97 protein-coding genes and 2 riboswitches (2 of these 99 running past the window's edge) are annotated in these 115343 nt (G+C 64.4%); of the genes, 39 read left to right on the forward strand and 58 right to left on the reverse strand.

Annotation, left to right across the window (positions count from 1 at the left end; all coding sequences use genetic code 11):
* The 4 genes in view from mutL to HU763_RS21945 are tightly spaced (at most 11 nt apart) and all read right to left on the reverse strand, a layout consistent with a single transcriptional unit that may run on beyond the window.
* A protein-coding gene (mutL, locus tag HU763_RS21930; RefSeq protein WP_186686449.1) for a DNA mismatch repair endonuclease MutL crosses the window boundary here: on the reverse strand, positions 1 to 34 show its beginning. 1865 nt of this gene lie to the left of the window's left edge; the window shows 34 of its 1899 coding nt (coding positions 1-34); it begins with the start codon at positions 32 to 34; its stop codon lies beyond the left edge, outside the window.
* Positions 31 to 1461 (reverse strand): N-acetylmuramoyl-L-alanine amidase, encoded by a 1431-nt coding sequence (locus HU763_RS21935; RefSeq protein WP_186686448.1) that lies wholly within the window; start codon positions 1459 to 1461, stop codon positions 31 to 33. The genes mutL and HU763_RS21935 overlap by 4 nt, the downstream gene beginning before the upstream one ends.
* Positions 1462 to 1472: 11 nt before the next feature.
* Positions 1473 to 1931 (reverse strand): tRNA (adenosine(37)-N6)-threonylcarbamoyltransferase complex ATPase subunit type 1 TsaE, encoded by a 459-nt coding sequence (gene tsaE / locus HU763_RS21940; protein ID WP_189665780.1) that lies wholly within the window; start codon positions 1929 to 1931, stop codon positions 1473 to 1475.
* A gap of 2 nt (positions 1932 to 1933) precedes the next feature.
* A complete protein-coding gene (locus tag HU763_RS21945) occupies positions 1934 to 2794 on the reverse strand; it encodes an NAD(P)H-hydrate dehydratase (RefSeq protein ID WP_170033021.1) in 861 nt (286 codons plus the stop codon).
* A 65-nt stretch (positions 2795 to 2859) separates the two neighbouring features.
* Here HU763_RS21945 and queG point away from each other — a divergent pair, with 65 nt between their 5' ends.
* Complete coding sequence (queG, locus tag HU763_RS21950; RefSeq protein ID WP_186686754.1) at positions 2860 to 3924, forward strand: tRNA epoxyqueuosine(34) reductase QueG; 1065 nt, start codon at positions 2860 to 2862, stop codon at positions 3922 to 3924.
* A 139-nt stretch (positions 3925 to 4063) separates the two neighbouring features.
* Here queG and HU763_RS21955 read toward each other — a convergent pair whose 3' ends face one another.
* Together HU763_RS21955 and orn are read right to left on the reverse strand one after the other, a co-directional pair.
* Positions 4064 to 4675 carry a trimeric intracellular cation channel family protein gene (locus HU763_RS21955; RefSeq protein ID WP_170033022.1) on the reverse strand — a complete coding sequence of 204 codons (612 nt, stop codon included), beginning with the start codon at positions 4673 to 4675 and terminating at the stop codon, positions 4064 to 4066.
* 100 nt (positions 4676 to 4775) lie between these two features.
* The gene (orn, locus tag HU763_RS21960) at positions 4776 to 5318 is read right to left on the reverse strand and encodes an oligoribonuclease (protein WP_170033023.1); all 543 of its coding nucleotides are present in this window, start codon (positions 5316 to 5318) and stop codon (positions 4776 to 4778) included.
* 145 nt (positions 5319 to 5463) lie between these two features.
* Here orn and rsgA point away from each other — a divergent pair, with 145 nt between their 5' ends.
* The gene (rsgA, locus tag HU763_RS21965; protein WP_170033024.1) at positions 5464 to 6495 is read left to right on the forward strand and encodes a small ribosomal subunit biogenesis GTPase RsgA; all 1032 of its coding nucleotides are present in this window, start codon (positions 5464 to 5466) and stop codon (positions 6493 to 6495) included.
* 176 nt (positions 6496 to 6671) lie between these two features.
* Here rsgA and motB read toward each other — a convergent pair whose 3' ends face one another.
* Positions 6672 to 7685, reverse strand: coding sequence for a flagellar motor protein MotB (motB, locus tag HU763_RS21970; protein WP_186686447.1), 1014 nt, complete (start codon positions 7683 to 7685; stop codon positions 6672 to 6674).
* A gap of 3 nt (positions 7686 to 7688) precedes the next feature.
* Positions 7689 to 8540, reverse strand: coding sequence for a flagellar motor stator protein MotA (gene motA / locus HU763_RS21975; protein ID WP_186686446.1), 852 nt, complete (start codon positions 8538 to 8540; stop codon positions 7689 to 7691).
* A gap of 130 nt (positions 8541 to 8670) precedes the next feature.
* Between motA and HU763_RS21980 the strand changes: the two genes are divergently transcribed.
* From HU763_RS21980 to asd, 3 genes are read left to right on the forward strand one after another with little or no spacing between them, the layout of a single operon-like run.
* Complete coding sequence (locus HU763_RS21980) at positions 8671 to 10206, forward strand: HDOD domain-containing protein (RefSeq protein ID WP_186686444.1); 1536 nt, start codon at positions 8671 to 8673, stop codon at positions 10204 to 10206.
* Positions 10207 to 10250: 44 nt separating this feature from the next.
* Positions 10251 to 11060, forward strand: coding sequence for a rhodanese-like domain-containing protein (locus HU763_RS21985; protein ID WP_186686442.1), 810 nt, complete (start codon positions 10251 to 10253; stop codon positions 11058 to 11060).
* Positions 11061 to 11069: 9 nt separating this feature from the next.
* On the forward strand, positions 11070 to 11933 hold the full coding sequence (gene asd / locus HU763_RS21990) for an archaetidylserine decarboxylase (RefSeq protein ID WP_186686439.1): 864 nt from the start codon (positions 11070 to 11072) through the stop codon (positions 11931 to 11933).
* Between the two features lie 148 nt (positions 11934 to 12081).
* On the opposite strand, the gene serB is transcribed toward asd, so the two are convergent.
* On the reverse strand, positions 12082 to 13296 hold the full coding sequence (serB, locus tag HU763_RS21995) for a phosphoserine phosphatase SerB (RefSeq protein WP_186686437.1): 1215 nt from the start codon (positions 13294 to 13296) through the stop codon (positions 12082 to 12084).
* Between the two features lie 133 nt (positions 13297 to 13429).
* Here serB and HU763_RS22000 point away from each other — a divergent pair, with 133 nt between their 5' ends.
* Positions 13430 to 14887 carry an AhpA/YtjB family protein gene (locus HU763_RS22000; protein ID WP_186686436.1) on the forward strand — a complete coding sequence of 486 codons (1458 nt, stop codon included), beginning with the start codon at positions 13430 to 13432 and terminating at the stop codon, positions 14885 to 14887.
* A gap of 202 nt (positions 14888 to 15089) precedes the next feature.
* Here the strand turns inward: HU763_RS22000 and HU763_RS22005 are convergent, their stop codons facing one another.
* The 9 genes from HU763_RS22005 to HU763_RS22045 all read right to left on the reverse strand — a co-directional run bounded on the left by HU763_RS22005 (position 15090) and on the right by HU763_RS22045 (position 24410).
* Entirely contained in the window at positions 15090 to 15800 is a 711-nt protein-coding gene (locus HU763_RS22005) for a PqiC family protein (protein ID WP_170033037.1), read from the reverse strand.
* Positions 15801 to 15972: 172 nt separating this feature from the next.
* Positions 15973 to 18231 carry a DNA topoisomerase IV subunit A gene (gene parC, locus HU763_RS22010; protein ID WP_186684426.1) on the reverse strand — a complete coding sequence of 753 codons (2259 nt, stop codon included), beginning with the start codon at positions 18229 to 18231 and terminating at the stop codon, positions 15973 to 15975.
* Positions 18232 to 18241: 10 nt separating this feature from the next.
* Entirely contained in the window at positions 18242 to 18760 is a 519-nt protein-coding gene (locus HU763_RS22015; protein WP_186684425.1) for a retropepsin-like aspartic protease family protein, read from the reverse strand.
* Complete coding sequence (locus HU763_RS22020) at positions 18757 to 19743, reverse strand: esterase-like activity of phytase family protein (RefSeq protein ID WP_186684424.1); 987 nt, start codon at positions 19741 to 19743, stop codon at positions 18757 to 18759. Before HU763_RS22020 ends, HU763_RS22015 begins: the two co-directional genes overlap by 4 nt.
* A complete protein-coding gene (gene parE / locus HU763_RS22025; protein ID WP_170033045.1) occupies positions 19740 to 21644 on the reverse strand; it encodes a DNA topoisomerase IV subunit B in 1905 nt (634 codons plus the stop codon). The genes HU763_RS22020 and parE overlap by 4 nt, the downstream gene beginning before the upstream one ends.
* 34 nt (positions 21645 to 21678) lie before the next feature.
* Complete coding sequence (locus HU763_RS22030) at positions 21679 to 22287, reverse strand: YqiA/YcfP family alpha/beta fold hydrolase (RefSeq protein ID WP_186684423.1); 609 nt, start codon at positions 22285 to 22287, stop codon at positions 21679 to 21681.
* Between the two features lie 176 nt (positions 22288 to 22463).
* Positions 22464 to 23264 carry a 3',5'-cyclic-AMP phosphodiesterase gene (cpdA, locus tag HU763_RS22035; RefSeq protein ID WP_186684422.1) on the reverse strand — a complete coding sequence of 267 codons (801 nt, stop codon included), beginning with the start codon at positions 23262 to 23264 and terminating at the stop codon, positions 22464 to 22466.
* 85 nt (positions 23265 to 23349) lie between these two features.
* Positions 23350 to 23802, reverse strand: coding sequence for a DUF1249 domain-containing protein (locus HU763_RS22040; RefSeq protein WP_114170587.1), 453 nt, complete (start codon positions 23800 to 23802; stop codon positions 23350 to 23352).
* Entirely contained in the window at positions 23793 to 24410 is a 618-nt protein-coding gene (locus HU763_RS22045) for an NUDIX domain-containing protein (RefSeq protein WP_186684421.1), read from the reverse strand. The genes HU763_RS22040 and HU763_RS22045 overlap by 10 nt, the downstream gene beginning before the upstream one ends.
* A 184-nt stretch (positions 24411 to 24594) precedes the next feature.
* Between HU763_RS22045 and HU763_RS22050 the strand changes: the two genes are divergently transcribed.
* Positions 24595 to 25341 carry an RsiV family protein gene (locus tag HU763_RS22050; protein ID WP_186684420.1) on the forward strand — a complete coding sequence of 249 codons (747 nt, stop codon included), beginning with the start codon at positions 24595 to 24597 and terminating at the stop codon, positions 25339 to 25341.
* Here HU763_RS22050 and cytX read toward each other — a convergent pair.
* Both cytX and thiC read right to left on the reverse strand, forming a co-directional pair.
* Positions 25310 to 26593, reverse strand: a complete 1284-nt coding sequence (gene cytX / locus HU763_RS22055; RefSeq protein WP_186684419.1) for a putative hydroxymethylpyrimidine transporter CytX — start codon at positions 26591 to 26593, stop codon at positions 25310 to 25312. The two genes, HU763_RS22050 and cytX, sit on opposite strands and share 32 nt — an antisense overlap.
* A gap of 175 nt (positions 26594 to 26768) precedes the next feature.
* Positions 26769 to 28649, reverse strand: coding sequence for a phosphomethylpyrimidine synthase ThiC (thiC, locus tag HU763_RS22060; protein ID WP_170033056.1), 1881 nt, complete (start codon positions 28647 to 28649; stop codon positions 26769 to 26771).
* A 155-nt stretch (positions 28650 to 28804) separates the two neighbouring features.
* A riboswitch (TPP riboswitch) is annotated at positions 28805 to 28911 on the reverse strand.
* A gap of 159 nt (positions 28912 to 29070) precedes the next feature.
* Here thiC and HU763_RS22065 point away from each other — a divergent pair.
* Positions 29071 to 30504 (forward strand): TolC family outer membrane protein, encoded by a 1434-nt coding sequence (locus HU763_RS22065; RefSeq protein WP_186684417.1) that lies wholly within the window; start codon positions 29071 to 29073, stop codon positions 30502 to 30504.
* A gap of 165 nt (positions 30505 to 30669) precedes the next feature.
* Here the strand turns inward: HU763_RS22065 and waaA are convergent, their stop codons facing one another.
* Together waaA and HU763_RS22075 are read right to left on the reverse strand one after the other, a co-directional pair.
* A complete protein-coding gene (waaA, locus tag HU763_RS22070) occupies positions 30670 to 31941 on the reverse strand; it encodes a lipid IV(A) 3-deoxy-D-manno-octulosonic acid transferase (protein ID WP_186684415.1) in 1272 nt (423 codons plus the stop codon).
* Between the two features lie 11 nt (positions 31942 to 31952).
* The gene (locus HU763_RS22075) at positions 31953 to 32843 is read right to left on the reverse strand and encodes a LysR family transcriptional regulator (protein ID WP_186684413.1); all 891 of its coding nucleotides are present in this window, start codon (positions 32841 to 32843) and stop codon (positions 31953 to 31955) included.
* A gap of 86 nt (positions 32844 to 32929) precedes the next feature.
* Here HU763_RS22075 and HU763_RS22080 point away from each other — a divergent pair, with 86 nt between their 5' ends.
* The 4 genes from HU763_RS22080 (at position 32930) to HU763_RS22095 (ending at position 36645) form a co-directional block, all read left to right on the forward strand.
* Entirely contained in the window at positions 32930 to 33262 is a 333-nt protein-coding gene (locus HU763_RS22080) for a DMT family transporter (protein WP_170033064.1), read from the forward strand.
* A gap of 377 nt (positions 33263 to 33639) precedes the next feature.
* The gene (locus HU763_RS22085) at positions 33640 to 34815 is read left to right on the forward strand and encodes an NAD(P)/FAD-dependent oxidoreductase (protein WP_170033066.1); all 1176 of its coding nucleotides are present in this window, start codon (positions 33640 to 33642) and stop codon (positions 34813 to 34815) included.
* Complete coding sequence (locus HU763_RS22090) at positions 34812 to 35624, forward strand: aldo/keto reductase (protein ID WP_186684411.1); 813 nt, start codon at positions 34812 to 34814, stop codon at positions 35622 to 35624. Before HU763_RS22085 ends, HU763_RS22090 begins: the two co-directional genes overlap by 4 nt.
* 52 nt (positions 35625 to 35676) lie before the next feature.
* Positions 35677 to 36645: a metal ABC transporter ATPase gene (locus tag HU763_RS22095; RefSeq protein ID WP_186684409.1), complete on the forward strand. Its 969-nt coding sequence runs from the start codon at positions 35677 to 35679 to the stop codon at positions 36643 to 36645.
* Between the two features lie 138 nt (positions 36646 to 36783).
* Here the strand turns inward: HU763_RS22095 and hldE are convergent, their stop codons facing one another.
* From hldE to HU763_RS22110, 3 genes are all read right to left on the reverse strand, one after another.
* Positions 36784 to 38205, reverse strand: a complete 1422-nt coding sequence (gene hldE, locus HU763_RS22100) for a bifunctional D-glycero-beta-D-manno-heptose-7-phosphate kinase/D-glycero-beta-D-manno-heptose 1-phosphate adenylyltransferase HldE (RefSeq protein ID WP_170033072.1) — start codon at positions 38203 to 38205, stop codon at positions 36784 to 36786.
* Between the two features lie 130 nt (positions 38206 to 38335).
* A complete protein-coding gene (msbA, locus tag HU763_RS22105) occupies positions 38336 to 40144 on the reverse strand; it encodes a lipid A export permease/ATP-binding protein MsbA (protein WP_170033074.1) in 1809 nt (602 codons plus the stop codon).
* A gap of 15 nt (positions 40145 to 40159) precedes the next feature.
* Positions 40160 to 41335 carry an O-antigen ligase family protein gene (locus tag HU763_RS22110; protein ID WP_186684407.1) on the reverse strand — a complete coding sequence of 392 codons (1176 nt, stop codon included), beginning with the start codon at positions 41333 to 41335 and terminating at the stop codon, positions 40160 to 40162.
* 101 nt (positions 41336 to 41436) lie between these two features.
* Between HU763_RS22110 and HU763_RS22115 the strand changes: the two genes are divergently transcribed.
* Positions 41437 to 42042 (forward strand): toluene tolerance protein, encoded by a 606-nt coding sequence (locus tag HU763_RS22115; RefSeq protein WP_186684405.1) that lies wholly within the window; start codon positions 41437 to 41439, stop codon positions 42040 to 42042.
* 3 nt (positions 42043 to 42045) lie between these two features.
* Here the strand turns inward: HU763_RS22115 and HU763_RS22120 are convergent, their stop codons facing one another.
* The 9 genes from HU763_RS22120 to putP all read right to left on the reverse strand — a co-directional run bounded on the left by HU763_RS22120 (position 42046) and on the right by putP (position 52914).
* Positions 42046 to 43137, reverse strand: coding sequence for a glycosyltransferase (locus HU763_RS22120; RefSeq protein WP_186684403.1), 1092 nt, complete (start codon positions 43135 to 43137; stop codon positions 42046 to 42048).
* Between the two features lie 37 nt (positions 43138 to 43174).
* On the reverse strand, positions 43175 to 43948 hold the full coding sequence (locus HU763_RS22125) for a glycosyltransferase family 2 protein (protein ID WP_170033082.1): 774 nt from the start codon (positions 43946 to 43948) through the stop codon (positions 43175 to 43177).
* Between the two features lie 59 nt (positions 43949 to 44007).
* Positions 44008 to 44964, reverse strand: coding sequence for a glycosyltransferase family protein (locus HU763_RS22130; protein ID WP_170033084.1), 957 nt, complete (start codon positions 44962 to 44964; stop codon positions 44008 to 44010).
* A gap of 46 nt (positions 44965 to 45010) precedes the next feature.
* Positions 45011 to 46414 (reverse strand): PIG-L deacetylase family protein, encoded by a 1404-nt coding sequence (locus tag HU763_RS22135; protein WP_186684401.1) that lies wholly within the window; start codon positions 46412 to 46414, stop codon positions 45011 to 45013.
* Complete coding sequence (locus HU763_RS22140; protein ID WP_186684399.1) at positions 46411 to 47307, reverse strand: antimicrobial resistance protein Mig-14; 897 nt, start codon at positions 47305 to 47307, stop codon at positions 46411 to 46413. The genes HU763_RS22135 and HU763_RS22140 overlap by 4 nt, the downstream gene beginning before the upstream one ends.
* Positions 47307 to 48437 carry a glycosyltransferase gene (locus HU763_RS22145; RefSeq protein WP_186684397.1) on the reverse strand — a complete coding sequence of 377 codons (1131 nt, stop codon included), beginning with the start codon at positions 48435 to 48437 and terminating at the stop codon, positions 47307 to 47309. The genes HU763_RS22140 and HU763_RS22145 overlap by 1 nt, the downstream gene beginning before the upstream one ends.
* A complete protein-coding gene (locus HU763_RS22150; RefSeq protein ID WP_186684395.1) occupies positions 48421 to 50178 on the reverse strand; it encodes a carbamoyltransferase family protein in 1758 nt (585 codons plus the stop codon). The genes HU763_RS22145 and HU763_RS22150 overlap by 17 nt, the downstream gene beginning before the upstream one ends.
* A gap of 235 nt (positions 50179 to 50413) precedes the next feature.
* A complete protein-coding gene (locus tag HU763_RS22155) occupies positions 50414 to 51250 on the reverse strand; it encodes a 23S rRNA (adenine(2030)-N(6))-methyltransferase RlmJ (protein WP_186684393.1) in 837 nt (278 codons plus the stop codon).
* Between the two features lie 185 nt (positions 51251 to 51435).
* The gene (gene putP / locus HU763_RS22160; RefSeq protein ID WP_186684391.1) at positions 51436 to 52914 is read right to left on the reverse strand and encodes a sodium/proline symporter PutP; all 1479 of its coding nucleotides are present in this window, start codon (positions 52912 to 52914) and stop codon (positions 51436 to 51438) included.
* A 357-nt stretch (positions 52915 to 53271) separates the two neighbouring features.
* Between putP and putA the strand changes: the two genes are divergently transcribed.
* From putA to yccS, 8 genes are all read left to right on the forward strand, one after another.
* Entirely contained in the window at positions 53272 to 57225 is a 3954-nt protein-coding gene (gene putA, locus HU763_RS22165) for a trifunctional transcriptional regulator/proline dehydrogenase/L-glutamate gamma-semialdehyde dehydrogenase (protein ID WP_186684389.1), read from the forward strand.
* Positions 57226 to 57476: 251 nt separating this feature from the next.
* Positions 57477 to 59279 carry an acyl-CoA dehydrogenase gene (locus HU763_RS22170; protein WP_186684386.1) on the forward strand — a complete coding sequence of 601 codons (1803 nt, stop codon included), beginning with the start codon at positions 57477 to 57479 and terminating at the stop codon, positions 59277 to 59279.
* A 31-nt stretch (positions 59280 to 59310) separates the two neighbouring features.
* Entirely contained in the window at positions 59311 to 60756 is a 1446-nt protein-coding gene (locus HU763_RS22175; protein WP_186684384.1) for a TldD/PmbA family protein, read from the forward strand.
* Positions 60753 to 62072, forward strand: a complete 1320-nt coding sequence (locus HU763_RS22180) for a TldD/PmbA family protein (RefSeq protein ID WP_186684382.1) — start codon at positions 60753 to 60755, stop codon at positions 62070 to 62072. The genes HU763_RS22175 and HU763_RS22180 overlap by 4 nt, the downstream gene beginning before the upstream one ends.
* Before the next feature lie 127 nt (positions 62073 to 62199).
* The gene (gene mdtD, locus HU763_RS22185; protein WP_170033108.1) at positions 62200 to 63627 is read left to right on the forward strand and encodes a multidrug transporter subunit MdtD; all 1428 of its coding nucleotides are present in this window, start codon (positions 62200 to 62202) and stop codon (positions 63625 to 63627) included.
* A gap of 112 nt (positions 63628 to 63739) precedes the next feature.
* Positions 63740 to 65077, forward strand: coding sequence for an ATP-dependent RNA helicase DbpA (dbpA, locus tag HU763_RS22190; protein WP_234454573.1), 1338 nt, complete (start codon positions 63740 to 63742; stop codon positions 65075 to 65077).
* 122 nt (positions 65078 to 65199) lie between these two features.
* Entirely contained in the window at positions 65200 to 66381 is a 1182-nt protein-coding gene (locus HU763_RS22195) for a BaiN/RdsA family NAD(P)/FAD-dependent oxidoreductase (protein ID WP_186684378.1), read from the forward strand.
* Between the two features lie 83 nt (positions 66382 to 66464).
* Positions 66465 to 68648, forward strand: a complete 2184-nt coding sequence (gene yccS / locus HU763_RS22200; protein ID WP_186684377.1) for a YccS family putative transporter — start codon at positions 66465 to 66467, stop codon at positions 68646 to 68648.
* Between the two features lie 30 nt (positions 68649 to 68678).
* Here yccS and HU763_RS22205 read toward each other — a convergent pair whose 3' ends face one another.
* From HU763_RS22205 to tkt, 10 genes are all read right to left on the reverse strand, one after another.
* Positions 68679 to 69416: a substrate-binding periplasmic protein gene (locus HU763_RS22205; RefSeq protein ID WP_186684376.1), complete on the reverse strand. Its 738-nt coding sequence runs from the start codon at positions 69414 to 69416 to the stop codon at positions 68679 to 68681.
* Positions 69417 to 69591: 175 nt separating this feature from the next.
* Positions 69592 to 69888, reverse strand: a complete 297-nt coding sequence (locus HU763_RS22210) for a winged helix-turn-helix domain-containing protein (RefSeq protein WP_170033118.1) — start codon at positions 69886 to 69888, stop codon at positions 69592 to 69594.
* 12 nt (positions 69889 to 69900) lie between these two features.
* A complete protein-coding gene (locus tag HU763_RS22215; RefSeq protein WP_186684375.1) occupies positions 69901 to 70401 on the reverse strand; it encodes a M48 metallopeptidase family protein in 501 nt (166 codons plus the stop codon).
* Positions 70402 to 70440: 39 nt separating this feature from the next.
* On the reverse strand, positions 70441 to 72567 hold the full coding sequence (locus tag HU763_RS22220; protein WP_186684374.1) for a putative bifunctional diguanylate cyclase/phosphodiesterase: 2127 nt from the start codon (positions 72565 to 72567) through the stop codon (positions 70441 to 70443).
* Positions 72568 to 72813: 246 nt separating this feature from the next.
* Positions 72814 to 73878: a class II fructose-bisphosphate aldolase gene (gene fba / locus HU763_RS22225; RefSeq protein ID WP_170033124.1), complete on the reverse strand. Its 1065-nt coding sequence runs from the start codon at positions 73876 to 73878 to the stop codon at positions 72814 to 72816.
* A gap of 100 nt (positions 73879 to 73978) precedes the next feature.
* Positions 73979 to 74308, reverse strand: a complete 330-nt coding sequence (locus HU763_RS22230) for an MliC family protein (RefSeq protein WP_170033126.1) — start codon at positions 74306 to 74308, stop codon at positions 73979 to 73981.
* A gap of 101 nt (positions 74309 to 74409) precedes the next feature.
* A complete protein-coding gene (locus HU763_RS22235) occupies positions 74410 to 74661 on the reverse strand; it encodes a hypothetical protein (RefSeq protein WP_186684373.1) in 252 nt (83 codons plus the stop codon).
* Positions 74661 to 75824: a phosphoglycerate kinase gene (locus HU763_RS22240; protein WP_186684372.1), complete on the reverse strand. Its 1164-nt coding sequence runs from the start codon at positions 75822 to 75824 to the stop codon at positions 74661 to 74663. Before HU763_RS22240 ends, HU763_RS22235 begins: the two co-directional genes overlap by 1 nt.
* Positions 75825 to 75836: 12 nt before the next feature.
* Positions 75837 to 76898 (reverse strand): erythrose-4-phosphate dehydrogenase, encoded by a 1062-nt coding sequence (gene epd / locus HU763_RS22245; protein ID WP_170033132.1) that lies wholly within the window; start codon positions 76896 to 76898, stop codon positions 75837 to 75839.
* 179 nt (positions 76899 to 77077) lie between these two features.
* Positions 77078 to 79075, reverse strand: coding sequence for a transketolase (gene tkt / locus HU763_RS22250; RefSeq protein ID WP_186684370.1), 1998 nt, complete (start codon positions 79073 to 79075; stop codon positions 77078 to 77080).
* Positions 79076 to 79302: 227 nt separating this feature from the next.
* On the opposite strand from tkt, the gene HU763_RS22255 reads away from it, so the two are divergent.
* The 4 genes from HU763_RS22255 to HU763_RS22270 all read left to right on the forward strand — a co-directional run bounded on the left by HU763_RS22255 (position 79303) and on the right by HU763_RS22270 (position 83877).
* Complete coding sequence (locus tag HU763_RS22255) at positions 79303 to 80295, forward strand: ArsR/SmtB family transcription factor (RefSeq protein WP_170033136.1); 993 nt, start codon at positions 79303 to 79305, stop codon at positions 80293 to 80295.
* Positions 80296 to 80313: 18 nt separating this feature from the next.
* Entirely contained in the window at positions 80314 to 81504 is a 1191-nt protein-coding gene (gene metK / locus HU763_RS22260) for a methionine adenosyltransferase (protein WP_170033138.1), read from the forward strand.
* A gap of 147 nt (positions 81505 to 81651) precedes the next feature.
* Positions 81652 to 83352: an NAD-dependent DNA ligase LigB gene (ligB, locus tag HU763_RS22265; RefSeq protein WP_186684368.1), complete on the forward strand. Its 1701-nt coding sequence runs from the start codon at positions 81652 to 81654 to the stop codon at positions 83350 to 83352.
* Positions 83353 to 83484: 132 nt separating this feature from the next.
* The gene (locus HU763_RS22270; RefSeq protein ID WP_186684366.1) at positions 83485 to 83877 is read left to right on the forward strand and encodes a DUF1090 domain-containing protein; all 393 of its coding nucleotides are present in this window, start codon (positions 83485 to 83487) and stop codon (positions 83875 to 83877) included.
* Positions 83878 to 83947: 70 nt separating this feature from the next.
* On the opposite strand, the gene HU763_RS22275 is transcribed toward HU763_RS22270, so the two are convergent.
* Entirely contained in the window at positions 83948 to 84406 is a 459-nt protein-coding gene (locus HU763_RS22275; RefSeq protein WP_186684364.1) for a c-type cytochrome, read from the reverse strand.
* 119 nt (positions 84407 to 84525) lie between these two features.
* Between HU763_RS22275 and mltA the strand changes: the two genes are divergently transcribed.
* Complete coding sequence (gene mltA, locus HU763_RS22280) at positions 84526 to 85677, forward strand: murein transglycosylase A (RefSeq protein ID WP_186684362.1); 1152 nt, start codon at positions 84526 to 84528, stop codon at positions 85675 to 85677.
* 50 nt (positions 85678 to 85727) lie between these two features.
* Here mltA and HU763_RS22285 read toward each other — a convergent pair whose 3' ends face one another.
* Positions 85728 to 86111: an MAPEG family protein gene (locus HU763_RS22285; RefSeq protein ID WP_186672396.1), complete on the reverse strand. Its 384-nt coding sequence runs from the start codon at positions 86109 to 86111 to the stop codon at positions 85728 to 85730.
* Between the two features lie 28 nt (positions 86112 to 86139).
* Positions 86140 to 86973: an EamA family transporter gene (locus HU763_RS22290; RefSeq protein WP_170033150.1), complete on the reverse strand. Its 834-nt coding sequence runs from the start codon at positions 86971 to 86973 to the stop codon at positions 86140 to 86142.
* Positions 86974 to 87226: 253 nt separating this feature from the next.
* On the opposite strand from HU763_RS22290, the gene HU763_RS22295 reads away from it, so the two are divergent.
* Complete coding sequence (locus HU763_RS22295; protein ID WP_170033152.1) at positions 87227 to 88462, forward strand: cation:proton antiporter; 1236 nt, start codon at positions 87227 to 87229, stop codon at positions 88460 to 88462.
* Positions 88463 to 88495: 33 nt separating this feature from the next.
* Here the strand turns inward: HU763_RS22295 and HU763_RS22300 are convergent, their stop codons facing one another.
* Complete coding sequence (locus HU763_RS22300) at positions 88496 to 88897, reverse strand: acyl-CoA thioesterase (protein ID WP_009399312.1); 402 nt, start codon at positions 88895 to 88897, stop codon at positions 88496 to 88498.
* 178 nt (positions 88898 to 89075) lie between these two features.
* Positions 89076 to 89172: riboswitch (S-adenosyl-L-homocysteine riboswitch) on the forward strand.
* A 20-nt stretch (positions 89173 to 89192) separates the two neighbouring features.
* Here HU763_RS22300 and ahcY point away from each other — a divergent pair.
* The 5 genes from ahcY to HU763_RS22325 all read left to right on the forward strand — a co-directional run bounded on the left by ahcY (position 89193) and on the right by HU763_RS22325 (position 95733).
* Positions 89193 to 90602, forward strand: coding sequence for an adenosylhomocysteinase (gene ahcY, locus HU763_RS22305; protein WP_170033154.1), 1410 nt, complete (start codon positions 89193 to 89195; stop codon positions 90600 to 90602).
* A 161-nt stretch (positions 90603 to 90763) separates the two neighbouring features.
* Entirely contained in the window at positions 90764 to 91609 is an 846-nt protein-coding gene (gene metF, locus HU763_RS22310) for a methylenetetrahydrofolate reductase [NAD(P)H] (RefSeq protein ID WP_085621759.1), read from the forward strand.
* Positions 91610 to 91700: 91 nt separating this feature from the next.
* Complete coding sequence (locus tag HU763_RS22315) at positions 91701 to 92768, forward strand: hypothetical protein (protein WP_186684360.1); 1068 nt, start codon at positions 91701 to 91703, stop codon at positions 92766 to 92768.
* An 80-nt stretch (positions 92769 to 92848) separates the two neighbouring features.
* Positions 92849 to 93637 (forward strand): substrate-binding periplasmic protein, encoded by a 789-nt coding sequence (locus tag HU763_RS22320; RefSeq protein WP_170033158.1) that lies wholly within the window; start codon positions 92849 to 92851, stop codon positions 93635 to 93637.
* A 221-nt stretch (positions 93638 to 93858) separates the two neighbouring features.
* Positions 93859 to 95733: an RNA helicase RhlE2 gene (locus HU763_RS22325; RefSeq protein WP_170033160.1), complete on the forward strand. Its 1875-nt coding sequence runs from the start codon at positions 93859 to 93861 to the stop codon at positions 95731 to 95733.
* Positions 95734 to 95928: 195 nt separating this feature from the next.
* Here HU763_RS22325 and HU763_RS22330 read toward each other — a convergent pair whose 3' ends face one another.
* The 3 genes from HU763_RS22330 to HU763_RS22340 form a co-directional block, all read right to left on the reverse strand.
* Positions 95929 to 96507, reverse strand: a complete 579-nt coding sequence (locus tag HU763_RS22330; protein WP_170033162.1) for a YceI family protein — start codon at positions 96505 to 96507, stop codon at positions 95929 to 95931.
* Positions 96508 to 96541: 34 nt separating this feature from the next.
* Positions 96542 to 97093: a cytochrome b gene (locus HU763_RS22335; protein ID WP_186684358.1), complete on the reverse strand. Its 552-nt coding sequence runs from the start codon at positions 97091 to 97093 to the stop codon at positions 96542 to 96544.
* Between the two features lie 210 nt (positions 97094 to 97303).
* Positions 97304 to 99172, reverse strand: coding sequence for a flavin monoamine oxidase family protein (locus tag HU763_RS22340; protein ID WP_186684356.1), 1869 nt, complete (start codon positions 99170 to 99172; stop codon positions 97304 to 97306).
* 269 nt (positions 99173 to 99441) lie between these two features.
* Here HU763_RS22340 and HU763_RS22345 point away from each other — a divergent pair, with 269 nt between their 5' ends.
* Together HU763_RS22345 and HU763_RS22350 are read left to right on the forward strand one after the other, a co-directional pair.
* The gene (locus HU763_RS22345) at positions 99442 to 100848 is read left to right on the forward strand and encodes an adenosylmethionine--8-amino-7-oxononanoate transaminase (protein ID WP_170033168.1); all 1407 of its coding nucleotides are present in this window, start codon (positions 99442 to 99444) and stop codon (positions 100846 to 100848) included.
* A 176-nt stretch (positions 100849 to 101024) separates the two neighbouring features.
* The gene (locus tag HU763_RS22350; RefSeq protein ID WP_186684354.1) at positions 101025 to 101744 is read left to right on the forward strand and encodes a 16S rRNA (uracil(1498)-N(3))-methyltransferase; all 720 of its coding nucleotides are present in this window, start codon (positions 101025 to 101027) and stop codon (positions 101742 to 101744) included.
* On the opposite strand, the gene trhA is transcribed toward HU763_RS22350, so the two are convergent.
* The 7 genes from trhA to HU763_RS22385 form a co-directional block, all read right to left on the reverse strand.
* On the reverse strand, positions 101745 to 102362 hold the full coding sequence (trhA, locus tag HU763_RS22355) for a PAQR family membrane homeostasis protein TrhA (protein WP_170033172.1): 618 nt from the start codon (positions 102360 to 102362) through the stop codon (positions 101745 to 101747).
* Between the two features lie 238 nt (positions 102363 to 102600).
* Positions 102601 to 103074, reverse strand: coding sequence for a chemotaxis protein CheW (locus HU763_RS22360; RefSeq protein ID WP_170033174.1), 474 nt, complete (start codon positions 103072 to 103074; stop codon positions 102601 to 102603).
* Positions 103067 to 108019, reverse strand: coding sequence for a hybrid sensor histidine kinase/response regulator (locus tag HU763_RS22365; protein WP_186684352.1), 4953 nt, complete (start codon positions 108017 to 108019; stop codon positions 103067 to 103069). Before HU763_RS22365 ends, HU763_RS22360 begins: the two co-directional genes overlap by 8 nt.
* Before the next feature lie 9 nt (positions 108020 to 108028).
* The gene (locus tag HU763_RS22370) at positions 108029 to 110077 is read right to left on the reverse strand and encodes a methyl-accepting chemotaxis protein (protein ID WP_225931978.1); all 2049 of its coding nucleotides are present in this window, start codon (positions 110075 to 110077) and stop codon (positions 108029 to 108031) included.
* 47 nt (positions 110078 to 110124) lie between these two features.
* On the reverse strand, positions 110125 to 110679 hold the full coding sequence (locus HU763_RS22375; RefSeq protein WP_186672370.1) for a chemotaxis protein CheW: 555 nt from the start codon (positions 110677 to 110679) through the stop codon (positions 110125 to 110127).
* Positions 110676 to 111041 carry a twitching motility response regulator PilH gene (pilH, locus tag HU763_RS22380; protein WP_170033182.1) on the reverse strand — a complete coding sequence of 122 codons (366 nt, stop codon included), beginning with the start codon at positions 111039 to 111041 and terminating at the stop codon, positions 110676 to 110678. The genes HU763_RS22375 and pilH overlap by 4 nt, the downstream gene beginning before the upstream one ends.
* A gap of 47 nt (positions 111042 to 111088) precedes the next feature.
* The gene (locus HU763_RS22385; protein ID WP_003257770.1) at positions 111089 to 111490 is read right to left on the reverse strand and encodes a response regulator; all 402 of its coding nucleotides are present in this window, start codon (positions 111488 to 111490) and stop codon (positions 111089 to 111091) included.
* 297 nt (positions 111491 to 111787) lie between these two features.
* Between HU763_RS22385 and gshB the strand changes: the two genes are divergently transcribed.
* The 5 genes from gshB to pyrR all read left to right on the forward strand — a co-directional run.
* The gene (gene gshB, locus HU763_RS22390) at positions 111788 to 112741 is read left to right on the forward strand and encodes a glutathione synthase (protein WP_186684348.1); all 954 of its coding nucleotides are present in this window, start codon (positions 111788 to 111790) and stop codon (positions 112739 to 112741) included.
* Positions 112742 to 112832: 91 nt separating this feature from the next.
* Positions 112833 to 113738 (forward strand): energy transducer TonB, encoded by a 906-nt coding sequence (locus HU763_RS22395; RefSeq protein WP_170033188.1) that lies wholly within the window; start codon positions 112833 to 112835, stop codon positions 113736 to 113738.
* 175 nt (positions 113739 to 113913) lie between these two features.
* Positions 113914 to 114483 carry a YqgE/AlgH family protein gene (locus HU763_RS22400; RefSeq protein ID WP_186684346.1) on the forward strand — a complete coding sequence of 190 codons (570 nt, stop codon included), beginning with the start codon at positions 113914 to 113916 and terminating at the stop codon, positions 114481 to 114483.
* On the forward strand, positions 114483 to 114920 hold the full coding sequence (ruvX, locus tag HU763_RS22405) for a Holliday junction resolvase RuvX (RefSeq protein WP_186684345.1): 438 nt from the start codon (positions 114483 to 114485) through the stop codon (positions 114918 to 114920). The genes HU763_RS22400 and ruvX overlap by 1 nt, the downstream gene beginning before the upstream one ends.
* Before the next feature lie 49 nt (positions 114921 to 114969).
* Positions 114970 to 115343, forward strand: partial view of a bifunctional pyr operon transcriptional regulator/uracil phosphoribosyltransferase PyrR gene (gene pyrR, locus HU763_RS22410; RefSeq protein ID WP_186684344.1) — the 5' portion only. The gene runs 145 nt beyond the window's last position; 374 of the gene's 519 nt are visible here — the first part of the coding sequence; it begins with the start codon at positions 114970 to 114972; the stop codon falls past the right edge of the window.

The raw sequence follows: 115343 nt of genomic DNA on the forward strand, positions 1-115343 counted from the left end.
GGCTGAGCAGCTGGATGCGCGAACCGCCACTCATTGCGCGGCCAAGGTGGTGGCAGGGATATCGAGGCGCTGGCCGACCTTCAGCTCATCGCTCTTGAGGCTGTTGGCGTTGCGCAGGCTGGTCACGCTGACCTGGTAGCGGACCGCGATCATCGCCAGGGTCTCGCCAGGACGGACCGTGTGCTCACGCGGGCCTGCGGCGATCTTGCCGGTGTCGCGCAGCCAGGCAATGTAGGTGCCAGGCGGCGGGTTCTGCTGGAAGTACTGGCGCACACCGGTGTGGATCGAACGGGCCAGGGCCTGCTGGTGGCTCGCGGTAGCAAGCTTGGCGGCTTCGTTGTTGTTCGAGATGAACCCGGTTTCAACGAGGATCGACGGGATGTCCGGCGACTTCAACACCATGAAGCCGGCCTGTTCCACACGCTGCTTGTGCAGCGAGGTGATACGCCCCATGTTGCCCAGCACCTTCTGCCCGACATTGAGGCTGGAGCTGAGCGTGGCGGTCATCGACAGGTCGAGCAATACCCCGGCGAGCATGCGGTCCTTGTCGTCGAGGCTGACGTTACCGGCACCGCCGATCAGGTCGGAACGGTTTTCCGTGTCGGCCAGCCAGCGCGCGGTTTCGGAAGTGGCGCCGCGGTCGGACAGGGCGAATACCGAGGCACCGAAGGCGGCACGGGACGGCGCGGCATCGGCATGGATCGAGATGAACAGGTCAGCGCCCTTCTTGCGGGCGATCTCGGTGCGCTTGCGCAGCGGGATGAAATAGTCGCCGGTGCGGGTCAGCTCGGCCCGGAAGCCTTTTTCGCTGTTGATCTGGCGCTGCAGTTCCTTGGCGATCTGCAGCACGATGTCCTTCTCATGCTGGCCACGCGAGCCGGAAGCGCCCGGGTCTTCGCCGCCGTGGCCGGCGTCGATGGCCACCACGATGTCGCGTTTGCCGTTGGGCACCGGCGGCAGCTTGATGGCAGGCTGGGCCGGGGTGACCGGCACGGCTGGCGTGGTTGCAGGCGCTTGCACCGGCGTCGGCGGCGGGGTTGGCGCACTGGCGGCGATGGCGTCGGCTTCCTGGTCGTACAGGTCGACCACCAGGCGGTTGCCGTACTGGGCATTGGGCGCCAGGGTAAAGCTTTTCGGGGTGACCGACTTTTTTAGGTCGACCACCACACGCAGGTCGGTCGGGGTGCGCTGGGCCGAACGCACGCTGCTGATCGGCGTGTTGGAAGTGGCCACGTTCAACGGCGCGGCCAGGGTCGCGCCATTGATGTCGATAACCAGGCGGTCCGGTGCGCTCAGGGTGAAGACGCTATGCTGCACGGGGCCAGACAGGTCGAAGACCAGCCGCGTGTTGTCTGGCGCGCGCCACAGGCGCATGCTCTTGACTTGAGTGACGGCCAGAGCGTCAACGGTCACCGTTGTCAGCAGCAGCCCAACGATGGCGACCAGTGCGCGTATGCGCATACCTACCCCACTTACTGTTTATGATGTTCGGCCAGTGCCACGCACCAGGCCTCGCCGCGAGCCCCCTGCGGCGAAAGGTTCAGCGAGCGTCCGCCCGCTTGGGGGCTTATGGTAATGGTCAGGTCAGGCTTTGGCAAAACGCCCGCACCCTTTTGTGGCCACTCGAACAGGCACAGCGGGTCGCCCTCGAAATAGTCACGAATGCCCATGAATTCCAGCTCTTCCGGATCGACCAGGCGGTACAGGTCAAAGTGGAAAGCTCGGACCTCACCGATTTCGTAGGGTTCGACCACGGTGAAGGTCGGGCTTTTCACTGCACCAGTATGGCCCAGGCCACGGATCAGGCCACGCGACAGCGTGGTTTTGCCCGCGCCCAGGTCACCTTCCAGAAAGATCACGCCGTGACCGCCGGTCACCTCGGCCAGTTGTGCGCCGAATTTGACCGTGGCCGCTTCATCGGCCAGAAACAGGTTTAAGCCAGACACGCAGAATGCTCCTCCAACAACTCTCGAATGACCGGTGCCAGATCGCTGGCGGCCAGGCCTCTACCTTTGACGCCCAGGCGTTCGCCCGCACAGGCGTGCAGCCATACCCCCAGCCCAGCGGCCTGCCAGGCATCCAGGCCCTGGGCCAACAGCGCCGCCAGCACGCCGGTCAGCACATCGCCCAGGCCGGCACCGGCCATGGCCGGGTGGCCGCGCTCGCACAGCAGCAGCTGCCCGGCCGGGTCGGCGACCAGCGTGCCAGCGCCCTTGAGCACGCAGACACTGTTGTAACGCCGCGCCAGCTTGCGCGCGGCGCCCTGGCGGTCGACCTGCACCGCCTCGGTAGAAATCCCCAGCAGCCGCGCCGCTTCCCCCGGGTGCGGGGTGAGAATGCTGCCACTGGGCAAGGCCAGCGGGGTGCGCGCCAGCAAGTTCAGGGCATCGGCATCCCACACCTGCGGGCGCTCGGCATTGGCCACCGCCGACAGCAGGCTGCGGCCCCAGGCCGCCTGGCCCAGGCCGGGGCCGACCACCAGCACCGAAGCACGCTCCAGCACCGCCATCAACTGGTTGGCCGATTCGACCCCCAGGCACATGGCCTCGGGCATGCGGGTCAGGCCGGCAGCAACATGTTCAGGGCGGGTTGCCACACTGACCAGGCCGGCACCACAGCGCAGCGCGGCTTCGGCACTGAGCAACGCGGCGCCCCCGGTACCGAGGTCGCCACCGACCACCAGCACATGGCCGAAGTCGCCTTTGTGGGCCTGCGCCTGCCGCGCCGGCAGGCGGGCGACGCTCACGCTGCTGAGCAGTTGCGGGGCATGGCTGGGGTGTTTGGTCTGCGGCATGCGGTCAAAGGCTCCAATGTCTGGCAGAATTATACGCACCTGAGCCCGTTATGCCTTGCCCATCCATGTCCGCTTGTACGCCTGACCTCGCCCAACTGGCCCAATCCATCAAGATTTGGGGCCAAGAACTCGGTTTTGCCCATGTTGGCATCGCCGGGGTCGACCTTGGCGAGCACGAACATCACCTGCAACGCTGGCTCGATGCCGGCTACCAGGGCGAGATGGAATACCTCGGCGCCCATGGCAGCAAACGCGCACACCCGGAGCAACTGATTCCCGGCACGGTGCGTGTGGTATCGCTGCGCATGGATTACCTGCCCGGCGACACGCAGATGGCGCAGCGCCTGGCACAGCCGGAAAAAGCCTACGTGTCACGCTATGCCCTGGGTCGGGACTACCACAAGCTGGTGCGCAAACGCGTGCAGTTCCTGGCCGACCGCATCCAGGAAGCCATCGGCCCGTTCGGCTACCGCGCCTTCGTCGACAGCGCCCCCGTGCTGGAAAAGGCCCTGGCCGAGCAGGCCGGGCTGGGCTGGATCGGCAAGAACACGCTGTTGCTCAACCGCAAGGCAGGCAGCTACTTCTTCCTCGCCGAACTGTTCGTCGACCTGCCGCTGCCGGTGGACGAGGCCACTGCCAGCGAGCATTGCGGGCGTTGCCAGGCCTGCCTGGACATCTGCCCGACCCAGGCATTCGTCGGGCCCTATGTGCTCGATGCACGGCGTTGCATCTCCTACCTGACCATCGAGCTGAGGGGGCCGATCCCGGTCGAGCTACGCGCCAAGATGGGTAACCGGGTGTTCGGTTGCGATGATTGCCAGATCGTCTGCCCATGGAACCGCTTTGCCAGGCACAGCCAGGAGCAGGACTTCCAACCACGCCACGGCCTGGAAAATACCGAACTGGCCGAGATGTTCCTGTGGGATGAAAGGACCTTCCTGCGCAAGACCGAGGGCGGGCCGTTGCGCCGGGCCGGGTATGAGCGCTGGTTGCGCAACCTGGCGGTGGGGCTGGGCAATGCGCCGTCGACGATCCCGGTCATCGAAGCCTTGAAAGCGCGGCGCGAGGATGCCTCGGAGCTGGTGCGCGAACATGTGGAGTGGGCGTTGGCGCAGCACGGCGTTCAATAGCGAACCAGCCCCAGAGCTTACGCCACCCTTGTGGGAGCGGGCGTGCCCGCGAATCAGACAACGCGGTGGATGGCACCGGCTCTGCCGGTGTTCGCGGGCACGCCCGCTCCCACAGGGGCCATGTTGTGCCAGAACTGCGTTACTGCTGGTCGTTGTAGTGAAACTTGGGCATTTCCCAGTGGAAGCGGATCGCCAGCAGGCGCAACAGGAAGCCGCCAAACAACGTCAGCAGCATCGCCTGCTCCGCCGGCACCTTGAAGTACACGCAGCCCAGGTAGAACCAGGCCGCCGCAAACGAGACACTGGCGTACAACTCGCGACGGAACACCAAGGGAATGTCGTTGCAGAAGATATCCCGCAGGATCCCGCCAAACACCCCGGTAATGACCCCGCTGAGGGATGCCACCAGCATGCCCTGCCCCATCTCCAGTGCAGTCATGCAGCCAATCAGGGTAAAGGCCACCAGCCCCAGGGCATCGAGCACCAGGAACAGCGAGCGCAAGCGGCGCATCATCGGCGCAATGAAAATGGTCAACAGCGCCGCACAACTGGTCAGTACCAGATACTCCGGGTGCTTCACCCAGGTCAGCGGGTAGTGCCCGAGCAGTACGTCACGCACCGAGCCCCCCCCAAGGGCGGTGACGCAGGCAATCAGCACCACGCCGAACCAGTCCATGCCGCGACGGCCGGCAGACAACGCACCGGTCATGGCTTCGGCGGTGATGGCAATCAGGTAGAGCATCAACAACATGGCGCGGGGTCCGTGCGGGCAGGCGAGAAAGGCGCGCAGTCTAACCAGTTGCACATGGCACCAAAAGGGGGCGCAGAGAGAATATCTGCGCCTTTTCGACTCACAGCTTGATGAAGTGCTCGCGGTAGTGACGCAGTTCGGCGATCGATTCGCGGATGTCATCCAGCGCCAGATGGGTGTTGCCTTTCTTGAAGCTGTCACGCACCGATGGCGCCCAGCGTGCAGCGAGCTCCTTCAAGGTCGAGACATCCAGGTTGCGGTAGTGGAAGTAGTTTTCCAGGTTGCGCATGTGGCGATAGAGGAAGCGGCGGTCCTGGCAGATGCTGTTGCCGCAGATCGGCGATTTGCCTTTTGGCACCCACTGTTCGAGGAAAGCGATGGTCTGCGCCTCGGCTTCGGCCATACCGACCTTGCTCTCGCGCACGCGCTGGGTCAGGCCCGAAGCGCCATGGGTGCGGGTGTTCCACTCGTCCATGCGTGCCAACACTTCGTCACTGTGATGGATGGCAATCACCGGCCCTTCGGCCAGGGTGTTCAGCTCGCTGTCGGTAACGATGGTGGCCATCTCGATGATGACATCGCTGTCCGGATCCAGGCCGGTCATTTCCAGGTCGATCCAGATCAGGTTCTGTGGGTTTTGCATGCAGGGGCTCCTCGTATAGGCGTTCATAGTAGCGTAGTGGCCAGGGCACGCCCATTCACGGCACGCAAGCCAGCGAATTGATCCGCTGCCTGGCGTGCTAAACTGCCTGCCGTTTTCCACCCGCCTCACCACGCACGGAACCTTCATGGCCAAACGCCAGCTCAACCGCCGCCAGAACTGGCGCATCGAAAAAATCCAGAACGAGCGCGCCGCGCGTGCGGCCAAACGCGAGCAGCACGTGCTGCAGGAACTGGAGGGTGGCGACCTGGGGCCGGAGCAGCTGGGCCTGGTGATCGCGCACTTCGGTGTGCAGGTAGAAGTGGAGGCTCAGGACGGCGAAGCCGCAGGCCAGGTGTTCCGCTGCCATCTGCGCGCCAACCTGCCGGCATTGGTCACCGGCGACCGCGTGGTCTGGCGCGCGGGCAACCAGGGCATCGGCGTGATCGTCGCGCAGATGCCGCGCAGCACCGAGCTGTGTCGGCCGAACAACCACGGCCAGTTGAAGCCGGTGGCGGCCAACGTCGACCTGATCGTGATCGTCTTCGCTCCCGCTCCCGAACCGCACCCCAACCTGATCGACCGTTACCTGGTCGCGGCGGAGCACGCCGGTATTCGCCCGCTGCTGCTGCTGAACAAGGCCGACCTGATCGATGAGCAGAACGGCCCGGGCCTGCAGGCGTTGCTGGAGGTCTACCGCGAGCTGGGCTACCCGCTGCTGGAAGTATCGGCACACCAGGGTGACGGCATGCAACGCCTGCAGCAGATGCTCGACGGCCACATCAGCGTGTTCGTCGGCCAGTCGGGGGTGGGCAAGTCGTCGCTGGTCAACAGCCTGCTGCCGGACGCCGGTACCCGCGTCGGCGACCTGTCGGAATGGTCTGGCCAGGGCACCCACACCACCACCACCGCGCGGCTGTACCACTTCCCTAATGGCGGGGACCTGATCGACTCACCGGGCATCCGCGAATTCGGCCTCGGCCACGTCAGCCGCAGCGATGTGGAAGATGGCTTCATCGAGTTCCGCGACCTGTTCGGCACCTGCCGCTTCCGCGATTGCAAGCATGATCGCGAACCGGGCTGTGCGCTGCTCAAGGCGCTGGATGAGGGGCGCATCAAGCCGCAGCGCATGAGCAGCTACCGCTCCATCATTGCCAGCCTGCCGGAAGACGCTTACTGACCTGCCCGCTCCCGCAGGTACTACACAAGGCTCAAGGGCCACGCCAATCCTGTGGGAGCGGGCGTGCCCGCGAAGCAGGCACCGCGGTGGTTGGCACGGGCTTCGCCCGTGTTCGCGGGCAAGCCCGCTCCCACAGGTTCCGCGCTTGCTTCAGCTACAGCGCGATCCTGTAGGGTTTACTGCTCCTTGGTCTCATCCATCTTCAACGTCCCCTCTTCGAAGATGTTCAGCTTCTGGCGCAGTTCACGCGGCTGCATGGGTGCCTGCTCGGTCCCCCCTGGCACAGCCGGTGCCGCAGTGGCCGGAGGTGTAGGCTCGGCAGCCGGTGCTTCTGGCGCGCCCTGCTCACCCTCGATGTTGCGCTGGGCCTTTTTGGTCAGCACGATGATGTCGATGCGGCGGTTGACCGGGTTGAACGGGTTGTTGCGGTCGAACAGCGACGACGAGGCATAGCCCACCACCCGCGCCACCTGTCCATCCGGATAGCCACCGGCTACCAGCGCGCGACGGGCGGCGTTGGCGCGGTTGGCCGACAGCTCCCAGTTGCCGAACTCACCACTGCCTGCATACGGCTTGGCATCGGTGTGGCCGCTGATGCTGATCTTGTTCGGCACCGCCTTGATGGTGTCGGCCATGGCCAGCAGGATGTCTTCGAAGTACGGCTGCAGGCGCGCGCTGCCGATGTCGAACATTGGCCGGTTCTCGGCATCCATGATCTGGATGCGCAGGCCGTCCTGGGTGATCTCGAACAGGATCTGGTCCTTGAACTTCTGCAGCTGCGGGTTTTCCTCGACCTTGTTCTGCAGCTCCTGCAGCAACAACTCCAGGCGCTCGCGCTCGACCTGCTCGGCCATGGTCTCGACCTGGTCCTTGTCCAGCTGGATGCTGGTATCAGGCGTCGGCTCGGACTTGGTTTCGGGGTTGATGGTCTTTTCCGGCGCCAGCTGCGGCGAGCCACCCAGGTCGATGATGTAGGGCGTACCGCTTTCCGAGAAGCCGATCGGGTCCTTGAAGTAACCGGCGATGGCGATCTTCTGTTCCGGCGTGGCCGTGGACAACAGCCACAGCACCAGGAAGAACGCCATCATCGCCGTGGCGAAGTCGGCAAAGGCGATTTTCCAGGCGCCGCCGTGATGGCCGCCGCCATAGCGCTTGACGCGCTTGACGATGATGGGCTGATTGTTCTCCATGACTCAGCGACCGCGAACCGCTTGTTCCAGTTCGGCAAAGCTTGGGCGGTGCTTGGGGTACAGCACCTTGCGCCCGAATTCCACCGCCAGCGAAGGCGGCATGCCCGAGGCCGAGGCCACCAGCGAAGCCTTGATCGATTCGTAGAGGTTCAGTTCTTCCTTGGCATCGTGCTCCAGGCACTTGGCCAGCGGACCAAAGAAGCCGTAGGCCGCCAGAATACCGAAGAAGGTACCTACCAGCGCCGCACCCACATGGAGGCCGATGGAGGCCTGGTCACCCTCGCCGAGCGAGGCCATGGTCACCACGATGCCCAGTACCGCCGCAACGATACCGAAGCCTGGCATGCCGTCGGCGATGCCATTCACCGCATGCGACGGATGCTCGAGCTCTTCCTTCATGCTCAACAGCTCCATGTCGAACAGGCCTTCGAGCTCGTGCGGCGCCATGTTGCCGGTGGACATGATGCGCAGGTAGTCGCAGATGAAGGCGGTCATGCGCTCGTCGGCCAGCACTGTCGGGTACTTGGCGAAGATCGGGCTGGCTGCGGCATCCTCGATGTCGGCCTCGATGGCCATCATGCCTTCACGACGGCTCTTGTTGAGGATCTCGTACACCAGGCCCAGCACTTCCAGGTAGAAGGCATGGCTGAAGCGCGAGCCGAACATCTTCATCGACTTCTTGATGACGTGCATGGTCATGTGGCCAGGGTTGGCCTGCAGGAATGCACCGAAGGCCGCACCGCCGATGATCAGTACTTCGAACGGCTGGATCAGTGCCGCGATCTTACCGTGGGAGAGTACGTATCCGCCGAGCACGCTCGCGAATACGACGATGATGCCGATAATTTTAGCCATAGGTTCAAAGCACTTGCTGTCGTGGTCAGGGGAAGAGACGGGAGCCTGAAAACTCTTCTTCTACTTATCGGCAGAACTGCGCCAGACTATAGCCACTCATTGCGAAAAGCCAGTTCGGACTGATGTCAAAATGACAATTGAAACCAAGGTGCCCGCTCAGGCCCCGCGTACGCTAGAGGCCTGGGTAAAGCTGCTCGAGAGTATTCGCATCCCCGTGCCGAAGCACAGCTACGACCGGGTCATGAACGCCATCCACGATAGCCGCCGCTCGCTGCGCGATATCGCCGAACTGATGCAGGATAGCCCGGCACTGGTGCTGTCGGTGATGCGCGAAGCCAATCACCCCACCAACGCCAGCCTCGCCGAACCGGCCGAGAGCCTGGAAATCGCCCTCAACCGCCTCGGCCTGGAGCGCAGCGAACAGCTGCTCAAGCGCCTGCCGGCGGTGCCCGCCGAAGAGATCCCACCGGTACTGTGCCAGTTCCAGCTGATCAGCCAGCACGCCTCGCAGCAGGCCAGCGGCCTGTTCGCCAGCCGCCTGGCACGGCTGTGGCAGGAAATCCACTGGGGCAGCCTGCTGTTCCTGTCGCCACTCTGGCCGCTGGCGCTGGCCTACCCCAAGTTGCTCGACACCTGGGAACTGCGGGTTATCCACAAGGGCGAGGACGCCGCCCATGTCGAGCAGGAGCTGTTTGGCGTGCGCATTCTCACGCTGTGCCAGGCCATGGCAGAGTTCTGGCGCCTGCCACAATGGGTGACCCAGGGTTATCACCTGCTGCTGGACGAGCGCGAACAACTGGCCCAGGTGCTTGCCATCGCCCGCGACCCGGACCTGCTCAGCCAACAGCATCGCCTGGACGCCGAGCCTGGCCTGCGCCGCTGGTTCAACCAGCCGGCCAACACCGTGCTGCTGGCCAACAACCTGGCCCTGGCGGCGCAGGTGGGCTGGGACAACCCGCACCTGCTGCGCTGGCAGCTATTAACCGCACTGTACCTGCAGACCTCGCTGGAAGACGTGCAGCAACAGGTGCACCAGCAGGCTGCGGCAAGTGCGCGTCGCCACGCCCAGCACGCCCTGTTCCACCCGGCCGAAGCGCTGATCTGGCCTTGGCACCAGCGCCGTCCGCACCCGGACATGCTGGCACCGCCACCGCCCAGCAACGACGAGCTGACACGCTGGCGCAAGCTGTGCCAGCACCTGCTGGCCCAGCCCAGCCCGTTCACCAACAGCGTGCACCTGGCCACCCAGGCCCTCGAGGCCCTGCTGGCCTGCGGCATGCAGCGCGTCCTGCTGCTGAGCCTGGACAAGGCCAGCGATCAGCTGCGTGTGCAGCAGTTCGCCGGCCTGCCCAAGGAGGCCGGGGCGCTTGCCCTGCAAGTGTCAGAGAACAAACTGCTGCAAAAGCTGCTGGCCCAGGCCGGCCAATTGCGCATCACCCCGGAAAACCACAGCCAGCTCTCGGCGCTGCTGCCGGCCCCGCTGCGGGCGTTGTTCAACAGCGAACACGCACTGCTACGCTCGTTGGCGGTCAATGACCAAGTGTTGATGCTGGTGGTAGCCGACCAAGGCAGCCGACCCTTGGCCGATGTCAGCGTGCAAGCCTTCGGCAAGACGGCACAATGCACCGAGCGGGCGCTGTCGGTGTTCGCCAACCGCAAGGCCTGAGCCTTGCGCTACAATCGCCCCTCTTTCCACACTGGAGACCGTGGATGACTGACTTTTCCGGCCTGCCGTTGGTGATCGAAGCCGCAGACCTGCTGCCACGCCTGGACTCGAAACAGCTGATCCTGGTCGACCTGAGCAGCAGCAACCGCTATGTCAGCGGGCATATCCCCGGCGCACGCTTCGTCGAAGGCAAGCGCACCCAGCTCGGCCAGCCGCCTGCGCCCGGCTTGCTGCCGGCCCAGGCCGATCTGGAGAAGCTGTTCAGTGAACTCGGCCACCGCGACGACGCGGTATACGTGGTGTACGACGACGAAGGCGGTGGCTGGGCCGGGCGCTTCATCTGGCTGCTCGATGTGATCGGCCATAAGCACTATCACTACCTGAATGGCGGCATTCAGGCTTGGCCGGCCGACAAGCTCTCCACCGAAGTGCCCGCCAGCGGTAATTCCCCTGTGCAGCTGCGCATCGACACGGCGCCCACCGCCACCCGTGAGTACCTGCAAAGCCGCCTGGGCGCGCACGACCTGGTCATCTGGGATGCCCGTGGTCCGCAGGAGTTTCGCGGCGAGAAGGTGCTGGCAGCTCGGGGCGGCCATATTCCCGGCGCGATCAACTTCGAGTGGACAGCCGGCATGGACCTCAACGACCACCTGCGCATCCGCCCGGACATCGCCGAAGTCCTGCTGAACCTGGGGATCACCCCCGACAAGGAAGTGATCACCCATTGCCAATCCCACCGCCGCTCCGGTTTCACCTACCTGGTGGCCAAGGCCCTCGGCTACCCACGCGTCAAGGCCTACGCCGGCTCGTGGAGCGAATGGGGCAACCACCCGGACACGCCTGTAGAAGTTTAAGGAACCTGCATGAAATCCCGTTTGTTCATCATCAGCCAGTACCTGCTGCCGCACCATCTGCTGTCGCGCCTGGCCGGCTGCATCGCCGAATGCCGCGTGCGCTGGTTCAAGAATGCCTTTACCGCCTGGTTCGCCAAGCGCTACCAGGTGAACATGGCCGAAGCCCTGGTCGAAGACTTGAGCGCCTACGAGCACTTCAACGCGTTCTTCACCCGTGCCCTGAAGCCAGGCGCGCGCCCGCTGGATGAAACCCCGGGTGCCATCCTGTGCCCGGCCGACGGTGCCGTCAGCCAGCTTGGCCCGATCGAGCACGGCCGCATCTTCCAGGCCAAGGGCCACGGCTTCAGCGCGCAGGAACTGCTGGGCGGCGACCCGGCGATGGCCGCGCCATTCATGGGCGGCGAGTTCGCCACCATCTACCTGTCGCCCAAGGACTACCACCGCGTGCACATGCCGCTGGCTGGCACCCTGCGTGAAATGGTCTACGTGCCGGGCCGCCTGTTCTCGGTCAACCAGACCACCGCCGAGAACGTCCCCGAGCTGTTCGCCCGCAATGAACGCGTGGTGTGCCTGTTCGATACCGAACGCGGGCCGATGGCCGTGGTGCTGGTGGGGGCGATGATCGTCGCCTCGATCGAAACCGTGTGGGCCGGGCTGGTGACGCCGCCCAAGCGCGAGCTGAAGACCTTCCGTTACGACGAAGCCAGCCGCGCGCCGATCCACCTGGAAAAAGGCGCCGAGCTGGGCCGCTTCAAGCTGGGCTCGACCGCTATCGTGCTGTTCGGGCCAGAGCAGGTGAAATGGGCCGAGACGCTGGGGGCCGGCTCTGCGGTGCGCATGGGGCAACAGTTGGCGATGCCTGCGCAGGCTTGATTGCCTGATAGAACCTGGGGCCGCTTTGCGGCCCTATCGCGACACGAGGCCGCTCCTACAGGATTTTCGCAGTTTCAAATATTGCACTGCCCTGTAGGAGCGGCCTCGTGTCGCGATAGGGCTGCGAAGCAGCCCCAAGACTCTCGAATCAGCCGCGCGCGTCGCGGTCACGTACGCCCAGCAGGTACAACACCCCATCCAGCCCCAGGGTGGAAATCGCCTGCTTGGCCGACTGGCGTACCAGCGGCTTGGCGCGGAACGCCACGCCCAGGCCAGCCAACGACAGCATCGGCAGGTCGTTGGCGCCATCGCCCACGGCGATGGTCTGCTCCAGTTCCAGGCCTTCTTCGCTGGCCAGCTTCTGCAGCAGCTCGGCCTTGCGCTGGGCATCGACAATCGGCTCCACGGCCACGCCGGTCACCTTGCCATCGACCACTTCCAGCTCGTTGGCGAACACGTAGTCGATACCCAGGCGCGCCTGCACCTGGCGCGCAAAGTAACTAAAGCCACCGGACAGGATCGCGGTCTTGTAACCCAGGCGCTTGAGTTCAGCGAACAGGTTCTCGGCCCCCTCGGTCAGGCGCAGCGACGCGCCGATCTCGTCCAATACCCCCACATCCAGGCCCTTGAGCAGTGCCATGCGCTCTTTGAAGCTGGCACGGAAATCCAGCTCGCCGCGCATCGCGCGCTCGGTGATGGCCGCCACCTGCTCGCCTACCCCGGCAGCCTTGGCCAATTCGTCGATGACTTCGGCTTCGATCAGCGTCGAGTCCATGTCGAACACCGCCAGGCGGCGGTTGCGGCGGAACAGGTCGTCCTTCTGGAAGGCGATGTCGATGCTCAGTTCCTCGGCCAGGGCGAAGAAATCGGCACGCAGGGCCTGGCCATCGCTGGGCACGCCACGCACGGAAATCTCGATGGCCGCCTTGCCTTTGCCGACGTGGGCGTCCAGCGCCACACGGGCCGACAGGCGCTCGATACGCTCGATGGTCAGGCCGTACTGGCTGATCACCGCACTCACCCGCTGCAGTTGTTCGGGGGTGATCTTGCGGCTGAGCAGGGTGACGATGTGGCGCGCCTCGCCCTGGCCGTCGGCCCAGTGCTGGTAGTCCGCCTCGGAAATCGGCGTGTAGCGGGCCTGCAGGTTCAGTTCGTGGGCCTTGGCCTGCACGCTTTGCAGCAGGGCGGTAGCCACTTCGTTGTCCGGGATATCGACCAGGATGCCGAACGACAGGGTGCCGTGCATGACGGCCAGGCCGATGTCGAGGATACTCACACCGCCCTGCAGCAGGACGCCGGTGATGGCCGCAGTGAGACCGGGACGGTCCTCACCGGTGATGTTGATCAGGACGATTTCGCGCACAACCTGGCTCCGACTTCGATGAAAAATGCGCATTCTACCGATTTTCCGTGACCATCGGGCGCCAACGATACTTTGCCGACAAAACCCGGCTCGCTATACTCCCCACACTTCATGCCATTAAGAGCCGAGCTCAGTGAACCGGCCCACGCCCGTCAAACCAGACAACTTCTTCCTGATGATCTATCGTGCCCTGAGTCAACGTCGCGTGCCACTGGCACTGCGCATCGCCTGCACCAACATTTTCCTGGTGGCGCTGGCGCTGGTGATCTATGCCTGTGTGATGGGCCTGCAATTCAAGCAGGCCATGCACGAACAGGCCGATGCCCTGGGCCAGAGCCTGACCACCCAGACCGCCACCTCGGCGACCGAACTGCTGGTGGCCAACGATATCCTCAGCCTCAACGTGCTGCTGGGTAACCTGGTGAAGAACCCGCTGGTAGCCCATGCCGCCATCTATAGCGTGGACAACCGCATCCTCGCCGAAGCCGGCCAGCGCCCGCGCAACAGCCTGCTGGGCGAGGCCGAAGGCCTGTACCAGACCAAGATCACCTTCCAGGACGTGACCGCCGGGCAACTGCGCATCAGCCTGGACATGAGCCAGTTCCAGCAGCCGATGCTGATCAGCTTGCAGAGCATGGGGATCCTTGCCGCCATCCTGCTGGTGCTGGCCTTGACCCTGAGCCTGCGCCAGGGCCGCTTCATCACCCTGCCGCTGCTGCAACTGCGGGTGTGGCTGCGTGACCCGCAACCCTACACGCCGGCCACCGATCGCCAGGACGAAATCGGCGATATCGCCCGCCAGTTGCACGCGCGCCTGGCCCCGCCACCGCCGCCCGAGCCGGAGCCAGAGGAAGACGACGACGAGCCGTTCGATGACCTGCACGGCGATGCCCCGGCGGCAAAGGCCGCACCGCGCGCCAGGGTTGCCACCCAGGCGCACGAGGATGACGACGAGGCCTTCGCCGGCCTGCTCGACGACGACAACATGCCCAAGGCCTCGGTCGTCGAGTCCGACGAGCCGCAGTACAGTGCCGTGCTGGCCGTGCAGCTGGGTTCGCAGGAACAGCTGCGCCGCCTGCCACGCACGCGCCTGACCGAGCTGACCGAGCGCTACCGCGACTGCCTGGAGCACGCTGCTTCGCTCTACGACGGTGAAACCCACACGCTCAACGACGGCAGCACCCTGGTGCTGTTCCACAGCCGCGACTGTGGCGAGGACTACCTGACCAACGCCATCTGCTGCGGCGAGCTGCTGCGCGCCCTGGGGCATGCCCTGCAGATCGAAGTGGCGGACAGCGGCATCACCTTGCAGTTGCAACTGGGCCTGGCCCTGGGTAACGACCTGCAAGGGCTGGAACTGGTGGACCTGCTGATGGCCGAGAAGGCTCAGGACGCGCTGGCGCTGTCGCAGCACAGCCGCAACCTGTTGCTGGTGGAGCGCCAGATCAGCGATGACACACTGATTCGCCAGCGCGCCCGCATTCGCCCGATTGCCAGCCCGGAAGGCGCCTGCTGCGTGGAGCGGTTGATGGAGCCCTACCCGTCGATGCTGGAACGGCAGTTGGCGCGGATGCACGAGCACCGGGCCTGACCGGCACAGGCTGACGCGCTGTAGGAGCGGCCTTGTGTCGCGATGGGCTGCGCAGCAGCCCCAGATTTATTGGTGTCGCGAAGATTGCTGGGGCTGCTGCGCAGCCCATCGCGACACAAGGCCGCTCCTACAGGACGGCGCCAACCTTGCAGCCACAAAAAAGCCCGCAACGCAGCGGGCTTTTTTGTGGCTGGCAGTTCGATCAGAACCGATAGACTTCCATATCGGTACGAATCGGCGCAGCCATCGGGATCTTGGACTTCTCCGGAGCCTTTTTCACCTGCACCGGTGCAGCTGCCTTCTTCGGCGCCTCTTCGGCAATGGCAGGCTGGTTGGCCAACGGCTTCACTGCGGAGCTCAACTGCTCGGCCAGCTTCTGCAACAACTGGCCCTGCGCCTGCACCTGCGACGCCTCGCTGCCCTCGTGCTGCTGCTCGAGGTGGACGATGCGGTTGTCGCGTACATGGCCACGGCGGTCCAGCAGGCGCCACTGGGCGTCCAGGATGGCTGGCTGATCCTTGCCCGAATCCAGACGCGTGATCGACAGCAGCACCTGCACGTCCGGGGTGAAGCCGGCGGTCGCCGGCGCCAGTACCACACGCTGGCTGTCCAGGCGCCAGGCAAGCTGGCGCACCAGCAGCTGGTCGATATCCGCCGAAAGGCTACCGGCCCAACGACCGTCGGTCGCCGAACTGAGGCTGCCGTCGGCCTGGCGCTGCAGGAATGTTTCGCGTTGCAGGTAATCGGCTACCGATACCGGGCCGAGCACAACGGCCATGCCTGCACTCTGCGAAGGCTGGCCAGGATCACCACTGTCAAGCTGGTACAGGGCAACCGGCTGGTGCATGGTGCACCCGCCCAGGCCCAGCAGGCCAGTCATCAACAGCGCAAATGGAAGGCGCAGAAGTTTCATCATCCCATCCAGGCGGCCGCCAACAGGCCAACCGCAGTGATACATATAAATTCAAACGGGCACACGGCCACGCCGGCACCGCAAGGGCCATATCATCCGCGAAATAACCGTCCGACTCCAGCATTTCTGCCCGGAACGGCGCTGAAATTGCCGCTCCAGACATTTCAGCCGGTTATGCCGGCACTTCCACCTGCAATCCGTCGACTCGTTGGAACCCTCGCGGCAGTTTGTTGCCGCGCCGTCCACGCTCGCCCTTGTAATGCTCGAGGTCGTCCGCTTTCAGGGATAGGGTACGCTTGCCGGCTTGCAATACAAGTGTCGCACCCTCGGCAATCACCGCCAGATCGGTAACAAATTCTTCACGACTGGCCACCCGATCGCCGGGGATCCCGATGATCTTGTTGCCCTTGCCTTTGCCCAGCTGGGGCAGGTCACTGACCTTGAACACCAACAGGCGGCCTTCGGTGGTCACTGCCGCCAACCAGTCCTGCTCGCGGTTGGCGACCTGGCGTGGGGTCATGACCTTGGCACCGTTGGGCAGGCTGAGCAAGCCCTTGCCGGCCTTGTTCTTGGCCTGCAAGTCTTCGCCCTTGACCACGAAGCCGTAGCCGGCATCAGAGGCCACCACGTACAGCGCGTCGTCATCCGGCAACAGCACGCATTCAAACGTAGCCCCTGCCGGCGGCGTCAGGCGGCCAGTCAGCGGCTCACCCTGGCCCCGCGCCGACGGCAGGCTGTGGGCGGCCAACGAGTAGCTGCGCCCGGTGGAGTCGATCAGCACGGCAAACTGGTTGGAGCGCCCGGTGGCTGCGGCCTTGAAACCATCGCCAGCCTTGTACGACAGGCCAGTGGCATCGATGTCGTGACCCTTGGCGCAGCGTACCCAGCCCTTTTCCGACAGCACCACGGTGACTGGCTCGGTCGGCATCAGCTCGTTTTCCGACAGGGCCTTGGCTTCGGCGCGCTCGACGATCGGCGAACGACGGTCGTCGCCATAGGTCTCGGCATCCTTGATCAGCTCGCTGCGTACCAGCTTGCGCAGCTTGGCATCGCTACCCAGCAGGGCCAGCAGTTTGGCCTGTTCTTTCAGCAGCTCGTCCTGCTCGCCGCGGATCTTCATCTCTTCCAGGCGCGCCAGCTGCCGCAGGCGGGTCTCGAGGATGTAGTCGGCCTGGATCTCGGTCAATTCGAAACGGGCGATCAGGGCCTGCTTTGGCTGGTCCTCGGTACGGATGATGTGGATAACTTCATCCAGGTTGAGGAACGCGGTCAGCAAACCTTCCAACAGGTGCAGGCGCTTCTCCACCTTGTCCAGACGGTGCTGCAGACGGCGACGAACGGTAGCGGTGCGGAACTCCAGCCACTCCAGCAGCAGCGCACGCAGGTTCTTCAGCTGCGGGCGGCCGTCCAGGCCAATGATGTTGACGTTGACCCGGTAGGTGCTTTCCAGGTCGGTGGTGGCGAACAGGTGCTGCATCAACTCGTCGACATCCACGCGGTTGGAGCGCGGGATGATGACGATGCGGCACGGGTTCTCATGGTCCGACTCGTCGCGCAGGTCGGCGACCATCGGCAGCTTCTTGGCCTGCATCTGTGCGGCAATCTGCTCCAGCACCTTGGCCCCGGAAACCTGGTGCGGCAGCGCGGTGACAACGATATCGCCGTCTTCCACGCGGTACACCGCACGCATGCGGATCGAACCGCGGCCGCTTTCGTACATCTTGAGGATTTCTGCCCGCGGCGTGACGATCTCGGCCTCGGTCGGGTAGTCCGGCCCCTGGATGTGCTCGCACAGCTGCTCGATGCTGGCCTTGGGCTCGTCAAGCAGGCGCACACAGGCCGTGGCCACTTCCCGCAGGTTGTGCGGCGGCACGTCGGTGGCCATGCCCACGGCAATACCGGTGGTGCCGTTGAGCAGGATGTTGGGCAGGCGCGCCGGCAGTACGGCCGGCTCCTGCAAGGTGCCATCGAAGTTCGGCACCCAGTCCACGGTGCCCTGGCCGACTTCGCTGAGCAGCACTTCGGCATAGCGCGACAGCCGCGCCTCGGTGTAGCGCATGGCGGCGAACGACTTCGGGTCATCCGGCGCACCCCAGTTGCCCTGGCCGTCGACCAGGGTGTAGCGGTAGCTGAACGGCTGCGCCATCAGCACCATGGCCTCGTAGCAGGCCGAGTCGCCGTGGGGGTGGAACTTGCCGAGCACGTCGCCGACGGTACGCGCCGATTTCTTGTGCTTGGCGTCGGCATCGAGCCCCAACTCGCTCATGGCGTAGACGATGCGTCGCTGCACCGGCTTCAGGCCATCGCCGATGTGCGGCAGGGCGCGGTCCATGATCACGTACATGGAATAGTTGAGGTAGGCCTGTTCGGTGAAGTCAGCCAGCGAGCGGCGTTCGACGCCGTCCAGGCTGAGTTCCAGTGAGTCGCTCATGCGGGCCTCGTCATTTCAGGTTCTGGCGCAGCAGCATGGTGCCGCCGCGCTGGGTAAATTCAAGTTGTTTCAGGGCACTCATGCCCAGCAATACGGTTTGCCCATCCAGGCCCGGCACCACGATAGCGCGCACGTCCTGCAGGCGGATATCGCCCAGCTGCAGGCTGGCCAGGCGCGTCCGGTAGCCTTCGGTGCGGCCGTTGGCGGTACTGAGCTGCACCGGGCTGCCGCGCTCCAGGCCCAGCTCGCGGCCCAACGCCTCGGGGATCGCCACGTCGGTGGCGCCAGTGTCGAGCATGAAGTGCACGAGCTGGCCGTTGATCGCGCCATCCATCACGAAGTGGCCCTGGCCGTTACCCAGCAAGCGCACTTCGATGAAGCCTTCGCCATGCGACGATTGCACCTGGGCATTGGGGTTGCGCTGGCGGTCTTCCCATTGGCCGAAGAAGCGCGTGGCAAGGAACAGCGCCGCCGCCCAGGCGACGATCATCAGTACCTTGCCAGCCCGCTTGCCCGGTGCCTGGCTCATGGTTTGGCGCTCCAGCCGCCCTGCGGTGCATCGAAACGCCAGACGATCGGTCGCGTCTCGCCATCAGCGCGGGCGCCGTTGTTGTTGTCCACGCCGATCCAGGCACCTTCGGCATCGATTACCAATGCCTCGGCCAGGCCGTACGGTTGCTGATAGCGGCGCGACTCGACCAGCGCGTCGGCAGCGAACGACCAGCAGCGCTCGACTTCACCGTTGTCGGCAGCACGCCGGCAGATGCGGTAGGCGTTGCGTTCGAGGGTGAACAACTTGCCCTCGAACCAGGCCAGGTCGGCAAAGTCACGCGACTGGGCCTGGGCATCGGGCATCTGTGGCGGTTGCATCTCGACCCCGGCTTCGCTCAGCAGGACGCAGCTGCGCCCGCAGGTCCACACCGACTGCTGGCGCTCGATAGCCACCAGGCCACGCCGCTCACGTTCGGCGGCCAGCCACAGGCGGTCACCTGCCGGGTTGATGGCCAGGCCTTCGAACAAGGCATTGAAGTTCAGCAGCATGCCGCTGGCTCGGGCCTGGCGGACCATGGCCGGGTCGATCTTCAGCCAATCCACCTGGCCGTCCAGCGGCAGCTGCAGTACGCCGGCATGGGCCTCGCTGACCAGATACAGGTTACCCGCCTGGTCGCAGGTGATGCCCTCGAAGTCCAGCTCACCGCCGCGAATATACGAGGCCGCCCAGTTGCGCGACTTCAGGCCCCAGGGCAGGCCGCTTTCCGGCACCGGCGGCGCGGTGAAGGCCAGCGGCTGCGCACGCCAGGTCGCATCCTGCCGGTCGAAGCGGTAGATGCGATCGTCGTCGCGGTCGGACACGCCCCACAACCCGCCCCGGCATTCCACCAGGCCGGACAGGTTGCCCCCGCGCATGCCGTCGATTGGGTGTTCGCCGCTCATTTTCAGCTCTGGCCAGTTGCCCGCCAGGCTCGGCAGGGCAAGCAGCGCCAGGCAGGCAGCCAGAAGCCACCGAATCAAACCATGACCTCGGCCAGGTTGCCCTTGGTTTCCAGCCAGCTCTTGCGGTCGCCCGCGCGCTTCTTGGCCAGCAGCTTGTCCATCAGCTCGCAGGTGGCCTGCACGTCGTCCAGGGTCAGTTGCACCAGGCGCCGGGTGTTCGGGTCCATGGTCGTTTCACGCAGCTGAGGCGGGTTCATTTCGCCCAGGCCCTTGAAGCGGGTGACCTGCGGCTTGCCGCGCTTCTTCTCGGCCACCAGGCGGTCGAGGATGCCATCGCGCTCGGCCTCGTCGAGGGCATAGTAGATTTCCTTGCCCAGGTCGATGCGGTAAAGCGGCGGCATGGCCACGTACACATGGCCAGCCTCGACCAGGGCACGGAAGTGCTGGACGAACAGCGCGCAGAGCAGCGTGGCGATGTGCAGGCCGTCGGAGTCGGCGTCGGCGAGGATGCAGATCTTGCCGTAGCGCAGTTGTGCAAGGTCGGTGGCACCGGGGTCGACGCCGATGGCCACGGCGATGTTGTGCACTTCCTGGCTGGCCAGTACTTCGCCGCCGTCCACTTCCCAGGTGTTGAGGATCTTGCCACGCAGCGGCAGGATCGCCTGGAACTCCTTGTCGCGTGCCTGCTTGGCCGAACCACCGGCCGAGTCACCTTCGACCAGGAACAGCTCGGCCCGCATCGGGTCCTGGCCGGCACAGTCGGCCAGCTTGCCGGGCAGCGCCGGGCCCTGGGTGATGCGCTTGCGCTCGACCTTCTTGCTGGCCTTGAGGCGGCGCCCGGCATTGCTGATGGCCAGCTCCGCCAGTTGCATGCCCAGCTCGGGGTGGGCATTGAGCCACAGGCTGAAGGCGTCCTTGACCACACCGGAAACGAACGCCGCCGCTTCGCGCGACGACAGGCGTTCTTTGGTCTGCCCGGAGAACTGCGGGTCCTGCATCTTCATCGACAGCACGAAGGTGATGCGTTCCCAGACGTCTTCGGGTGCCAGCTTTACCCCGCGCGGCAGCAGGTTGCGGAACTCGCAGAACTCGCGCATGGCATCCAGCAGGCCCTGGCGCAGGCCGTTGACATGAGTGCCGCCCTGGGCGGTGGGAATCAGGTTGACGTAGCTTTCCTGGATGCTGTCGCCACCCTCGGGCAGCCACAGCAGGGCCCAGTCGACGGCTTCCTTGTTACCCGCCAGGCTACCGCAGAATGGCTCGTCGGGCAGGCGCTGGAATTCGTTGACCGAGTCGACCAAGTAGGAACGCAGGCCGTCTTCGTAGTGCCATTCGACCTTCTCGCCGCTGGCCTTGTCCTCGAAACTGACCAGCAAGCCAGGGCACAGCACGGCCTTGGCCTTGAGCACGTGCTTCAGGCGGCTGATGGAAAACTTGGGTGAATCGAAGTATTTGGGGTCGGGGCTGAAATACACGCTGGTGCCGGTGTTGCGCTTGCCAACCGAGCCGATCACCTCCAGTTCGCTGGCCTTGAAGCCATCGGCGAAGGTCATCTGGTACTCGTTGCCGTCGCGCTTGACGCGTACGCGCACCTGGGTCGACAAGGCGTTGACCACCGAGATACCCACACCGTGCAGGCCGCCGGAAAACTGGTAGTTCTTGTTGGAAAACTTGCCGCCGGCGTGCAGCTTGGTGAGGATCAGCTCGACGCCGGACACGCCCTCTTCCGGGTGGATGTCCACCGGCATGCCGCGCCCATCGTCGCTGACTTCCAGCGAGTGGTCGGCATGGAGGATGACCTGCACCGAACGGGCGTGCCCGGCTAGGGCTTCGTCGACGCTGTTGTCGATGACTTCCTGGGCCAGGTGGTTGGGGCGGCTGGTATCGGTGTACATGCCCGGCCGTTTGCGGACCGGGTCAAGGCCCGAGAGGACTTCGATGGCGTCTGCGTTATAGGCGCTAGCGCTGGGATTGGCCATGGGGTCTCGTCGTCAGTCTGGTGAATGCAAAAAGTCAAAATACAGAAAAATCGAGCGCTGCATACTGCCCACGGGCAATGCCGGCGAAGGCCAGCAGTGCCGGCAGGCGCTCGGCGAAGCCCTGAAAACTGTGGTCGCCGCCAGCCTGGATGCGCAGGGCACAGCCAAGGTAATAGCGTTCGGCGTGGCGATAGTCCAGGGTTTCATCGGCGGTCTGCAGCCACACTTGATAGCGGCTGGCGTCCACCGGGGCCGGTACTTCCAGCTCGGCCAGGGCCTGCACGTGATCATGGGTCAGTTCCCAGGTTTCACCGCTGTAGTGATTGCGCTGGGTGCCGAGGTACCCGTCGAAATGCTTGTGCGGCGCTACCGCCGGGTTCACCAGCAGGGCCTTGAGGCCATGGCGCTCGGCCAGATGGGTGGCATAGTAGCCGCCGAGCGAACTGCCTACCAGCAGTGGCGCACCCAGTTCGGCGATGGCCGCTTCGAGCTGGGCGATGGCCTGGCGCGGGTGGTGGTGCAAGGCGGGCACGCGCAACTGGTCGGCCATGCCGAGCTGCTGCATGACAGCCGCGAGCTGGCGCGCCTTGGTCGAAAGTGGCGAGCTGTTGAAGCCATGGATATAGAGGATGGAACCCGACATGCTGCCCCCGGTTATCTGTGGCTTGGCGCCTGATGATGCGGGCGCAGGGACGCGCAGTGTAGCGCGTTCGCCGGGTTTTGACGCAGTGTCACGGCTTTCGCAACAATTTCGTCAAGAGCGCCGGGGTCGCTGCGCGCCCATCGCCGGTGATCGGCTGCGCAGCAGCCGCAAGATCCTCAATACCCCGGGCTATCGAAGTCGAGCTTCACCTCGAAGTCCAACGCCCGCTCCACTCCGGTCTCCAGCCGCCCGTCGGCGTGCAGGCGCAACCAGCGGTACCCAGGCTGCTCTTCACTGACCTTGAAGTCCTCGCTGCCTGCCGCGAACTGAATACAGGTGGACGGCGTGGCCAGCAAACGCCGACCCGCGCGCATTTCATCCCAGGGTTGGTGCACATGCCCCCAGAGCAGCGCCCGCACCTGTGGATAAGCGTCGACGATAGCGAACAGCGCCTGCGCATTGCGCAAGCCGATCGGCGCGATCCAGGCGCAGCCGATGTCCACCGGCTGATGGTGCAAACACACCAGGCAGTGCCGGTCGCCCGCCGACGCCAAGGCCGCTGTCAGCAGCGCCAGCTGATCATCCTGCAACCACCCGTGGGTCGCCCCGGGCACCGCCGTGTTGAGCATGACGATGCGCCACGCACCGATATCGGTCACCGCCTGCATCAGCTCGGGGGCAACCTGCGCCATCAGCCGCGCCTCGTCATGGTTGCCTGGCAACCAGCGAGTGAGCACGGCGACCGGCGCGGTCAGTTGGCGAAACGCTTCATACGACGCCACGCTGGCGTCCTGGGACAGATCACCGGTGCACAACAGCAGGTCGACAAGTGTTTGCTCGCGGCGCACCTGGGCTACTACATGGTGCAGGCTGTCGCGGGTATTGAGGCCCAGCATGCTGCCGGCCGGGTCGGCGAACAGGTGGGCATCGGTCAGTTGCACCACATGCACGGGGCGCGATTGATCTGGCTGCGGCAACGGCCGTCTCCTCGAACGGATTCAGCACGGATTATGGCGGTACAACGGTTGCGAGCAAACACCCGCAGCCAAACCACGTCACAATTCAGCGAACGCTTGCGAGCTCGTGGCCGCAGGCCAGGCAGTGGCTCAGCCATTCGCCCAGGAACAGGTTGAGCTGGGCCTTTTCGTCCGGCTGGTGCATGGCCGCGTTGGGATAGGGGTAGATGCTGCGCAGGCGCCGGGCATGCTCGGCGCTGACCACTTCGGCCATGCGTGCATCGTGGTACACCTGCACTTCCAGGTGCGGTACCGGCAACCATGGCAGGCTGTGCTCCTGGCGCACGTGCAGGGTGGTGGTGTACGGGCACGCGAGCACCACGTCGAGCACCAGTACGCCGAGCATCTGGTCGCCCTGGGTCATGCCGATGCGACGCGAGCTCTGGGTGGTGCGCATGTCTGGCAACAGGCGCATCAGCCGGGCGTAGTTGGCCTCGCAGGCTGCCTGCAGCCCGACCAGGTCGACCCGATAACGCTCGCGCAGCAGGTTCACTTCCACATACCTCGTACTTCGTCACGGTTCAGCGCCAGCCATTGCAGGCCGATGATGGTTGCCGCGTTGCAAACGCGCCCGTCGCGTACGGCCTGCAAGGCATCTTCGAACGACCATACGCGCACGCGAATGTCTTCGCCTTCTTCCTCCAGGCCGTGCAGGCCACCCGCGCCTTCGCTGCTGCAACGGCCGAGGTACAGGTGGACGTATTCGTCACTGCCACCGGGCGACGGGAAGTAACGGGTCATCGGCCACAGCGCGCTGAAGGCCAGGCCGGCCTCTTCTTCGGCTTCGCGGTGGGCGACCTGTTCAGGTTGCTCGTCCTTGTCGATCAACCCGGCAACCATCTCGATCAGCCAGGGGTTATCGATCTTGCCCAGGGCCCCTACCCGGAACTGCTCGATCAGCACCACTTCATCGCGTTGCGGATCATAGGGCAGCACGCACACCGCATCATGGCGCACGAACAGTTCGCGGCTGATCTCGCGGCCCATGCCCCCGGCGAACAACTCGTGGCGCAGGTGCACCTTGTCGAGCCGGTAGAAGCCCTGGAAGCAGTTATCCCGCTTGACGATCTCGATCGCCTTGGGCACTGAGTTCAACGTGTCTGACATGGAAATCCTCATTACCTCGTTTACAGCATCGCGCCATCCTACTCCGCACGCCAGCGGGTTTCACCCCTTTCCGGTTACCGTTCGCGCAGTCGGGACAGCGCGCTCGCTCTCTGTTAGCTTAGTGGCGAACTGAAGGCCGCGCAGACGGTCAAAGGCCGACTTTCCCTGTTCTGCAAGGATCACCATGACACTTGTCAAACTGACTTCCGTGGCCGTGCTGGCCCTGGCCCTGGGCGCCTGCCAGAGCCTGTTCACGCCCAATTACCGGGCGCCGCTCGAGGTCAAGCGCGATGCCTGGGAGCATGTCAAACCCGGCTGCAGCGAAAGTGACTGCCCGCTGGTGAACATCGACACCATCCACTTCCCAGCCCTGCCCAAACTCGATGGCATCGTCGAAAAACGCCTGCTGCAGTTGACCGAAGACAACCAGCACGGCAACACGCCGACTACCCTGCAAGCCTACGAGCAGCAATACTTGGCCACTGCCGACAAGCGCAACAGCAGCTACCTGCAGGCCAAGGTACGTGAACAGCATGACGGACTGGTGATCATCGAGTTGTCCAGCTACCTGGACAGCGGCGGCGCCCACGGCATGCCCGGTCGCGGCTTCATCAACTATTCGCGCAAGCTCGACAAGGTACTGACCCTGCAGGACATGCTGCTGCCCGGCCAGGAAGACACCTTCTGGAAAACCGTCGAGGAATCGCACCGTGCCTGGCTGATGAGCGTGGGCATGGACAAGGACGCCGAATTCATCAAGACCTGGCCATTCAAGCACTCGCCGCACATCGCCCTGACCTACGGCGCGGTGGTGGTGAAGTACGAGGTCTACACCATCGCGCCCTACTCCATGGGCCACGTGGAACTGAAAATCCCCTACCCGCGCCTGAATGGCGTACTCAAGCCTGAGCTGTTTCCCGGCCGCGGCTGAAACCCAGCAGCCCATGCACCAGCCCTGCCAGTAGCAATGCCGGCAGGGTCGCCCCCAGGTCCGGCGCCTGTGCGGCGATCACATGATATGCCGCCACGCCCACCACCCACGCCAGCAACGCCTGCCAGTGCAGGTTGCGCACCTGTACCGGCAGGCGCCGACGACGGATCAGGTAATGGTCCACCAGCACCACGCCGAACAGCGGTGCGAACACCGAGCCGATCAGCAACAGGAAGTTCTCGTACTGTGCCAGTGGCGCCAGCAGGGCGATCAGGGTACACAGCACGCCAATGATCAGCGCCAGGTGCTCGACCTTCAGGCGCACCAGCACGCCTGTGGAGACTGCCGCCGAGTGGATGTCGGCGAAGGCCTTCTCCGCCTCGTCCAGCAGGATCAGCAGCAGTGGAATGCCCATGCCTGCGCCCGCCAGGGCCAGCAGCAAGGCGTTGACTTCGCCACTGGCGGCGAAGGCCAGGGTGTAGGCCACACCCAGGCTCATCAGCCAGGTGTTGCCGATGAAATAGCCCACTACCGTGCCGCCGAACACATGCTTGCCGTTGCGGGCGAAGCGCGAGTAGTCAGCGATCAGCGGCAGCCAGGACAACGGCATGGCGATGACGATGTCGAAGCCCACCGCCAGCGACATCGAGCCGTCGCCGGCACGCTGCCACAACTCGGTCAGGTCGGCCTTGGCGAACAGGTTCCAGGTCAGCCACAGGCAGGCGCCCAGCAGCAGCCAGATACCCCAGGCGCGCAACACCTTGCGCACGAACGCCAGCGGCCCGCTGACCGCGAGCAAGGTGGCCAGGGCGCCAAAGCACAGAGTCCAGAGCATCGGGCTGTTCCAGGCACTGGCGTCGCCGAATGCGCGCGCGCCCAGCAGGCTGGCGGCATCGCGCATGACGACGATTTCGAACGCGCCCCAGCCTACCAGCTGCAACAGGTTCAGCAGCGCCGGCAAGCGCGCGCCGTAGCCACCCAGGCTGAGTTTCAGGGTGCCCATGGCCGACAGGCCAGTATCGCTACCGATGACCCCGGCGGCGCCCAGCAACAACACCCCGACAGCAGTGCCCAGGGCAATCGCCAGCATCGCGCTGGCCAGGCCCAGGCCAGGCGCCAGCATGGCGCCGACCTGCAACACCATCAGGCCAATGCCCAGGGAGAACCACAGCGAGAACAGGTCGCGGGCGCCGAAGATGCGCTGGGCGGTGGGGACCGGGTGTTCGGGGGAGAATTGGCTGGGTGATGTCATGCTTGCAGGCACTCGGCAAGGTAGTTTGATTGGACGCGGTCGTGGCAGGAGCGGCCTTGTGTCGCGAAAGGGCCGCAAAGTGGCCCCGGGTTTTCAGCTTCGCGACTGAAATTGCCGGGGCCGCTTTGCGGCCCATCGCGACACAAGGCCGCTTCTACAGGGTTAGCGCTGCGGCTTAGACCTTGTGGTACAGCTGGCTGCCTTCCTGGCGGAACCGCTCGGCCTGCTCGCGCATGCCCTGCTCGACCGTCACGTCCACGGTCTCGATCTTGGCAGCGTATTCACGTACTTCCTGGGTGATCTTCATCGAACAGAACTTCGGCCCGCACATCGAGCAGAAGTGCGCGACCTTGGCCGATTCCTTCGGCAGGGTCTCGTCGTGGAAGGCACGGGCGGTGTCCGGGTCCAGGCCCAGGTTGAACTGGTCTTCCCAACGGAACTCGAAGCGCGCCTTGGACAAGGCATTGTCACGAATCTGCGCGCCCGGATGGCCCTTGGCAAGGTCGGCAGCATGCGCAGCGATCTTGTAGGTGATGATGCCGGTCTTCACGTCATCCTTGTTCGGCAGGCCCAGGTGCTCCTTGGGCGTGACGTAGCAGAGCATGGCGCAACCGAACCAGCCGATCATCGCGGCCCCAATGCCCGAGGTGATGTGGTCGTAGCCTGGGGCGATATCGGTGGTCAGCGGGCCGAGCGTGTAGAACGGCGCCTCGTCGCAGCACTCCAGCTGCTTGTCCATGTTTTCCTTGATCAACTGCATCGGCACGTGGCCGGGGCCTTCGATCATGCACTGCACGTCGTGCTTCCAGGCGATCTTGGTCAGTTCACCGAGGGTTTCCAGCTCACCGAACTGCGCAGCATCGTTGGCGTCGGCAATCGAGCCCGGGCGCAGGCCGTCGCCCAGCGAGAAGCTGACGTCGTAGGCCTTCATGATCTCGCAGATCTCTTCGAAATGCGTGTACAGGAAGTTTTCCTTGTGATGCGCCAGGCACCACTTGGCCATGATCGAGCCACCGCGGCTGACGATACCGGTGACGCGCTTGGCGGTCAGCGGCACATAACGCAGCAGCACGCCGGCATGGATGGTGAAGTAGTCCACACCCTGCTCGGCCTGCTCGATCAGGGTGTCGCGGAACAGCTCCCAGGTGAGGTCTTCGGCTACGCCATTGACCTTTTCCAGGGCCTGGTAGATCGGCACGGTGCCGATCGGCACCGGCGAGTTGCGGATGATCCACTCGCGGGTTTCGTGGATGTGCTTGCCGGTGGACAGGTCCATGACCGTGTCCGAACCCCAGCGGATGCCCCAGGTCAGCTTGGCCACTTCTTCCTCGATCGAGGAACCCAGGGCACTGTTGCCGATGTTGCCGTTGATCTTCACCAGGAAGTTGCGGCCGATGATCATCGGCTCCAGTTCCGGGTGGTTGATGTTGGCCGGGATGATCGCGCGGCCACGAGCAATTTCCTGGCGAACGAATTCGGGGGTGATTTCCTTGGGGATATTGGCACCGAAGCTGTGGCCGGCGTGCTGCTCGTTCAACAGGCCAGCGGCGCGGGCCTCCTGCAGCTTCATGTTTTCACGGATGGCCACATATTCCATCTCGGCGGTGATGATGCCCTGGCGGGCGTAGTGCATCTGCGAGACGTTGGCGCCGGCCTTGGCACGGCGCGGGTTGCGCACGTGGGCGAAACGCAGCTTGGCCAGCTCGGCATCGTTCAGGCGCTGCTGCCCGAAGTTGGAGCTCAGGCCGTCCAGGCGTTCGGTATCACCGCGTGCTTCGATCCACGCCGAACGCACATCGGCGAGGCCCTTGCGCACGTCGATGACCACGTTGGGGTCGGTGTACGGGCCCGAAGTATCGTAGACCAGCACCGGGGCATTGGCTTCGCCACCAAAATCGGTCGGGGTATCGTCCAGGCTGATTTCACGCATAGGTACGCGGATGTCAGGGCGCGAGCCTTCGACATATACCTTGCGCGAGCGCGGGAACGGTTGTACGGACTGCTGATCGACTTGTGCCGATTCGCTGAGGTTTATCGCTTTTTCTTGTTTGGTCATCACAGGCTCTCCAGACGGCTTCCGGGCAGTGGAATGTCGGGGTGAACCTGAAAGGCGCGGACGCACCCCTTTACGGGTGCAGTGCCGGATATGGGGGTGCCTGAAGCTGCACGCAGCTGTGACATTCCCGGACCTGGCACAAGAGGCTGGCCGGGAAGGCGAGCAATCTTGTTCCCTACGCAGGCGCTAACCTGATCAGGTTCAACGGGATCCGCAACTTTGCGATCTCAGCCTTTGCTTCAAGGCACCCCGACAAGAACATGCGCAGTCTAGACTGGAGTGGTCGGCAAAGCCAAGCGGGTAAATGCGCGGATGATGAAAGGTACGCCGAGCATTGTTGCCGGGTGCGCATGGCACTACACTGGCCCGTCGCTCGATACTCAACAGTTCAGTAATTAAACTTCGTACAAGGATTGCCTCTATGCTGCGCAAACTCTCACTGGCAATAGCCGTGTCTTGTGCGTCCAACGGAGTGGCCTGGGCAGCGGACGTGCCCTCTACAGTGAAAACCGACCTGGTCAGCGTTTACCAGGAAGCGGTGGACAACAACGCTGACCTGGCCGCAGCCCGCGCCGATTACGGCGCCCGTCGCGAAGTGGTGCCGCAGGCGCGTGCCGGGTTGCTGCCAAACCTGTCGGCCGGTGCCGAGATGATGAACACCCGCACCAAGCTGGATGAGCCATCGATGACCTCCAACCGCAGCGGCAATTCGTGGAGCGCGACCCTGGCCCAACCGATCTTCCGCGCTGACCGCTGGTTCCAGTTGCAGGCCGCCGAGGCCGTCAATGAACAAGCGGCACTGGAGCTGTCGGCCACCGAGCAGAACCTGATATTGCAAACTGCGCAGAACTACTTCGCCGTCCTTCGGGCCCAGGACAACCTGGCCGCCACCAAGGCCGAGGAAGCCGCGTTCAAGCGCCAGCTGGACCAATCCAACGAACGCTTCGATGTGGGCCTGTCGGACAAGACCGATGTCCTCCAGTCGCAGGCCAGCTACGACACTGCACGCGCCAACCGGATCATTGCCGAACGCCAGGTACAGGATGCCTTCGAGGCCCTGGTGACGCTGACCAACCGTGATTACACGTCGATCCAGGGCGTGGTCCACACATTGCCGGTGCAGGTACCTACCCCGAACGACGCCAAGGCCTGGGTCGAGACTGCCGGGCGCCAGAACCTCAACCTGCTGGCGACCAACTATGCGGTTGCCGCTGCCGAGGAGACGCTGCGCCAGCGCAAGGCCGGCCATGCGCCGACGCTGGATGCGGTGGCCAAGTACCAGAAAGGTGATAACGACAGCCTCGGTTTCACCAACCCTTCCCTGCCAGGGGTGCATTACAGCGGTGATGTCGAGCAGACCAGCGTCGGCCTGCAGCTGAATATCCCGATCTACAGCGGCGGCCTGACCAGCTCGCAGGTGCGCGAGGCCTACCAGCGCCTGAGCCAGAGCGAGCAGCAACGCGAGAGCCTGCGCCGCCAGGTGGTGGAGAACACCCGCAACCTGCATCGCGCGGTGAACACCGATGTGGAACAGGTGCAGGCGCGCAAGCAGTCGATCATCTCCAACCAGAGCGCACTGGAAGCCACCGAAATCGGCTACCAGGTGGGTACCCGCAACATCGTCGACGTGCTCGACGCCCAGCGCCAGCTGTATACCTCGGTGCGCGACTACAACAACAGCCGCTATGACTACATCCTCGACAACCTGAGCCTGAAGCAGGCGGCCGGCACCCTGAGCCCGCAGGACCTGCAGGACCTCAAGCAGTACCTGAAACCGGACTACAACCCGGACAAGGACTTCCTGCCGCCGGACCTGGCTGCGGCGGCGGCGAAGAACTTCGAACGGCGCCCCTGAAGCGTGAGCGGCCTTGTGTCGCGATGGGGCGCGCAGCGGCCCTGGGAAAGCACATTCGGTCGTTGAGATGGACCGGGTTTGCTGTACTCGGGGCCGCTGCGCGCCCCATCGCGACACAAGGCCGCTCCTACAGGAATCGCTTCGCTGTGAGGATCTATCTGGAAATCAGTTGATGAGATTGCCAAGGCCATCGAGCAGCCGCTGCAACGCCCCCTGATTGGCTCGCATCACCGCCCTGCCCGCCTCGCCCATGCGCTGGGCATCCTGCGGCAGCTCAATCAACCGGCGCACGGCCTCGGCCAAACCGTCGGCATCGTCCACCTGTTGCAACGCCCCCGCCTCGCGCAGCATGGCGCTGATCTCGAGGAAGTTGAACACATGCGGCCCCATCAGCACCGGCAAGGCCAGCGCTGCGGGCTCCAGCGGGTTGTGCCCACCGGTCGCTACCAGGCTGCCGCCAACGAAGGCAATGTCGGCCAGTGCATAGAGGAACAGCAACTCGCCCATGGTGTCGCCGACCAATACCTGCGTCTGCGCATCGACCGGGGTACCGGCCGAGCGACGCACGCTGGTGAACTGTTCGCTGCACAGCGCGTGCACCGCAGCGAACCGCTCGGGGTGACGCGGTACCAGGATCAGCAACGCATCACCATGTACCTGCAGCAACTGCCGATGCGCCTGCAGGATCAAGGCATCCTCGCCTTCGTGGGTGCTGGCGGCGATCCACACTGGTCGCTGCTCGGCCCCCCACTGTTCACGCAATGCCCTGGCCCGTGGCAGCAGTTGTTGGTCGACCTTCAGGTCGAACTTGATCGAACCGGTGACCTGCACGCACTCGGGGCGCGCGCCCAGCTCACGGAAGCGCTGGGCCTCGGTTTCGGTCTGCACGGCAATCAGGCTCATCTCGGCCAGCATCGGCCGGGTCAGTTTGGCGAAGCGCCCATAGCCACGGGCCGAACGCTCGGAAAGACGCGCGTTGGCCAAGGCCACCGGGATGCCACGCCGGGCACACTGATGGATATGGTTGGGCCACAGCTCGGTTTCCATGATGATGCCCAGCTTCGGCCGCACATGGTCGAGGAAACGCCCCGCCGCCCAAGGCAGGTCGTACGGCAGGTAGCAATGCTGCACGCGTGGTTCGTCGGCGAACAGGGCGCGAATACGCTCGGAACCGGTGGGCGTCATGCAGGTCAGGGTAATCGGCAGCCCAGGGTAGGCCTTGAGCAAGGCACGCACCATCGGCGCCGCAGCGATACTCTCGCCCACCGAAACGGCATGTACCCATATGCCGCCCCGGCGCATGGCCGGCAGCTTGCAGGCAAAGCGCTCGCCGATGCGCTGGCCATAGGCCGGCGCCTTGCGCGCGCGCAGGTACAGGCGCAGCGCAACCAGCGGCAGGCCCAGGTGAAACAGCAAGGTATAGAGTGTTCTGTTCATGGCGGCGGAGTTTACCCGATCGCGCGCAGGTGCACTGCAAAGCGCTCGGCCAACCACTGTGCGGCCGGGCCCAAGGGCGCGTCACGGCGCCAGGCCAGTTCCGCCACCAGGGCCGGCGGTCGCCACTCGCTGTCCAGTTCGACCATGTGCGCCTGGTAGGTCGGGTATTGCACCACGTGTCGCGGCAGCCAGGCCCAGCCCAGCCCGCGCATCAACAGTTCGGCCATGGCGTAGAAGCTGTCGGCGCGCCACACCTGCGGGCTGATCGCCTCACCGCCCGGGTAGCCACTTTGCTGCGGGGTGATCAGCAACTGCCGGTGGCGGGCCAGTTGCTGGCGGGTGACCCGGCCTTCGCCTGCCAGCGGGTGGCCGACCGCGCACACGGTAACCATTTCCACGCTGCCCAAGGCACGCCGGTCCAACGAGGCCGGGATGCTTTCGTGATTGAAAAACAGCCCCAGGTCGGCACGTCGCTCCACCAGTTTGCGCGCGACATCGCCTTGCGCGCCGCTGGCCAGTTGCACTTCCAAGAACGGGTAGCGGCTGGCCAGTTCGTCGAGGCTGTCGATGACCGGCTGGTAGGGCATGGCTTCGTCCTGGGCCACCCGCAGCAAGGCCTCCTGCCCGCGCATCAGCGCCAGCGCGCGCCCATCCAGGCGCTCGCATTGGCGCAACAGTTCACGGGCGTCTTGCAGCAGAGCGCTACCGTTTTCGGTCAGCTTGGGCTGGCGCCCACTGCTGCGCTCGAACAAGGTGACCCCGAGGTCGGCTTCAAGCATGGCAATCGCACTGCTGATCGCCGACTGGGCTTTGCGCTGTTCGCGGGCCACGGCCGAGAACGAGCGCAATTCGGCGACCCGCAGGAACGTGCGCAATTGTTCGAGGTTCCACTGTTCGGCCATCACCTATCTCCACTGTTGATAGGTAATGACTTTACCCCATCCAGGGTGAGTCTAGAATCTGCGGCCTGTTACCGGAGGATCCCGTCATGAATGCCTACACCTACCTCGCCATCGCCATTTGCGCCGAAGTCATTGCCACCGCCTCGATGAAAGCGGTGAAAGGCCTGAGCACGCCGCTGCCGCTGTTGCTGATGGTGATTGGCTACGCCATCGCGTTCTGGATGCTGACCCTGGTAGTCCGTAGCATTCCGGTAGGGATCGCCTATGCCATCTGGTCTGGGTTGGGGATCGTGCTGATCAGTGTAGCGGCGCTGGTGATCTATGGGCAGAAGCTGGATGTGCCGGCCATGCTGGGCATGGCGATGATCGTGGGTGGGGTGGTGGTGATCCAGCTGTTTTCGAAGACGGCTGGGCATTGATGGTTGCCTTGTGCCTGGCGGGAGGTTGGGTCAGAGCTGCCAGGTGCTTGCCTTGATTTTTATGGTGTCGCGTAGATCGAGCGCCGCGCGGGCGGCGCTCGATTTCACAGGCGCAGCAAGCATCAAGGCGGGCCCCTGTCAGCCCTCACACAATCCCAGCCAAGCCCCCCAGCCTGACACCTTCTTCTGCGGCTCAGACGGCTACTCGATGCCATCGAGTATCGTCTCGACCATCCTCATTCCGGCCAGCCATTCAAGGCAATTTCAGAAAACCCCGAGGCTGTACACGCCCATTGTGTCGCGATAGGGCTGCACAGCAGCCCCCTTGTGCCCGACCCTGTATACTTGCCAGCTGTCCCAGACTTCGAGGTACCGCCATGCCATCCGCCATTTCCACTGACGTGCTGATCGTCGGCGCCGGGGTCGCAGGCCTCTGGCTCAATGCCCGCCTGCGCCGCCTGGGCTATTCGACAGTGCTGGTGGAGCGCGCCAGCCTTGGCGGCGAGCAGACCATCAAGTCCCAGGGCATCATCCATGGCGGTACCAAATACGCCCTGCACGGCGCCCTCACCGGTGCCTCGGAAGCCATCGCCGACATGCCGCGCCGCTGGCGCGAAGCGCTGAATGGCAGCGGCGAGCTGGACCTTACCCATACCCGCCTGTTGTCCGACGCCCACTACCTGTGGTCGCCAGGCACCCTGGCCGGCAACCTCACCAGCTTCTTCGCCAGCAAGGCCGTGCGCGGCCGGGTCGATCAGGTGAAGGGCGAGCAATTGCCACCGGCACTGCAGGACCGCGCCTTCAAGGGCAAGGTCTATCGCCTGGCCGAACTGGTCGTCGACGTGCCCAGCCTGCTGGCCAACCTGGCCGAACTGGCGGGTGACAGCCTGCTGGCCGGCGAGCGCATCGAACCGTTGCGCGAGGCTGACGAGCTGGTCGGCCTGTGCGTGGATGGCCGCGACATCCGCGCCCAGCGCATCGTGCTCAGCGCTGGCGCCGGCACCGAAGACTTGTTGCATGCCCTGGGCCTGAACCAGCCAGCCATGCAGACCCGCCCACTGCACATGGTCATGGCCAAAGGCGCCAACCTGAAGCCGCTTTATGCCCACTGCCTGGGTGGCGGGCCGAAGCCGCGGGTGACCGTCACCACCCATCCGGCCGCCGATGGCCAGTGGGTCTGGTACCTGGGCGGCGACCTGGCCGAGGCCGATGGCGTCGCCCGCGAGCCGTCGGCGCAAATCGCGGCGGCACAGAAGGAAATCGCCAGCCTGCTGCCATGGGTCGACCAGAGCCAGGTGCGCTGGGCCACCCTGCGGGTCAGCCGCGCGGAACCAGCACAATCTGGCCTGGTGCGCCCCGACAACGCCTTCCTCGCCGACCAGCAACGCCTGCTGGTCGGCTGGCCGACCAAGCTGGCCCTGGCGCCGGACTTCAGCGACCGGGTAATCGCCCACCTGGAGCGTGACGGCATCCACCCACAGGCCCAGGCGGACCTGCCCGACCTGCCACGCCCACCACTGGGCGTACCGGCCTGGGAGCAACTGCTGCCATGAGCCTGCCAACCCTGCACGACTTCCACCGCCCCTTGGGCAGCACTGGCCTCAAGGTTTCGCCGCTGGGCTTGGGCACGGTCAAGCTGGGCCGCGACCAGGGCGTCAAGTACCCCACCGGCTTCACCATCCCCGATGATGACGACGCCCGCCTGCTGTTGGCCCAGGCCCGCGAGCTGGGTATCAACCTGATCGACACCGCACCTGCCTACGGCCGCAGCGAAGAGCGCCTGGGCCCGCTGCTGCGCGGCCAGCGTGATGAATGGGTGATCGTCAGCAAGGTCGGCGAAGAATTCGACAACGGCCAGTCACACTTCGACTTCAGTGCTGCCCACACCCGCCGTTCGGTGGAGCGCAGCCTGCAGCGCCTGGAAACCGACCGCATCGAGCTGGTGCTGGTGCACTCCGACGGCAACGACCTGGCCATACTCGAACAGCAGGAGGTGTACCAGACCCTCGCCGAGCTCAAGCAGGAGGGCAAGATCCTCGGCTATGGGCTGTCCGGCAAGACTGTCGCCGGCGGCCTGAAGGCGCTGGAGCAAGGCGATTGCGCCATGGTCACCTACAACCTCAACGAGCAGGCAGAACGCCCGGTGCTGGACTACGCTGCCGAGCACGGCAAGGCCATTCTGGTGAAGAAGGCTTTGGCCAGCGGGCATATCTGCCTGGCCCCAGGGGTGGACCCGGTGCAAGCCAGCTTCGAGCTGCTGTTTGCCCATCCGGGTGTCAGCAGTGCTATCGTCGGCACCATCAATCCGCTGCACCTGGCCCATAACGTGGCGACCGTCGCCCGTATTCTGGGCCGGCATTGAGTTGCCCCTGGCCTACTGGCCTGGAGACTGACCCGACGCAAGGAGGAGCCTCGTGGCGCGTACGCTGATCCGCAAGAACCCGAGCAACTTCAAGACCCTGCCGCTGCATGTCGAGGCCACGCCCGAGGGGCTGATCTACCAGAGCATCGGCATGCCGCTGAATTTCGCCCAGACCCAACAGCGGCGCAAGGCCATCCAGTTGCCCGATGCGCAGCGCTTCGTGGTGGAACTGGCCAACCTGGGCGTGTCGGTGCGACTGACCTTGCATTGGCAGAACCGTGACTACTGGGTATTGGTACGCCAGCGCCGGCAGGACCGAGGCGATGTGGTGCTGAAGCTGATTTCCGGTTACGTGCCGGCGCAGGAACTGAACCTGCCGTTGCACACTGCGGTGCAGGAAGTGGCCGAGGAATGCCTGCTGGAAACCCCGGAAGGCTGGCTGGGCGGGCGCTTCAACGATACCTGGCTGCCAGTGCCCTACGCCGCTGCCCTGCACTACCGCGAAAACCCACACTTTGTGCTGACGCCGCAGTCCGGTGCTGCGCGCCCGGTGCATTGCGGCAAACTGATGCTGCTGGAGCGGCCACGAGCCTATGTACACCTGCCTACCGCTTCGTTGCAGCTGATCTATGACATGCGCCTGCAGGTACCTCGGGAGGCCAAGAAGCTCAGCCTGTTCCACGTCGATGAGCGGCTCGAAGGTGACCAACTGGTGGCGCGGCTCAACCGCAAACGGCCGGACCTGTACCTGATGCCTTTGCAGGACGGCCAGCCACTGGCCGAGCTGTATACGCTGAAAAAGGATGAGCTGGTACCGGCAAGCACGCGGGGGATACACCTGGCTGAGAGTTTTGCTCACCAGGAGGGTTGGGTGGTGAAGGAAGAGCGGGTGCGCTGGAAGGATTGGGTGAAGCAGCAGGGGTTAGTGGAAAGCAAGCCGGTGCGGGCCTCGCACCTGCAGCGCTTTGGAGACAAGGCGCGGGCGCTGCTGGAGCGGGCGCGCACTTCGCTGCACAAGTAGGATCCAGGGGGCTGCTGCGCAGCCCATCGCGACACAAGCCCGCTCCTACAGGGGACCGCGCAAACCTGGGCGTTGCGCTGCCTGCTGTAGGAGCGGCCTTGTGTCGCGATGGGCCGCGGAGCGACCCCCAAGGGCAGGTCAGTGCTTGCGGATCTTCTCGACGATCGCCGTGGTCGAGCTGTTCTCGACCAGCCCCAGCACCTTCACGGTACCGCCATAAGCCTTGACGATATCGGCGCCCACCACCTGGTCGATGCCGTAATCACCACCCTTGACCAGCACATCCGGCTTGACCTGGCTCAGCAGGTTCTCCGGGGTACCCTCCGGGAAGCTGATCACCCAGTCCACCGCGCCCAGCCCGGCCAGTACGGCCATGCGCCGGTCGACGCTGTTGATCGGCCGGCCCGGCCCTTTCAGGCGGCTGACCGAGGCATCGTCGTTGACCGCGACGATCAGGCGGTCGCCCTGGGCACGGGCCTGCTCCAGGTAGGTGACATGCCCGGCATGCAGGATGTCGAAGCAACCGTTGGTAAAGACGATCTTCTCTTTGTGCGCCCGCGCGTCGTCGATCGCCAACAGCAGTTGCTCCAGGCCCAGCACACCGCGCTCGGAGCCTTCTTCACGCTGGATGGCCCGGCGCAGTTCAGGGGCGCTGATTGCCGCCGTACCCAGCTTGCCGACCACGATGCCCGCCGCCAGGTTGGCCAGGGCCACCGCGTGCGGCAGGTCCTCACCGGCAGCGATGGCTGCCGCGAGGGTGGAGATGACGGTATCGCCGGCACCGGTCACGTCGAATACTTCCCGCGCCCGCGCCGGCAGGTGCAGCGCCGGCTGGCCGCTGCGCAACAGGGTCATGCCGTGCTCGCCACGGGTCACCAGCAAGGCGCCCAGGTCCAGATCCTGCAACAGTTGCAGGCCCTTGGCGACCAGGTCGGCCTCATCGGCGCAACGGCCGACGATGGCCTCGAACTCGCTGAGGTTCGGGGTGATCAGGCTCGCGCCACGGTAGATGGAGAAGTCCTTGCCCTTGGGGTCGGCGAGCACCGGAATGCCTTTGGCCCGTGCCGCCTCGATCAGGCTCTGGTGGTTTTTCAGTGCGCCCTTGCCGTAGTCGGACAGGACCAGCACCTTGACGCCTTCGAGCAGGTTGTCGACCTCGGCCCCCAGCGACAGCGGGTCGGTGGCGAACGGTTCTTCGAAATCGATGCGCAGCAGCTGCTGGTGACGGCTCATGACCCGCAGCTTGACGATGGTCGGCTGGTGCGCGATGCGCTGGAACACCGAGCGCACGCCGGCAGCCTGCAGGCTGTTGGCCAGGCTGTCGGCAGCCTCGTCCTGGCCGGTAACGCCGATCAGCGCCGCCGGTGCACCCAGGGCGGCGATGTTCAAGGCAACGTTGGCCGCGCCGCCGGGGCGATCCTCGATCTGATCGACCTTGACCACCGGGACCGGCGCTTCAGGCGAGATACGCGAAGTACCGCCATGCCAGTAGCGGTCGAGCATGACATCGCCGACCACCAGTACCGGGGCTTGATCGAAACGCGGCATGGACAACTTCATGGGCAACCCATATGAAAATAATGAACAGGGGCAGGATATTAGCACAGGGTTGGCGACGGCTTTACGGCCATATCAGCCCAGGAAAATTCCCGTGACAATCGGGGCCGTGACGGCCCCGATCAACGAAGGTTCAGGTGATATCGGCCTTGGCCGGCTCATCCAGGCCCATGGCATGCAGGCGGGCATAATGGCCATTGGCCGCGAGCAACTCGGCATGGGTGCCGCGCTCGACCAGACGGCCCTGATCCATTACCAGGATCTGGTCGGCCTTCTCGATGGTCGACAGGCGGTGGGCGATTACCAGCGTGGTACGGCCTTGCATCACATGGTCCAAGGCAGCCTGGATATGCCGCTCGGACTCGGTGTCCAGCGCCGAGGTGGCTTCGTCGAGGATCAACAGCGGTGCGTTTTTCAGCAATGCCCGGGCGATGGCCAGGCGCTGGCGCTGGCCGCCGGAGAGCAGTACGCCATTCTCGCCCACTTCGGTATCGAAGCCTTTCGGCAAGCGGTCGACGAACTCCTTGGCATAGGCATCGGCCGCAGCAGCTTCGATGTCGGCGCGCGGTGCCCCGGCCAAGTCGCCGTAGGCGATGTTGTTGGCCACGGTATCGTTGAACAGGGTGACGTGCTGGGTCACCTGCGAAACGTGGCGCCGCAGGTTGCGCAGGCGGTAGTTCTCGATCTCCACGCCATCGAGCAGGATCTGCCCCTGGTCGTGGTGATAGAAGCGCGGGATCAACGCCGCCAGGGTCGACTTGCCGCTGCCCGAGCGGCCGACCAGGGCGATCATCTGCCCAGGCTCGGCGACGAAGCTGATGTCGCTGAGCACTTCGCGCTCGGTGCCGGGGTAGGTGAAGCTCAGGTTGCGCACTTCCAGGCGCCCTTCCACCCGCTCCTTCTCGACGGTACCGGTGTCCACTTCAGGCGTTTCGTCCAGTTGCTCGAAGATGCTCTCGGCACCGGCCAGGCCCTTCTGGATGGTCGAACTGACCTCGGAAAGCTGTCGAATCGGCTTGGGCAGCAGGCCGGCGGCGGTGATATAGGCCACCAGGTCACCGGCAGTGGACTCACCGCGCAGGAACAGCACCAGGAACATCAGCGCAGCCATGGCCGAGTAGATCACCAGTTGCAGCATCGGCGTGTACAGCGAGCCGGTCTTGGTCATGCGCAGCTGCTTGTCGGTGTTGCTCTGGCTGGCCTTGGCGAAACGCTGCTCCTCGTAGGCTTCGCCGCCAAAGCTGCGGACCACGCGATAGCCCTGGATGGTTTCCGAGGCAACATGGGTCACGTCGCCCATGGCCACCTGGATCTTCTTGCTCTGCTTGCGGAATTTCTTGCTGGCGACGCTGACCATTACCGCGATCACCGGCAGGATGGCAACCATCACCAAGGTCAGGTGCCAGTTCATCCACAGCAGGTAGGCGAACAGGAACACCACCGTCAGGCCTTCACGGATCACCACCTTGATCGCATCGGTGGCCGCACCGGTGACCATGGTCACGTTGAAGGTGATGCGCGAGATCAAGTGCCCGGAGTTGTGGTTGTCGAAGTAGCGGTTGGGCAGTACCAGCAACTTGTTGAACAACTCCACGCGCAGGTCGTGCACCAGGCACAAGGACACCTTGGCCAGGAAGTAGTTGCCGAGGAACGAACCCAGGCCCTGCCACGCGGCGATCAGGATGATCAGCAGCGGCACCGCCTGCAACAGTTGCAGGTCGCGCAGGTAGGGGACGTTGGGGAACAACACCGCTTCGGGGTTGCTCAGCCCATCGACGAAATACTTGAGGATGCCGGCCAGCATGGGCTGGGTCGAGGCAAAGACCACGAAACCAATGATGCTCAGCAGGAAAATGCCGACATAGGGTTTCACATAGCTCAACAGCCGGAAGTAGATCTTCAGGCTGGAGGTGTGTTCCGCCGGTCGCGGTGTTTCGGCCATTATCGAGCTCGCTGTTCAGGTTGAACCGGAAATTTTACCACAGGCATCATTTTCGGCACGCCCCCATGGCAGCAACATGACCAGGCCCACCGGCAGCCAGCTGATGAACCATTCGGCACGCGGCGTACCGGTGAGGCTGGCGGCATCGAATTGCATGGCCAGCGTCGAGTAGACCCAGAAACCGAGCAGGACCTTGCCGAACAGGGTGCCACGTGCCCGCACGATTTCACCCAGCGTGTACAGCCATACCATGACCCACAGCAGCATGCCGGGCAGGCCCAGCTCAACAGCGACATGGGTGAACATGTTGTGGGTGTGGTCGAAGTGCATCTTGCCCACCGTCACGTCGTAGGCCGCCCCCAGGCCAAGGCCGGTCCAGGGATGCACGGCAATCATGTCGACCGCGGAATGGAAGATTTCCGGCCGATAGGACGAGCCACGGTGGGCGATGAGGTCATACAGGAAATACAAGGCCAGGCCGGTGGCAAGCGCGGCCAGCATGGCAAACACCCGGCTGTGGCGATCGCGAAACCACAGCGGGGCGAGAATCACCGTGAGCGCCAGGGCCAGTATGGCCCCACGGCTCTGGCTGAGCATGACGAACAGCCCCAGACAAGCCAGGGCCGCCAGCCACGCCAGTTGCAGGCCGCGCTGCTGTGGCGGCTGGTACAGCAGGACAAGCGCGGCCGAACCGATGACGTAGGCGCCCAGGATCGGGTGCGATATTTCGCCGATGCCTTGCAGGCGAGCCAGTAAAGGGTAGCCCTGCATGGCGTAGAAATGAACCACCGAAACCAGTGCAGCCACGGCCAGTAGAGCGCTACCGACCAGCAGCAACTGGCGAATGCGTGCCTGGCCAAGCTGCGCGAGCAACGGGAACGCCAACAGGAAGACGAGAATGTAGAGCAGGCGCTTGGCCTCACGTCCCGGCTCTTCGCCCACCGACCATGCCAGGCTCAGCGCGCTCCACGCCAACAGCAACAGCACACTCCCCCATAAAGCGGGCTGAAGCTTCCAGGCCTGCAGCAGTACCTGCCTGGCAGACCATGCCAGGACCAGCGTCGGCAACCACAGGAACAACACCAGGCCTTGCTGATAGACCTTGTTGCTCGGCGCCAGGGCAATAGCTGCCAGGAACCAGACCAGACCAAAGCCCAACCAGGCCTTCGCCCAGTTTTTCTGATACAACATCCTTTCCCCCGATGAATCAAATACACCATCCAATGGTGCAACAACATTATTTTCGGCATTATTGCCGGTCATTTCGTTCGCCCGATGACAAGGCTCTTTTCATGCAATGCTCCCGGCTCAACCAGGTCGACTTCGATCAGCTGACACTAGGCGCCCAGGTGCTAGAGGCAGATAGCCATGGTGCGAAAGTCTACCTGCTCGCGGATGGTAATTTCCTCAAGGTTTTTCGCAGGAAGCGGCTGATTTCATCTGCACTGCTGCGTCCGTACTCGCAACGCTTCGTCGACAACGCCGCACGCCTGTCGCAAATGGGTATTCCCACCCTGCAGGTAATCAGCCAGCACAAGCTCGACCTGCCAGGCCGCACCGCCGTGCTGTATCGGCCGCTGCCGGGGCGCACCCTGTTGCAGATGTCGCGTGATGAAGGGTTCAGCTGGGAGGTTTACCTGCCGCGGCTGATCGAGTTGATTCACCAGTTGCACCGCAGCGGGGTGTATTTCCGCTCGTTGCACCTGGGCAATGTAGTGGTCACGCCCGACCAGCAGTTGGGGCTGATCGACGTGGCTGACATGCGCTTCCTGCGCCCGCCGCTATCGGCGCGCATGATCCGGCGCAACGTCCAGCACATGGTGCGCTATATCGAACGGGAAAAGCTCGGCGAGCGGTTCCCCCTCGCCGCCTTCGAGGCGGCATTGCTCGCCCGCTGAGCATCAGTTGCGCAACAGACTGTGGGAACCGGTGCAGAATGCTTGCCAGGCCTGTTCGGGGGCAAGTGCCTGGTGTTGCTGTGCGGCAACTGCGGGGCCATCGAGCGAGGCGCAGCGCTCGATCGCCTCGGCCCAGGCCTGCTCATCCCCAACCGGCAGGTAACCACCGGTATCTCCCAACTGCTCGCGAAACACTTGCAGGTCGCTGCATACCAGCGGCACTCCGGCCATGACGCCTTCCTGCACCACCAGCCCGAGGCCTTCGGAGCGCGAAGGTATCAGTAGCCAATCGAATGCCCGATACAGCTGTTGCAGATCGTCGCGGTGCCCGCACAGATGAACACGGCCGATAAGGCCCAGGGCGTCGATACGGGCCTGTAACACCCGGTGCAAGGGCCCAGCGCCGACGATCGCCAATTGCAGGCCCGGCTGACGCGCGCTGGCCTTGGCGAACGCTTCGATCAGCATCTCGAAACCTTTGCTGTGCACCAATCGCCCAACGGCCCCCAGCATCACCCCAGCTGCCGGAGGCAATTGCAGGGCCTGCCTGGCCGCCTCCCGGCTCAACAACGGCGCAGCGAAAGCCTGCGGATCAAGCGCCATGCGCAGGGTCTGCACCGGCCTGCCAAGGTCACGCTGCAGCGACTCGGCCAGGGTCTGCGAAACCGCCGCGACACTCAGGCGCTCGGCAGGCAGCATGCGCAACAGGCGCACATCACTGGCATCCAGGCGCGTCTCGCCGTGGAACAGCACCTTGGCCCGCACCTGCGGCAGCCGCTGCAAGGTCGGCAACAGCAGGCGCGCCACCCCTACACCGTCGAGCAGGAGGATGTCCGCCTGCGCCGCCACCAGCGCCTTGTGCAGGCGCATGCGCAGCCATGGACGCAGCAGTCGCCAGAGGTGCCGCCCTTTCAACGCACGTGACGGCAGGTGCCATTCGCGGGTCGACCCAAGCCCGCAACAAAGCCCACTGCCAAGCAGCAACCAGTTACTGATCCGGGCATCGGCGCCAGCGTGCAACAGCACCTGTCGATGCACCTTGTGGATGGACATGTACGGCGCTCCGCCGGCCCACATCACATTGACGATGTTCATGAGTCCTCTCCCGCTCATGTTAGGTGGGACAGCGACATCATTGAACCAGGAGGCTGATACCTACCCCAATCAAGGCACCCGCAACCAGCGTCAATGCCAGTTTCATCCGATCACGTTGACGGCGCCTGGCCTTGCGTTCCACTTCAACGGGCAAGGTCACGTGGTTACCCCATCCGGTGTGCAGCACCGCATCACCTTCCAGGGTCACGGCAGACAGGTTCAGTTCCGCGTAACGACGGGAAAGGGCCTTCTCCCCGGAATAGGCGGCATACGGCGCGCAGCGCTGGTAATCGCTCAACCGGCGCAAGCCCGGGTTGAGCGAAAATGCCTGCCATTCGGCCTTGTCGGAGAGCAGCGGGTAGCAGGGTACGCCGCCGATCGACAAGCGCTCGCCCAGACGAATGTAGGGGCTGTGCACGGCCAGATCGTGGGCATGGCTGCGCAGCCATACTTGCAGGATGTCCGGACGGAGCTCAAGAACGGCGCGGGAATCTTCGACGAAACCCTGGCGATAGAAATGCCAGTCGTCCTCGCAATGGAAGATATAGGGCGTCCTGACGTGGCTGTAGGCCAGGTCGATAGACGGCAGTTGGCCAAGTTTTGGCTGGTTCACGAACACCTTGCAGTGCGGTTTCCAGTGCTCCGGCACAGCGCCATGCACGGCTTCGTCACCAGAATCTTCAGTGATGAAGACCTCACGAATCGGCGCGGTGTTGCAACGGTCGAAACTCTCAAGGGTATCTTTGAGCAGATCGAACCGCCCACAGCTAGTCACGACAAGCGTGACATCACTCTCATTTGAAAAGCGCACCGGACTCCCTCCACGTAGCGACTGTCGATTTTCGCTGTCTAGGACCGAAAAATGTTCGGTTAGATCCCCAGCGTCAGGCGCAACCGCTGCCATGCAGACAACGGCGGGTGAGGCCTGAGCGCCGGACGCATATGGTCGACGATGCTACGTCCAACTGCGGCGAAACTAAAACGGGAAACCGCCAGATGGCGGCCATTTTCAGCAATCCGCCGGGCCAGTTCAGGTTCCGCGCGCAAGCGGCGGAGCTTTTCCTGCAAGGTCGGAATGCTGTCATAGAACACCACGTTGTGCATGTCCTGCAGGCCCAGCGCGCGGTTCTCTTGCTCGCCCTGGTCATATGCCAGCAACACACAGCCACAGGCCATGGCTTCGAAGTTCTTGATCATGTATTCGCCCATGCCGACGTCGGCACTGACGAAGAAGCGGATGCGGTTGAGCGTGTTGCAGTAGTCCTCACCCGACTTGGTGCGGGTCACCACCAGGTTCTCGACCCGGCCCAGCTCGTCCAGCAACGCCTTGCGGCCGCTGTAGGCCACGCTGTTGGTGCTGCCGACAAAGGCCAGTTCGATGTCACGCTCACGCCCCTGGTCACTCAGCAACTGCTCGTCGTAGCCCTTGGGCACGAACACGGCATCGAAACCTTCCTGGCGCAGGCGCTCGCTGACCATGTAGCCAGAGCTGATCACTCGCGCCCATGGCAGCTTACGGTAGTGCGCACTGAACTTGCCGGTGTATTTGCACGGGATGTAGTTCTGGTAGGCGTCATGCTCGAGGATGACCAGGTTCGGCACCGTGCGGATGAACGCCGCCTGGCGAATCTCCTGCTTGAAACGCAGGAAGAACACGATGCGGTCATAGCGCTCGACCTGCACTTCCCGCTTGAAATAGCGGCGCAGGTTGCGCTGGTCTTCGCTGGTCAGCCAGCGCAGGTCGCATTCGCAGTTGGCCGCGACGCCATCGTACAGGCGGTCAAGAATCGCCCGCTGTTCCTTCTGCACCAGAAATAGGACTTTCATTGCTTTCCTTGGGCGCTCTGCGCCATCGCGGTCAACCATGGGGAAGCTACAGCTCACGCCGCCAGAACAGTTCATGTCGGCGCACGGCCTTGCGGAAGAATTCGTTCTCCCCATAAGGCGATGGCCGCCGCCCGGCCAGCCAGCGTTGCAACAAGCGGCGCACACGGCGCTTGAACGGCGCTGGCGGCTGCAGGTCGTGCATCATGCCCAAGGCCATGGCCTTGTCACGCTGGGTCGGCAGGTCCAGCACCAGGCTGCAGGGTGCCCAGGCCTGATCAGTGCGCAACTGCGGTGGCAAGGCAACGCCATCGCCACTGTTGCCCATCGGCCAGCGGTCGTTGTCATGCAGGTGGTTGGCGTAGCAAAGCACGGTTTGCGGCTGCCAGGCCAGGCCTTGCAAGGCCTCCAGCACTGCCGCCTGGGCGCAGATGTGGTCAGGGTGCGGGTCGAGCTGCGGGTGTGGCATCACCAGCACCTGCGGCCTGGCCATTTCCAGCACGGCCCGCAGGTCGGCCAGCAGGTTTTGCCAGGTCGGTGCACCATCAGCGTCGGCCGGCAGCGGGAACGGGTTGAACTGGCGGAATACACGGACATCGGCGAGCTCGGCCTCACGAGAGGCAACCGGCTGGTCTGGCGCGGCCTGCATGGCAGGCAGTTGCAGGCAGAAATAGCCCAGTTGCACGCAACGCGACTGCGGCACACCGGCCCAGCGTGGCACGGCGATACTGTCCCAGGCCCGCAGACGGCCCTTCAATCGCGCAGCCTCGGCCTTGGCCAGGCCCATCTGCTGGTAGTGCTCAGCCTCGATTTCACCGGCGGTCAGTGTCACCACCCAAGCTTCGTCGGCCTGGCTGTAGAGACCGTAAGCGGCCAGCTCGGCATCATCGGCATGCGGCGCGATCACCATGACCCGACGCCGTTGCAGTTCGACCGGCGGGGTTATCCACAGGCGCGGCTGGCCTTGCAACCGGCAATGACGGCCACGCAGGCGCAACGAACCGGCTTGCAGGGGCGCGGCCAGGCCGCTCAGGTTGAGAAAGCGCAGGCCATCGACACCGCGCTCGAAAGTTTGCCGGTCGTCCTGCCCGGTAGCCAGCAGTTCGACCCACGGGTCGAAGAAGCGCCCCAGCCAGGTGCTTTTCACGTGCAATTCGAGGACCAAGGTTTCGTTGCCCTGCAGCGCGCAATCGGCCTTGAGCAGGCCAGCGTCCAGGCTGGCGGCAACCGCCCGGGCCTGATCGCCGAAGTCGTAGGCGTAATCCTCGCCAGGCGCATAGAACAGATGGTCGGCAAACCAGGCTTCATGACCCGCCCACAACAGCGGCAACAGCAGCAGCGGTAGCCACCACCAGGTGAACGCGCCCAGCGCAACCAGCGCGACCAGGCCCACCAGCAAGCCCAGGCGCTTGTTGCGCCGATGGCGCTTGAGCAACTGCTGCTTGCGGCTCACGCCTGATACACCGGCACTGGGTTGCACCAGCGGTCCTTGTATTCGCGATCGGCACGGCCGAACGAGAACCGCAGCGGCTTGTTGCGCGCACGGGCGTCCTCCCAGGCGGCCTGGGTATTGAGGAAGCTCAGTACGCTGCCAGGGCTGAAGGCCTTGGTTTCCGGGTCGACGCCACCATTGATGTACTCCACGCTGAGCCACTCCGGCGCTTCGACACGGTATACCAGCTGGATCGCAATCGGCTTGCCGTCCAGCAGCAGCACCGCGCCGATCAGCAGCTCGTGCAGGCGTTCCAGTACGTCAGCCATGCGCTCGGCACCGGTGGCCGGGAAGCCCCAGCGGCGCTGGAACAGCTCGCAGTACATGCTGGCAATTTCCTGCGCGGTGAAGTCGCTGATCGGGCGCACCACGCCGCCCGCCTCCTCCAGCAGGCGCAGCTCGCGGCGCTGGTTGTAGCGGAACTTCTTCGACAGGTCTTCCGGGGCGCGAGCCATGGCCAGCTGTTCCTTCTGCACCTTCAGGCCACTGAAACGACCCTGGTTCAGTTCGGACAGGTAGCGCGCCGCATGGCGCAACGGCGCCGCGGCATCGGCCGCCGCCGGCAGGATGATCTCGGCATTGCCCAGGTCGAACAGGGCTTTCTTGCCGGCACGCTTGAGCACCTCCTTGGACAGCGCCAGGTGGCGCCCCCAGGTCGGGATGGCAGCCCTCAGCTCGCCGGCCTGGTACCAGCCGAGATAACGCACCGGGATCTGCGCTAGGTCGGCCAACTGTTCGACGACCCGCGGATGGGTGGCGACACTGCCGCCAAAGCGCGCCCATGCCTCGGCGTAGGCCGTGGCGTCGATGGCTTGCCAACCGCGCTCGCGGAAAGCCTGGATACGGTTGAGCATCAGGCCTTCCCTACCAGTGAGCGGACCTGTGGCAGTTGCCAGAAGGCCTCGCGCACCGCCTGGTCGGAGAAACGCTCACGCAGGCGCTGCAGCATGTGTTCGGCACAGGCCTGGCGCTGCGCCACATCGAGCACGGCCAGGTGCTTGAGGCCTTGGGCCAGCTGCCCGGCATCGCCGAGCGGGAACAGCACGCCAACCCCTTCGACCACTTCGCGCGCACCGCCACAGGCCGTGGCCAGCACTGGAACACCGGCAACCATGGCCTCGAGCAGGACCATGCCGAACGGCTCATGGTCGGAACTGAGGGCGAACACGTCGAACGCCTGGAAATAACGGCGCGCGTCCGGCACCTGGCCAAGGAAATCGACCTGCCCGGCAATGCCCAGCTCGGCGGCCAGCGCCTTGAGCCTGGCCTCCAGGCGGCCCTTGCCGAGGATCGCCAGGCGTGCGCCAGTCGGCAGCCCCGGCAGCGCTTCGGCAAAGCCACGCAACAGGGTGGCCTGGTCCTTGTCCGGGTGCAGGCGCCCGACATTGCCGACAATCCACGCCTGCGCATCCAGGCCCAGGGCCTGGCGAGCCTCGGCGCGCGGCGCCAGGGCCGCTTGCAGGGCGTCGATATCGATGCGGTTGTACAAGGTCTGGATACGCTCTGCCGGCCACTGCGGCAGACAGCGGCGCATGTCATCACGCACGGCGTCCGACACCCCGAGCAGGCTCAAGCGCTTGCTGAACAGGTTGGCGAACAGCCGGCGGCCCTTGCGCTGATAGTCGCCGAAGGCATGGTGCACGCCAATCACCGGCAGGCTGGTACCGAGCAGCGCCACATAGATCGGCTTGAAACGATGGGCAATGCAGAAGGCGAAGTTGCGCTCGGCCGCTATCCGCCGCAACGCGCGGATAGCGCCGAGCTTCAGGCCACGCACGGCCTTGGAGCTGAACTCGAGGAACAGTACCTCGTCCGACGCACAGCCGGCCGCCACTTGCGGGTCGGCAGCACCGGTGAGGAACACCGTGGTCACCTGGTAGCCATGCCCCTGGAACAGGCTGGCGTATTGACGGGCACAGTCCAGGAACGGCCCGTCATAGCCATGGCAGAATTGCAGGATGCGCGGTTCAGAGCGGCTGGTCATACGCGGCCGCACCGTCCTTCACAACCAGGATGTCTTCCATGATCAGGTACTGCAGGTCCGAGCCGAAGAACATGTTCAAGGCGTCGGTCGGCGAGCAGATCATCGGTTCACCACGGCGGTTCAGCGAGGTGTTGAGCGACACGCCGTTGCCAGTGAGGTCTTCCAACGCCTTCATCATGTCATAGTAGCGCGGGTTGTATTCGCGCTTGAGCACCTGGGCCCGCGACGTGCCATCCTCGTGAACGACTTCCGGTACGCGGGTCTTCCACTCTTCAGCCACTTCGAAGGTGAAGGTCATGAATGGTGCCGGGTGGTCGACCTTGATCATCTGCGGGGCGACGGTGTCGAGCATCGACGGGCAGAAAGGTCTCCAGCGCTCGCGGAACTTGATCTGCTCGTTGATGCGGTCGGCCACGCCCGGCACGCTCGGGCAACCGATGATCGAACGGCCACCCAGGGCACGCGGACCGAACTCCATACGGCCCTGGAACCAGGCTACCGGGTTGCCATCGACCATGATCCGGGCGATGCGCTGCGGCATGTCGTCGAGCTTGCGCCACTTCGGCGCGTTCGGATGACGGGCACAGGCGGCGATCACGTCTTCGTTGGAGTACGACGGGCCGAGGTAGACGTGTTCCATCTTCTCGACCGGCACGCCACGGGCGTGGGAAACGTAGGCGGCAGCGCCCACGGCAGTACCGGCGTCACCAGAGGCCGGCTGCACGAACAGTTCCTTCACATCGGAACGGGCGATGATCTTCTGGTTGAGCTTGACGTTCAGCGCGCAGCCGCCAGCGAAGGCCAGCTTGCCGGTTTCCCGCAGGGTGTCGCCCAGGTAATGGTCGATCATCTGCAGGGCGATTTTCTCGAACAGCGCCTGCATGCTGGCCGCGTAATGGATGTAGGGCTCGTCGGCGATGTCGCCTTCGCGCTTGGGGCCCAGCCATTCGATCAGCTTCGGCGAGAAGTAGAAGCCCTTGCCCTTCTCTTTATAGCGGCGCAGGCCGATCACGTTGGCGTACTCGGTGTTGATCACCAGTTCGCCGTTTTCGAAGCTGGCCAGGCGCGAGAAGTCGTACTTGCTGGCATCGCCATACGGCGCCATGCCCATGACCTTGAACTCGCCGTCGAGCATCTCGAAGCCGAGGAACTCGGTGATTGCCCCGTACAGGCCACCCAGCGAATCCGGATCGAAGAATTCCTTGATCTTGTGGATCTTGCCGTTTTCGCCGTAGCCAAAGAAGGTGGTGGCGTACTCGCCTTTACCGTCGATGCCGAGGATCGCGGTCTTTTCCTTGAAGCCCGAGCAGTGGTAGGCGCTGGAGGCGTGGGCCAGGTGGTGCTCGACCGGCTCGATCTTGACCTTTTTCGGGTCGAAGCCCAGCTGCTCCAGGCACCAGACGATCTTCTTGCGGTAGCGCTTGTAGCGGCGGTTGCCCATCAGGATGGCGTCGAGGGCCCGGTCCGGGGCGTACCAGTAACGCTTGGCGTAGTGCCAGCGTGCCTTGCCGAACAGGCTGATCGGGGCAAACGGGATGGCTACCACGTCGACATCGGATGGCTTGATGCCGGCCTGCTCCAGGCAGAACTTCGCCGACTCGTAGGGCATGCGGTTCTTCGCATGCTTGTCACGCACGAAGCGCTCTTCTTCGGCGGCGGCAACCAGCTTGCCGTCAATGTACAGGGCCGCGGAAGGGTCATGGCTAAGGGCGCCGGACAGGCCAAGAATCGTCAATGCCAAGGGATCAGCCTCTTCATTCGGTAGAAATGCGCCAGCGGCCCATTGGGCGGGTGGCGGCTAAAGGGCGGGATTATAACGCAAACATCACGAACTGCGCGGTCGTTGTAGGAGCGGCCTTGTGTCGCGAATGGGCCGTAAAGCGGCCCCAGGTTTTCAGCTTCGCAGCAAAAACTGCCAGGGCCGCTTTGCGGCCCATCGCGACACGAGGCCGCGCCTACAGGGATCGCGGTGCAGCCTACTCGGCGATCAGCCAGTCCATGCGGAAGCTGCCGGCGGTCTGCGCCAGCTCCTTGGCCAGCCATGGCAGCAGCTCGCGCAGTTCTTCCTCCAGGCCCCACGGCGGGTTGGCGATGGCCAGGCCGGAACCATTGAGGCCCTGCGGGCTGTCCTGGTGGTGCACGTACAGCTCGACCCGTAGCAGTTTCGGTGCGCCGGTGCTGGTCAGGTCCTGGTAGAAACGGGTCAGCGAGCGCTGGTCCTTGATCGGATACCAAATGGCCGCGACCGTCTGGCGCATGCGGCTGATCGCTTCTTTCATCGCCGTGGTGCAGCGCTTCAGCTCATCAGCCTGTTCGAACGGCGGGTCGACCAGCATGATCGCGCGCTTTTCCTGCACCGGCAGCAGGGCGCGCGGCACATGCCAACCTTCGCCCAGGTGCACGACCACGCGCGGGTCCTTCTTCATGTTGTCCTTGAGCAGCGGCCCGTCCTCAGGGTGCTTCTCGTTGAGCAGGGCGCGGTCCTGCTGGCGCATCAGGCGGCGGGCCAGCTCGGGCGAACCAGGGTAATAGCGCAGCTCGCCATCAGCATTCAGGCGCTTGATGATGCGCAGGTAGTCAGCAGCCATGGCCGGCAGGTCATCGCGATTCCACAGGCGGGCCACCCCTTCCAGGTATTCACCGGTGCGGGTTGCCTGGTCACCTTGCAGGTCGTACAAGCCGAGCCCTGCGTGGGTATCGATGTAGGCGAACGGCTGCTCCTTGCGCGACATCAGGGCGATGAGGCGGGTCAGCACGATGTGCTTGAGGACGTCGGCGTGGTTGCCGGCGTGGAAGGCGTGACGATAATTCATGGCAACTCCTGCGGGGGTGGCAAGTTTACCTTGCCTTGCAGGCGGAGTCAGGCCTGACTGTCGATCGGCGGGGGCTGCTTCGCGGGCTTGCCCGCTCCCACACGGCCTGCACAGATCTCAAATGCTGTGGAGTTCCTGTGGGAGCGGGCAGGCCCGCGAAGCAGGCGCCGCCGATTCAACCGGTATTACTTGTCAGCGTGATACGCCGCATCAGCCGTTTCGAAGCGCTGTACCATCGCTTTCGAAGGGCTGCCCAGCTTGCTCACCAAGACGATGGCGATACTGGCGAACAGGAAGCCCGGGATGATCTCGTACAGCCCGAGGGTGTCGAAGTGCTTCCACAGGATCACGGTCAGCGCACCGACCACGATACCGGCCAGCGCGCCGTTACGGGTCATGCCTTTCCACAGCACCGAAATCAGCACCACCGGGCCGAATGCGGCACCGAAACCGGCCCAGGCGTAGGCCACCAGGCCCAGCACGCGGTTTTCCGGGTTGGCGGCCATGGCGATGGCGATCAGGGCCACGGCCAGCACCATCAGGCGACCGACCCACACCAGCTCGACCTGCGAAGCGTTCTTGCGCAGGAAGGCCTTGTAGAAGTCCTCGGTCAGGGCGCTGGAGCACACCAGCAGCTGGCAGCTCAGGGTACTCATGACGGCGGCCAGGATGGCCGACAGCAGCACACCGGCGACCCACGGGTTGAACAGGATCTTGGCCAACTCGATGAACACACGCTCGTGGTTCTCGGTGACCGGGCCAGCCAGATCAGGGTGAGCCGAGAAGTAGGCGATGCCGAAGAAGCCTACGGCACAGGTACCGGCCAGGCACAGGATCATCCAGGTCATGGAGATGCGACGAGCTTTGGCGATCGACTTCACCGAATCGGCGGCCATGAAGCGCGCCAGGATGTGCGGCTGGCCGAAGTAGCCCAGCCCCCAACCCATCAGCGAAATGATGCCGATGAAGGTCGCGCCCTTGAACATGTCGAAGTGAGCCGGGTTCACCGCCTCGATAGCGGCGAAGGTCTGATCGAAGCCGCCGGTGGAAATCAGCACGATAACCGGGGTGAGGATCAGCGCGAAGATCATCAGCGATGCCTGCACGGTATCGGTCCAGCTCACCGCCAGGAAGCCACCAATGAAGGTGTAGGCAATGGTCGCCGCCGCACCGGCCCACAGGGCGGTTTCGTAGGACATGCCAAAGGTGCTTTCGAACAGGCGGGCACCGGCAACGATGCCGGAAGCGCAATAGATGGTGAAGAACACCAGGATCACGATGGCCGAAATGATCCGCAGCAGGCCGCTGTGGTCTTCGAAACGGCTGGAGAAGTAGTCCGGCAGGGTCAGTGCATCGCCGTTGTGCTCGGTCTGCACGCGCAGGCGGCCAGCGACGAACAGCCAGTTCAGGTAGGCGCCGACGGTCAGGCCGATGGCAATCCAGGCTTCGGACAAACCGGCGAAGTAGATGGCGCCTGGCAGGCCCATCAGCAGCCAGCCGCTCATGTCGGAAGCACCGGCGGAGAGCGCGGTAACCACGCTGCCCAGGCTGCGACCGCCAAGGATGTAGTCGGAAAGGTTCTTGGTGGAGCGATAGGCCGCGAAGCCGATCAGCACCATTGCCGCGATGTAGATCACGAACGTGATCGTTAGTGGGTTGCCCATATGTGTGCCCTGGCGTTTGTTTTTATCTCATGCACAACCGCAGCCATGGCGGTTGCACCCAGGCGGCGAATGCTATGCAACAACGCGAAGCGGGTGCAACCATTTTTCACCTGCAAGTTGCACCTGCCAGCGCATTTTCCGATAAAGCCCGTTTTTTGCTCCTTTTTGGAGCAATGAGGGCGTTTTTCAGAATAAAACGCACCGAAAACACGCCTTTTCAGCGGGCACGGCCGAGCAGCTGACGAGTTGCACCTTTTTCATCGAAAATTAGGGTTGCACCTGGTTGCACCCGAATTGTCCTACAGCTACTCTTGGCGCCAGCTTAGGCCACAGCCGTGGCAATAACGAGGATAAGAAATGGCGACGACCACCCTTGGGGTCAAACTCGATGACCCGACCCGTGAGCGACTCAAGGCAGCTGCGCAGTCCATCGACCGCACGCCGCACTGGTTGATCAAGCAAGCGATCTTCAACTACCTGGAGAAGCTCGAGGGTGGTGCCACCCTGACCGAACTCAACGGTCACGCCAGCAACCTGGCCGACGACGCCGGCGAAATCCAGCCCGACCACAGCCACCAGTGCTTCCTCGAGTTCGCCGAGAGCATCCTGCCGCAGTCGGTGCTGCGCTCGGCGATTACCGCCGCCTACCGCCGCCCCGAACAGGAAGTGGTGCCGATGCTGCTGGAGCAGGCTCGCCTGAGCGCCCCGCTGGCCGAGGCGACCAACAAGATGGCCGCCGGCCTTGCGGAAAAACTGCGTAACCAGAAGAGCGCCGGTGGCCGTGCCGGTATCGTCCAGGGCCTGCTGCAGGAGTTCTCGCTGTCGTCCCAGGAAGGCGTGGCACTGATGTGCCTGGCCGAAGCCCTGCTGCGCATCCCCGACAAGGGCACCCGTGACGCGCTGATCCGCGACAAGATCAGCACCGGCAACTGGCAGCCACACCTGGGCAACAGCCCGTCGTTGTTTGTCAACGCCGCCACCTGGGGGCTGCTGCTGACCGGCAAGCTGGTCTCCACCCACAACGAATCCGGCCTCACTGCCTCGCTCACCCGTATTATCGGCAAGAGCGGCGAGCCGATGATCCGCAAGGGCGTCGACATGGCCATGCGCCTGATGGGCGAGCAGTTCGTCACTGGCGAAACCATCGCCGAAGCCCTGGCCAACGCCAGCCGCTTCGAGTCCAAGGGCTTCCGCTATTCCTACGACATGCTCGGCGAAGCCGCACTGACCGAGCATGACGCGCAGAAGTACCTGGCGTCCTACGAGCAGGCCATCCACTCGATCGGCAAGGCCTCCCATGGCCGTGGCATCTATGAAGGCCCGGGCATCTCGATCAAGCTGTCGGCCCTGCACCCGCGCTACAGCCGCGCCCAGTACGAGCGCGTGATGGAAGAGCTGTACCCGCGCCTGCTGTCGCTGACCCTGCTGGCCAAGCAGTACGACATCGGCCTGAACATCGACGCCGAGGAAGCCGACCGCCTGGAGCTGTCGCTCGACCTGCTCGAGCGCCTGTGCTTCGAACCTTCGCTGGCCGGCTGGAACGGTATCGGCTTCGTCATCCAGGCCTACCAGAAGCGCTGCCCTTACGTGATCGACTATGTCATCGACCTGGCCAAGCGCAGCCGCCACCGCCTGATGATTCGCCTGGTAAAAGGCGCCTACTGGGACAGCGAGATCAAGCGCGCCCAGGTCGAAGGCCTGGAAGGCTACCCGGTCTACACCCGCAAGGTGTACACCGACGTGTCCTACGTGGCCTGCGCCCGCAAGCTGCTGGCCGTGCCTGAAGCCATCTACCCGCAGTTCGCCACCCACAACGCCCACACCCTGTCGGCCATCTATCACATTGCCGGGCAGAACTACTACCCGGGCCAGTACGAGTTCCAGTGCCTGCACGGCATGGGCGAGCCGCTGTACGAGCAGGTGGTCGGCAAGATTTCCGAAGGCAAGCTGAACCGCCCGTGCCGTGTCTATGCACCGGTCGGCACCCACGAAACGCTGCTGGCCTACCTGGTGCGTCGCCTGCTGGAAAACGGCGCCAACACTTCGTTCGTCAACCGCATCGCCGACCATTCGATCTCCATCCAGGAGCTGGTCGCCGACCCGGTCGCCAGCATCGAGCGCATGGGCACCCAGGAAGGCAGCATCGGCCTGCCGCACCCGCGCATCCCGCTGCCGCGTGAGCTATATGGCAGCGAGCGGGCCAACTCGGCCGGCATCGACATGGCCAACGAACACCGCCTGGCGTCGCTGTCCTGCGCCATGCTGGCCACTGCCCACAACGACTGGAAAGCCGCCCCGCTGCTGGCCTGCGCCGCCAGCGAGAGCGCTGCCGTCGCCGTGCTGAACCCGGCGGACCACCGCGACGTGGTCGGCCATGTGCAGGAAGCCACTGTCGCCGACGTCGACAACGCCATCCAGTGCGCATTGAATGCCGCACCGATCTGGCAGGCCACCCCGCCAGCCGAACGTGCTGCCATCCTGGAACGCACCGCCGACCTGATGGAAGCCGAGATTCAGCCGCTGATGGGCCTGCTCATCCGCGAAGCCGGCAAGACCTTCGCCAACGCCATTGCCGAAGTGCGTGAAGCGGTAGACTTCCTGCGCTACTACGCGGTGCAGGCACGCAACGACTTCAGCAACGACGCCCACCGCCCACTGGGCCCGGTGGTGTGCATCAGCCCGTGGAACTTCCCGCTGGCGATCTTCACCGGCCAGGTGGCCGCGGCCCTGGCCGCCGGTAACCCGGTGCTGGCCAAGCCGGCCGAGCAGACCCCGCTGATCGCCGCCCAGGCCGTGCGCCTGCTGCTGGAAGCCGGCATTCCGGAAGGCGTGCTGCAACTGCTGCCAGGCCGCGGCGAAACCGTCGGTGCCGGCCTGGTCGGTGACGAGCGCGTCAAGGGCGTGATGTTCACCGGTTCCACCGAAGTCGCCCGCCTGCTGCAGCGCAACGTCGCCGGCCGCCTGGACAACCAAGGCCGACCAATCCCGCTGATCGCCGAAACCGGTGGCCAGAACGCGATGATCGTCGACTCCTCGGCGCTGACCGAGCAGGTGGTGATCGACGTGGTGTCCTCGGCCTTCGACAGTGCCGGCCAGCGTTGCTCGGCACTGCGCGTGCTGTGCCTGCAGGAAGACTCCGCCGACCGCGTGATCGAAATGCTCAAGGGCGCCATGGCCGAAAGCCGCCTGGGTAGCCCGGACCGCCTGGCCGTGGACATCGGCCCGGTGATCGACGCCGAAGCCAAGGCCGGCATCGAGAAGCACATCCAGGGCATGCGCGAGAAAGGCCGCCCGGTCTACCAGGTGGCGATTGCCGATGCTGCCGAGATCAAGCGCGGTACCTTCGTCATGCCGACCCTGATCGAACTGGAAAGCTTCGACGAACTGAAGCGTGAGATTTTCGGCCCGGTGCTGCACGTGGTGCGCTACAACCGCCGCAATCTGGACCAGCTGATCGAGCAGATCAACAACTCCGGTTACGGCCTGACCCTCGGCGTGCACACCCGCATCGACGAGACCATCGCCAAGGTGGTGGAAACCGCCAAAGCCGGCAACATGTACGTCAACCGCAACATTGTCGGTGCCGTAGTTGGCGTGCAGCCGTTCGGTGGTGAAGGCCTGTCCGGCACCGGCCCGAAAGCCGGCGGCCCGCTGTACCTGTACCGCCTGCTCTCGACCCGCCCGGCGGACGCGATCGGCCGCCACTTCCAGCAGCAGGACGGCGAAGGCAAGCCGGACCGCAGCCTGCACGAGCAGCTGATCAGGCCGTTGCACGGTCTGAAAGCCTGGGCCGAGAGCAACCAGCATGCCGACCTGAGCGCGCTGTGCAGCCAGTTTGCCAGCCAGTCGCAGAGCGGCATCGCCCGCCTGCTGCCAGGCCCGACCGGCGAGCGCAACAGCTATACCATCCTGCCGCGTGAGCACGTGCTGTGCCTGGCTGACAACGAAGCCGACCTGCTGGCGCAGTTCGCCGCAGTGCTGGCTGTAGGTAGCTCGGCGGTGTGGGTAGACGGCGAACCTGGCAAGGCCCTGCGCGCTCGCCTGCCGAAAGAGCTGCAGGCCAAGGTCAAGCTGGTGGCGGACTGGAGCAAGGACGAAGTGGCGTTCGACGCCGTGATCCACCATGGCGACTCGGACCAGCTGCGCGGCGTGTGCCAGCAGGTGGCCAAGCGTGCCGGGGCGATCGTCGGTGTACACGGGCTGTCCAGCGGGGATCATCAGATTGCGCTGGAACGCCTGGTGATCGAGCGGGCGGTAAGTGTGAACACTGCGGCGGCGGGTGGTAACGCCAGCCTGATGACCATTGGCTGATGGCTGAGGGTTGTTGAAGAAAAAAGGAGAGCCTCGGCTCTCCTTTTTTATACGCGCATGTCTTGAGATCTTTTGCGCCCATGAGATCGAGCGCCGCGCGGGCGGCGCTCGATCTCAAAAGCGCCAAAAGACTGAAGGCGAGAGCCTGAATGCCCAACCCATTTCTAAACCGACATCACCCAAACCTATTAACCTCCCCCACCCCACCCTATCCGCCTAGACTCGCAGCATTCCGCCTCAGGACCGCGACCATGCCCGAGACCCTGCTCAGCCCCCGCAACCTGGCCTTCGAGCTCTACGAAGTGCTCGACGCCGAAGCCCTGACCCAGCGCCCGCGCTTTGCCGAGCACAGCCGCGAAACCTTCGATGCGGCGCTCACCACCGCCCGCACCATCGCCGAAAGGTTCTTCGCCCCGCACAACCGCAAAGCCGATGAAAACGAGCCGCGCTATGTGGACGGCCGCGCCGAACTGATCCCGGAAGTGAAACCCGCCATCGACGCCTTCCTCGAAGCCGGCTTTCTCAACGCCAACCGCGACTTCGAGGTCGGCGGCATGCAGTTGCCCAGCCTGGTCTCACAGGCCTGCTTCGCCCACTTCCAAGCCGCCAACGCAGGCACCACGGCCTACCCGTTCCTGACCATGGGCGCAGCCAACCTGATCGAAAGCTTCGGCAGTGAAGAACAGAAGCGCCTGTTCCTGCAGCCAATGATCGAGGGCCGTTACTTCGGCACCATGGCCCTGACCGAACCTCATGCCGGCTCTTCGCTTGCCGATATCCGCACCCGTGCCGAGCCTGCCGGTGACGGCAGCTACCGGCTCAAGGGCAACAAGATCTTCATTTCCGGCGGCGACCACGAACTGTCGGAAAACATCGTGCACATGGTGCTGGCCAAGTTGCCGGACGCCCCGCCCGGGGTGAAAGGCATCTCGCTGTTCATCGTGCCGAAGTACCTGGTCAACCCGGACGGCAGGCGCGGCCCACGCAACGACGTGCTGCTGGCCGGGCTGTTCCACAAGATGGGCTGGCGTGGCACCACCTCCACCGCGCTGAACTTCGGCGACAACGGCCAGTGCGTCGGCTACCTGGTCGGCCAGCCGCACCAGGGCCTGGCCTGCATGTTCCAGATGATGAACGAAGCACGCATCGGCGTTGGCATGGGCGCAGTGATGCTCGGCTACGCAGGTTACCTGTACTCGCTGGAATATGCCCGCCAGCGGCCGCAGGGCCGGCTACCGGACAACAAGGACCCGCACAGCCCGGCGGTGCCGATTGTCGAGCACACGGATGTGAAACGCATGCTGCTGGCACAAAAGACCTATGTAGAGGGCTCCTTCGACCTGGGCCTGTACGCCGCACGCCTGTTCGACGACAGCCATACCGCCGCCGATGAAAGCGCCCGTAGACAAGCGCAAGAGCTGCTCGACCTGCTGACCCCGATCGTCAAGTCCTGGCCTTCGACGTTTTGCCTCAAGGCCAACGAACTGGCGATCCAGATTCTTGGCGGCCACGGCTACACCCGGGAATACCCGGTGGAGCAGTACTATCGCGACAACCGCCTGAACCCCATCCACGAAGGCACCGAGGGCATCCAGTCGCTTGACCTGCTGGGCCGCAAGCTGGCACAGCACAACGGTGCTGGGCTCAAGCAACTGATCCGCCTGATCGCCGCCACCGGCGAGCGCGCCAGCCATCACCCCAACCTCGACCCACTGCGCCAGCCACTTGAGCAACTGGTCAACCGCCTGCAAGCGGTAACCCTGACCCTGCTCGGCGACCTGGCCCAGGGCAAGGTCACCAATGCGTTGGCCAACTCGGCGCTATACCTCAAGGCCTTCGGCCATTGCGTGATCGGTTGGCGCTGGCTGGAGCAGGCGATCCACGCCGAACTCGGGTTGATGAAAGACAACCCCACCGACCGCGACTTCTACCTCGGCAAGCTACAGGCCGCGCGTTATTTCCTGACCTGGGAAGTACCAGGCTGCCATAATGAGCTGGCATTGCTCGAGGCACGCGACGATACCTGCCTCGCCATGCAAGACGGGTGGTTCTAGGGGGAGCCACCGTGTACACGGAGGCTTCCGAATGTTCGATTCCAGCGCCCTGCTGCGCCAGCGCTTTGCCGCGCTGCGCAGTACGGCCGAGTTGTTTTCCCTGCGTCATGTGAAACAGTCGCACCAGGCCCTGTCGGTACGCCGCAATGTCGCAGAGCCACCGCTGTTCAGCCAGGACGAAGGCGCCATGCTCACCGTGCGGATCAACGGCGTGGAAGCCTATGCCGCTACCGCCGACCTGTCCCAGGCCGGCCTGCAACGCGCGCTGGAGCAAGCCGAGGCACTGGCCCGGCAGATCGCCCGGCACAGCCTGCTGGACCTGCGCGGGCAGGCAGTGACCAGTGCCCATCATGACCACGTTTCGCCCAACTTCGACCAGCCTGTGCCCTCCCTTGCCGACTGCCTTGGCCTGCTCGCGGCAGAATCGGCCAGCGTGCCCAAGGACAGCCGCCTGGTGGACTGGCAAGCCAGCCTGGGCATGAGCCTGGTCGAGCAGACCTACCTGAATTCGGCCGGCGCGCAACTGCGCCATGCTCAACGCTTCCTGTTCCCCGGCGTCGGGGTCACCGCCAGCGACGGCCAGGACAGTCAGAGCCGCAGCCTGGGCCGTGACAACTTCGGCCAGCAGGGCGGCTTCGAGGTCATCGAGCGCTGCGGCCTGGTGGGTGCCGCCCGCCGGGTGGCAGACGAGGCGCTGCAACTGCTGCTGGCGCCGAACACCCCCAGCGGCCCGCGCGACCTGCTGTTGATGCCGGACCAGATGATGCTGCAGATTCACGAATCGATCGGCCACCCGCTGGAGATGGACCGCATCCTCGGCGACGAGCGCAACTACGCCGGCACCAGCTTCGTCAAAACCAGCGATTTCGGCCACCTGCAATACGGCTCCAGCCTGCTGAACGTGACCTTCGACCCAACCATCGGCGAAGAGCTGGCCAGCTACAGCTTCGATGACGACGGGACCCCGGCCAGCAAGCAGTTCCTGATCCGCGACGGCCTGTTGCTGCGCCCGTTGGGCGGTGCGCTGTCGCAGTTCCGCTCCGGCCTCGACGGCGTGGCCAACAGCCGCGCCTGCGGCTGGAACCGTGCGCCGATCGACCGCATGGCCAACCTCAACATCGAGCCGGGGGACAAGTCGCTGAGCCAGCTGATCGAAGGTATCGAGCACGGCATCCTGATGCGCACCAACCGCTCCTGGTCCATCGACGACGCCCGCAACAAATTCCAGTTCGGCTGCGAATGGGGTCAGCTGATCGAAGAGGGCCAACTCAAGGGCATCGTCAAGAACCCCAACTACCGCGGCATTTCCGCGCATTTCTGGCGTAACCTGGCGGCGGTCGGTGATCGCAGCACCTTCCAGGTGCTGGGTACACCCAATTGCGGCAAGGGCGAACCCAACCAGGTGGTACGGGTTGGTCACGCCTCGCCAGCCTGCGTGTTCCGCCAGATCGATGTATTCGGAGGAGACGCCTCGTGAAGAACGCTTTCGAAACCTTGGTCGCGGCGCTGAACAAAGCCTTGCAGACGGGCGAGCAGTTCACCCTCGGCTACAGTGCCGAGCAGTCGCAGTTCGTACGCTTCAATCACGCCAAGGTGCGCCAGGCCGGCGAAGTGAGCCAGGCCAGTGCGCAACTGCGCCTGATCCGCGAGGGCCGTCAGGCGGAGCAACAGGTGACCTTGAGTGGTGACCCGCTACTCGATAGCCAGCGCCTGGACACTGCCCTTGAACAACTGCGCCAGACCTTGCCGCTGTTGGCCGTCGACCCATACCTGCGCCTGGACCAAAGCGCCTGGCACAGCCACAGCCAGCAGCAACAGCCGCTGCCCGAACTGCATGAAGTACTGGCCCTGCTCGAGCGCGAAGCCGGCGACCTGGACTTGGTCGGCATCTATGCCGCCGGCCCCATCTGCCGGGGCTTCGCCAGCTCGTTCGGGGCCTTTGGCTGGCACCAGGCCAACAGCTTCAACTTTGACTGGAGCCTGTTCCACGAAAACGCCGAGGCGGTGAAGGCCAACTACGCAGGGCAGCTGTGGCGTGCTGACGACTTCACCACGCGCCTGCGCCAGGCACGAGAACAACTGGGCTTCCTCGGCCGCCCGGCAGTTACCCTGGAGCCTGGCAGCTACCGCGCCTACCTGGCCCCGGCGGCGATGGACGAGATCGCTGGCATGTTGTGCTGGGGCGGCTTTTCTGCGCAGGCCCTGGCCACCGGCAACAGCGCCTTGCAGCGCCTCTACAACGGCGATGCGCGGCTGAGCCCGCTGGTGAGTTTCAGCGAGCAGGTCAGCGGCTCACTGAGCCCGGCGTTCTCCGATGAAGGCTCGCCGCGCCTGGACGTGCCGTTGATCCAGCAAGGCGAGGCACGGCAGCGGCTGGTCAGCGCACGCAGCTCGGCCGAATTCGAGCTGCTGGCCAATGGCGCCGACAGCTACGAATCGCCATGCGCGCTCAGCCTTGCACCAGGTGGCTTGCCCAACGAACAGGTGCTTGAGCGGCTCGGCACCGGGCTGTACATCAGCAACCTGTGGTACCTGAACTACTCGGACCTGCCGGCAGCGCGGATGACCGGGCTGACCCGCTTCGCCACTTTCTGGGTGGAGAACGGGCAGATCCAGGGGCCAGTACGCACCATGCGCTTCGATGACAGCCTGTACAGTCTGCTCGGTAGCCAACTGGAGGACCTGACCCGCGAGCGCGAGATGATCCTGTCGACCAGCACCTATGGGCAGCGCAGTACCGGGTCGAGTCATTTGCCGGGGGCGCTGGTCAAAGGCCTGACGCTGACATTGTGACTGGACTTGCCGGCCCTTTCGCGGCTAAAGCCGCTCCCACAGGATCTCCACCGCCCTTGAGTGTGGTGATACCCCTGTGGGAGCGGCTTCAGCCGCGAAGAGGCCGGCACTGACAAACGAGGAAGTCATGCCCGAACGCACCCCGCTGGACCCCGTTACCGCCCGCTGGATCCCCTGGGTGGTGGCCATCGCCTTCTTCATGCAGTCCCTGGACGGCACCATCCTCAATACCGCATTGCCGGCCATGGCCCGCTCGCTGGCCGAAGACCCGCTGCGCATGCAAGGCGTGATCGTCGCCTACATGCTCACCGTGGCCCTGCTGATCCCCGCCTCGGGCTGGATCGCCGACCGCTTCGGTACCAAGCGCATCTTCTTCAGCGCCATCCTGCTGTTCAGCTTCGGCTCGCTGCTGTGCGCAGCGGCCAACAGCCTCGGCTTCCTGATCTTCGCCCGGGTGGTGCAAGGCCTGGGCGGTGCGCTGATGCTGCCGGTCGGGCGCCTGGTAGTATTGCGCGCCTACCCACGCACCGAGCTGGTGCGCATCATGAGCTTCATCACCATTCCCGGCCTGCTCGGCCCGCTGCTGGGCCCGACGGTCGGCGGCTGGCTGGTGGAAATTCTCAGCTGGCACTGGATCTTCCTGCTCAACCTGCCCGTTGGCCTGGTCGGCTGCTATGCCGTGTGGAAGTTCATCCCCGACCTGCGCGGCGCCGAACGCACCACCTTCGACGGCCCGGGGTTCCTGCTGTTTGGCGCGGCGATGGTGCTGATTACCATCGCCATGGAGGGCCTGGGTGAACTGCACCTGCCACACCTGCGGGTGATGTTGCTGCTGTTCGCCGGCATGGCCTGCCTGGCGGCCTACTGGCTGCGCGCCGGGCGCGACCCGGAGCCCCTGTTCTCGCCCAGCCTGTTCCGCGTGCGCACCTTTGCCATCGGCATCCTCGGCAACCTGTTCGCCCGCCTGGGCAGTGGCGCCCTGCCGTTCCTGGTGCCGTTGCTGCTGCAGGTGGCGCTGGGCTACTCGCCGGCCCAGGCCGGCATGAGCATGATTCCGCTGGCTGCGGCGGCCATGCTCGCCAAGTCCATCGCCAGGCCGCTGATCGAACGCTTTGGCTACCGCATCATTCTTACCGGCAACACCTTGCTGCTGGGCGTGCTGCTGGCCAGCCTCGGCCTGGTCGATGAGCAAACCCCTTATGCCGTGTTGCTGCTGCAGCTCGGCCTGCTGGGAGCCGTGAACTCCATGCAGTTCACGGCGATGAACACGGTGACCCTGATCGACCTTGACGACGCCAGCGCCAGCAGCGGCAACAGCCTGCTGTCGGTGGTGGCGCAGCTGGCCTTGAGCCTGGGCGTGGCCTGCGCCGGCGCATTGCTTGGCGGTTTTACCGCTGCCGGCAGCGCCGAGGGTGTGGAAACCACCCTGGGAGCATTCCAGCTGACCTTCGTGACCATTGGCGTGATGGCCATGCTCGCGGCGGCGATCTTCCTGCAGCTGGCGCCGACGGACGGAAGGCGTGCCCGTCGTCCGGAACAACACATGGAGTCGTAGGGCGAATGGCCACGAGGCTGGTAGACTATGCGGCATTTTTCGCTTCGCAACGCAGGCCCGCCTCGTGACCACCGACTCCACCGCCTTTGCCTCCCTGCCGCTGTCCGCCGCCATGCTGGCCAACCTGGACGCCCTCGGCTATGCCTCGATGACGCCGATCCAGGCCGAGAGCCTGCCGGTCATCCTCAAGGGCCAGGACCTGATCGCCCAGGCCAAGACCGGCAGCGGCAAGACCGCCGCCTTCGGCATCGGCCTGCTCAACCCGATCAACCCGCGCTACTTTGGTTGCCAGGCGCTGGTGCTGTGCCCCACCCGCGAGCTTGCCGACCAGGTGGCCAAGGAGCTGCGCCGCCTGGCCCGCGCCGAGGACAACATCAAGATCCTGACCCTGTGCGGCGGCGTTTCGCTGGGCCCGCAGATCGCTTCGCTGGAGCATGGCGCGCACATCATCGTCGGCACTCCGGGGCGCATCCAGCAGCACCTGGACAAGGGCACCCTGGTGCTCGACGGCCTGAACACCCTGGTGCTGGATGAAGCCGACCGCATGCTCGACATGGGCTTCTTCGACGCCATCGCCAGCATCATCGGCAAGACCCCGTCGCGCCGCCAGACCTTGCTGTTCTCGGCCACCTACCCGGCCGGTATCAAGCAACTGGCCGCCGACTTCATGCGCAACCCGCAACAGGTAAAGGTCGAGAGCCTGCATACTGACAACCAGATCGAGCAGCGTTTCATCGAAATCGACCCGCAACAGCGCCTGGAGGCCGTCACCCGTGTGCTCGGCCACTACCGTCCGCAGTCCTGCGTGGCGTTCTGCTTCACCAAGCAGCAGTGCGAGGACGTGGTCGCCCACCTGACCGCCAAGGGCATCGTTGCCCAGGCCCTGCACGGCGACCTGGAGCAGCGCGACCGCGACCAGGTGCTGACCATGTTCGCCAACCGCAGCAGTTCGGTGCTGGTGGCCACCGACGTGGCTGCACGCGGCCTGGACATCGACGGCCTGGACATGGTCATCAACGTCGAGCTGGCGCGTGATGCGGAAATCCATGTGCACCGTGTGGGCCGTACTGGCCGTGCGGGCGAAAAAGGTATTGCGGTCAGCCTGGTGGCACCTGCCGAGGGCCACCGCGCCCAGGCCATCGAAGCGCTGCAGAAAAGCCCGCTGCGCTGGGACCAGCTGGACAGCCTGAAGAGCAAGGGCGGCGAGCCGCTGCTGCCGCTGATGAGCACCCTGTGCATCGCCGCCGGGCGCAAGGACAAGCTGCGCCCGGGCGACATCCTTGGCGCGCTGACCGGGGATGCCGGGATCCCGGGCAAGCAGGTGGGCAAGATTGCGATCTTCGACTTCCAGGCGTTCGTGGCCGTGGAGCGACCGCTGGCCAAGCAGGCGATGCAGCGTTTGAACAGCGGCAAGATCAAGGGGCGCTCGCTGAAAGTCCGCATTATCTAAAGCCAGGCAAGGTCCGTGTGGGAGCGGGTTTACCCGCGAATGCGATGGTGGCCCCACTGCCGCCTTCGCGGGTGAACCCGCTCCCACAGGGTTCTGTGTTTCTTTCTCATAAGGTTTACACCGTGTACTCCACCGACGTGATCATCCTCGGCGCCGGCGCCGCCGGCCTGATGTGCGCCCAGCTCAGCGCCCGCCGCGGCCGCCGGGTGCTGGTACTCGACCACGCCAACAAACCGGGCAAGAAGATCCTCATGTCCGGTGGCGGGCGCTGCAACTTCACCAACCTGTACACCGAACCCGGCAACTTCCTCTCGCACAACCCGCACTTCTGCAAGTCGGCGCTGGCCCGCTACACCCAGTGGGACTTCATCGAACTGGTGTGCAAGCACGGCGTGCCCTACCACGAGAAGAAGCTCGGCCAGCTGTTCTGCGACAACAAGGCCAGCGACATCCTCGACATGCTGCTGGCCGAATGCGACGAGGCCGGTGCCGAGATCCGCATGCACACCAGCATCGAACAGATCGAGAAGACCGAAGGCGGCTACCTGCTGCAGACCAGCAGCGGCCAGTTCGCCTGCCAGTCGCTGGTGATCGCCACCGGCGGCCTGTCGATCCCGACCCTGGGTGCCACCGGCTTCGGCTACCAGGTGGCGCGCCAATTCGGCCATACCCTGCTGCCGACCCGCGCCGGCCTGGTGCCATTCACCATCACCGAGCCCCAACTCAAGGCACTGTGCAGCGAGCTGTCCGGCACCTCGCTGGATTGCACCGCCAGCTGCAACGGCACCAGCTTCCGCGAGAACCTGCTGTTCACCCACCGCGGCCTGAGCGGCCCGGCGATCCTGCAGATCTCGTCGTTCTGGGAAGCCGGTGACACGGTCGAGATCAACCTGCTGCCCGACCGCGATGCGCTGGCCTGGCTGCAACAGATGCAGGCCGAACGCGCCAACGCCGAACTGAAGACCGTGCTGGGCGAGGTGTTCACCCGCAAGCTGGCCAACCTGCTGGCCGAGCAGTGGTTCGAGTCCAGGCCCATGAAGCAGTACACCCCGGCAGAACTGGCGCAGATCGCCGACAAGCTGGCGAACTGGCAGGTAGTACCGGCCGGCACCGAGGGCTACCGCACCGCCGAAGTGACCTTGGGTGGGGTGGACACCCGCGAAGTATCGTCCAAGACCATGGAGTCGCTGAAGAGCCCTGGCTTGTATTTCATCGGTGAAGTACTCGATGTCACCGGCCACCTGGGCGGTTTCAATTTCCAGTGGGCCTGGGCCTCCGCCAATGCCGCTGCGCAGTTCGTGTAGAGTAGAATCCATTCAGCAGCACGGAACGCTTCTTGCTGACCGTGCCGCCATGCATTCAATCGCTCACTGCCCAGCAGGCCATCATGTCATCGAGCTCGTTCCGTCAGTCACTGCGTCGCCTGTGGGGCCAAGACAAGTTCAGCTACAGCATCCGGGTCACCATCGCCCTCACCGGCAGCCTGGCCCTGTGCTGGTACCAGAACGAGATGGCCCTGCTGATCCCACTGTTCCTCGGCATCATCGCCAGCGCCCTGGCGGAAACCGATGACAGCTGGCAGGGCCGTCTCAGCGCCCTGGCCGTTACCCTGGTGTGTTTCGCGATCGCCGCGCTGGCAGTCGAGCTGCTGTTCCCCTACCCCTGGATCTTCGTCATCGCCCTGGCGGTCGCCGCCTTCAGCCTGACCATGCTCGGGGCGCTGGGCGAGCGCTACGGCGCCATCGCCTCGGCGACCTTGATCACATCGGTCTACACCATGATCGGTGTGGACCAGCGCGGCGGCCTGGTCACCGACTTCTGGCACGAACCGTTGCTGCTGGTGGCAGGTGCGGCCTGGTACGGGCTGCTGTCGGTGCTGTGGCAAGCGCTGTTTTCCAACCAGCCGGTGCAACAGAGCCTGGCCAAGCTGTTCTTCGAGCTGGGCAGCTACCTCAAGCTCAAGGCCAGCCTGTTCGAGCCCATCCGCACCCTCGATATCGAAGCGCGGCGCCTGGAGCTGGCCCAGCAGAACGGCAAGGTGGTGGCGGCCCTCAACACGGCCAAGGAAATCATCCTGCACCGGGTAGGCAACAGCCAGCCCAACTCCAAGGTCAGCCGCTACCTCAAGCTGTACTTCCTGGCGCAGGACATCCATGAGCGGGTCAGCGCCTCGCATTACCCGTACAATGCCCTGACCGAGGCGTTCTTCCACAGCGACGTGATGTTCCGCTGTCAACGCCTGCTGCGCAAACAGGGCTCGTCCTGCCAGGAGCTGGCCCGTTCGATCCGCCTGCGCCAGCCGTTCGTGCTGGCCAGCGGTTATCCCGAAGCCCTCGAGGACCTCAACGCCTCGCTGGAACACCTGCGCATCCAGAGCAACCCGGCGTGGCGCAGCCTGTTGCGCTCGCTGAGGGCGCTGGCGGCCAACCTGGCGACGCTGGACCGCCTGCTCAGTGCGGCCAGCAACCCGGACAGCCTGGCCGATGCCAGCGACAGCAGCCTGCTCGACCGCTCGCCACGTTCGCTGAAGGACGTGTGGACGCGCTTGCGCACCCAGCTGACCCCGACCTCACTGCTGTTCCGCCATGCCTTGCGCCTGCCGCTGGCATTGTCGATCGGCTATGGCATGGTGCACCTGATCCACCCGACCCAAGGCTACTGGATCATTCTCACCACCCTGTTCGTCTGCCAACCCAACTACGGTGCAACCCGGCGCAAGCTGGGGCAGCGGATAGTCGGTACCGCGTTCGGCCTTACCGTCGGCTGGGCGTTGTTCGACCTGTTCCCCAACCCGGTCGTGCAGTCGTTGTTCGCCGTGGTCGCCGGGGTGGTGTTCTTCGTCAACCGCACCACCCGCTATACCTTGGCCACGGCAGCCATCACCCTGATGGTGCTGTTCTGTTTCAACCAGATCGGCGATGGCTACGGCCTGTTCCTGCCACGCCTGTTCGATACCCTGGTGGGCAGCCTGATCGCCATTCTTGCGGTATTCCTGTTCCTGCCCGACTGGCAGGGGCGACGCTTGAACAAGGTGCTGGCCAATACCCTGACCTGCGCCAGCGTGTACCTGCGCCAGATCATGCAGCAGTACGCCCACGGCAAGCGCGACGACCTGGCCTACCGCCTGGCCCGGCGTAACGCCCACAACGCCGACGCGGCACTGTCCACCACCCTGGCCAACATGCTCATGGAGCCGGGGCACTTCCGCAAGGAAGCCGACGTCGGTTTCCGCTTCCTGGTACTGTCGCATACCTTGCTCAGCTACCTCTCCGGGCTGGGCGCGCACCGCGATACCGCCTTGCCGGCGGAGGTGCAGGAACAATTGATCGAAGGTGCCGGGCAAAGCCTGGCCAGCAGCCTGGACGAGATCGCCAATGGCCTGGCCGCGCGGTCGCCGGTGGCGATTCACAGTGATGCCGAAGAGGCGCTGGCCAATACCCTGGAGCAGATGCCGGAAGAGCTGGACGAGCACCAACGCCTGGTGCAGACGCAGCTGGCGTTGATCTGCCGGCAATTGGCACCCCTGCGGACCTTGGCAGCGCACCTGATCAAGGAAAGTGCGCCGGGCTGATTGTTGTGCGGCCCGTACAGGCGCCAGGGGTCAGAAACCATACTGGCGCAGCAGCCGCGCATAGCTGCCATCGGCCTTCATCGCCGTAATCGCCCGTTCGAACCGCTCGACGATCCGTGCATGCTCGGGATGCTTCAAGCTGACCAGGATGTGCAGGGTGTTCTCTCCCAGCGGCGGTTCCACCAGCATCACTGCGTCACGTACCGCCTGCGGTTCGCGCTGCAGGTTGTAACGGGCCACGTACTCCTCTTCCACTGCCAGGTCCACCCGACCTGCTGCCAGCATGCGCACCGCCGAGGAAAAGTTGCGCACCGGCACTTTGTGCAGCTGGGCGTCGTTGTCGAACTCCGGGGAATAGGCGTATCCACGCACCACCGCAATACTGTAGGGGTACAAATCGGATTGGCGTTCATGGCGGAACGCCTCGCCCTTGCGCTGCAGCAGGCGAATGCGGTTATTCAGGTAGGCGGAGGAAAACTGCCCGATACGTTCACGCGAATCGTTGTACCAGGCGTTGATCAGCACGTCGTAGCGCCCTTCGCCTATGCCGAGCAACGCCCGCGCCCACGGCACCTCTTCGAACTCGCTGGTATAGCCGGCCCGGGTCAGCGCGGTGGTGACAATACTGGTCGCCAGGCCGCCGCCCGGCATACCGGCGTCGGTGAACGGTGGCCAGTTGTCTGCCACCAGGCGCAGCTTGTCCAGACCCAGGGCGGGAGTTGCCAGCATCATTGCCAGTAATCCCAGAACACATAGCAGTGGCCGCATGCTCAAGTCCTTTTCGCAATGAGGGAGCACACATTGTCAGGGCGGTCTTCTTTGCAACTGCCGATGAGATTACACAAAGCGCGTGTGCAGGACAGCGGCCAATAGTGTCATTTAGCCTCTATTTTGGCCGAAGCCCATATCCAGCAGGCGACATTGCGCATACGGCGCGGATTGTTCAGGGGTAACCCAGCACTTCCCGAATCTGCCGCAGGTGGCGGATGATCCACTGCTTGTCGATCGCCCCCCAGTCATGAATACGGTAGTGCCCGGCGTGATTGCGCGCGCCTGCCTGCTGCTCGAACTCGCAGACAATATCCAGGTCGGCCAGCGCGGCGATGGTGTCCTGGGCGGTACGCCGTGGCATGCCGGTGGCCTCCATCAGGGCGGGCACGCTGGTCGCGGTCTGGCTGTCGATCAGCCAGGCCACGTACAGACGGCGGTAGAAGCTGCTCTTGGTCTTGCTCACTTCCATGCTGCATGGTCCTTAACAGTTGCCCGGCAGCTCCCGATAGGTCAGGTAGACGCGCAGGTCGAATTCCAGTTGGTGGTAGTCCGGCTCCATGTGCTGGCAGAGCTGGTAGAACGCCTTGTTGTGATCACGCTCGCGCAGGTGTGCCAGTTCGTGCACCACGATCATGCGCAAGAACTGCGGCGCTGCCTCCTTGAACAGCAAGGCAATGCGGATTTCCTTCTTCGCCTTGAGCTTGCCGCCCTGCACCCTGGACACCGCCGTGTTCAGGCCCAGGGCCCGGTGGGTCAGGTCGAGGCGATTGTCGAACAGCACCTTGTCCAGGTTCGGCGCGCTGCGCAGGTATTGCTGGCGCAGGTCCTGGGCATAGCCGTACAGCGCCTTGTCGCTTTGTACATCATGGCGGTCAGGGTAGCGGCGCTGCAGATACTCGCCCAGGCGGTCGCTGTCGATCATCTGCCGCACCTGCTGCTGCAGGTGCGGGGGGTAGGCTTGCAGGTAACGTAATACAGTCATGGCGCGGCTTTCGGTATGGCGAATGCCGATTCTAGCCAATCAAGGCTGGGGCCAGGAGAAAATCGCCGGGAAACTGCTGGCATCCGCTGCCGTCATCGGGTAAGCCACCAGGAAACCCTGCACGTACTGACAACCATTGGCCTTCAGCCAGGCCGCCTGAACCGGGGTTTCCACGCCTTCGGCGATCACCGTGATGCGGTAGTCGGCGCACAGGCTGATAACGCTGCGCACCAGCGCGGCATCCACCGCCGAGTCGGGCAGGCGCGCCACCAGGTGGCGGTCGAGTTTGAGCGTATCGATCGGCAGGTCGCGCAACATGCGCAACGAACAGTCGCCAGCACCAAAATCGTCCAGCGCTACCCGGACACCCAGTTCGCGCAAACGGTGGATCTGTTTCACCGCCGCATCGATGTTGTACATCAACGAAGTTTCCGCCACTTCCACTTCCAGCTGCGTCGGGTCCAGCTGGTACAGCTGGATTACCCGCTGCAATTCCTCGACCAGGCCCGGCATGACGAATTGCGCACGGCTCAGGCTGATTCCCAGCACCAGGTCTGCGGCAAAGCGCTGGCACCAGGCCTGGCGCTGGGCCGCACCCTGACGGTAGATCCAGCTGGCCAGGCGGTTGATCAGGCGCGCTTCCTCCAGCAGCGGAATGAACAACCCCGGCGGCACATCGCCAACACTGGGGTGCTGCCAGCGCAGCAACGCCTCGAAACCACGCAGGTGACCGTCAGCGAAGGCGACCTGCGGCTGGTACACCAGGGTGAAGTCCTGCTGCTCGATAGCCGCGCGCACGCTGTCTTCCAGCATCAGTCGTGACCGCGCCCGGCCATTGAGTTCCTGGTCGTAGAAGCGGTACTGCTGGCGCCCCGCCTGCTTGGCCGCATACATCGCCGCATCGGCAGCACGCAACAGGCCTTCGACGTTGGCGCCGCAGTCCGGGTAGGTGGCGATACCGATGCTGACCCCAAGGCACACATCGAAGCCGTCCACCTCGTGGCTGATGGACACGCGTTCGAGCAGCCGCTCGGCATACCGCCCGGCCTGCTCCGGATAGGGCAGGCCGTCGAACAGCGCGGTGAATTCATCGCCGCCCATGCGCGCGAGCAGCGCCTCGCTGCCCAGGCAGTCCTTGAGCTGCTCGGCGACCCAGCGCAACACCCGGTCACCGGCGTCGTGGCCAAGCGAGTCGTTGATGCGCTTGAAGCCGTCCAGGTCCATGTACATCAATGCCTGCGACTTGTCCGAGCGCTCGTTGCGCAACAGCGCGCCTTCGGCGGCCTGGTAGAAACCGCGGCGGTTGAGCAGGCCGGTAAGCGGGTCGGTCACGGCCTGGTACTCCAGCTGCTGGTGCAGGTTGCGCACCACCGACATGTCCAGCACCGTCACCACCACGGCCTGCTGGTCGACCGGCAGCGGTGCGCAGGACAACGCCACGGGCAACAGCTCAGCGCCAGAGGTGCGCAGTTGGGCATCATGCACACGGAAGATCTGCCTGCCCAGGTAGGCCTGGTAGAAGCCCGAGTCCTCCCACGAGCTGGCATTGGCCAGTTGCACCAGATCGAGCAGGCGGGCGCCCTGCAGCTGTGCTACCGGCGTGGACAACAGGTTGGATATGGCCGGGTTGGCAAAGCTGATGATGCCCTGCGCATCCACCACCAGGATGCCCTCGGCGGCGTTTTCCAGGATCGACGCATTGAACGCCGTGGCCGCTTCCAGCTCGCGGGTCAGGCGTTGCAGCATGCGCCGGTTACGCTGCTGCTCGAGCAGGGCCTGGACCTTGGGCTTGAGGATCTGTGGGTCGAACGGCTTGAACATGTAGTCCACGGCGCCGCTGGCATAGCCTTTGAGCACGGCCGCTTCGGACTGTTCGTTGGCGGTGAGGAAGATGATCGGCGTCAGCCGGGTACGCTGGCTGCCGCGCATCAGCCGGGCGACTTCGAAGCCATCCATTTCCGGCATCTGTACATCCAGCAAGACCAGATCGACTTCATGTTCGAGCAATGCGTTCAAGGCTTCCATACCCGAACTTGCCGTTAACACCTGCCAATCCTGACGGGCCAGCAACGCCCGCATGCTGATGAGGTTCTCGGGGTAATCGTCTACCACCAGGAGAACCGAATTGCCATCCAGTGGCTGTGGTAGAGCGTGAGCGCCATCCATGCTGCTTCTCTATTATGTGACCGACTTCAAAATACACTTGGATCCATTAGTACTCTAGCTCTACGCGAATAACACGCAATGCAATCAGAACGCTATCAGGGACTTAACTGTACCGTAGCCGACTAACGGTCGGTTCGCCGTGGTTTATCCAGCGCCTGTGGGCCGAGCCTGTACGGCAGCAGCAATATTCTGAACGCGAAAAATGAAAAACCCGCATTTCTGCGGGTTTTTCGTGTTGCCAGTCGATCAGTTGACCTTGGCGGCCAGTTCGCCCTTGGCATAGCGCTGGAACATGCCTTCCAGGGAGATCGGCTTGATCTTCGAGGCATTGCCGGCGGTGCCGAAAGCTTCGTAGCGGGCGATGCACACGTCACGCATGGCCTTCACGGTCTCGGCGAAGAACTTGCGTGGGTCGAACTCGCTCGGGTGCATGGCCATGTGGCGGCGGATGGCACCGGTGGAAGCCAGACGCAGGTCAGTGTCGATGTTGACCTTGCGCACGCCGTACTTGATGCCTTCGACGATTTCCTCGACCGGCACACCATAGGTTTCCTTGATGTCGCCGCCGTACTGGTTGATGATCGCCAGCCACTCTTGCGGTACCGAGGACGAACCGTGCATCACCAGGTGGGTGTTGGGGATGCGCTTGTGGATTTCCTTGATGCGGTCGATCGCCAGCACGTCACCGGTTGGTGGCTTGGTGAATTTGTAGGCACCGTGGCTGGTACCGATGGCGATCGCCAGGGCGTCGACCTGGGTCTTCTTGACGAAGTCCGCAGCCTCTTCAGGGTCGGTCAGCATCTGGCTGTGGTCCAGCACGCCTTCGGCGCCGATGCCGTCTTCTTCACCGGCCATGCCGGTTTCCAGCGAACCCAGGCAGCCCAGCTCGCCTTCTACCGAAACGCCGCAGGCGTGAGCCATGGCCACGGTCTGCTGGGTAACCCGGACGTTGTACTCGTAGTCGGTCGGGGTCTTGCCGTCCTCACCCAGCGAGCCGTCCATCATCACCGAGCTGAAGCCCAGCTGGATCGAACGCTGGCAGACGTCAGGGCTGGTGCCGTGGTCCTGGTGCATGCACACCGGGATGTGCGGGAATTCTTCGATGGCAGCCAGGATCAGGTGACGCAGGAACGGCGCGCCGGCGTATTTGCGCGCACCGGCCGAAGCCTGGACGATCACCGGCGAGTCGGTCTTGTCGGCCGCTTCCATGATGGCGCGCATCTGCTCGAGGTTGTTGACGTTGAAAGCTGGTACGCCGTAACCGAACTCGGCGGCGTGGTCCAGCATCTGGCGCATGCTAATGAGTGCCATGGTGTATCTCTCTCCCGACAAGCGTCGTTTGTTTCGTGCAAGCCTGCCGCAGGGGCGGTTGCTGTTCAAGTAGTGTGGGCCACCCTCGCGGCCCGGCCAGTCACGGTGCCTTGCAGCCCCGCCCAATCAGATCGTTGGTCGCCACCCAATACACCAGGCCCTCTTCGCCCTTGGTATGGAAGGCCAGCATGCCATCGCTGTACAGCGCACCCGATGCACCGGGCTCGGCCTTGAGCCGGTAGACCTGGTCGCCGCCACCCAGGCGCACATCGACCTGGTCACGTTGCGCATCGGCGAAGCGCCACAGCACTTCAGCCTGGCTGTCGCAGACCCAACGGGTCCAGTCATCCGCCGGGGCGGGCTGCGCCGGCTGCAGCAGCGAGCATCCTGCCAGTGTCGCCAGGGCCGTCACGGCCAAAAGCGCTTTCATTCAGCTTCCTCGATTTGGGGCTACTGTGCAGCCCGCGAAGGGCCGCACAGCGGGCCCTACCTCAAGACCACAAATCAGCCTTCAGGTTGCCTGTTACCCGATCAAGGGCAACCCGGCGCCTTGCGCTGGTGGTCTTCGTCGTACTTTTCCAGGCCTTCCGGGCCCACGCGCTTGCTGATGACCGGCACGGTCTCGGCTTGCCACTCGGACTGGTAGCAGCCGCCCTTGGGCGGTTGCGCCGGGTCGCTGTCGGAGGCCGGGCTGCCGGCGCAGGCGCTCAGCAGGCCAGCCAGCATCATCACAGGCAATTGCTTGACCATCAGGCCACTCCCTTTGCCAAGCGCCGGCGTCATCAGGCCTTGGCCCGCTCTTCCAGAATTGCCACGGCCGGCAGGACCTTGCCCTCGACGAACTCGAGGAAGGCGCCCCCACCGGTAGAAATGTAGGAGATATCGGCGCCAACGCCATACTTGTCGATCGCCGCCAGGGTGTCACCGCCGCCAGCGATGGAGAATGCGGCGCTATCGGCGATGGCCTTGGCCAGCACCTTGGTGCCATTGCCGAACTGGTCGAACTCGAACACACCGACCGGGCCGTTCCACAGGATGGTTTTCGACGACTTCAGCAGCTCGGCGAAGTTGGCAGCGGTTTGCGGGCCGATGTCCAGGATCATGTCGTCGGCGGCAACCTCGGCAATGGCCTTGACGGTGGCTTCGGCGCTTTCGGCAAATTCCTTGGCAACCACCACGTCGACCGGCAGCGGCACGCTGACCTTGGCAGCGATGGCCTTGGCCGTGTCGACCAGGTCAGGCTCGTACAGCGACTTGCCCACTGGGTGGCCAGCGGCGGCGAGGAAGGTGTTGGCGATGCCGCCGCCGACGATCAGCTGGTCGCAGACTGCGCTCAGGCTGTTCAGCACGTCCAGCTTGGTGGACACCTTGGAGCCGGCAACGATGGCGGCCATCGGCTTGGCCGGGGCTTTCAGGGCCTTGCCCAGGGCGTCCAGCTCGGCTGCCAGCAGCGGGCCGGCAGCAGCGACCTTGGCGAACTTGGCAACACCGTGGGTCGAGCCTTCGGCGCGGTGGGCGGTACCGAAAGCGTCCATGACGAACACGTCGCACAGGGCGGCGTACTTCTGCGCCAGCTCGTCGGCGTTCTTCTTCTCGCCCTTGTTGAAGCGCACGTTCTCGAACAGCACCAGGGAACCGGCCTGGACCTTGATACCTTCGAGGTAGTCGGCAACCAGCGGCACTTCACGGCCCAGGGCCTTGCTCAGGTAGTCGGCAACTGGCTTGAGGCTGTTCTCGGCCGAAAATTCACCTTCGGTCGGACGGCCCAGGTGCGAGCAGACCATTACCGCCGCGCCCTTCTCCAGGGCCAGCTTGATGGTCGGCAGCGCTGCCAGGATACGCGCATCGCTGGCAACCACACCGTCCTTCACAGGCACGTTGAGGTCTTCGCGGATCAGTACGCGTTTACCTTGCAGGTCGAGGTCGGTCATCTTCAACACGGTCATGAATGCAGTCCTTCAGGGCTGTTTGTTGCGGGTGGGGTGGACGACGTGCAGATAGTGTTCGGCAACGTCGAGCATACGGTTGGCAAACCCCCATTCGTTGTCGAACCAGGCCAGCAGGTTCACCAGGCGCGGGCCGGAAACACGGGTCTGGCTGGCATCGACGATCGCCGAATGCGGGTCATGGTTGAAATCACAGCTGGCATGCGGCAACTCGGTATAGGCCAGCAAGCCTTTCAGCGGGCCTTCCAGCGCCGCCTCGCGCAACACCCGGTTGACCTCGGCCGCACTGGTATCACGGGCAGTCTGCAGGGTGATGTCCAGGCACGAGACGTTGACGGTCGGTACGCGTACCGCTTTGGCCTGGATTCGCCCGGCAAGTTCCGGGAGCAGGCGTTCGATGCCACGCGCCAGACCAGTGGACACCGGGATCACCGATTGAAAGGCGGAACGCGTGCGGCGCAGGTCTTCGTGGTGATAGGCGTCGATCACCGGCTGGTCGTTCATTGCCGAGTGGATGGTGGTGATCTGCACGTACTCGATACCGAACGCCTGGTCCAGCACGCGCAGCAGCGGCACGCCGCAATTGGTGGTGCACGAGGCGTTCGACACCAGGCGCTCACGGCCGGTCAGGCAGGCCTGGTTGATGCCGTAGACCACGGTGGCGTCGACATCGGCCTCACTGGCCATCGGCTGCGAGAACAGCACCCGCGGTGCACCAGCGTCGAGGAAGCGCTGGCCATCGGCGCGGGTGTGGTAGGCGCCGGAGCACTCCAGCACCAGGTCGATGCCCAGGGCGGCCCAGTCGATGCCTTCCGGGGTGGCACTGCGCATTACCTTCACGCAATCGCCATTGATATGCAGACAGTCGCCATCGACCTTCACCTCACCGGGAAAACGCCCGTGGGTGGAGTCGAAGCGTGTCAGGTATTCCAGGCTGGCCTGGTCGGCCAGGTCGTTCAGCGCGACGATCTCGAAACCGGCCTTCGCCCCCCGCTCAAACAGCGCGCGCAGGACACAGCGGCCAATACGGCCATAACCGTTGAGTGCAACTTTGTAGGGACGCGGGTGGGACATTCGTTGGCTCGCTAACGCATGATGGCTGTTGGGGCCGCGTTGCGGCCCATCGCGACACAAGGCCGCGCCTACAAGGGGCTGCATGCGCAGTACCCTGTAGGCGCGGCCCTGTATCGCGATGGAGGGCAAAGCCCTCCCCTTGCACGACCTGGAGGACGTCACCGCCCTCCATCTTCACATCAGTCTTCCAGCAGCTCTTCGGCAGTACCGAGGATGTTCTCGACGGTGAAGCCGAACTCTTCGAACAGAGCCGAAGCCGGCGCCGACTCACCGTAGGTGGTCATGCCGATGACGCGACCTTCCAGGCCAACGTACTTGTACCAGAAGTCGGCATGGGCGGCTTCGATGGCAATGCGCGCACCCACTTCCAGCGGCAATACCGACTGCTTGTAGGCAGCGTCCTGGGCATCGAACACGCTGGTGCACGGCATGGAAACCACACGCACCTTGCGGCCTTGCTCGGTCAGCTTGTCGAACGCCTGAACCGCCAGGCCCACTTCCGAACCGGTGGCGATCAGGATCAGCTCAGGCTCGCCGGCGCAGTCCTTGAGCACGTAGCCGCCGCGGCTGATGGCGGCGATCTGCTGGGCGTCACGCGCCTGGTGCTGCAGGTTCTGGCGCGAGAAGATCAGTGCCGAAGGGCCGTCCTTGCGCTCCAGGGCGTATTTCCAGGACACGGCGGATTCTACCGCGTCGGCCGGGCGCCAGGTGTCCAGGTTCGGCGTGCTGCGCAGGCTGGTCAGCTGCTCGATCGGCTGGTGGGTCGGGCCGTCTTCGCCCAGGCCGATGGAGTCGTGGGTATAGACGTGGATCACCCGCTGCTTCATCAGCGCCGACATGCGCACGGCGTTGCGGGCGTATTCCATGAACATCAGGAAGGTCGCGCCGTAAGGCACCAGGCCACCGTGCAGGGCAACGCCGTTCATGATGGCGGTCATGCCGAACTCGCGCACACCGTAGAACACGTAGTTGCCGCTGGCATCGTTGGCTTCGACACCCTTGCAGCCCTTCCACAGGGTCAGGTTGGAGCCGGCCAGGTCAGCCGAACCGCCGAGGAACTCGGGCAGCAGTGGGCCGAAGGCATTCAGGGCGTTCTGGCTGGCCTTGCGGCTGGCGATGGTTTCGCCCTTGGCCGCCACTTCGTTGATGTAGGCCTGGGCCTTCTCGCTGAAGTCGGCCGGCAGCTCGCCGGCAGCACGACGCTGGAACTCGGCAGCCAGCTCCGGATAAGCCTTGGCATAGGCCTCGAAACGCTGGTTCCACTCGGCTTCAGCCTTGGCACCGGCGGCCTTGGCGTCCCACTCGGCGTAGATGTCGGCCGGGACTTCGAACGGGCCGTGGTTCCAGTTCAGCGCCTGGCGGGCCAGGGCGATTTCGTCGTTGCCCAGTGGTGCGCCGTGGCAGTCTTCCTTGCCCTGCTTGTTCGGCGAGCCGAAACCGATGATGGTCTTGCAGCAGATCAGGGTCGGACGATCGCTCTTGCGGGCGGTCTCGATGGCGGTCTTGATCTCGTCGGCGTCATGGCCGTCGACATTGCGGATCACCTGCCAGTTGTACGCTTCGAAGCGCGCTGGGGTGTTATCGGTGAACCAGCCGTGCACTTCGCCGTCGATGGAGATGCCGTTGTCATCATAGAAGGCGATCAGCTTGTTCAGGCCAAGGGTGCCGGCCAGCGAGGCGACTTCGTGGGAAATGCCTTCCATCATGCAACCGTCGCCAAGGAACACGTAGGTGTTGTGGTCGACGATGTTGTGGCCGTCACGGTTGAACTGGGCGGCCAGCACTTTCTCCGCCAGGGCGAAGCCCACGGCGTTGGCGATACCCTGGCCGAGCGGGCCGGTGGTGGTCTCGACGCCCGGGGTGTAGCCGTATTCCGGGTGGCCCGGGGTACGGCTGTGCAGCTGGCGGAAGGCCTTGAGGTCGTCGATCGACAGGTCGTAGCCGGTCAGGTGCAGCAGCGAGTAGATCAGCATCGAACCGTGGCCGTTGGACAGCACGAAGCGGTCGCGGTCGACGAAATTCGGGTTGCTCGGGTTGTGCTTCAGATAGTCGCGCCAAAGCACTTCGGCGATATCCGCCATGCCCATGGGGGCACCTGGGTGGCCGCTGTTGGCCTTTTGCACGGCATCCATGCTGAGGGCACGAATGGCGTTGGCACGTTCACGACGGCTGGGCATCGCTGATCTCCTGGGGGCTTGAATAGGTGGTGTCACGAAAAAGGCGGCCATTTTCGCCCACTGGGGGGGCTTGGGGCAATGACGTATGGTCGCAGTCGGGGGATTTTCCTGTGATCGGGCTTCAATTCGGGGCAAAACCGGGCGAACCGTCCCGCTCATCACCCAATATCAAAACTTTTTGATATTGCCCTTGCTAGGGCAACGATGCCTGTCTAGACTGCCGCCCCATGAACCTTCGTGCGCAATTGATCCCCGAGCAATGCGAAGCATTGGCTGCCTTGTGCAAAGCCAGTGGCGACGCGTTGCGCCTGAACGTGTTGCGCGCCCTGGCTAACGACTCGTTCGGCGTGCTGGAACTGGCGCAGATCTTCGGCGTTGGCCAATCGGGCATGAGCCACCACCTGAAGGTGCTGGCCCAGGCCGAGCTGGTCGCCACCCGCCGCGAAGGCAACGCCATCTTCTACCGCCGTGCCCTGCCCGACAGCTTGCGCCTGGGCGGCAGGCTGCATGCGGCACTGCTCGAAGAGGTCGACGACCTGGCCCTGCCAGCCGAGGTGCAAGCGCGCATTGCCCAGGTACAGCAACGTCGTGCCGCCACCAGCCAGGATTTCTTCCTGCGTGTGGAAGAGAAGTTTCGCGCCCAGCAGGACCTGATCGCCGGCCTGCCGCAGTATCGCGAAAGCCTGCTGGCGCTGCTCGACAAGCTGAATTTCGACCCGGCCGCCAGTGCCCTGGAGGTCGGCCCCGGTGACGGCGGCTTCCTGCCAGACCTGGCACGCCGCTTTGCCCGGGTCACCGCGCTGGACAACAGCCCGACCATGCTCGAACTGGCACGCCAGGTCTGCGAACGTGAACGTCTGGGTAATGTAAACCTGCAGTTGGCCGATGCACTGGGTGCAACGGATGTGGAAGCCGACTGCGTTGTGCTGAACATGGTCCTGCACCATTTCAGCGATCCGGCCCTGGCCCTGCGCCAGCTGGCCAAACGGGTGAAGGCAGGCGGCAGCCTGCTGGTCACCGAACTGTGCAGCCATGACCAGGGCTGGGCGCGGGAAGCCTGCGGCGACCTCTGGCTCGGTTTTGAACAGGACGACCTGGCCCGTTGGGCCACGGCAGCCGGGCTGGCCCCGGGGGACAGCCTGTACGTGGGCTTGCGTAACGGTTTCCAGATCCAGGTCCGCCATTTTCAGCGGACGGCTGGCGACATACACCATCGGTAAATTTCAGGAACCTTCGAGATGAGCGAATACTCCCTTTTCACCTCCGAGTCCGTGTCCGAAGGGCATCCGGACAAGATCGCCGACCAGATTTCGGACGCCGTCCTTGATGCCATCATCGCCCAGGACAAATACGCCCGCGTAGCCTGCGAAACCCTGGTCAAGACCGGTGTTGCCATCATCGCCGGCGAAGTCACCACTTCGGCCTGGGTCGACCTCGAAGACCTGGTGCGCAAGGTCATCATCGATATCGGCTACAACAGCTCCGACGTCGGGTTCGACGGCGCCACCTGCGCCGTGATGAACATCATCGGCAAGCAGTCGGTGGACATCGCCCAGGGCGTGGACCGCTCCAAGCCGGAAGACCAGGGCGCGGGTGACCAGGGCCTGATGTTCGGCTATGCCAGCAACGAAACCGAAGTACTGATGCCGGCACCGATCTGCTTCTCGCACCGTCTGGTCGAGCGCCAGGCCGAAGCGCGCAAGTCCGGCCTGCTGCCATGGCTGCGCCCGGACGCCAAGTCGCAGGTCACCTGCCGTTACGAAAACGGCAAGGTGGTCGGCATCGACGCCGTGGTGCTGTCGACCCAGCACAACCCTGAGGTTTCGCAGAAAGACCTGCAGGAAGCGGTGATGGAGCTGATCGTCAAGCACACCCTGCCGGCCGAATTGCTGCACAAGGGTACCCAGTACCACATCAACCCGACTGGCAGCTTCATCATCGGTGGCCCGGTGGGTGACTGCGGCCTGACCGGGCGCAAGATCATCGTCGACTCCTACGGCGGCATGGCCCGCCACGGTGGTGGCGCGTTCTCCGGCAAGGACCCGTCCAAGGTCGACCGCTCCGCCGCCTACGCTGGCCGTTACGTGGCCAAGAACATCGTTGCCGCCGGCCTGGCCGAACGTTGCGAGATCCAGGTTTCCTACGCCATCGGCGTGGCCCAGCCGACCTCCATCTCGATCAACACCTTCGGTACCGGCAAGGTTTCCGATGACAAGATCGTCCAGCTGGTGCGCGAGTGCTTCGATCTGCGTCCATACGCCATCACCACCATGCTCGACCTGCTGCACCCGATGTACCAGGAAACCGCCGCCTACGGCCACTTCGGTCGTACCCCGCAACAGAAGACTGTCGGCGACGACACCTTCACCACCTTCACCTGGGAGCGTACCGACCGCGCCCAGTCGCTGCGTGACGCTGCCGGCCTGTAACTTTTCCTGCAGCGCTGGGCAAAAGCCCCTGCCGAGTAATCGGCAGGGGCTTTTTTTTTGACATATTGGCTGACAAACGCTGCATGGCTGCCCGTGCGCTGGCTGCCTAGGCTGGGAGTTCCCACCCGCCATGCAAGGATGCTGGCCATGCCGCTAATGCTGTTGTTCGCCCTCCTGCTGATGTTCCATACCCCAGTAACCTGGGCCGCACAGTGCCCCGACTGGCACCCGCAACAAATCGACAGTGAAGTGGCCCAGCTGCGTGCCACCCTCGCCCGCTGGGACGACCATTACCATCGCCAGGGCGTTGCGCTGGTGCCCGACGAACTGTATGACCAGAGCCGCTTGCGGCTGACGCATCTGCAGCAATGCTTCGGCCTGGCGAGCGCCCAGTCGCCGCTGGCCAGCGCTCGCGGCCCGCTCCCCCACCCAGTGCCGCATACCGGCGTCGACAAGCTGCCCGACCGGCGGGCGGTGGAACGCTGGATGTCCGGGAAGACCGGCGTATGGGTACAGCCCAAGGTCGATGGCGTTGCGGTTTCGCTCATATACAGGCAGGGCCGACTGGTGCAGGTGATCAGCCGCGGAGATGGCGTGCAGGGGCACGACTGGAGTCGCCACATACCACAGCTTGGCGCGATCAACCGGCAGTTGCCCGTGGCCATCGACCTGCAGTTGCAGGGCGAACTTTACCTGCGCCGGGAGGCGCATGTGCAAGCTGAGGCGGGCAGTGTCAATGCCCGCGGTACGGTGGCCGGGCTGCTGGCCCGCAAGCAGCTGGAGGACGAGCAAGGCGAGAGCATCGGCCTGTTCGTGTGGGACTGGCCGCACGGCCCCGAGCAGCAGGCCGAACGCCTCGCGCAACTGGCAAAATTGGGCTTCACGCACAGTCAGCCATACACCGTTGCCATCGCCACAGCGGACGATGCAGCGCACTGGCGCGAGCACTGGTACCGCTCGCCCTTGCCCTTTGCCACCGATGGCGTGGTGCTGCGCCAGGGCAGCCGGCCACCGGCCGAACGTTGGCAGGCCAAGGCCCCCTACTGGATCGCCGCGTGGAAATACCCCTACACGCAGGCCCTGGCCGAAGTGCGCGCAGTACGCTTCCGCGTCGGCCGCACTGGCAGGATCACGCCGGTACTGCATCTGTTGCCGGTAACTCTCGATGACCGCCGGATTAGCCAGGTGAGCCTGGGTTCGCTGGCCCGCTGGTTCCAGCTCGACATCCGCCCCGGTGACCAAGTGGCCGTCAGCCTTGCCGGGCTGACCATCCCGCGCCTGGAGCAAGTGGTGCACCGCGCTGTCGAGCGCACGCCGGTATCCGCGCCGGCGCCCGGCGAACATCACGCACACAGCTGCTGGCAGGCCAGCGAGGGCTGCGAGGAACAGTTTGTCGCTCGCCTTGCCTGGCTCAGCGGCAAGCAGGGGCTGGCTTTGCCGCGCACCGGCCCTGGCACATGGCGCCGACTGGTAACGGCCGGGCTGGTGACTTCGATGACCGACTGGTTGCACCTGGATGGCGAGCGCCTGGGCCAGGTAGCGGGTATCAGCGAGGCGACGGCTACGCAGTTGCAGACCAGTTTCGACGCCGCCCGCTCACGGCCCTTTGCGCAATGGTTGCGCGCGCTCGGCGCGCCCACACCGACAGGCTTGCAAGTGACCGGTGGCTGGCAGGACCTGGCGGCGCGCACAGGTCGCGAATGGCAAGCCTTGCCCGGCATAGGCGAAAAGCGTGCGCAGCAGCTTGCCGAGTTCTTTGCCAGCGCCGAGGTTCAGGCCATTGCCAGGCAATTGGCCAAGGCAGGAATCGACGGTTTCCGGATCGACGGGCATGGCATCGAGCAATGAATTTTTACCAATTTACCTGTGGGGATAAACCGAGATTCCACCGGAAAAACCCGACAAGGGTTCCTAAAAGGGCAAAACCAAGGCAGGATTTCCCCCAACTTTTGCTGCCCCGCCCCGTCAAGGAGGCTTTTCATGAAACGTATTTCGACCCTTTTCCTGCTCTCGACACTTGGCCTGGCCGCTGGCACTGCCCAGGCAGCCCAGCCGGATGCCGGCCTGACCGGCTGCGCCGCCAAGCGCAGCGCCATCGAGAACCAGCTGAAGATTGCCCGCGACCATGGCAACACCGGCCAGGTCACAGGGCTGGAAGAGGCGTTGCGCGGGGTCGACAATTGCACCGATGCCGGCCTGCGCAAGGAACGTGAGCAAAAGGTGCTCGACGCCCGTCACGAAGTGGCACAACGGGAAAAGGACTTGAAGAAAGCCGAGAAGAAAGGCGACTCGGAGAAAATCAACAAGCGCAAGGACAAGCTGGCCGAGTCGCGCAAGGAATTGCAGGAAGCGGTGGAGGACCTGGACCGCTAAGGCCAGCGGCAAACGCGATCACTGCAGGCGCGGCCTTGTGTCGCGCCTGCAGACAGAGCCATGCAAGCCATCAATGATTACGAAATTCGCTATGACAGGCCTTGCACGCCGCTTCGACCTTGTCCATCGGCGCCTTCAACTGCGCAGCATCGAGCGGCTGACTACGGCTGATATCGGCCAGTTCGCCTGTGACGCCTTCCAGCTGCCGGGCCAGGTCGTGAAAGCGTGCCTGGCGTTCCCATACCTCGGCGCGAGCGCTGCTGTCGCCACCATCACGCACCTGTGGAAAGTGTTGCCAGGGCTGGTGCGCGAGGTTGTCCAGCTTCTGAGCACCGTCGGCGAACTTCACCCCATCGAAAGGCAGCCGGCCACGCAACATGCCGCCCAGGTCTTCGCTGGTTCTGAGCATGTCCTTGAAGATTACCTTGCGCTTGCCCAGCGGCGAGTTGGGGTCGACCCGGTCGCAACCACTCAAGGCGCCGCCCAGGGCCAATGCTGCCAGCAGAACAACGGTCAATCGCTTCAACATCACACTCACTTCGGCCTGCGCAAATGGGCGGCCAGTATCGCTGCCCGCGGGCCAAAGACCAATAGCCACATGAAATACAGGGGTGAATATTCATCTTCGCCCATGACAGGAATGCACACATGAAATCAGCCCTGCGCCATCTGGCCTGGACGCTCCCGGTGCTGGCTTTGCTGGCCGGCTGCAACGGCGGCGAGAACGCCAAGCCGGAGCCCCACGCCATTGCCACCTACGTCCCGGCCACCTGGAATGACCTGCCGGCAGTCAGCGACGAAGACTTGCTGGCCGGCTTCTATGCCTGGCGCAGCGGTTGCGAGAAGCTCGCGCGCGACCCGGTGTGGGCCGCCACCTGCGAAGCCGCCGGCAGTGCCACGGCCAGCGCCGCCCAGGTGCGCACATTCCTTGAGCAGAACCTGGAGGTATACGGCCTGCGCTCCGCCGAGAACAACGCCCATGGCCTGATTACCGGCTACTACGAACCGGTCTACCCCGGCAGCCTCAAGCAATCGGCAACCAACCACGTGCCGGTCTACGGTATTCCCGACGACATGATCGTGGTCGACCTGGCCAGCGTGTACCCCGAGCTCAAGGGCAAGCGCCTGCGCGGGCGCCTCGACGGGCGGGTGCTCAAGCCTTACGACACCGCCGAGGTCATCAACCGCAACGGCGTAAAGGCACCGGTGCTGGCCTGGCTGACCGACCCTATGGACCTGCAATTCTTGCAGGTGCAGGGTTCCGGCAGGGTGCAACTGGAAGACGGCCGCCAGCTGCGCCTGGGCTACGCCGACCAGAACGGCCATCCATACCGGCCGATCGGGCGCTGGCTGGTGGAACAAGGCCAGCTGAAAAAGGAAGAAGTCAGCATGGGCGCCATTCACGCCTGGGCCCAGGCCAACCCGCAGCGGGTACCGGAGCTGCTTGCCAGCAACCCCAGCTACGTCTTCTTCAGCACCCGCCCCGACAGCAACGAAGGCCCGCGTGGTTCACTGAACGTGCCCCTGACCGCTGGGTACAGCGTAGCCATCGACCGCAAGGTGATTCCGCTGGGCAGCCTGCTCTGGCTATCCACCACCCGCCCGGACGCAACTCCGGTGGTACGCCCGGTGGCGGCTCAGGATACCGGAGGGGCAATTACGGGTGAGGTGCGGGCCGACCTGTTCTGGGGCACCGGGCCGGAAGCCGGGGAACTGGCCGGGAACATGAAGCAGCAAGGGCAGATCTGGATGCTGTGGCCCAAGGGCAAGCCGTTGCCTGAAGTACCAAAGGTGCCTTGATCGGCGGTGGGCTCTTCGCGGGCTTGCCCGCGAATCAGGCCCCCCGGTTTTCAGATGGAAACTACAAAGAACGCCACGATCATCGCCATCCCGGCAAACCACACCAGCGAGCGCAGCACGGCCCAGTCCGCCAGGTAGCAGATGATGTAAAGCAAGCGGCTGGTGATGTACATCACCCCCAGCACATCCTGGGTCACCTGCTCGGCATTGCCGACGATATCGGCCACCAGCACCGCCGCGGCAAACGCCGGAAAGGCCTCGTAGCTGTTCTGCTGGGCGGCATGTGCACGGCGTGGCAGGCCGGAAAGCGTATCCAGGAAAGCGCGCGGGTCGTGGTTGTCTTTCAGGCCGAAACGGCCACTTACCTTGGCGATCAGCCCGCACAGGGGTGGCAGCACCAACGCGATCAAAATGCACCACAGGGCAACGGTCATAGGCAGGACTCCTTGTTCAGTCTCGAGGTCAAAGCTTCATTATCAACATGCCGGCCAACACCAGCCCGCAAGCTAGGAGTCTGGGCCGGCCAAAAGGTTCTTTGAGGTAGCGCATGCCCAGCACTACCACCAGGATCACGCTCAATTCCCGCAGTGCCGCCGCCTCAGCCACCGAGCCGAGGTGCATGGCCCACAGCACCAGGGCGTAACTGAGCAATACGCACAGCCCGACTGCCAGCCCCAGGCGCCACTGCAGGCGCCAGAACAGCACGAACGGCGCACGTCGCGCCACGCTGGCCAGCAATGGAAAGGGCCAGGCGCTGAGCAATGTCAGCCACACCAGGTAGTCCCAGGGCTTGCCCCACAGGCGCACGGCCTGGCCGTCAAACCAGGTGTAGCAGCCGATGCACAGGCCGATCAGGGCGACCACCGGTAGCATCGACCAGGGTAGCCGCTCACCGCCACCGCCCTGCCACAACAGGCAGGCCATGCCGCAGGGGATCAGCAGGATGCCGATGATCTGCTGCTGGCTCAGCGATTCGCCGGCAAAGGCCAGGGTCAGTGCCAGCACCACCAGGGGCGATAGCCCGCGCATCAGCGGGTAGACCAGCCCCAGATCGCCGACGCGGTAGGCCTGGATCAGCAGGAAGCGGTACAACTGCTCGGCCAACGCCGACGCCAGCAGCCAAGGCCAGACGCTGGCCGGCGGCACCTCGGCGAAGGCCACGGCAAGCACCGCGAAAGCCAGCGCCACCGTGTCCATGCTGGCGATCACCAGCAGGCGCTCACCACTGAATTTGATCAGGGTATTCCAGGTCGCATGCAGCAAGGCGGCGATCAGTACCAGGGAAGTTGCCAGCACACCGTTGGGTCCTTGTGACGTTTTCGAGGGATGAATATATAGCGTTGGTGGTCGGGTTGCCTGGGATGTGTTCGGCGCTGAAAATATCGTGACCTGCACCTCGCCGCCATAATTGCACCCTCCAGCTGTAAACACCCGGAACGCTTCCAGCAATTCTGGTCAAATCCTGTGCCCCGAAGCCCTCGCCAGATCATCAAAGAACTGCCCGAGCCATTCGGGTTATGACTTGGAAGCCACTGCTACAGGATTCGGGATGCTTGAACTAGTTGCCGCATTTATCTGCCTCACCACCCTCCTCACCTATGTGAATTACCGTTTCATCGGCCTGCCCCCCGCCATTGGCGTGATGGTTACGGCGCTGCTGTTCTCCCTGATGCTGCAGGGCCTGAGCCTGATCGGCTTCCCCGGCCTGGAAGCACGCGTCGAAGGGCTGATGAACCAGATCGACTTCAACGACCTGCTGATGCACTGGATGCTGGCCTTCCTGCTGTTCGCCGGCGCCTTGCACGTCAACCTCGCCGACCTGCGCAGCTACCGTTGGCCGATCGGCCTGCTGGCCACCGTCGGTGTGCTGATCGCCACCGTGGTCATCGGTTACCTGTCGCACTGGGTGTTCGCCCTGTTCGGCTGGCAGGTGCCACTGATCTACTGCCTGTTGTTCGGCGCCCTGATCTCGCCCACCGACCCGATCGCCGTGCTTGGCGCGCTGCGTACCGCCAATGCCTCCAAGCCGCTCAAGACCACCATTGTCGGCGAATCGCTGTTCAACGATGGCACCGCAGTGGTGGTGTTCACCGTGTTGCTCGGCATCATCCGCCTGGGCGAAACCCCGAGCATGACCGACACGGCGATCCTGTTCGCCCGCGAGGCCATCGGCGGGGTAGTGTTCGGCGGCCTGATCGGCTACGCCACCTACCGCATGATCAAGAGCGTCGAGCAGTACCAGGTGGAAGTGATGCTGACCCTGGCGTTGGTCATCGGTGGCTCGGCCATGTGCTACGAACTGCACGTTTCGGCGCCGATCGCCATGGTGGTGGCCGGCCTGATCATCGGCAACCTGGGGCGCAACCTGGCGATGAACGACATGACCCGCCGCTACATGGACGGTTTCTGGGAGCTGATCGACGACATGCTCAATGCCCTGCTGTTCGCGCTGATCGGCCTGGAGCTGTTACTGCTGCCGTTCAACTGGCTGCACCTGGCAGCCGGTGGCGTGCTGGCCCTGGCGGTGCTGCTGTCGCGGCTGCTGACCGTGGCCCCGGCGATCGTCCTGCTGCGGCGCTGGCGCCCGGTGCCCAAGGGCACGGTACGGGTGCTGACCTGGGGTGGCCTGCGCGGTGGGGTGTCGGTGGCCCTGGCGCTGTCGCTGCCTTTGGGCGAGGAACGTGACCTGCTGCTGTCGATCACCTACATCGTGGTGCTGTCGTCGATCCTGGTGCAGGGTTTGAGCATTGGCCGGGTGGTGCGCAAGGTCAGCGCCCAGCCATGAGGTTTTCGGGGCTGCTTTGCAGCCCCGAAATCGTCACTCCACCGCCGAATCCGGGAACTGGTCCTGGATATATTTGATCTCGGTGCGCCCGTGGGGCGCCGGCAGCCCGTCTTCGCCCAGGTTGACGAAGACCATCTTGTCGACGGTGAGAATGGCCTTGCGGGTGATCTTGTTGCGCACTTCGCACTTGAGGGTGATCGAGGTGCGGCCGAACTCGGTGGCGGTGATGCCAAGCTCGATGATGTCGCCCTGGCGCGAGGCACTGACGAAGTTGATTTCCGATATGTACTTGGTCACCACGCGCTGGTTGCCCAGCTGGACAATGGCGTAGATCGCCGCCTCTTCATCGATCCAGCGCAACAGGCTGCCACCGAACAGCGTGCCATTGGGGTTGAGGTCTTCGGGTTTAACCCATTTGCGGGTGTGAAAGTTCATCTGTACTCCTGACCTGCTTGGCTACGGTGTAGCAATGATGGCAGAGCGGTCGCTGTCGCTCCATTGAACATCGACTATCGTCGCGATTAATCGACAGAAAACCTTGGGCAAGCCAGCGGGCGCGGCTATAATCTCCGCCGCTTCACATGGTTGCCCACAGCGGTGCCATGCCCGCCACCCGTCCGAGGGGCGCTGCAGCAGGCTAGGCCTGTCAGGCTCGGATGGGGCGTTGTCCGCTCCCGCGGACGCTCAACGCACAACGGCGCCCATTCGCACATTACGAATGGAGGCTCTCATGAGCGCTGCAAACATGCCTGCTGGTTTTACCGATTACAAAGTCGCCGACATCTCCCTGGCCGCCTGGGGCCGTCGCGAAACCATCATCGCCGAATCGGAAATGCCTGCACTGATGGGCCTGCGTCGCAAGTACCTGGCCGAGCAACCGCTCAAGGGTGCGAAGATCCTGGGCTGCATCCACATGACCATCCAGACCGCCGTGCTGATCGAAACCCTGGTTGCCCTGGGTGCCGAAGTGCGCTGGTCGTCCTGCAACATCTTCTCCACCCAGGACCAGGCCGCCGCGTCCATCGCCGCCGCCGGCATCCCGGTGTTCGCCTGGAAAGGTGAAACCGAGGAAGAATACGAGTGGTGCCTGGAGCAGACCATCCTCAAGGATGGCCAGCCATGGGATGCCAACATGGTCCTCGACGACGGTGGCGACCTGACCGAACTGCTGCACAAGAAGTACCCGCAGGTACTGGAGCGCGTACACGGCATCACCGAAGAAACCACCACTGGCGTGCACCGCCTGCTGGACATGCTGGCCAAGGGCGAGCTGAAAGTCCCGGCGATCAACGTCAACGACTCGGTCACCAAGAGCAAGAACGACAACAAGTACGGCTGCCGTCACAGCCTGAACGACGCCATCAAGCGTGGTACCGACCACCTGCTGTCGGGCAAGCAGGCCCTGGTGATCGGCTACGGTGACGTGGGCAAGGGCTCGGCCCAGTCCCTGCGCCAGGAAGGCATGATCGTCAAGGTCACCGAAGTCGACCCGATCTGCGCCATGCAGGCCTGCATGGACGGCTTCGAAGTGGTTTCGCCGTTCATCGACGGTATCAACAACGGCACCGAAGCCAGCATCGACAAGGCCCTGCTGGGCAAGATCGACCTGATCGTGACCACCACCGGTAACGTCAACGTCTGCGACGCCAACATGCTCAAGGCCCTGAAGAAGCGCGCCGTGGTCTGCAACATCGGCCACTTCGACAACGAGATCGACACCGCCTTCATGCGCAAGAACTGGGCCTGGGAAGAGGTCAAGCCGCAGGTGCACAAGATCCACCGCACCGGCGCCGGCAGCTTCGACCCACAGAACGACGACTACCTGATCCTGCTGGCCGAAGGCCGCCTGGTCAACCTGGGTAACGCCACTGGCCACCCAAGCCGCATCATGGACGGTTCGTTCGCCAACCAGGTACTGGCCCAGATCTTCCTGTTCCAGCAGAAGTTCGCCGACCTGTCGGCCGAGAAGAAAGCCGAACGCCTGACCGTGGAAGTGCTGCCGAAGAAGCTCGACGAAGAAGTGGCCCTGGAAATGGTCCGCGGCTTCGGCGGCGTGGTCACCCAGCTGACCCAGCAGCAGGCCGACTACATCGGCGTTACCGTAGAAGGCCCGTTCAAGCCGCACGCCTACCGCTACTGACAAGCGGCAAGCTGCAAGCGGCAGACAGGTGCGAAAACGCCCCATGCCGCTTGCAGCCCAGGCTCAAACTTGTTGAACGATGCCCAAGCCAGATCGGCCATCACCGATCTGGCTTCTATTTGCAGCTTGCTGCTTGAGGCTGGCTGCTAGAGGAACGTCTGATGTCCCAGGAACGCCGCTACAGTTTCGAGTTCTTCCCGACCAAGACCGATGCCGGCCACGAAAAGCTGATGGGCGTCGCCCGCCAGCTGGCCGCCTACAACCCGGACTTCTTCTCCTGCACCTACGGTGCCGGTGGCTCGACCCGCGACCGCACACTGAACACCGTGCTGCAGCTGGAAAGCGAAGTGAAGGTGCCCGCCGCGCCGCACCTGTCGTGCGTGGGTGACACCAAGGCCGAACTGCGCACCCTGCTGGCCGAGTACAAGGCTGCCGGCATCAAGCGCATCGTCGCCTTGCGTGGCGACCTGCCTTCGGGCATGGGCATGGCCAGTGGTGAACTGCGCTACGCCAGCGACCTGGTCGAGTTCATCCGCCAGGAAACCGCTGACCACTTCCACCTGGAAGTGGCCGCCTACCCGGAGATGCACCCACAAGCGCGCAACTTCGAGGCCGACCTGGCCAACTTCGTGCACAAGGTCAAGGCCGGTGCCGACAGCGCCATTACCCAGTACTTCTTCAACGCCGACAGCTACTTCTACTTCGTCGAGCGCGCACAGAAGCTGGGCGTGGATATCCCGGTGGTGCCCGGCATCATGCCGATCACCAACTACAGCAAACTGGCACGCTTCTCCGACGCCTGTGGCGCCGAGATCCCGCGCTGGATCCGCAAGCAGCTGGAAGCCTATGCCGATGACACCGCCAGCATCCAGGCATTCGGTGAAGAGGTGATCACCCGCATGTGCGAACAACTGCTGCAGGGCGGCGCACCGGGCCTGCACTTCTATACCTTGAACCAGGCCGAACCGAGCCTGGCCATCTGGAACAATCTGAAGCTGCCGCGCTGAAATTTTTTGCAAAACCTGTTTAACAACCGATTAAGGCTTTGGTCATAGACTAAAGCCTTATTTTTTTTCGGTTACACAGGTCTTGCCTGCCATGCAGCACTCGCATCCACAGCTCGTCTACCTGGCTTTTGGCCCGGCGACCTACCATCAGGAAGCCTGCTTCAGCATCATCAGCGCCCTGGCCCACCTGGACAGCGCAGCAGGCGAAGCCATGGACATCCAGGTCTACACCGACAACCCGCAGCCCTATGCCGGCCTGCCGGTAACCGTGCACGTGCTCGACGAAGCCACGCGCCAGGCCTGGAACGCCCCTCACGGGTATCACTTTCGCAGCAAGCATGTGCTGCTGCGCCAAGTGCTGCAGCAACACCCACTGGCAGTGCTGATCGACACCGACACGTTCTTCCGCAAGTCGCCGCTGGAGCTGTTCGCCCGGGTAGCCCCAGGGCGCCTGCTGTGCAATGCCATCGGCGCACGCTATGGCAGCAACCAGAAATGCCTGCTGTACAAGAACCTGCTGGCCATCCTCGAGTCCCGCGGCCTTGCCGATTGCCAGATGCCGCTGGTCAACTCCGGGGTGATCGGCCTCACGGCGCAGGATGCAGGCACCCTGGACCGCTCCATCGCCATGATGGACGAGTTCCACCCGCTGGCTCGCGAGGCCTATACCCTCGAGGAATTCTGCCTGGCGGTGGCAGCCTATCGCACCCTGGAGCTGGCCGAATGCACCGACGTCATCCACCATTACTGGAGCCGCAAGGCGCAGTTCCGCGCCAAGATCCAGGCCTGGCTGCGCAAGCATGGCCATGACCCGCTGAGCGACGCCGCGCTGGCTGACGTGTACCTGGTCAACGACCAGCTGCCACGGCCGCCGGCCCTGCAACGCCTGGGCTACAAGGCACTGAGCATGACCCTGCCCAGCCACGAACGCCAGTTCGCCCGCGAGTTGCTGTATGGCTGCTACCACTACCCCAACGAGTTCGACCGCGCCTGTGCGCCGGCCTGGTGGGACAAGGCACTGGAAAACCTCAATGCCCGTCATGGCCACATGCAGCCCGAGCAACTGCGCCAGTGCCTGCGCCATCCGGGGCTGCGCCTGACATTGGGCGAACGGCGCAAGGACATCGAGGCGCATCTGCTGCGGTCTTCGCAGGGCTGAACTGCCTGCAGGAGCGGCCTCGCTCACTTTGGATGTCGCGGGCGCTGGTCTTGAACAGACCGAGCTTGTAATCTCCGGCCATGCCGTACGTCGCCCGTCTGTTGTGGATCCTCTTGTTCGCCTGCCTGAGCCCCCTGGCCCTGGGCGAGCGCCTGCGCCTGGTGACCGATGACTGGGCACCCTACGTGTATCTACAGGACGGCCAGCTGCGTGGCATCGACTACGAGGTCACCACCCAGGTGTTCGCACGCCTCGGCATCGAGGTGGAGGTGCAGATCCTGCCTTGGAAGCGCTGCCTGGCAATGATCGAGCAAGGCTTGGCCGACGGCATCCTCGACGTCTTCCAGAATGAGTCACGCCAGCCCTACCTGGTTTACGCCGCCGAGCCCATGTCGGATGTCGAGTTCGTGCTGTTCCAGGCCAGTGCACGTCGCCATCCGGTCAGCAAGCTGGGCGATCTCGCCGGCTTCACCGTCGGCACCTCGCCCGGCTACAGCTATGGTGCAGCGTTCAACGAGGCCGCCTACTTCAAACGCGAAGCCGCCCCTACCCACCAAGCCAACTTCGGCAAGCTGGTCCTGGGCCGCATCGACCTGGCAGTCACCGACCGCAGGGTCGGCCATTACCTGCTGCGGCACCTGGGCCTGCAACAGCAAGTCGAGGTATTGCCGCTGGTGATCAACCGCCAGGCGCAATACCTGGCCCTGGTACGCAAGCCTGGGCGCGAGTTGCTGGCCCAGGCCTTTGCCGAAGAACTGCGGCGTTTCAAGCAGGAACCGGCCTACGCAGCAATCAGCCAGCGCTACACAGGCGACATCGGAAACATTCCCAACGCCGTTGAGCAGCAGGAAAGCAGCACGGCGCGATAGCTCTGTTATACTCGGGCCTTCCCGCCCGGCTCACGCCCGGACGCTCGGCCTCGCAACAGGCATCCCGATCGGCATCGACGCACCTTTTAGCGTCCACCCTCCGTTACTTGGATGTGCAGTGAAAGCCCAGCTGGACCGGACGCGATCGCATCCCACCGATGCCCGTCGCGCCAGGCAGAACATCCCACACGGGCCCAGCCCACACGAGAACAGGATTGCCCATGTCCTTTGCTTCCCTCGGTCTCTCCGAGGCTCTTGTCCGCGCTATCGAGGCTGCGGGCTACACCCAGCCGACCCCGGTGCAACAGCGGGCGATTCCCGCCGTGTTGCAAGGCCGCGACCTGATGGTCGCTGCACAGACAGGTACTGGTAAAACCGGCGGCTTCGCCCTGCCGATCCTTGAGCGCCTGTTCCCGGCCGGCCACCCCGACAAGTCGCAGCGCCACGGCCCACGCCAGCCCCGCGTGCTGGTCCTGACCCCGACCCGCGAACTGGCCGCCCAGGTCCATGACAGCTTCAAGGTGTACGCCCGCGACCTGCCACTGGTCAGCGCCTGCATTTTCGGCGGCGTCGGCATGAACCCGCAGATCCAGGCCATTGCCAAGGGTGTCGACGTCCTGGTCGCCTGCCCGGGCCGCCTGCTCGACCTGGCCGGCCAAGGCAAGGTTGACCTGGCCCATGTGGAAATCCTGGTACTCGACGAAGCCGACCGCATGCTCGACATGGGCTTCATCCATGACGTCAAGAAGGTACTTGCCCGCCTGCCGGCCAAGCGCCAGAACCTGCTGTTCTCGGCCACCTTCTCCAAGGACATCACCGACCTCGCCGACAAGCTCCTGCACAACCCGGAGCGGATCGAGGTGACCCCGCCGAACACCACCGTCGAGCGTATCGAGCAGCGCATCTATCGCCTGCCCGCCAGCCACAAGCGCGCGCTGCTGGCGCACCTGATCACCCTCGGCGCCTGGGAGCAGGTGCTGGTGTTCACCCGCACCAAGCACGGCGCCAACCGCCTGGCAGAATACCTGGAAAAGCACGGCCTGACCGCTGCCGCTATCCACGGCAACAAGAGCCAGAACGCCCGCACCAAGGCCCTGGCCGACTTCAAGGCCAACAGTGTGCGGGTACTGGTCGCTACCGACATCGCCGCCCGCGGCCTGGACATCGACCAGCTGCCCCACGTGGTCAACTTCGAGCTGCCGAACGTCGAGGAAGACTACGTTCACCGTATCGGCCGTACCGGCCGTGCCGGGCGCTCGGGCGAGGCCATTTCCCTGGTCGCGCCGGATGAAGAGAAGTTGCTCAAGAGCATCGAACGGGTAACCAAGCAGAAGATCCCGGACGGCGACCTGATGGGCTTCGACGCCAGCCAGGTAGAAGCCGAGAAGCCGGAAGTACGCGAGCGCCCGCAGAACAATGGCCGTGGCGGGCGTAACCAGCAGGCCCGTGGCGAAGGCGGCAAAGACGCCAACGGCGGCCGCAAGGACAAGGGCAAGGATAAAGGCAAGGCCAAGCAGCAGGCTGCGGACAAGCCGGCCGAGAAGGACAAGGCGGGTGACAAGCAACAGCCGCGCAAACCGCGCGACAAGAAGCCACGTCAGCAGCAGCAACAAGCCAGCACCAGCGTGCCGAAAGTGCCTGCCGACCGCGACCCGGAAGAGTTCCTGGACGACGAAATCGACAACTTCGGCAACCGTGCCGACTACGTAAGCCCGTACCAGAACGGCAAGGGCCAGGGTCGCAATCGCCGCCCGGGCGGCAATGCCGGCCAAGGCACCGGCCAGCGCAGCAACAGCGGCGGCCAAGGTCGTACGGGCGGCCAGCAGCGCAGCGGCGGTGGCGGCGAGAAACGCCCGGCCCGCGCCAACAATGGTGGCGGTGCCCGTCGTGATGGCGGCGCTGGCCGTGGCCGTCCCGCGCGCGATGATGTAACCCGGCAAGAGCCGGCCGTGCGCAACCCGCGCCAACCGGAAAAACAACCGGTGATCATCCGCAAGGAATCCAAGCTCGACCGTTACCCGACGCCCGAGCAACTGGATGACCTGCCAAGCCGTCCGCGTGGTGAGCGCCCGGCACTGCTGACCCGCAAGGGCTGACAGAGAGAAATACCGAGGGGCTGCTTCGCAGCCCTATCGCGACACAAGGCCGCTCCTACAGGAATAACGTAATGAGCTGCGCCCCAGATGGTGGACAGGTTTCCAACATCTGGGGCGCAGCTCATAACCCTGTAGCAGCGGCCTTGTGTCGCGATAGGGCCGCAAAGCGGCCCCTCGGTCTTCAGCAGGTCTGAATTACTTCTGCTTGACACCTTCGAGACTGATATCCAGGTCCAGGGTCTGCGAGGTAGCGCCCGGTCCTTTGATGCCGAAGTCGTTCAGGTTCAGCGTGGTGGTGGCGTTGAAACCGGCACGCTCGCCACCCCATGGGTCCTTGCCTTCGCCGTTGAAGGTGGCCTTGAAGGTCACCGGCTTGGTCACGCCATGCAGGGTCAGGTCGCCGGTCACGTCAGCAGTCTTGTCGCCAGTCGGCTTGACGCTGGTGGAGACGAACTTGGCTTGTGGATATTTCTTCACGTCAAGGAAGTCGGCGCTGGCGATGTGCTTGTCACGCTCGGCGTGGTTCGACCACAGGCTGGCGGTTTTCAGGTCGACGTTGATCTTGCTGGCTTCAGGCTTGGCGCTGTCCCAGGTGAAGTTACCGTCGAAATCCTTGAAGGTACCGTGGATGAAGCTGTAGCCCAGGTGGCTGATCTTCCAGTCGACGAAGGCGTGCTGGCCTTCCTTGTCGATCTTGTACTCGGCAGCCATGGCCTGGCCGGCGGAGATCAGTGCGGTACCGAGCGCCAGAGCGGCAAAAGTCTTTTTCAACATCCTTACTTCCTTCCTATGCAATTGAGGTTGAGAGTCAAGCTTTGCGGCCCAGCATGCGGGTCAGGGTCGCGTCACGGTCGATAAAATGGTGCTTGAGCGCTGCCAGGGCATGCAGTACGGCAAAAATCACCAGGCCCCAGGCCAGCCAGAGATGAATCACCCCAGCCAGGTCGGCCTGGTCAGGCAGGTCGCTGACCAGTGCCGGCACTTCGAACAGGCCGAACACCGGTATGCCCACGCCGTCGGCAGTGGAGATCAGGTAGCCGGCGATCATCACCGCGAACAGCCCGACGTACAGCGCCAGGTGCCCCAGCTTGGCGGCCAGGCGAGTGAATGCGCCGTGGCTGGCCGGTGCCGGTGGCGGCGGGCTGATGAAACGCCAGACTACCCGCAGCAGCATCACCGCCAGCAGGACCAGGCCGATGCTCTTGTGCAAGTCCGGGCCAGCCTTGCGCCAAGGGCTGTAGTAGTCGAGACCGACCATCCACAGGCCCAGGCCGAACAGGCCGAAGACTGCCAGGGCCACGCCCCAGTGCATGACGATGCTGACCACGCCGTAGCGAGAAGGTGAGTTGCGCAGTTGCATGTTGACCTGTTTCCCCGTGAAAGCTGTGCACAGACTAACGCGAAACGTATCGAAGAAAAGCGGAAAAAATTGCTCTGGATTATCTATAAATTCGATATTTATTGTGAAAGCTTCCCATTAAGGAAACATTAACGATAGGTGGGAAGTCAGTGCTTGACTGTATCGGCCCTATCGCCGGCAAGCGGCAATAGGGCCGATACAATCAACGAATCAACCGGCCTTGGCCTGGGTATCGACCACGGCTTTCTTGGCAGGTGCAGACTTGGCAGTGGCCTTCCTGGTTTCGGCAGGCTTGCGGGCTGGCTTGTGCACGGGGACATGTTTGGCGGGCGCGGCCTTGGTTGCCGCAGGCTTGGCCGGCGCATCCTTGGCCACTGGCGCAGGTGCTGGCGCAACCGGGGCCGGTGCAACTTGCGGCGCTGGCGCAGGTGTCGGCGACACCGGTTCCGCCGTGGCAATCGGCTCGGCTTTCACTTCAGGCTTGTCCGCGCCGCCAAACAGCCGCGAGAAGAAGCCTGGCTTGTCCTGCTTGGCCTCTTCGACTTTTTTCGCCTCGGCTTTCGCGGGGGCCTTGTCGCCCTTGTCGGCAGAACCACCGAACAGATTGGAGAAGAACCCGCCGTCCTTGTTCTGCTTCTGCTTGGCCGCCACGACGCCAGCCGCGGCAGCCGCCACCGGTGCCGCCTTGGCCGGGTCGAACGACTTGCCCGCCAGCAGGTCCTGCACCTGGCTTGCCGCACGCTGGCCACTGCGCAGGGCACCTTCCAGGGTACCGGGGTAGAGCGCGTCGGTATGCTCACCGGCAAAGGCGATGCGCTGCACCGGGCGCTCCCACAAGCGCCAGTACTTGCTGATCTGCCCCGGGCCATAGGCCAGGTAAGCGCCACCGGTACCGGCATCGGTGCTGTAACGCTTGACTTCGTAGCCAGTGAACGAACCACGGGCCTGCGGATAGAACGCGTGCAGGCGGATCAGCACCTGGTCGACCATCTGCTTGTCACCGAACGCTTGCAGCAAGCGGGCATTGTCGCCCGACAGGTTGATCACCACGTTGGCGCCACCCTTGAGCGCCGGCTCGATCCACAGCATGCCCAGGCCGGCGTTACTGAAGATTTCGCCGGACATGCGCGCACGGCTTTCCCACACCGGTTTCTTGAACTTGAGCATCAGCTGGTCGCGCCAGCCATAGTTGGTGCCCTTGATCGCTGCCAGGTGCTGGCTGTCCAGGCTCGGGGTCATCTGGATCTTGGCCAGGGCGCGCAGCGGCACGGCCATCACCAGGTAATCCGCCTGGTAACCGACATTGCCGACTTTGACCGTGACGCCGTCCTTGTCCTGGACGATGGCCGTCACAGGCGAATTGGTCTTGATGGTCTTCAGCTGCTTGACGAAGGCCTGGGCCAGCACCGGGCTGCCACCCGGCAGGCGCGCGGCCCGCAAGTCACGGTCACTGACGCCACGGTAAACACGGTTCTGCTGGGCAAAGTACAGCAGCGACAGGCGCGACGGTTCATCGTAACGGGAACGGATCTGCTGGTTGATCAGCTGGCGGGCGGTGGCCGGCAGTTGCAGCTTGTCCAGCCAGGTGGAGACGTTGATCTGGTCGAGGGCGAACAGCGTACTGGTGGCTTGCGGATTCAGCGGGTCGTCGATCGACCGCGCCAGGTCGTCGAGGGTTTTCTCGTAGCGCTTGATGGCCTCGGCAGTGGCCGGCTGCTTGCTGGCCAGGTCGGTGGCGCTGAAATACTCGCCGTCGATCAGGTAGCCGGGGGTGCGCACGAATTCCGGTGCCGGCTGTGTTTCAATCTTGAAACGCTCGAGGTACTGGTTGAGCACCGGGTGCGCCTTGGCATTGCCGATCCATTCGCTGGTGGCCAGGCCCGAGCGCCCGCCCATGCCTGGCTTGGCTTCCAGCAGTGTCACCTGCCAGCCCTTGTTCTGCAGCTCATAGGCGGCCGTGAGGCCCGCCAGGCCGCCACCCACGACGATTGCCGAAGGTGTCTTGTCCTTTGCCAGCGCGGCGCCGCTGGACACACCAATCAATACCAACGCGCACAGGCGCACCCAAGCAGCAGCCATGTCGGCGAACTCCGAGTCAGGGGTTACAGAAACGGGTAGAGGCAGGAATGCCCCGAGAGAGATGCGTTAAGAATACGTCAGGTCCGTCGGCCCTGCCAGCACAGCGACATCAAGTGCTTTTGCCAACAGACATTTTTGCCATTGCCGCGGTCATCCGCAGGCTCGATTGCAGCGGCGCCCAGCGCCATTGAACCGCAGCGGTTGTCCTGCCCTGCGGCATTGCTTAGGCTTACGCGGTCGAACCAAGCCGCAAGCCAGGAGAAGTGCCCATGGGCCTCAATGATCAGTGGATGCAACGTGACCTCAAGGTCCTGTGGCACCCCTGTACCCAGATGAAAGACCACGAGCAGCTGCCGCTGATCCCGATCCGGCGCGGCGAAGGCGTGTGGCTGGAAGACTTCGAAGGCAAGCGCTACCTGGATGCGGTGAGCAGCTGGTGGGTCAATGTGTTCGGTCACGCCAACCCGCGTATCAACCAGCGCATCAAGGATCAGGTCGACCAGCTGGAACACGTGATCCTGGCCGGTTTCAGCCATCAGCCAGTGATCGAGCTGTCCGAGCGCCTGGTGGCCATGACCCCGGCCGGGCTCGACCGGGTGTTCTATGCCGACAACGGTTCGTCGTGCATCGAAGTGGCGCTGAAGATGAGCTTCCACTACTGGCAGAACGTCGGCAAACCCGGCAAGAAGCGCTTCGTCACCCTGACCAACAGCTACCACGGCGAAACCATCGCCGCGATGTCGGTCGGCGATGTGCCGCTGTTCACCGAAACCTACAAGGCGTTGCTGCTCGACACCCTCAAGGTGCCCAGCCCCGATTGCTACCTGCGCCCCGAAGGCATGAGCTGGGAGGAGCATTCGCGCAACATGTTCCAGGCCATGGAGCAGACCCTGGCCGAACACCACGCCTCGATCAGTGCGGTAATCGTCGAGCCGTTGATCCAGGGCGCTGGCGGCATGCGCATGTACCACCCGGTGTACCTCAAGCTGCTGCGCGAGGCCTGCGACCGCTACGACGTGCACCTGATCCACGACGAGATCGCCGTGGGCTTCGGCCGCACCGGCACGATGTTCGCCTGCGAGCAGGCCGGCATCCGCCCGGACTTCCTGTGCCTGTCCAAAGCCCTGACCGGTGGCTACCTGCCATTGGCCGCATGCCTGACCACCGACAAGGTCTACCAGGCGTTCTACGACGACTACCCGACCCTGCGCGCGTTCCTCCACTCGCACAGCTATACCGGTAACCCGCTGGCCTGTGCTGCCGCACTGGCGACGCTGGACATCTTCGAGCAGGACAACGTGATCGAAGCCAACAAGGGCCTGGCTGCGCGCATGGCCAGTGCCACCGCACACCTGGCCGAGCATGCCCATGTCGCCGAAATCCGCCAGACCGGCATGGCCCTGGCCATCGAGATGGTCAAGGACAAGGCCGGCAAGGTTGCCTACCCGTGGCAGGAGCGACGCGGCCTGAAGGTATTCGAGCATGCCCTGACCCGTGGTGCCCTGCTGCGCCCGCTGGGCAGCGTGGTGTACTTCCTGCCGCCTTATGTGATCACCCCGGAGCAGATCGACTTCCTCGCCGAAGTGGCCAGCGAGGGTATCGACATCGCAACCCGTGAAAGCGTCAGCGTGGCGGTACCGGCCAACTTCCACCCCGACTTCCGCGACCCGGGCTAGGCTTGCAGACCTGACCGCATACCCCTTGTAGGAGCGGCCTTGTGTCGCGAAAGGGCTGCGTAGCAGCCCCAGTATTTCAGCGGTGATGTACAAACCGCCGGGGCCGCTGCGCGGCCCTTTCGCGACACAAGGCCGCTCCTACAGGGGACGAGTACACCTTTTCCTACGAGCACCCCATGAGACTGTCCCGTTTCTTCATCGACGCCCCCCTGAGCCTCGGCGAGCACGACCTGCCCGAAGCCCAGGCCCACTACATCGGCCGCGTGCTGCGCATGGCCCCCGGCGACGCCGTGCAGCTGTTCGACGGCAGCGGCCAGGAGTACCGTGGCCAGCTGCTCGAAGTGGGCAAGAAAACCGTGCGCGTCAGCCTCGACCAGGCCCTTGCCGGCCAGGCTGATTCACCGCTGCATGTCCATCTCGGACAGGGGCTGTCCCGCGGCGAGCGCATGGACTGGGCGATCCAGAAGGCCACCGAACTGGGGGTAAAGGAAATCACCCCGATCGTCAGCGAACGTTGCGAAGTGCGGCTGAAGGACGAACGCGCCGACAAGCGCCTGGCCCATTGGCGCCAGGTAGCGATCAGTGCCTGCGAACAGTGCGGTCGCTCGACCTTGCCAGTCATCCACCCGCCGGTAACCCTGGGCGAATGGTTGAACAGTGCCAAGGCCGACCTGAAACTGGTTTTGCACCCAGTCGCCGAACCCCTCACCAGCCATGCCAGGCCGGCCACGCTGGCCTTCCTGATCGGCCCGGAGGGCGGCCTGAGCGAGGCAGAGGTCGACCAGGCCAAAGCCACTGGCTTCCACGCCGCGCGCCTCGGGCCACGGGTGCTGCGTACCGAAACCGCCCCCGTGGTAGCCCTGTCGGTGGCGCAGCAGTTATGGGGCGACTTCTAGCTAACGCACATAGAACGACACCGCCACAAAGTGCATGAGGCTGCCGGCAATCACGAACAGATGCCAGATGCCGTGCCAGTGGCGGAAGCGGCTGTCGAAGGCAAAGAACAGGATGCCGACGGTGTAGAACACACCGCCGGCAGCCAGCCAGGCGAAGCCGGCAGTGCCCAGCGCGTGCAGCAGCGGCTGCACGGCCACCAGCACGATCCAGCCCATTACCGCATAGATGATGATCGACAGGATGCGCGCCTCGGAGCGCGGCTTGATCTCCTGCAGCATGCCGATTACTGCCAGCCCCCAGACAATGCCGAACAGGCTCCAGCCCCACGGGCCACGCAAGCTGACCAGGCAGAACGGCGTGTAGCTGCCGGCGATCAGCAGGTAGATCGACAGGTGATCGAGCTTGCGCATGATCACCTTCGCCCGCCCACGGGTGCTGTGGTACAGGGTAGAGATGCTGTACAGCAACAGCAGGGTGCTGCCGTAGATGGAAAAGCTGACGATCTTCCACGGGTCGCCTTGCAGGCCCGCGGCCACGATCAGCCAGATGGCACCGATACAGGCCAGGACAGCACCGACCAGGTGGGTCCAGGCGTTGAAGCGTTCACCGTAGTACATGCAAACACAGACCTCCTGCGGTGGGCTGGGTTCCTGCGCCGGTCTGTTCCGCCGCGGCCCGTCAGGCTCGCACGCTCCCTGTAGGAGCGGCCTTGTGTCGCGAACGGGCTGCGGAGCAGCCCCTGCAATTTATGCCGTGGCAATGAGATCCTGGGGCCGCTTCGCGACCCTTTCGCGACACAAGGCCGCTCCTGCAACGACCGCGTCAGCCAAACGACCAAGCGCTTTGCTTCACATCCTAACCAAGGTCAGGTTGCAGATCAGCGTCACGCACCAGCCGCTCCAGCCCGACCAGGTCCGGCACCCGCGCCACCTGCTCGCCCACCTGCACCGCCGCCAGTTCCAGGCGGCCCAGTGCCACGTCCACATAGTTCAGCTGGCTGTCGAGCTTGCACGAGCGCGGGATGTCCTGCAGCAGCAGCGCCAGGTAACGCAGGCCGGTATCACCCAGGGCATTCAGCACCACGACACGGGCCCGCTCGCCGCAGGGGGTCTCGCCACCGCAGGCGGCCTCGAAGCCGATCAGCGGCAGGCGTTGCTGGCGCCAGTCGATCCAGCCCAGGTGCCAGGCCGGCTCGCCGCGCTGGCACAGCACGTTGCGCTGGCCGCTCAACTCGGCCACCGCGACATTGGGCAACACCAGGGTACGGTCACCCAACGGCAGCAACAGCCCGGTCAGGCTGCTGCGCTGGCCGGCGATCAGTTCAAGCATGGGCCTGGCTCCAGTGGGCGATGCTCTGCAGCAGGACCGATTCCTGATACGGCTTGCCAAGGTATTCATTGACGCCGATGGCCATGGCTCGGTCGCGGTGCTTCTGCCCGGTGCGCGAGGTGATCATGATGATCGGCAGGTCTTTCAGCCGCTCGTCGCGGCGGATGCGCGTGGCCACCTCGAAACCATCCATGCGCGGCATCTCGATATCCAGCAGCAGCACATCCGGGCGGTGCTCTTCCAGCAGGGCCATGGCATCGACCCCGTCCTTGGCCGTCAGCACGCTCATGCCGTGGCGCTCGAGCAGGCGGCTGGTGACCTTGCGCACGGTTACCGAGTCGTCCACCACCATCACCAGCAAGGCCCGCCGCGGTGCCGGCCCGAATACCTGGCGCTGGGCCGCACCACCACCCGGCAGGCGCGCCAGGCGCCGCTGCTGGCCACGCAACTGGCCCAACAAGTCGAGAATCAGCACCACACGGCCATCGCCCAGCAATGTCGCCCCCGACAAACCGGCAACCGCAGCAAACTGCGGCCCCAGGCTCTTCACCACGATTTCGCGGCTGGGCGACAGGGCGTCAGCCTGAATCGCGAACGATTGTTCCTGGGAATGCACCAGCAGCACCGGCAGCGGCACACTTTGCCCCAGCAAGGCCGGGCGCGGCATGCCTTGCAGCAGTTCGCCCAGATAACGCAACTCGTATTCATGGCCGGCGTACACATAGCGTGGCACGTCCAGTTGGTAGCATGCCGCCAGTTCAGCGGGCGGCACGCGGACGATGCCCTCGATGGTGTTCAGCGGGATGGCGTACTGCTCTTCACCCAGATGCACCATCAGCGCACGGTTGACCGACACGGTGAACGGCAGGCGAATCAGGAAGCGCGCGCCCTTGCCTGGGGCCGACTCGATGCTCATCGAGCCGCCCAGTTGCTTGACCTCTTCGTGGACCACGTCCATGCCCAGGCCGCGCCCGGAAATCTGGGTGATCTTCTCGGCAGTGGAAAAGCCTGGCCGAAGGATGAACTGGAGGATTTCGTGATCGCTCAAATGTGCCTGCGGGTCCAGCAGGCCGCGCTTGATGGCCTTGCGTCGCACCGCTTCCAGCGGCACGCCGGCACCGTCGTCGGTCATTTCGATGACGATGTCGGCGCCTTCGTGCAGTAGATTCAGGTGAATGGTGCCCTGCTCCGGCTTGCCAGCGGCCAGGCGCATTTCCCGGCTTTCCAGGCCGTGGTCGACGGCATTGCGCAGCATGTGCTCCAGCGGTGCCACCATGCGTTCGAGCACGCTGCGGTCCAGCTCGCCCTCGGCATTGCCGACCACCAGCTCGACCTGCTTGCCCAACTCGCTGGCCACCTGCCGCACCACGCGCTGCAAGCGCGGCACCAGGCGCTCGAAGGGGACCATCAGGGTAGCCGTAAGGCCTTCCTGCAACTGGCTGTTCACCCGCGCCTGCTGTTGCAGCAGGCTATGGGCCTCCTGGGCACGCTGGGCCAGGGTTTCCTTGAGGTCGAGCAGGTCCGAGGCAGACTCGAACAGGGCCCGCGACAGCTGCTGCAGCTGCGAATGACGGTCCATCTCCAGGGGGTCGAAGTCGTCATAGGCATCGCCTTCGAACTGCTGGCGGCTGGAAATCCGCCCCTGGGTCTCGATGTCCAGGCGCAGCAACTGGTCGCGCATGCGCTCGAGGGTGGTTTCCATCTCGTTGAGGGTGAACTGGGCATCGTTGACCTGCTGCTCGATGCGCCCACGGATGATCGAGTGTTCACCGGCCAGGTTGCCCAGTTCGTCGAGCAGCTCGGCATCGACCTTGACCATGTCGCCTGGCGCCCGCTCCGGTACCGCCGCTGGCGCCTCGCTGGCAGCGGCACCGACCGGCCCCTGGCCCGCAGCACTGTCGGTCAGCGCCGCGCTGCTGAAGTTGCGGATGTAGTCGATCAGCGCCGTGGCGGCATGCAGCGGCTGGCCCAGGCGCACGGCATCGAGCATGTGCGCCAGGCGGTCATGGCAGTTCTGCAACAGGGCGAACAGCGGCGCACTCGGCGGCAGGCGCCCCGCGGCCAACAGCTCGTAGAGAAACTCCAGCTCATGGGCCAGGTCGCCGATTGGCGCGATCTCGACCATGCGCGCCACACCTTTGAGGGTGTGCAGGTCGCGCAGGAGGTTGTCCACCTCGACGCTGCTACGCGGGTCGGCCTGCCAGCGGGCCAACGCCGCAGCAGCGCTCTCGACGATGTCCGAGCTTTCTTCAAGGAACACTTCCAGCAGCTCTGCGCCAGGGCTTTCCGGCTCTTCGACCAGCAACTCCGCCGCAGCCGGCGGCACAGGCTTGTGCGCCAGCCCCAGACCCAGGGTAGCGCCCAGGTCCATGTCCGGGTGCAGCGGCGTGACCGTGTCGATGCCAACCAGGCCAGTGGCCTCCGGCGCCAGGGCCTGGTCCAGCAGATTACGCAGGCTGTCGAGCAGCTCGGCGCGGGGTGCAATGTCCTGCCCGGCGGCCACCTCGTCAAGCATGTCCAGCAGGGCTTCATGGGCCCGCTGGGCCTGGGCGAAGAAGCGCGCATCGGCGGGCAGGCTGCCCTCCTCCACGGCACCGTACAGGTCGAGCAGGGCCTCGCACACATCGTCCATTTGCCGCAGGTCGGCCAGGTGTGCCGCGTGGCCCAAGGTGGTGAGCTGGTCGAGCAGGGTGTCCAACGGGTCGCGCTGGCCGGGCTGCTGACGCCAGCGCGACAGCAACGATTCGGCATCCAGCAGGGTATCCATGGCCTGGGCCAGGAAACTGGCCACCCGCTGCGGGTCACGCTTGCTGCGCCGCGCATGCTGCGGGTCGTCATGCAAGCTGGCCAGGCGTTCGTCCACCACCTGGCCGACCTGCTCGATCAGCTCGGCGGCGCCGGGGATGGCTGCCAGCGGCGTGCTGTCGAGTTGCGCCAGGCCCAGGTGAAACAGCGAGCGTGCGGCTTCCAGCCATTCGATCTCGGCCATTTGCAGCGGCAGCTGGTGGCCCTTGTATTCACGCGCCAGACGGTCGAAGGCAGTCGCCAGTTCGGCCACCGGCATCACTCCGGCCATGGCGGCGCTGCCTTTGAGCGTGTGCAACGCACGCTGCAGGCCATCGCTGACCGGCGTGTCGTGGTCGCCGGCATCGCGCAGGAAAGCATCCAGGCTGGCCAGGTGGCCCTGCGCCTCGCTGCGGAAGATGTCCAGCAATTGCGGGTCGAGGCCGCCCAGGTCCGCTGCCAACGGCGCAGCGTTTTCGGCCAGGGCATGCAGGTGCCCGGCCAGTTGCTCGATTTCGCTCAGTTGCGGCAACTGGCCGGCGGCAAAATCGGCCAGCAGGTCGGGCAGGTGGACGAACACCCGTTGCAAGGCCACCACGCCTTCCGGGCTGAGCACGCTGCGGCCCTCGAGCACCCGGTTGAGCAGATGCTCGGCGCCCCAGGCCAGCTCGGCCACCGCCTCGGCATGGACCATGCGGCCACTGCCCTTGAGCGTATGCAGCGCACGGCGCATTTCCTTCAATGCCTCGTGCTGCTGGTTGTCGGCCCGCCAGCGCAGCCAGTGGCGCTCGATTTCCGGCAACAGTTCACCGGCTTCGTCGAGAAACACCTCGCGCAGCTCATCGTCGATGCCATCGGCGCTACCATCGTGGCTTGCAGTGGCATCGACCTGGGTGCACTGCACGCCCAGCGTCGACAGGCTGGCGCGGGCCATGTCGATGAACGGCTGGGCATCCGCCAACGGGTCGGCCACTCGCCACTGCAGGTAGCATTCGGCTGCGCTCAAGGCCTCGGCCAGGTGCGTCAGCTCATCGGCTGGCGGCTCTACCTCCAGGTGCTGCAGCCAGCGCTGTACATAACTGGCGCAGCCTTCGAACAGCTCGGCCACGGTCGGCAGCATCAACATCGCCAGCGCCCCGCGAACCTGCTGCAACAGCCCCGGCAAAGGTTGCAGGCGTTGCCGCGGCCAACCGGACTCCAGGCAATCGCCGATCAGGTCCTTGGCCTGTTGCAGCACGTTCAGTGCCTCGTTCAACACCAGTTGGCGGATCTCGGCGAGGTCCGAGCCCGGCAGGCCGCCCTGGCCGTTTTCCTCCAGCGGGCCGACCATGCCGTTAAGCGTAGCCTCGACGTACAGCAGCGCCCCCGCCACGTCCATCAACACCGCGTCATCCACTGCTCGCTCGCCCTGGGCCAAAGCCTGCAGCGCCAGCACCTGGTCGATAATCACCCGACGCGGCTGCTGGAAACCCAGCACCGCCAAGGTGTCGGCCACGTGGCGCAGGGGGGCCAGCAGGGCATCCAGCTGCTCGCTGTGCTGGCGGTCGCCACGCACGAACTGGTCCAGGCGCTCCTTGATGCGCATCAGGTCGTCACACAGCGCGGTCACCACCGAGCGCAGGGCATCGCGGCCCGGTCCGGCTTGCATCTGCTCACGCCAGTTACCCAGCGACAGGTCGAGGTTGGCCAGGTCGTCGGCGCCGGCAAAGCGCTGAGTGGCGCCGCTGATCAGGCTGGCCTGCGCCAACGGTTCCTCGCCACGGCACGCGCGCAGCTGATTGAGCAGCGGCAGCATGACCAGTGGCAAGTCGTGGCGGGCACCGCGCAGGCGTTCCAGGTACGACGGCAGTTGCTCCAGACCACGAAACAAAGCGCCCAGGCAATCACCCCGGGGGCTGACCTGGCCTTCGGCCAAGGCCTTGGCGAACAATTCCAGTTCCTCGGCCAGGCGGGTGGCACCGCGCAGTTCGAGCATGCGCAGGCAACCGTGCACCTGGTGCAGGTTGTCGACCACGAAGGCCAGCATCGACAGGTCACCCGGTTCACCGGCAAAGCGCTCCAGCGCCTGGCGCGCCTGGGCCAGGCAGTCGAGGATGGCGGCCTTGGTCCAGGCCAGCGCCACGGTATCGTGGCGTTCGGGGCTTATTGCAGCTACGGCCATTGGCATTCCTCAGCGCGGCGCTTCACTAGGGCTCGTCATGGGCTCTGCAGGTGGCGGCAGGGTGAACCCGGACACCGAACGACGCATCTCGCTGGCCATGCGAGCCAGGTGGCGGATACTGTCGGCAGTGGCGCTGGAGCCGGCGGAGGTTTGTGCGGTGATCTGCTGGATCACCGCCATGGTGTGGGAAATCTGCCCGGCCGACGAAGTCTGCAACTGGGCAGCGTCGGAAATACTGTGGATAAGGTCGGCGAGGTTCTGCGAAACCCCTTCGATCTCGGCCAGGGCAACGCCCGCATCCTGGGCCAGGCGCGCACCGCGTACCACTTCGGCGGTGGTCTGTTCCATGGAGATCACCGCCTCGTTGGTGTCGGCCTGGATAGTGCGTACCAGCGCCTCGATCTGTCGGGTGGCCGAAGATGAACGTTCCGCCAGGCGCTGCACTTCATCGGCGACCACGGCAAAACCCCGCCCGGCCTCACCGGCCAGCGAGGCCTGGATCGCCGCGTTGAGGGCAAGAATGTTGGTCTGGTCGGCAATGTCGTCGATCAGGCTGACGATATCGCCGATTTCCTGGGAGGACTCGCCCAGGCGCTTGATCCGCTTGGCGGTGTCCTGGATCTGCTCGCGAATGTTGTCCATGCCATTGATGGTGTTGTGCACCACCTCGTTGCCCTTGTTGGCGATCGCCACCGAGCGCTCGGCCACCTTCGCCGACTCGTAGGCGTGGGCCGAAACCCGATCGATCGACTCGACCATGTCGCCGACTGCCTCGGACGCCTCGCTGATCTGCTCGGCCTGGTGTTCCGAGGCCTTGGCCAGCTGGCGAGCAGTGTTCTGCGTGTCCTGTACGGCGGCGGCGACCTGCAACGCACTGTGGTTGATGGTAGCGACCAGGTCGCGCAGCTGGTCGACCGAATAATTGATCGAATCGGCGATGGCGCCGGTAAAGTCTTCGGTTACCGACACAGTCACGGTCAGGTCGCCGTCGGCCAGTTCTTCGATTTCATCGAGCAGGCGCATGATCGCCTGCTGGTTGCGTTCGTTCTTCTCCGCCGTCTCGCGCAGCTGGCGGTTGGTGGTGCGCACCATGACCAGGCCGATGAGGATGATCGAGGCCAGCGCCAGCAAGCCGAGGATGTAGCCGCCAACGGTGTCGAGGGTACGCCCGCCGGCCAGGTTCTCGAAGCCGTTGGCCAGGTGCGAGGCCTCGTCGAGCAGGGTTTGCGACAGGCTGAACAGGTTGCCTGCGGCTTCACGTACCCGGAACAGCTCGGGCGAGGTTTCCAGGATCTCGTCCACGGAGCCGGCGACGAACTGGAACAGTTCGGCGATTTCGGCCAGGCGCGTGCGGGCGTCGGCATCCTCGACGCGGGTCACCTGGATTGCCGCGTTACCGTTGAGCATGCCCTCCAGCACCTGGCCAAAGCGCCCGGCATCGCGACCAAAGGCGTCGGCCGCCTGGGCTGCGCTGTCGTCGCCGGCCAGCACGGTGTTGACCGAGCCGAGGATGCGTTCGGCCAGCAGCAGTTGGCGCTGGGCCACCGCCACCTGGCTGGCCGGGGCCCCGCTCTGCAGCAGGATCTCCACCACCTTTTCGTATTCCACCTGCAACTGCGGCACGGTCTCGGCCAGGGTCGCCGCCACCTGGTGCAGCGACAGCACGGTCTGTTCGCTGGCCAGGATGGTGTCGGTGTTCCTGCGCAGGTTTTCCCAGTCACGGCGTACCGCTTCCATCTCGTCACGCACCGCCGGTGGTGCCGGTGGCAGGCCGGTGGACTTGTCACCTTCGCGCAGGTAACCCCAGCGCCGTTCGAAATCGTTGCGCGAGTCCGACAGCAGCTTGAACGCCAGCGCCTTGCCGGTGGCGGCTTCGGTCGCATTCTTGGCGATACGTTGCGACAGCACGCGCAATTCGCCGGCATGGCCGATGTACTGCTTGTCGTAGTTGGACTGGGTGTTGAGGTAGGCGAAGTTGGCGAACAGCAGGATGATCGACAGGATCAGGATCAGGAACAGTACGGTGATCTGCGCAATGCTGCGGGTACGTGGGGTCACGGTGGTCGCGGTGACGGGAGGGGCAGGCTTGTTCACGTTCGCAGGTCCTATAACGCCACATCGAGAAAGCCCGGCGCCTGAGCCAGGGCGAAGGGGCTGAAGATCGCCCAGTTGCGTTCACGCGGGAAGTGCCCCTGCACGAAGGGCGCAGCGGCGTGGATCAGCGGTTGCGGTGGCGACAACTGCAGGCTGTCCAGGGCAAAGTGCTGCAGGCCCAGGACTTCGTCCACCAGCAGGCCGACGAACAGGTCATCGTGGTCCAGCACCAGCACCCGCCGCTGCTTGCCCGGGGCGGCCTGGCCCAGGCCAAAGAAGCTGCTCAGGTCCATCACCGGCAGCAGCCGACCACGCAGGTTGGCCACCCCGCACACCCACGGTTGCACGCCGGGTACACGGCTACTGCGCGGTTCGCGCAGCACCTCGGCGACCTCGCCCATCGGCGCCACGAACCACTGGCCGGCAATACGGAAGCCGATGCCGCTCCACTGTTGCAGGCGCTGGTCCTGCGGCGGCTGGTCGGCGACCAGCAGGCGGCAGCGCCGGTCGATGTCCAGCAACAACTCGAAGGCGGTCAGCGACGCGCCCTGCGGGCGGGTGGTCAAGCCCCCAGCACCTCTTTGAGCTTGGCGATCAAGGCGTCCTCCTCCACCGGTTTGGTGAGGAAGTCACGGGCGCCCTGGCGCGTAGCCCAGACCCGGTCGGTTTCCTGGTCCTTGGTGGTAACCACGATCACCGGGATGGCGCTGGTTTCCGGGTCCTTGCTGAGCTGCCGGGTAGCCTGGAAGCCGTTCATGCCGGGCATGACGATGTCCATCAGCACCGCGTCTGGCTTGTCCTGCCGGGCCAGGGCCACGCCATCGGCACCGTTGTTGGCCTTGAGCACCTGGAAGCCGTGCTTTTCCAGCCATCCGGTCAATCGGTACATCTCTGTCGGCGAGTCGTCGACAATCAGAACTCGGGCCATGCTGTTTCCCCATCAGGAAAGAAAGACCGTGCCATGGCGGGGCGCAGTCAGGGTGCGTGTTGTTGAGCTGCGGCGAAACCGGGCACGTGGGCACGGATCGCATCGAGCAATTCTTCCTTGCTGAACGGCTTGGTCAGGAACTGGTCGGACCCGACCACCCGGCCGCGGGCCTTGTCGAACAGGCCGTCACGCGACGACAGCAGGATGACCGGGGTGTCCTTGAAGGCACTGTTGTGCTTTATCACCGCACAGGTCTGGTAGCCGTCCAGGCGCGGCATCAGCACATCGACGAAGATGATGCTGGGCTGGTGGTCGACGATCTTGGCCAGGGCATCGAAGCCATCGCTGGCGGTGATCACCTCGCAGCCCGCTTCGCCGAGCAACATCTGTGCGGTGCGGCGGATCGTGCGCGAATCGTCGATCACCATCACCTTCAGGGGTTGTTCCATCTGTTGGGCTACCGTCGCTGATAATGCGGAAATCGTAGGGCCGCTGCGCGCCCCTATCGCGACGCAAGGCCGCTCCTACAAGGGAGCGCGATCTCCTGTAGGAGCGGCCTTGCGTCGCGATAGGGTTGCGCAGCAGCCCCAAAGGCCTGTTGCACAGCGCTATGACTGGCATTTTTAGCACACTCCGGGTGCCCGTTCCATCTACCACGCCCCTTGACCAGCGGCGTTCACGGCGCCACCCTGAGCCACTTTACTTTCGATCTACCGCGGCCACGCGCCGCCAAGAGGAACCACCCCATGAGCGTTCGCCTCGGCATTGTCATGGACCCCATCGCGTCCATCTCCTACAAGAAGGACAGCTCGCTGGCCATGCTGCTGGCCGCCCAGGCACGCGGCTGGAGCCTGTTCTACATGGAGCAGCGCGACCTGTACCTGGGTGCCGGCCAGGCCCGCGCGCAAATGCGCCCGCTGAAGGTGTTCGCCGACCCGGCCCGCTGGTTCGAGCTGGGCGAGGAGCAGGACAGCGCACTGGCCGAGCTGGACGTGGTGCTGATGCGCAAGGACCCGCCCTTCGACATGGAGTTCGTCTACAGCACCTACCTGCTGGAACAGGCCGAGCGCGAGGGTGTGCTGGTGGTCAACCGCCCGCAGAGCCTGCGCGACTGCAATGAGAAGCTGTTCGCCACGCAGTTCCCGCAATGCATGGCGCCGACCCTGGTCAGCCGCCGCGTCGACATCTTGCGCGAATTCGCCGATAGCCGTGGCGACGTGATCCTCAAGCCGCTGGACGGCATGGGCGGAGCCTCGGTGTTCCGCCACCGCAAGGAGGACCCCAACCTGTCGGTCATCCTCGAAACGCTGACCCAGCACGGCAACCAGCAGATCATGGCCCAGGAATACCTGCCGCAAATCAAGGATGGCGACAAGCGCATCCTGATGATCGACGGCGAGCCAGTCGACTACTGCCTGGCGCGCATCCCGGCCAGCGGCGAGACCCGTGGCAACCTGGCGGCCGGTGGCCGTGGCGAGGCGCGCCCATTGACCGAGCGCGACCGCTGGATTGCCGCCCAGGTCGGCCCTGCCCTGCGCGAAAAGGGCCTGCTGTTCGTCGGCCTGGATGTGATCGGCGACTACCTCACCGAAATCAACGTCACCAGCCCCACCTGCATCCGCGAGATCGACGCGGCCTACAACACCGACATTGGTGGCAAGCTGATGGATGCCATTGATCGCAAGCTCAAGGCGCGCTGACCGCCGACGCGGAGCAAATGCGCGGAGTGGGGTATGATGCCGGTCCTTTTCGACTGAGCTGCTGCCCCGCCCTGCGGTTGCTGGATACCTGATGACGCTGCCTGCCGACATCCCCGCCGACCTGCTGCCACCGCGCGTTCGCCCGGTGGATCGGCTTGGCTTTACCCTGTTCCTGGCTGCCCTGGTGCACCTGGCGCTGATCCTTGGCGTGGGTTTCACCGTGGTCAAGCCGGCGGAAATCCGCCAGACCATGGACATCACCCTGGCCTCGTTCAAGAGCGAGAAGCGGCCGGAAAAGGCCGATTTCCAGGCCCAGGACAACCAGCAGGGTAGCGGCACCCTGGACAAGAAGGCGGTACCCACCACCACCGAGGTGGCGCCGTTCCAGGACAGCAAGATCAACAAGGTCACCCCGCCGCCTGCGGCCAAGCCCGAAGTGGCGCCCCCGCCGGTGCCGGAAAAATCCGCTGTGGCGACCAAGGCGCCGAAAGCGCAGAAGGTCGAGCCCAAGCCCAAGGAAAGCAAGCCGCAACCAAAACCTGCGGCCGCCACGCCGGAGTTCGACAGTTCGCAGCTGTCGAGCCAGATCGCCAGCCTCGAAGCCGAGCTGTCCAACGAACAGCAGATGTATGCCAAGCGCCCGCGCATCCATCGCCTGAATGCCGCATCGACCATGCGCGACAAGGGCGCCTGGTACAAGGAAGAGTGGCGCAAGAAGGTCGAGCGGGTGGGCAACCTCAACTACCCCGAGGAGGCGCGGCGGCAGCAGATCTACGGCAACCTGCGGATGATGGTGTCGATCAACCGCGATGGCTCATTGTACGAGGTGCTGGTGCTGGAGTCGTCCGGGCAGCCGGTGCTCGACCAGGCGGCCCAGCGCATCGTGCGGCTGGCGGCGCCGTTCGCGCCGTTTACTGGCGACCTGGCCGAGTTCGACCGGCTGGAAATCATCCGCACTTGGCGCTTTGCCCGCGGGGACCGTTTGTCCAGTAACTGAGCATTGTCGCTGGACACGGGAACGGGTTGGTACGGATATCGAGCGCCGCCCGCGCGGTGCATCGCGAGCAGGCGGCGTCAGGCCTGACAGACGCCAAGCCCCTAACGCCCGAACCAAAACGACGACACAAATCCGCACCTTGTCAGCCTCGCCACCTGGCGCCACACTATCCTCCATGAAAAACCTCACGCCGAGCTACCTCAAGCATCAGTTTCTGATCGCCATGCCGCACATGGCCGATCCGAACTTCGCCCAGACCCTCACGTACATCGTCGAGCACAACGCCCATGGCGCCATGGGGCTGGTGGTGAATCGGCCACAGGAACTCAACCTGGCCGACATCCTCGAACAGTTGCGCCCGGACGAAGCGCCGCCAGCCAGCACCCTGCAGGTGCCGATCTACCAAGGCGGCCCGGTGCAGACCGACCGTGGCTTCGTGCTGCATAGCAGCGAATGCAGCTACCAGGCCACCGTCGAACTCCAGGGCCTGTCACTGTCCACTTCGCAGGATGTGCTGTTCGCCATCGCCGAAGGCGTGGGGCCGCAGAAGAGCCTGATTACCCTGGGTTATGCCGGCTGGGAACCGGGCCAGCTGGAAGCCGAGCTTGCCGACAATGCCTGGCTCAACTGCCCGTTCGACCCGGAAATCATCTTCGGCCTGGCCAGCGACCTGCGCCTGGAAGCCGCAGCCGCCAGCCTGGGCATCAACCTGAACCTGCTGACCAGTCAGGCGGGCCACGCCTGATGGCCGAACTGCAGCCCGAACCACGCCTGCTGCTGGGTTTCGACTACGGCAGCAAACAGATCGGCGTAGCCGTCGGCCAGGTAGTCACCGGCCAGGCCCGCGAGCTGTGCACCTTGAAGGCACAGAATGGTGTGCCGGACTGGACCCAGGTAGAAAAGCTGATTGTCGAGTGGAAGCCTGATGCCATCGTTGTCGGCCTGCCGCTGAACATGGATGGCACCCCCAGCGAAATGAGCGCCCGCGCAGAAAAATTCGCCCGCCGCCTGAACGGCCGTTTCAACCTGCCGGTGCACACCCACGACGAGCGCCTGACCACCTTCGAGGCCAAAGGCGAGCGCATGGCCCGTGGCGGCCAGCGCGGCAGCTACCGTGACAACCCGGTCGATGCCATTGCTGCCGCACTGTTGCTGCAAGGCTGGCTGGAGGCCAACACCTGATCATCTTTGCCGCCGGGCCAGCCCGGCGCACCCTTCCAAGGAGCCCGCAATGAGCCTACCCAATCCCGCCGAGCTGATTCGGCAGATGGCTGTCGACCTTCGCGCCCACCTGGCCCGCCGGGCAATTGCCGAGCCACGCTATATCGGTATCCGCACGGGCGGCGTCTGGGTCGCCCAGGCCCTGCAGGAAGCCATGGGCGACAGCAGCCCCATGGGCACCCTGGACGTCTCGTTCTACCGCGACGACTTCAGCCAGAACGGCCTGCACCCCCAGGTGCGCCCGTCCGAACTGCCATTCGAGGTCGAGGGCCAGCACCTGGTGCTGGTGGATGATGTGCTGATGAGTGGCCGCACGGTCCGCGCCGCGCTCAATGAACTGTTCGACTATGGCCGCCCGGCCAGCGTCACCCTGGTCTGCCTGCT

The organism is Pseudomonas anuradhapurensis, assembly GCF_014269225.2.
GTDB lineage: Bacteria > Pseudomonadota > Gammaproteobacteria > Pseudomonadales > Pseudomonadaceae > Aquipseudomonas > Aquipseudomonas anuradhapurensis.

Bases quoted from the DNA above. Each gene is read 5' to 3' on its own strand.
- HU763_RS21935 (WP_186686448.1), bottom strand. From the start codon at position 1,461: ATGCGCATACGCGCACTGGTCGCCATCGTTGGGCTGCTGCTGACAACG.
- HU763_RS21945 (WP_170033021.1), bottom strand. From the start codon at position 2,794: ATGCCGCAGACCAAACACCCCAGCCATGCCCCGCAACTGCTCAGCAGC.
- queG (WP_186686754.1), top strand. From the start codon at position 2,860: ATGTCCGCTTGTACGCCTGACCTCGCCCAACTGGCCCAATCCATCAAG.
- HU763_RS21955 (WP_170033022.1), bottom strand. From the start codon at position 4,675: ATGTTGTTGATGCTCTACCTGATTGCCATCACCGCCGAAGCCATGACC.
- orn (WP_170033023.1), bottom strand. From the start codon at position 5,318: ATGCAAAACCCACAGAACCTGATCTGGATCGACCTGGAAATGACCGGC.
- rsgA (WP_170033024.1), top strand. From the start codon at position 5,464: ATGGCCAAACGCCAGCTCAACCGCCGCCAGAACTGGCGCATCGAAAAA.
- motB (WP_186686447.1), bottom strand. From the start codon at position 7,685: ATGGAGAACAATCAGCCCATCATCGTCAAGCGCGTCAAGCGCTATGGC.
- motA (WP_186686446.1), bottom strand. From the start codon at position 8,540: ATGGCTAAAATTATCGGCATCATCGTCGTATTCGCGAGCGTGCTCGGC.
- HU763_RS21980 (WP_186686444.1), top strand. From the start codon at position 8,671: ATGACAATTGAAACCAAGGTGCCCGCTCAGGCCCCGCGTACGCTAGAG.
- HU763_RS21985 (WP_186686442.1), top strand. From the start codon at position 10,251: ATGACTGACTTTTCCGGCCTGCCGTTGGTGATCGAAGCCGCAGACCTG.
- asd (WP_186686439.1), top strand. From the start codon at position 11,070: ATGAAATCCCGTTTGTTCATCATCAGCCAGTACCTGCTGCCGCACCAT.
- HU763_RS22005 (WP_170033037.1), bottom strand. From the start codon at position 15,800: ATGAAACTTCTGCGCCTTCCATTTGCGCTGTTGATGACTGGCCTGCTG.
- parC (WP_186684426.1), bottom strand. From the start codon at position 18,231: ATGAGCGACTCACTGGAACTCAGCCTGGACGGCGTCGAACGCCGCTCG.
- HU763_RS22015 (WP_186684425.1), bottom strand. From the start codon at position 18,760: ATGAGCCAGGCACCGGGCAAGCGGGCTGGCAAGGTACTGATGATCGTC.
- parE (WP_170033045.1), bottom strand. From the start codon at position 21,644: ATGGCCAATCCCAGCGCTAGCGCCTATAACGCAGACGCCATCGAAGTC.
- HU763_RS22030 (WP_186684423.1), bottom strand. From the start codon at position 22,287: ATGTCGGGTTCCATCCTCTATATCCATGGCTTCAACAGCTCGCCACTT.
- HU763_RS22045 (WP_186684421.1), bottom strand. From the start codon at position 24,410: ATGTCAGACACGTTGAACTCAGTGCCCAAGGCGATCGAGATCGTCAAG.
- HU763_RS22050 (WP_186684420.1), top strand. From the start codon at position 24,595: ATGACACTTGTCAAACTGACTTCCGTGGCCGTGCTGGCCCTGGCCCTG.
- cytX (WP_186684419.1), bottom strand. From the start codon at position 26,593: ATGACATCACCCAGCCAATTCTCCCCCGAACACCCGGTCCCCACCGCC.
- thiC (WP_170033056.1), bottom strand. From the start codon at position 28,649: ATGACCAAACAAGAAAAAGCGATAAACCTCAGCGAATCGGCACAAGTC.
- HU763_RS22065 (WP_186684417.1), top strand. From the start codon at position 29,071: ATGCTGCGCAAACTCTCACTGGCAATAGCCGTGTCTTGTGCGTCCAAC.
- waaA (WP_186684415.1), bottom strand. From the start codon at position 31,941: ATGAACAGAACACTCTATACCTTGCTGTTTCACCTGGGCCTGCCGCTG.
- HU763_RS22075 (WP_186684413.1), bottom strand. From the start codon at position 32,843: ATGGCCGAACAGTGGAACCTCGAACAATTGCGCACGTTCCTGCGGGTC.
- HU763_RS22080 (WP_170033064.1), top strand. From the start codon at position 32,930: ATGAATGCCTACACCTACCTCGCCATCGCCATTTGCGCCGAAGTCATT.
- HU763_RS22085 (WP_170033066.1), top strand. From the start codon at position 33,640: ATGCCATCCGCCATTTCCACTGACGTGCTGATCGTCGGCGCCGGGGTC.
- HU763_RS22090 (WP_186684411.1), top strand. From the start codon at position 34,812: ATGAGCCTGCCAACCCTGCACGACTTCCACCGCCCCTTGGGCAGCACT.
- hldE (WP_170033072.1), bottom strand. From the start codon at position 38,205: ATGAAGTTGTCCATGCCGCGTTTCGATCAAGCCCCGGTACTGGTGGTC.
- msbA (WP_170033074.1), bottom strand. From the start codon at position 40,144: ATGGCCGAAACACCGCGACCGGCGGAACACACCTCCAGCCTGAAGATC.
- HU763_RS22110 (WP_186684407.1), bottom strand. From the start codon at position 41,335: ATGTTGTATCAGAAAAACTGGGCGAAGGCCTGGTTGGGCTTTGGTCTG.
- HU763_RS22115 (WP_186684405.1), top strand. From the start codon at position 41,437: ATGCAATGCTCCCGGCTCAACCAGGTCGACTTCGATCAGCTGACACTA.
- HU763_RS22120 (WP_186684403.1), bottom strand. From the start codon at position 43,137: ATGAACATCGTCAATGTGATGTGGGCCGGCGGAGCGCCGTACATGTCC.
- HU763_RS22130 (WP_170033084.1), bottom strand. From the start codon at position 44,964: ATGAAAGTCCTATTTCTGGTGCAGAAGGAACAGCGGGCGATTCTTGAC.
- HU763_RS22140 (WP_186684399.1), bottom strand. From the start codon at position 47,307: ATGCTCAACCGTATCCAGGCTTTCCGCGAGCGCGGTTGGCAAGCCATC.
- HU763_RS22145 (WP_186684397.1), bottom strand. From the start codon at position 48,437: ATGACCAGCCGCTCTGAACCGCGCATCCTGCAATTCTGCCATGGCTAT.
- HU763_RS22155 (WP_186684393.1), bottom strand. From the start codon at position 51,250: ATGAATTATCGTCACGCCTTCCACGCCGGCAACCACGCCGACGTCCTC.
- putP (WP_186684391.1), bottom strand. From the start codon at position 52,914: ATGGGCAACCCACTAACGATCACGTTCGTGATCTACATCGCGGCAATG.
- putA (WP_186684389.1), top strand. From the start codon at position 53,272: ATGGCGACGACCACCCTTGGGGTCAAACTCGATGACCCGACCCGTGAG.
- HU763_RS22170 (WP_186684386.1), top strand. From the start codon at position 57,477: ATGCCCGAGACCCTGCTCAGCCCCCGCAACCTGGCCTTCGAGCTCTAC.
- HU763_RS22175 (WP_186684384.1), top strand. From the start codon at position 59,311: ATGTTCGATTCCAGCGCCCTGCTGCGCCAGCGCTTTGCCGCGCTGCGC.
- mdtD (WP_170033108.1), top strand. From the start codon at position 62,200: ATGCCCGAACGCACCCCGCTGGACCCCGTTACCGCCCGCTGGATCCCC.
- dbpA (WP_234454573.1), top strand. From the start codon at position 63,740: ATGCTGGCCAACCTGGACGCCCTCGGCTATGCCTCGATGACGCCGATC.
- yccS (WP_186684377.1), top strand. From the start codon at position 66,465: ATGTCATCGAGCTCGTTCCGTCAGTCACTGCGTCGCCTGTGGGGCCAA.
- HU763_RS22205 (WP_186684376.1), bottom strand. From the start codon at position 69,416: ATGCGGCCACTGCTATGTGTTCTGGGATTACTGGCAATGATGCTGGCA.
- HU763_RS22210 (WP_170033118.1), bottom strand. From the start codon at position 69,888: ATGGAAGTGAGCAAGACCAAGAGCAGCTTCTACCGCCGTCTGTACGTG.
- HU763_RS22215 (WP_186684375.1), bottom strand. From the start codon at position 70,401: ATGACTGTATTACGTTACCTGCAAGCCTACCCCCCGCACCTGCAGCAG.
- HU763_RS22220 (WP_186684374.1), bottom strand. From the start codon at position 72,567: ATGGATGGCGCTCACGCTCTACCACAGCCACTGGATGGCAATTCGGTT.
- fba (WP_170033124.1), bottom strand. From the start codon at position 73,878: ATGGCACTCATTAGCATGCGCCAGATGCTGGACCACGCCGCCGAGTTC.
- HU763_RS22230 (WP_170033126.1), bottom strand. From the start codon at position 74,308: ATGAAAGCGCTTTTGGCCGTGACGGCCCTGGCGACACTGGCAGGATGC.
- HU763_RS22235 (WP_186684373.1), bottom strand. From the start codon at position 74,661: ATGACGCCGGCGCTTGGCAAAGGGAGTGGCCTGATGGTCAAGCAATTG.
- HU763_RS22240 (WP_186684372.1), bottom strand. From the start codon at position 75,824: ATGACCGTGTTGAAGATGACCGACCTCGACCTGCAAGGTAAACGCGTA.
- epd (WP_170033132.1), bottom strand. From the start codon at position 76,898: ATGTCCCACCCGCGTCCCTACAAAGTTGCACTCAACGGTTATGGCCGT.
- tkt (WP_186684370.1), bottom strand. From the start codon at position 79,075: ATGCCCAGCCGTCGTGAACGTGCCAACGCCATTCGTGCCCTCAGCATG.
- HU763_RS22255 (WP_170033136.1), top strand. From the start codon at position 79,303: ATGAACCTTCGTGCGCAATTGATCCCCGAGCAATGCGAAGCATTGGCT.
- metK (WP_170033138.1), top strand. From the start codon at position 80,314: ATGAGCGAATACTCCCTTTTCACCTCCGAGTCCGTGTCCGAAGGGCAT.
- ligB (WP_186684368.1), top strand. From the start codon at position 81,652: ATGCCGCTAATGCTGTTGTTCGCCCTCCTGCTGATGTTCCATACCCCA.
- HU763_RS22270 (WP_186684366.1), top strand. From the start codon at position 83,485: ATGAAACGTATTTCGACCCTTTTCCTGCTCTCGACACTTGGCCTGGCC.
- HU763_RS22275 (WP_186684364.1), bottom strand. From the start codon at position 84,406: ATGTTGAAGCGATTGACCGTTGTTCTGCTGGCAGCATTGGCCCTGGGC.
- mltA (WP_186684362.1), top strand. From the start codon at position 84,526: ATGAAATCAGCCCTGCGCCATCTGGCCTGGACGCTCCCGGTGCTGGCT.
- HU763_RS22285 (WP_186672396.1), bottom strand. From the start codon at position 86,111: ATGACCGTTGCCCTGTGGTGCATTTTGATCGCGTTGGTGCTGCCACCC.
- HU763_RS22295 (WP_170033152.1), top strand. From the start codon at position 87,227: ATGCTTGAACTAGTTGCCGCATTTATCTGCCTCACCACCCTCCTCACC.
- HU763_RS22300 (WP_009399312.1), bottom strand. From the start codon at position 88,897: ATGAACTTTCACACCCGCAAATGGGTTAAACCCGAAGACCTCAACCCC.
- ahcY (WP_170033154.1), top strand. From the start codon at position 89,193: ATGAGCGCTGCAAACATGCCTGCTGGTTTTACCGATTACAAAGTCGCC.
- metF (WP_085621759.1), top strand. From the start codon at position 90,764: ATGTCCCAGGAACGCCGCTACAGTTTCGAGTTCTTCCCGACCAAGACC.
- HU763_RS22315 (WP_186684360.1), top strand. From the start codon at position 91,701: ATGCAGCACTCGCATCCACAGCTCGTCTACCTGGCTTTTGGCCCGGCG.
- HU763_RS22320 (WP_170033158.1), top strand. From the start codon at position 92,849: ATGCCGTACGTCGCCCGTCTGTTGTGGATCCTCTTGTTCGCCTGCCTG.
- HU763_RS22325 (WP_170033160.1), top strand. From the start codon at position 93,859: ATGTCCTTTGCTTCCCTCGGTCTCTCCGAGGCTCTTGTCCGCGCTATC.
- HU763_RS22330 (WP_170033162.1), bottom strand. From the start codon at position 96,507: ATGTTGAAAAAGACTTTTGCCGCTCTGGCGCTCGGTACCGCACTGATC.
- HU763_RS22335 (WP_186684358.1), bottom strand. From the start codon at position 97,093: ATGCAACTGCGCAACTCACCTTCTCGCTACGGCGTGGTCAGCATCGTC.
- HU763_RS22340 (WP_186684356.1), bottom strand. From the start codon at position 99,172: ATGGCTGCTGCTTGGGTGCGCCTGTGCGCGTTGGTATTGATTGGTGTG.
- HU763_RS22345 (WP_170033168.1), top strand. From the start codon at position 99,442: ATGGGCCTCAATGATCAGTGGATGCAACGTGACCTCAAGGTCCTGTGG.
- HU763_RS22350 (WP_186684354.1), top strand. From the start codon at position 101,025: ATGAGACTGTCCCGTTTCTTCATCGACGCCCCCCTGAGCCTCGGCGAG.
- trhA (WP_170033172.1), bottom strand. From the start codon at position 102,362: ATGTACTACGGTGAACGCTTCAACGCCTGGACCCACCTGGTCGGTGCT.
- HU763_RS22360 (WP_170033174.1), bottom strand. From the start codon at position 103,074: ATGCTTGAACTGATCGCCGGCCAGCGCAGCAGCCTGACCGGGCTGTTG.
- HU763_RS22365 (WP_186684352.1), bottom strand. From the start codon at position 108,019: ATGGCCGTAGCTGCAATAAGCCCCGAACGCCACGATACCGTGGCGCTG.
- pilH (WP_170033182.1), bottom strand. From the start codon at position 111,041: ATGGCCCGAGTTCTGATTGTCGACGACTCGCCGACAGAGATGTACCGA.
- HU763_RS22385 (WP_003257770.1), bottom strand. From the start codon at position 111,490: ATGGAACAACCCCTGAAGGTGATGGTGATCGACGATTCGCGCACGATC.
- gshB (WP_186684348.1), top strand. From the start codon at position 111,788: ATGAGCGTTCGCCTCGGCATTGTCATGGACCCCATCGCGTCCATCTCC.
- HU763_RS22395 (WP_170033188.1), top strand. From the start codon at position 112,833: ATGACGCTGCCTGCCGACATCCCCGCCGACCTGCTGCCACCGCGCGTT.
- HU763_RS22400 (WP_186684346.1), top strand. From the start codon at position 113,914: ATGAAAAACCTCACGCCGAGCTACCTCAAGCATCAGTTTCTGATCGCC.
- ruvX (WP_186684345.1), top strand. From the start codon at position 114,483: ATGGCCGAACTGCAGCCCGAACCACGCCTGCTGCTGGGTTTCGACTAC.